This window comes from Candidatus Dormiibacterota bacterium (genome assembly GCA_036495095.1).
GTDB lineage: Bacteria > Chloroflexota > Dormibacteria > Aeolococcales > Aeolococcaceae > CF-96.
Map to the genome: position 1 here is coordinate 1 of DASXNK010000159.1, position 83088 is coordinate 83088.

An 83088-nucleotide genomic window follows, 5' to 3' on the forward strand; every position below is an offset into this window, starting at 1 on the left:
CTTGCAGCGTCGATCTCGATCATGTAGGCTGCACCATCGTCACCGAACTGTTGGAGGGACACCTGGCGATGGCGACCGATCTGCACGTCGAGAGGCAGCAGGGTGCGCAGGCCCGCGCGGTGCCGGAGCCGTACGTCCCCACCGGCGCGGACCGGACCCGGTTCCAGTACGTCAACGAGACCATCGACAAGCTGGTGGGCGAGCGGCGGACGCCGCTCTACGACTCGGTGGTGATCGTCGGCGGCCTCGGCATCACCGCCCACACCTTCGCGGCCCGGCTGGCCCGCAGTCCCGAGTTCGCCGGCAACGTCGTCCTCGCCGGCCCGCCCGCCAGGGAGGACCGCCGGCTCAAGGCGGGCGTCTCCCTCCGCGCCGCCTCCGCCGACTTCCTCGCCTACGCGCTGAACACGTCGACGGACGCGGTGGTGCGGCAGTGCGCGGGCTCTCACCGGGCCGACCAGCCGGTCGCCTTCCGGCAGACCGCGTCGATGGCCTACAAGGACGGCCAGGGCAGCTGGCGGGCCACCCGGGTCGAGCCCTGGCAGGGCGGCAGGCACGGCAAGAAGCGTCCCGGCATGTACGGCTTCCGCAACTCCCGCACCGCCCTGGCGATCAGGGAGCTCGCCTTCCAGGACGGGATCATCGAGAAGCAGGAGCCGGTGACCTCGCTGGAGCACGCCCGCTCGCTCGCCACCGGCCGGCGCCCGCTGATCGTCAACGTCACCACCAACGGCGGGCTGCTCGGCAACGAGACCTACACGCCCACCGCGGGCGTCGTCGCCGCGCAGATGCCGTTCAAGGAGAGGCCGGGCGGCGTCCGCGGTCCGCTCGAACCCAGGACCACCTACGCGCCGCTGGTGAACCGCGAGGGCGCCATCGACGTCGGCTACTACACCCCGTTCTCGGACCCGCTCTCCCCGGAGGCGACCTGGTACGGGATCATGGCCCGGCCGCTGCGGCTCAGGAAGCCGTTCGACAAGGAGCGCGAGCTCGACATCCTCGTCGAGGAGACCCTCGGCCTCGGTGAGCTGATGGGCCTCGACCCGGTCGACCCCGACGAGACCACCGGTCGCGCCTTCGTGCCCGCGCCGCCGCCGCGTGCCCCGAAGGGCTCGGCGCCCGGCACCCTCGAGCTGCGCCGCGCCTGCACCCCGTTCGTCGCCGCCTACTACGCGGATGGCATGACCGGCGGCACCATCGGCGCCACCATCGCCGCCGAGGCGGTGCTCCGCGGCCAGGACCCGTATCCCGCGGTCGCCAGGGCGCTGGCCGGCTACCGCCGCTGGAACTACGCCTGGTACGTCGAGACCGTCCACCTGCCGATGGTGGTCGACCGGCTGATGCGGATCAGCGTGCGCGGCGCGATGCTCTGGCCGCACCGCACCGCGGTCAACCACTGGTTCTCTCGCGCCTGAGGCGCAGCGCGGGACGCGCCCCGTATCATCGGCTCTGGACCGTCGCGGAATGACGGTCCGGTGGCCGGTGGTACGGGGTGGCGCTGCGTGTACAGGTCGACGAGAGTGACCGTGAAGGACGGCAGTGGGGGGACCCGCCAGCTGGCGCTGGGGCCGAGCGCCTTCCTGGTGCTCGGCTACGCGGCGCGGCTGGGGAGGGTGACCCCGTACCAGCTCAAGCAGCTCGCCAAGCAGGGCGTGTCCTGGTTCTGGGACTTCCCCCACTCCCAGCTCTACGTCGAGCCGGCGCGGCTCGCCAAGCTGGGCCTGCTCGAGGAGATCGTGGAGGGGCACGGCCGCCGGCGCAAGCTGTACTCGCTCACCGAGGCGGGTCGCGAGGTGCTGCGCCAGTGGTTCGACAGCCCGGTGCACGAGCAGCACGAGGTGCGCGACCTCGGCCTGCTCAAGCTGGTCTTCGCCGGGCTCACCGACCCGGCGCGGATCCGCCGGCTCGCCGAGGAGCAGATCGCGCTGCACCGCCAGCGGCTCGCCGAGTACGACCTGATCATCTCCGACTGGACGTCGTTCTCACGCCTGTACCCCAACCAGATCACGGTGCGCATGGGCCAGCTCCACGAGCAGGCGTACCTCACCTTCTGGCGGTCGATCCTCGACGAGCCGCCCGCGATGGACCCGCGGCTCGAGTCGATCTACGACGAGAACAGCACGGTGGTCACCGCCCGGGTCTGAGCCTCAGCCGGTGCAGCCCGCCGGACGGGGCACGGGATTGACCAGGGTGGAGCCCACCGGCGAGCCCAGGTAGGTCACCACCAGCCTCACCGCCTCGGTGCCGTCGTTGCGGGCGGTGTGCGCGGTGTTGGCGGGCACGTCGAACGCCTGGCCCGGCCCGAGGTGACGGGGCGCGCAACCCGGGTCGCTGGCGACCGTCAGGGTGAGCTGGCCGGCGGCGACCACGGTGTTCTCGAAGCCCGGGTGGGTGTGCCAGGGGGCCACGCCGCCGGGTTCGATGGTCACCGTCTGCACGGTGAGCTGGCTCGGCGGCGCCACCGTGATGTGGAGCGGGTCGGTCATCGTGCCCTGGCCCAGCTGGGTGCGGATCACCTTGCTCGCCGGGCTGGCGCTCGCGGTCGCGGTCGCCGCCGGCGTGCCGGTGGCCGCCGCGGTGCCCCCGCTCGACCCGCAGGCCGCGACGGCGCCGCCGAGGAGGGTCAGGACGAGGCCGCTGAGGACGCGTTGCACGGCACCGGACTCTACCCCTGCGGCAGCGCCGGTTTCAGCCGCTCAGACCCGCCGTCCGAGGAAGGCCATCAGCTGCTCCTGGCGGGCGGCGCCCTCGGGCGCCGGCAGCTCGGGCCCGAACACCCGGGGGGAGCGCATCCCCCCGCCGTCGATCGCCCGCCAGCGGGTGAGGGTGTCCTCGACCAGCGCCGGGTCGAGCTCGACGTCGACCCCGGCGGCGCGGGCCAGGTCCCAGGTGTGCACCAGCACCTCGCCGGTCATGAACTGCTCGAGCATGATCATCAGGGGCATGTCGCCGATCGGGCCGGGGACGACCCGGTCGAGCGCCTCCGGGGTCAGCGCCGCGGTGGTGGCCGCGCGCGCCGCCACCCAGCCGGCCACCGGCCGGTCGCCGGCGAGCTCGCGGTTGCCGGGACGCTCGGCCGGGAGCGCGGTCCCGGACGCGAGCATGCCCACCATCCGCACCCCACCGATGACGTGGCCGGCGATGTCGACCGCCACCCACTCCGCGCAGGGGGAGGCGCTCTCCCAGCGGTCCGCGGGCACGGCGCGGAGCACCCGCTCGAAGCCGTCGAGCGCGGTGGTGTAGGCGGCCAGGGTGTCGCTCATCGGCGGATCGTAGCTCGGGGCCTACGCCACCGCCACCAGGTCGCCGTCGTCGCTCGCCCGGTCGCTGCGGCCGCCGCGCAGCGGCACCTCGCGGAGGATGACGATCGCCACCAGCGCCAGCGCGGCGGCGGCGAGGGAGAGCCAGAACAGCTCGGCCACCGAGGCCGCGAAGGCGTCGTGGATGCCGGCGACGATCCGCGCCACCAGCCCCTGCTGCGACGCGGGCAGCGCGGCGGAGATCTGGCCGCCGAGGTCGCCGACCGCGGTGAGGCCGCCGCTGTTGCCGGCGAGGTGCGCGGCCGCGCTCGCGGGCACGCCCTGGGCGCCGAGCGCGCCCGGCAGCCGGCTGGCGAAGCCGGCGCTGAAGAGGGTGCCGGCCGCGGCCAGGCCCACCGAGCCGCCCACCTGCCGGAAGAAGGTCAGGGTGCTGGTGGCGACGCCGATGCGGTTCGGGGTCACGCAGTTCTGCACCACCACGGTGAAGCCGCTCAGCGACGGTCCGACGCCGAGCCCGAAGACGAGCATCCACGCCCAGAGCGCCGGGCTGCCGGTGGTCGCGTCCAGCCGGGTCATCAGCGCCGCGCCGGCGACCAGGAACACCGCCGAGCCGGTGAGCAGCCAGCGGTAGTGGCCGGTCCTGCTGATCAGGATGCCGCCCGCCATGCTGCCGCCGATGAGCCCGACCAGCAGCGGCCAGGTCTCGTACCCGGAGCCGGTGGCGCTCACCCCGCGCACCGCCTGGTAATAGCGGGGCAGGAAGATCACCGCGGTGAACATCGCGACGGAGATGAGGAACACCGCTGCCTGCGAGGCGGAGTAGGTGCGGTCGCGGAAGAGGTCGAGCGGCATGATCGGCTCGCGGGCACGACCCTCGACGATCACGAAGCCGGCGAGCACCACCGCACCGAGGAGGATCAGGCCGCCGACGCCGGGGCTGGTCCAGTCGGGCAGGACGCCGCTGGCGCCGGCCTGGCCCTTGTTGGAGAGGCCGATGAGCAGCGGCACCACGCCGGCGCTGAAGAGGGTGATGCCGAGGAAGTCGATGTCCCGCCACGAGCCCGCGCTGCGGCGCACCGTCGGCAGCACCGCGGCGATGATCGCCAGCGCGGCGACGCCGATGGGGAGGTTGACGTAGAACACCCAGTGCCAGCTGACGTGGTCGGTGAGGAAGCCGCCGATGAAGGGGCCGGCGACGAAGCTGATCCCGAACACCGCGCCGAACAGGCCCTGGTAGCGGCCCCGCTCGCGGGGGCTGAAGAGGTCGCCGATCACCGCCAGCGAGATCGGGAAGAGCGCGCCGGCGCCGATGCCCTGGAGGGCCCGGAAGGCGATCAGCTGAGTCATGTTCTGGGACAGGCCGCTCAGCGCCGAGCCGACCAGGAAGAGCGCGATGCCGGTCAGCAGCAGCGGCTTGCGACCGTAGGCGTCGGAGAGCCTGCCGTAGATCGGCCCGGTGATCGTCGAGGTGAGCAGGTAGACGGTGACCACCCAGGTGTACAGGCTGTCGCCGTGCAGGTCGGTGACGATGCGCGGCAGCGCCGTGCCCACGATGGTCTGGTCGAGCGACGCGAGGAACAGACCGAGGAGGGTGGCGCCGAGCACCGCCATCCGGGCGCGGTGCGAGATCTGCACCGGGACGGCGGCGGGCGGACGCACGGACGTGGCCATGGGAGGATCTCCTTGGGGCGTGGACATGGTCAGGCCGCCTCGGTGTGGTCGCCGGCGGTCGCGGCGGCGTCGGTCGCGGGCGTCTGGGCGCCGGCGGCGCGGCGGAAGAGCGGCGACGGCCACCAGTTCCAGCGGCCGAGCAGGGTCACCACCGCCGGCACCAGCACGGTGCGGATCAGGAAGGTGTCCATGAGCACGCCCGCGGCGATGCCATAGCCGATCTGGCGGATCTGGTCGGAGCCGGCCGCGTTGCCGGCACTGATGGCCAGAACCGCGAAGGTGCCGCCGAGGATGACGCCGGCGGTGGTCACCGTGGTCCCGGTGGCGCCGACCGCGCGTCGCACCGCCTCGGCCAGCGGAACGTGGTGCGCCTCCTCGCGGATGCGCGTCATCACCAGGATGTTGTAGTCCGATCCGAGCGCCATCAGGAAGACGAACATCAGGAAGGGCAGCACGAAGTTGATGCCCTGCGAGCCACCGATGTGGACGAAGACGATGGCGACGGCGCCGAGCGCGGCGAGGTAGGAGAGCAGCACGCTCACCACCAGGTAGAGCGGCGCCACCAGGCTGCGCATCACCAGCGCCAGCAGCATCGCGATCAGCACCGCCACGATGGGGATGACCATGGAGAGGTCGTCGTGGGCGAGGTGGCTGACGTCGTAGGCGAAGGCGGTGAGGCTGAAGACGCCGCTGTCGACAGCGCCCACCCGCCGCGCGATCGCGGTCACGGTGTCGCGCAGGCCGGGCACGGCGGCGAGCGCCGCCGGCGACGAGGTGTCGCCGTGGAGCGTGGCCGCCGAGAGCTCGACGGTGCGGCCGCCGCCGGCGACGTACTGGCCGAGACGGCGGTAGCTGTTGAGCTCGGCCGTGGTCACGCCCGCGGGCGGGGCCGCGGTCGCCGCCAGCTGCTGCGGGTCGCTGCCGGTGAGCGCATGGATGCGGACGATCTGCGCGGCACTGAGCCCCAGGTCGAGCGGACCGGTGACGGCGCCGACCCGGCCGCTGGCCTCGAGCTGCCGCTGCGCCTCGTCGACCGCGGCCAGGCTGCTCCACACCGGCTGGGGGAAGTGGAGAAGGACATCGGACGGATTGGGCGGAGCCGGGAGGTGGGCGGCGAGCACCGCGGTGCCGGCCGCCGAATCGCTGCCCGCGGGGCCGGTCGACTGATCGGCGAAGCCGGCGGTGGACGCCGACAGCGACCCCGCGGCGAGGGCGGCGAATCCGAGCACGCCGACCGCGGCGACGGCCAGCGGCCGGCGGGTCACGCCCGCGGCGATGCGGCCGTAGAGCCCGGTCTTCGGGTTCTCGACCAGGCGGGTGCGGCTCGGCCAGAAGACCGCCCGGCCGAAGATCGCGAGGATGGCAGGCAGCAGGGTGAGCCCGGCGAGGAGCATCAGTGCGATGCCGATCGCCAGGGCTGGTCCGAGGCTCTGGTAGAGGCCGAAGCGGGCCAGCACCAGGCTCATCAGGGCGGCGATGACGGTGAGCGCGCTGAAGGTGATCGACTCGCCGACGGTGCTCACCGCGCGCACCACCGCGTCCTTCGGGGCCAGCCCGCGGCGCAGCTCCTCGCGGACGCGGAACACCAGGAACAGCCCGTAGTCGGTGCCGGCGCCGAGCAGCAGCACCACCAGCACCACCTGGGTGATGCTCGAGACCTGCACCCCGAGGCGGGTGGCGGCGGCGATCACCGGGCTGGCGAGCAGCAGCACCATCACCGCGGGGGCGAGGGTGAGCAGCGGCGCCAGCAGCGCCCGGAAGGCGACCAGCAGCAGCACCACGATGAGGAGCATCGAGAGCCCCTGGGTGCTGCTCGTCGACGAGCTGGCGCCCTTCTGGGTGTCGACCACCGTCGGCAGCTCGCCGGTCAGGTTGTAGGTGAGGTGGTCGGAGGCCGAGGCGGTGGCCAGCGTCGCGCGGATGGTGCCGACCAGCCGGCTGCCGTCGCCGGACCCGTCGTAGGGGGCGAGGCGGGTCTGGATCAGCGCCTGGCGCACCGCTCCGTCCGGCGAGGCGCCGAGGTCGCGCACCGTGAGGTCGTTCGCGAGCGTGGGGACGCGCTGCTCCAGGCGGAGGATCGCGGCCTGGTCGGTGGCGCTGAGCGCGCCGCTGCGAGTGCTCGCCACCACGATCGCGGAGGCGTAGCTCGAGTTCAGGAAGGGCTTGGCCAGCTCGGCGGCTCTCATGCTCGCGGTGTCGGCGGGCAGGAAGCCGCCGTTGGTGTCCTTCGACACGCTCGCCAGCGAGGGGAAGAGGTGCACGCTCAGCACCGTGACCGCGAGCCAGAGCACCACCACCGGGTACCGGAAGCGCACCGAGAACCGGCCGATCCCGCCGAAGATCCGCTTCACCGGAGGGGGCCGTCGGTGAGCTTGGCCAGCAGGCCGGTGAAGGTGGCGAGCTCGCCGTCGCTGAGGCCGCTGGCGAGGCTGCGCACGATCTCGCGCTTGAGCTCGCTGAACCGCGTGGTGACCTCCTCGGCCTGGGAGGTGGCGACGATCCAGACCCGGCGGCGGTCCCCGGGGTCGGTGTGCCGCTGCACCAGTCCGCGGCTGATCAGCCGGTCGACCAGCTGGGTGGCGCTGCTGGGACCGACCCCGAGGAGTGCGGCGAGCTCGTGCATCGTCACCCGGCCGCGACCGGCCAGGGTGCGGAGCACCTCGAGCTGGTGGAGGGTGACGCCGCTCAGCTCGGTGGACATGGTCGCGCAGAGGCCGCGCGGGAGCACCGAGTCGACGCGCTGTCGCATCCGGGCCTGGAGCTCGAGCAGCTGCTCGACGAGCTCCTCCCGCGGGGCCGACACTGCCAGGGCGGAATCGTTCATGCCCCGAACCGTAAGGGCACCGCGGCGATCGGTCGGTTCGGTGGGCGTCCTGTCGCTCGGTCATCACCGGGCTGTCACACGGGCCGCCCGCAGCGTATCCTCAGGTGAGGGTTTGGGAATGGATCGGGGAAGGTGTGGTGTGAGCGTCATGGGCTCCCCGCAGAGGGAGGTGGACGTTCCGAGACGGCCGCTGGCCCGCTGGGTGGGCGAGGGGCTGGTCGAGATCGACTTCCGCGCCGGGGCGCCGGAGTCGCGGGTCCGCCGCCTCCGCCGTCACGGCGGCACGGTGATCTCCGCCCTGGCGCTGAGCGGCGGCCTGGGCCTCGCCGCCGTCGCCCTTCATCACATCTTCACCGGCGGCTGACGCCCTCAGCGCCGGGCCCAGTCCTCCGGCTCAGTCAGCGGAGGTCGGCTCCGGCCAGTCGCCCGGCTGGGCCTGGTGGCGGGGCGCCGCCTCCCAGTCGTCGCGGGGCGGCGAGAAGGCCTCCACCGCGGTGCAGCCCTCGGGGCCGACGACCACCGAGTGCGGGAGCCCGCTGGGGATGACCCAGAGGTCGCCGGGGCGGCGGAGCCGGCTGTCGCCATCGATGGTGAGGGTGAGCTCGCCGCGCACCACCACGCCGAGCTGCTCCTGGTGGTGCCGGTGCTCGGGCATCTGCAGCGACGGTGCGAGGTCGATCACGGCGAAGCTGAGCCGCTCTCCGTGCACGGTGCGGGCGAGGATGCCCTCGAGGAGGTTGTAGGGGGCGAGCTCCTCCGCCGTCGCCCACTGGTGCCCGCTCGAGACCGCCATCACAACTCCTCCTGCTGTTCACGCCGTCCACCGCGGCGCCCGCCAGCATATGCTGTCGGGCGGAAGGGACCGATCAAGGGGGAGCCGTGTCCGGCGAGACCACCGACGAGCGCGCCGCGTGGGGCGTCGCGTGCCATGCAGAGCCGCGCTGGCCGGCCTCGCTCGCCGCCCTGGCGGCGCTCCTCCTGTACCTGACCCTGCCCGCGAGGCTGACCGTGGGACCGGCCTGGCTGATCCCCGCCGGCGAGGGCGCCCTGCTCCTCTTCCTCACCCTGACGTCTCCGATGCGGGACCGTGAGGAGCGGGTGGGCCGGTGGCTCTCCCTCGCGGTCATCGCGGTGATCAACGCCGCCAACGTGGTGTCGCTGGTGCGGCTGATCGACCTCCTGGTCACCGGCACCAAGGCCGATGGCCGGTCGCTGATCATCTTCTCGGTCCAGATCTGGCTCACCAACGTGCTGGTCTTCGCCCTCTGGTACTGGGAGCTCGACCGCGGCGGGCCCGGAGATCGCACCCACCCGCAGCACCGCGAGCCCGACTTCCTGTTTCCGCAGATGGTCACGCCGGAGGCGGCGCCGCCGCGGTGGTCGCCCAGCTTCGTCGACTACGCATACGTGGCTTTCACCAACGCCACCGCCTTCAGCCCGACCGACACGATGCCGCTCACGGCGATGGCGAAGGGGCTGATGGCGGTGCAGTCGCTCGCCTCACTGCTCACCGTCGCGGTGGTGGCGGCCCGTGCCGTCAACATTCTGGGGGGATCATGAACCGAACCGTCCGCGTCGCCTCGCTCGCCGCGCTCGCCGCCCTGGTCAGCGTCTCCGGCTGCGGGAGTCCGGCGGCCGCCCCGCCGGCGCCGACCCGGGACGCGGCCAGCTCCTCGCCGGCGATCGTCGTTCCCAGCCTGCCGTCCGCGCCCGGCGCCGCCACCCCGGCCGCGACCACGGCCGCCCCCGCGACGGTCGCGGGACCGCCGCACATCATGGTCATCGTCATGGAGAACCGCGAGGCCAGCTCGGTGCTGGGCCAGCCCGACGCGCCGTACATCAACTCGCTGGCGAACGCCTACGGGCAGGCGACCAACTGGTACGGGATCAGCCATCCCAGCCTCCCCAACTACCTGGGGATGATCTCGGGCAGCGACCAGGGGGTGCACGACGACGGCACCGGCTACAGCTTCGCCGGCCCCACCCTCGTCGACCAGCTCGCCGGTCGAGGCGTCGGCTGGAAGGCGTACATGGAGGACATGCCCGCCCCCTGCTTCGGCGGCGCCTCGAGCGGGAAGTACGCCAAGAAGCACGACCCCTTCGTGTACTTCAGCTCGATCACCGGCAGCCCCGGCCAGTGCGCCCGGGTGGTGCCCCACAGCCAGCTGGGCGGCGACCTCCAGGCGGGCACCGCCCCGCCCTTCCTGTTCGTCACCCCCAACATGTGCAACGACGGCCACGACTGCGGCAACGCCACCGCCGACAACTGGCTGCGCGGCGAGATGCAGATGGTCACCGGCTCGAGCTGGTACCGCCAGGGCGGCTCGGTGGTGGTCACCTGGGACGAGGGCGGCAGCAACAACGGCTGCTGCGGCGGCGCCGCCGGCGGACGGATCGCGACCATCGTGGTGACCGCGGCGGGCCAGCGGCGGCTGACCACCGCGGGCGACCACTTCGGGATGTTGCGCGCCCTCGAGGAGGCCTACGGCGTCGGCTACCTCGGCCGCGCCGGCGACCCCGCGTCCGGCGACCTGCGGCCGCTGCTGGCCGCCTGAGGGCGGCGGGCGGCGGCGGCTCAGCCGACGACGACGTGCACCTGCCAGGCCGCGGTCGAGGCGATCAGGCAGAGCGGGCCGTGGCACCCGCTCTGCCCGGCCATCAGCCGGGTGTGCCCGGAGTGGGCGGCGAGGAAGGTGCCGTGGGCGCCGCCGCCGGCGTCGCGGCCGGAGTCGGCGGCGCTCACCACCCGCGGGTCGAGGGTGCGCGGCGCGCTCCACTGGCGGTGGGCGGCGCCCTGCAGGGCGACCACGATGCGGGTGCCCGGGGCCACCGTGATCGTCCGGCCGGAGTCGGCCTCGGTGAGGGTCACCGTGACCACCCCGCCGCTCGAGGGCGGGCGCGCCGGCGAGCCGGACGAGCCCCCGGCGGCGACCGCGGGCGCCGGGGTGGCGGCCGGCGGTGACGCCGGGCCGGGACGGCCCGCGGGCGGCACCGCGATCGCCCGGCCGGGCGGCGGCACCTCGGCGGCCCGGCTGTCGAGGGACCCCGACGAGGGCAGCGGCGTGGGGTGGACGGCGTGGCGGCCCTGGCCCTCGGTGCGCTCCATCGCCGGCCGGCCTCCGGCGAGGGCGACGAAGATGGCCACCGTCGCCACCGCGGCGAGCACCGGTAGCCAGCGCATCGCGAGCTGGGGCCGGCGGGGCTGGAACGGGCTCAGCCACCGGCGCCGGCGCCGCGAGTGCATCCCCCGCAGCGCCGCGGGCGGGTCGGGCCAGATCCGCCGCCCGATGTCGTCGACCTGGTTGCGGAGGTCGCTCATCTCGACTCCCCGAGCAGCTCGCGGAGCCGGCGGGTGGCGCGCTTGAGGTGGGTCTTCACCGTCTCCGGCGAGATCGAGGCGGCGGCCGCGACCTCGCCGACGGGGCGGCCCTCGACATGGCGGAGGACCACGGCCATGCGCTGCATCGGGCTCAGCCCCTCCAGGCCCCAGCGCACCCAGAGGCGGTCGATGTCGTCGAGGACCGCGGCGCGCATCTCCGCCTCGAGCGGGGTCTCGCGGCGGTGGCGCCGCCAGGCGTCGATCGCCAGCCGGGTGGCCACCCGGGCCACCCAGAGATCGGGCCGGTCGAGGCGGGAGACCCGCCCCCAGCGGGTCAGCGCCCGGGCGTAGGCGTCCTGGACGGCGTCCTCGGCGGCGGCGACGTCGCCGGTGGCGACGGCGACGATGCCCACGATCCGCTGGCAGCTCTCCTCGAAGAACGCCTCGAAGGATGCCTCCGAGGACGCCTCCGCCTGCTGCGCCGGAATGTCCATCGTCAGGGTCGCGGCGTCCACGTCATGCACACGTTTAACGGCCACCTCCCGGGGGACATGGCGCGGAGCCACCTGCTTCCCTCGATATGCTTCCGACATGGCGAAGCCGCTGACCCTCACCGACGGCAATTTCCGGGAGCGCGTGATCGAGTCGCCGATCCCCGCGCTCGTCGAGTTCTGGGCCGCATGGAACGCGACCTGCAAGGCCCTGGCCCCGAGCCTGGAGGTGCTGGCCGAGGAGTATGCGGGACGGGTGGTGGTCGCGAAGCTGGACGTCGACGCCAACCCCCAGACCGCCGCCCTCTTCGCGGTGATGACGGTGCCGACCCTCCTGCTCTTCCACCGCGGCCAGGCGCTGGAGCGGATCGACGGCTACCGCCCCATCCAGGTGTTCCGCGACGAGCTCGAGCAGGTCCTCGTCGGCGTGTGGAGCTGACCCCGGCCTGAGCGATGAGCCCCTCGCCGTCCTCGCCGCCACGCCGCCGCCGCCGGAGACGCTGCTGCTGCTGATCCGCCACGCCGAGCAGGCGACGATGCAGCGCCGCGACGCCCCGCTCAGCGACCGCGGCGAGCGGCAGGCGGAGCGGCTCGCCGAGCGGCTCGCCGCCCTGCCGCTCACCGCGGTGGTCTCCAGCCACCTTCGGCGCGCCCGGCGCACCGCCGAGGTCGTGGCCGGGCGGGCCGGGCTCGAGGCCGAGGTGGAGGAGGGGCTGGAGGAGGTCCGCCTCGGCGAGGAGGCGCGCTGGCGCCGCTACCGCGGGCTGCTGGAGCCCGATCCGGACGACTACGTCACCGCCGCGCTCAACGCGGTGCGGGTGCTGTCCCGCGCCCGCTGGACCGGCGAGGACGGCGAGGAGTCCCTGGAGTCGCTGCTGGAGCGCGGGCTCGCCGCCATCGACCGGGTGACCGAGCGCCACCAAGGCGGGGTGATCGCCTGCGTCTCCCACGGCGGGTTCATCAACGCCGTGCTCGGCTCGTGGACCGGGGCGCAGCGCCACATGTGGTTCGTGCCCTGGCACACCGGCATCTCGTCGGTGCTGATCCGGGGCGACGAGCGGGTGCTGCTCGGGCTCAACGACGCCACCCACCTGGGCCGCGACCAGGACATGCTCCACATCCTCGCCGCCGACGTGGTCAGCCGGCGCAGCGAGGGTCGAGGCCGATGAGCACCACCCCGTCGGTGTCGCCGAGGTAGAGGCCGGAGCTGTCGCCGGTGAGCTCGTGGGGGCGGGCGACGCCGGCGGTGGCGCGGACCGCCCCGCTGTGGGGGTCGGCGCAGCTCAGCGTGGCCCGCTGCGCGTCGGCGAGCCAGAGCAGTCCGTCGACCACGAAGGCGCGCAGGGTGTTGCCGCTGGGCAGGCCGCCGGAGGTCACCGCCAGTGGCGCGGCGAGGGCGCGGAGGTCGGCGGCGCGGCGGTGGCTGAGCTCCGAGGACAGGCCGGTGGGATGGGTGATCCACACCCCGTCGCTGTCGGCGGCGAGCCGGGCGCCGGCGGTGCTGTGCTCGGTGGCCGACGCCCGCCCGGCGCCGCTCGCGGGGTCGTGGACGCTGACCAGGGCGTCGCCGGAGGGCAGCCGCGTGCTCACGTACAGGTGCGCCCGGGCGGGGTCGAGGGCGACGTCGTCGATGCCGCCGCCCCCGTCCTGGGGGAGGGAGCGCAGCAGGGTGCCGGCGGTGGGGTCGACACCGAGCAGGTCGTGGCCCCAGCCCAGCCAGAGCAGCCCGTCGGTTCCCGCCAGCCGTGCCGAGAACTGCTCGAGATCGGCGGGGGGCTGCAGCGCCACCTCGTGCTCCACCTGCAGGCTCGCCGGGTCGAGTCCGTAGAGCGCCTGGCGCCCGGGGTTGGAGACTCCCGGGTGCACCCCCGCGCCCACCCAGAGCAGGCCGCCGGCGAGGGCGAGGCTGTCGGCGGCGGGAAAGGGCCCGGCCATCGTCACCCGGCCGGTGGCGCGGTCGAGGCGCGCCACCATCGCCCGGTCCGGGTCCCACACCCCCAGGGTGAGGCGCTCGACGACGGCGTAGACGGCGTCGCCGTCCACGGCCACGGCATCGACACTGCCCAGCGGCAGCACGCCGCGCACCCACGGCGACGGCGGGGTCGCGGCGGTGGCGATCTCCGCCGGGGGAAGCGAGCCGCCCCGGCGCAGCCAGCCCCGCCCGGACCACGTCCAGCTGTCGTCGTAGACGCTCCCGGAGCGGCCGCCGACGATGCAGCAGCCGCCGAAGAGGAGCGCCTGGCCGCGCCGCGCGTCGTAGGCGACCGCCGCCCCGAATCGCGCCCCCGGCCCCTCGGGGTCGGGTCCGGCGTCGTACCAGTCGCCGTCCTGCCAGGACCAGGTGTCGTAGCCGGGGACGACGACGCCGCCGGGGGAGCCGCTCAGCTGGCCGTCGACGACCCGCTTGGCAGCGAGCTCGGTGCCGGGGTGGCGCTCGGTCCAGCCGTCGCCGTCCCAGCTCCACACCGCCGCGGTGGCGGCGACGCCGCCGCAGGCCGAGGCGGTGGGCAGGGCGGTGACCAGCACCAGGCCGCGGGCGGCGGGGTCGTAGGCGAGCCGGCCGCTGAGCGCCGCTCGCGGCGCGGTGGCGGGAGCCAGCTCCGCCCAGCCGGCTCCGGTCCAGCGCCAGGTTGCGAGGGTGCAGGGCGAGCCCCGCCGGCCGCCGTCGCTCACCAGCAGCACCCGGCCGGCGGCCTCGTCGGTGGCCAGCGCCGCGGTGCCCGTTCCCAGCCGGCCGGGCGGGGAGAGGGTGGTCTGCAGCCGGCTCCAGCCGCTCCCGTCCCAGGCCCAGGTGTCCCGCAGCGACGCCTCGGGCATGCCCGGGGCGGTCGACCCCTCACCGCCGAAGAGCAGGAGGCGGCGGCTCGACGGGTCCCACGCCAGCGCCGCGGCCTTCCGCGGCGAGGGCGACCGGGCCGGGTGGCGGCGATGCCAGGCGGCGCCGTCCCAGGTCCAGGTGTCGCCGAGCAGCCGGTTCTCGCCGGCGCGCCCGCCGAAGAGCACGACCTCGCCGCGGACGGGGTCGTAGCCGGCGGCGGCGAAGGCGCGGGCCGGCGGTCCCGCCGGTGCCGCGGCCGCCACCCCGGTGACCCGGCCGCCGGGGCGGGCATGGGGTTGCTGGCCGAGCGCACCGGCGGACGCCCCCACCCCTCCGACCAGGGCGGCGGCGACCGCGGCGACCGCCAGCCGGGGTCCCGGCCCCCCGGCGAGCAGCCGCCGGGGGTGGAGGCGCTCGCGCCGGCGCCGCGCCGCCAGCGCCCGCCGCACCCGCTCGTCGAGCCCGGCGGGGGTGGCGATCTCGCCGGACGGGGGATCGCGCAGCCGGCCCAGGGCGCGGCGCCGGGCCCGGATCACCGCCGCCTCGCCGACGTCGAGGAGCTCGGCGACGGCGGCGGTGCCGAGGCCGGCGCCGAGCTCGAGGGCGAGCACCGAGCGCTCCCGCCCGCGCAGCCCGGCGAGCCGGTCGGGGATGCCGCCGCGGGCGGGACGGCGCCGGAGCAGCCGGCCGGCGAGGCGCCGCCGCCTCCGCGAGGCGATCGCGGCGCGGGTCAGCCGCAGGATCCGCACCCGCTCGGCCTCGGGATCGCCGTCGGGCTCCGGGGCCGCGGCGCCAGGGGGCACCGCCGCCAGGGCGGCCGCGGCGGCTGCGAGCGCGTCGTCGGGGTCGCCGAGCTCGAGCAGGCACAGCCGGTGGACCGCGGCGGCGTCCATACGGGAACGATACGCGGCCCGGCGCCGCGCGGATCTCGGCGGATCTAGGAGGTGCTGCCCTCGCCCCCGGGCGTGACCACCGCCCCGGCGCCGCGGGTGCCGCGGATGATCTCGTCGATCAGGCCGTAGCTCTTCGCCTCCCCCGGGTCCATGAAGTAGTCGCGCTCGGTGTCGCGGTGGATGGTGTCGAGGTCCTTCCCGGTGTGCTTGGCGAGGATCTCGTCGAGCCGGTTGCGGAGGAAGAGGGCCTCGCGGGCGTGGATCTCGATGTCCGTTGCCTGGCCGCGGAAGCCGCCCGACACCTGGTGGATGAGCATCCGCGAGTTGGGCAGGCTGTAGCGCATCCCCGGGGCGCCGCCGGCGAGGATGAGCGCGCCCATCGACGCCGCCAGGCCGATGCAGATGGTGCTGACCCGCGGACGCACGTACTGCATGGTGTCGTAGATCGCCAGCCCGGCCGTCACCGAGCCGCCCGGCGAGTTGATGTAGATCGAGATGTCCTTCTCCGCGTCCTCGGCCTCGAGGAACAGGAGCTGGGCCATGATGACGTTGGCGACGTTGTCGTCGACCGGCGTGCCGAGGAAGATCACCCGGTCGCGCAGCAGGCGCGAGTAGATGTCGAAGGCGCGCTCGCCGCGGTTGGTGGTCTCCACCACCATGGGGATGACAGCGGTCGGGTTCACCGCGCGGACCTCCGTGTGCCTGCCGGGCGCCGGGGTGCGCCCCGACGCGGTCTGGATACCCGCGCCGGGCTGCATCCTACACGGGGTCTCGTCGCCGGGGAGATCACGGATGCGTAACCACCCTCCGTACCTGCTGTCGAGTGGCGGCAAGGAGGAGTGTCAGCATGTCCCGGTTCGGATCCCTCGCCGCCGCCGCCGGCCTCGGTCTCGGCCTCGCCGCCGCCGCGACCGCGCCCGCCGGCGCCGCCCCCGCGGCCGCCGCCACCGCCCGGATCACCGACGGCTGCGGGTCGCTCGCCCACTGCTTCACCCCGGGGACGATCACGGTCGCCGCCGGCACCCGGGTGACCTGGACCAGCGCCAGCAGCGCGCCCCACACCGTCACCTGCGACGCCTCCTGCCCGGGCGCGGGTCCGGGCAGCGGCACCCTGACGATGGGGAGCGGCTACGGCTTCACCTTCACCACCCCCGGCAGCTACGGCTACCACTGCGACATCCACCCCGACATGACCGGCACGGTGGTGGTGAGCGGCGCCCCCGCCACCCCGGCGCCGACCCAGGTGCCCGCCCCGCCGCCGCCGACGGCGCCCCGACCCACCACCGCGCCGCCGCCACCGCCCTCGCCGGCGCACGTCGCCACCGCCGCGCCGGCGCCCCCGGCCCCGGCGGCGGCGGCCACCCCCCCGCCGGCCCCGGTCGCCACCGCCGCCCCCGCCGCCGAGACCACCGCGGCGCCGGTCGCCCAGGTCCCGGCCGCCGTCGGGGCCGCCGGGGACGCCCCGACCGGCCCCACCGGCGGCACCGGGCCGGCCGCCCCGGCCCCGGCCTCCGCCCCGACCGGCTCGCCGGTGCCGGCGCTGGCGGCCGGCCTGGGCCTGCTCGCGGTCGCGGCGGCGGGCGGAGGGATGTGGTGGCGGCGCCGCGCCCGGTGAGAGGGTGCCCGGCGGCCATACGATGTGCCCCATGCCCGCCCCGGCCCGGCCTCGCGTGTCGCAGCTGCTCGCCAGCGTGGCGGTGCTCGGGATGCTGCTGCCGCCGGCGACGGGCGGGGCGGCGTCGACCCATGGGGTGACCATCGGCGGCGCCGGCACCCCCCAGTCGCCGTACGTCTACCAGGGGGTGCCGGCGAGCATCACCGCCGGCGACACCATGACCTGGCTCAACCCCACCACCGTGAACCACACGGTGACGCCGACGGTGACGCCCGACCCGGGCTTCCGCAGCCACGACCTCAACGGCCAGGGCTCGTACCACGAGTACCGCTTCACCGTCCCGGGCAGCTACACCTTCCACTGCCAGAACCACCCCGACACGATGCACGCCTCGATCACGGTCAACCCCGCGCCCAGCCCCACCGCGACCGCCGCGCCGACCGCGGTGCCGGCTCCCCGCCCCGCGCCCACGGTGGCGGCCACCGCGCGGGCGGCCGCCACGGTTCCGGCCACGGGGTCGGGGACGCCCGCGCACAGCGCCAGCCCGGCCCCCACCTCGACCCCGGTCCGGACCACCAGCAGCAGCACCACCACCACCGTGCCGCCGGTGGCGGCGGCCCAGACGCCGCTCAGCGACGCCGAGACCGACACCGAGACCGCGACCACCTCGGGGACCGTCCTCCCCACCGCCCCGCAGCCGCCGCTCACCGCCGCCCCCGCCGACCACGGCGGCCCCGCACCCGCGGTCGTGCTCGGCCTGCTCGCGCTGCTGCTGGCGCTCGCCGGCGGGGCCCTGGCGCTGCGGCGCCGCGCGGAGGATCATCCGAGCCCGCCCCCTTGACGGCCCCGGGGCGCGGGCAACATGATATCGGCACTATCATAAGTCGAGCCGTGGGGATGGGAACGAGGCCACCATGAAGCGACGTCTGCTCAACTCCTTCCCCGTGCGGGTGATCAAGCGCTACCTCGACGCCCAGGGGACGAACTGGGGAACCCTGATCGCCTGGAACGCGCTCTTCGCGTTCTTCCCGATCGTCCTGGTGACGATCACCGTGCTCGGCCTGCTCCTCCAGGACCAGGGGCTGAAGGACAGCATCGAGCGCCAGATCGCCGCCGGCTTCCCCAACTGCCGCAACAGCTCGAACTGCGAGATCATCGTCGCCCTCAACTCCTTCAAGGAGAAGACCGGCGTCTTCGCCATCCTCGGCCTCGCCGGCCTCTTCTGGAGCGGCTCCGCCCTCTTCGGGGCGATGGACCAGGCGCTCTCCAGCCTCTCCGGATGCAAGGCGCGGGACTTCATCCCGCAGAAGCTGATGTCCTTCGGCATGATCCTGCTGTTCACGGTGCTGACGGTGCCGCTGATCCTCAGCGGCAGCCTGCTCGGGCTGCTCGAGAAGCTGCCCCTGGTGCCGACCGTCTTCCGGATCGGACCGGTCTCGCTGCTCCTCCAGCTCGGCCTCGGCATCCTCGACGCCACCCTGCTCTTCACGGCGATCTACTACGTCGTCCCCAACCGCCGCCAGCGGCTCCGCCAGGTGCTTCCCGGCGCGCTGGTGGCGGCGGCTCTCTTCGAAGGCTTCACCCTGGTCTTCCCCCTGTACTTCCGCCTCAGCGGGGGCTTCGCCGCCTACGGGCAGACCTTCGCGCTGTTCTTCCTGCTGCTCTTCTACTTCTTCGTCCTCGGCCAGATCGTGATGATCGGCGGCGCCGTGAACGCCGAGCGCGACCCCGACCTGCGCTCCTGCGACAACGGCGCCGGCGAGCCCGCCGGCGGCCTCACCCCGGCGACGATGGCCGGGCGTGACCGCGTCGAGGAGAGCAACGGCTCCCCGCCCGTTCCCGTGGGCAGCGGCATCGCCGAGCGCCGGGCCTAGCCTCTAGCCGGAGGGTGTCAGCGCGGGCCGGTCGACCGCCGCCGCCAGGGTGAGCAGGCCGAGCACCGCGTCGCGGGGGCTCCCATCCGGCACCGCGTATCGGACCTCGCCTCGGCCCGCCTCGGTGGGCACCACCAGCTGAGCACGCCAGAGCTGGCCGAGGTGGTAGACGACCTCGGAGACGGGCAGCCCGGTCTCGCGGGCCAGCTCGGCGCTGCTCCGCTCGCCGGCGAGCAGGTGGCGGAGCAGGCGCAGCCGGCTGACGTCGGCGACCAGGCGCAGCAGGGTGGCGGCGTGGAGCAGGTCGCCGTCCGCGGCGGGAAGGTCGCCGATGGCCGGGGTGGGCGATGCCGGCCCGCGGTGGCGGCGGGCGATGTAGGTGGTGCGCAGCAGGGCCTCGCCGGCGGTGGCGCCGGTGCCGCGGCGGGTGATCACCAGGTAGAAGATGCCGATCCCGGTGGCGACCACGAGGGCGTCCGCCCAGCCCGCGATCAAACCGGCGCCGACCAGGCGGCGGACCAGGGCCACCACCCCCGAGAGCATGCTGGCGACGAGGCCCAGGTCGACGGCGAGGGCGAGCACCAGCCGCACCCCGTCGGGCATGCGCACCAGGGCGCCGCGGTCGCCCGCCGGCACCCGCCGGATGGCGATGAAGCTGCCCAATCCGATGGCGACGAGGATCGCCCCCTGCACCGCCAGCTTCTGCACCTCGCCGAGGAAGTGCTCGACGGGGATGCCGACCACCGCTCCGAGCACGACGAAGACGCCCACCCAGGCCACCGTCGGGGGCACCACCCCGAGCAGGAAGGTGCGCCGCTCGACCCCGGCGGCGCCGGCGACCAGCGACGTGTAGATGCGCAGCCCGGGGATGAGGCGGGAGACGGCGATCGCCCTCGGCCCCGCGGAGCGGATCCGCCCCGACACCCGGGCGAGGTTCTCTGCCTGCCGAAGGCGCCGGGCGAGGGTGGTGAGGCCGTGCTCGCCGACCAGCCGGGCCCAGCTGTAGCCCACCATCGAGCCCGCCAGCGAGGCGGCGATGGCGAGGGGCACGAACACCACCGGGTCGAGGCCGCCGGCGGCGATCAGCAGCCCACCGGCCATGAGCACCAGCTCGCCGGGGGCGAAGGGGATGGGGATCCCCGCCTCCTCCGCGAACAGCAGGCTGCACAGGAGGACGATGGCGACGACACCGTGGAGCCCCTGCAGGTAGCTCACGGAGGGCTGCCCGGTGCGTTCACTGCCACCACCATACAGCGAAGCCGGCCGCCTCACAGCCGGGGGGGCGATGGCGAGATGTGTTACTGAGACGCTATCATGCTTTCTATCATCAAGCATCAGCTCCTGCGGGATGCGCACCGCGCCTCGCAGCCAGAGCGGAGGAGATCCCATGGCCGGAGAGATCGACCAGGCGACCGGAAAGGTCAAGGAGGTCGCCGGGCGCGCGACCGGCGACCCCGACCTCGAGGCCGAGGGCAAGGCCGAGAACGTCAAGGGCCATGTCAAGGATGCCGCGGAGAGCGTCAAGGACGCCGCCAGGAGCATCAAGGACAAGCTGACCGGACACTGACCTGACCCGGCGGCGGGCGGCCGGTCCGGCCGCCCCGCCGCGCGATCCCCTGGCGATGGCTAGACGACGTGCACCTCGACCTGGCCATCGCGGATCCGGACGGGAATGCGCGGCAGCGGCCGCAGCGGCTGGGGCTGCTCGTGGTACAGCACCTCGCCACCGAGCCCGAAGGCGGCGCGGTGGCAGGGGCAGTCGAGCCGGCCGGCGTTCTGGTCGAGCTGCAGGATGCAGCCCAGGTGGGTGCACACCGCCGAGAGCGCGAGAAGGTCGCCGCCGCCGCGGTGGACCACCACCCCCTCCACCCGGCCGGTGGAGAAGCGCGCCGCCCGGCCCACGGGCAGGGCGTCGAGGGCCACCACGGCGTGCCAGCGGCCGCCGTCGACCGCCAGCTCCTCCGGCTCGCCGGGGCTGCCCGGGGGGTGGTCGACGGCGAGCCGGTCGACCACCACGCCGGTGGCCGCCGCCGCCGCCGCCAGGCCCCCGGCGCGGAGCAGGCCGCGGCGGCTGAGCCGCCCTCCGGCGGGGACATCGCCGCCGGCGTGCTCGCGCAGCCGGGCCTCCAGCCGCTCGACGAAGCGGGGGTCGGGCAGCCCCGCCTGGGGGCGCGCGGCCGAGAGCTCGATCGCGGCGGCGAGCGCCTCGAGGTCGTCGGCGTCCTGCCGGCCCCGGGGTGGCCGGCGGTTGCGGAGCAGCGCGTCGACGTAGGCGGCGACGCGCCGGACCCGGCGGCTCACGGCGCCACCTCGTGTTCGAGCTCGGCGGCGCGCCGCAGCGCGCGGTACTGCACCACCTTGGCATTGCCCACGCTGATGCCCATGCGCGCCGCCGCCTCGCGCAGCGAGCAGCCGGAGAGGAAGCGCAGCTCGAGGATGGTGCGATGGTTGGCGGGAAGGGCGCTCAGCAGCCGGCGCACCCGGCGCACCCGCTCCGTGGCGGTCGCCTCACCGGCGTCGCCGCCCTCTCCGGGGGCGGCGGCGGTCTCCTCGTCGAGGGTGGTGAGCTCGACCCCCATGCGCCGGCGCCAGTGGTCGGCGAGCACGGTGCGCGCCGTCGCCAGCAGGTAGCGGTGCACCTCGCCGCCCGAGGCCCCGGGGCGGAGGTGGGGGAGAGCGCCGAGGAACACCTGCGAGGTGAGGTCCTCGGCGTCGGGCTGGTTGCCCACCCTCGAGTACATGAGGCGGTAGATGCTGACGATGTTGTCGCGGTACACCGCCTCCCAGTCGGGCGGGGCCATGCCGTCGACGATACCGAGGCGCAGCGGCCGAACGTCAGACGGGGTCACGCCCACCCATACGCGCCCGGTTACACCCGGTCCACCGGCGGCTCAGCCGTTGAGCGCGATGTCGACCGCGGGCACCTTCCCGGCCAGGGTGCCGTCGGCGGCGGAGGCGAGGTCGGCCACCGTCACCGGGCCCTCGAAGCGGTCGGAGATCACCCCGTCGGCGTTGACGAAGTAGATCCAGGGATCGGTGGCCAGGCCGAAGGCGGTGAACCCGGGGTTGTCCTTCGCGCCCTCGTCGGGGCCGGCGGGGAAGTGGTCCTCGACGTGCTCGACGAGGACGCGGTCGCCGTACCGCTGGGCGAACTGCTGGAGGATCTGCACGGTGGGGCCGCAGGTGCGCGACTTGCAGAAGCCGGGCTCACCGAAGTACAGGACCATCGGCCGGTGCTTGGCGAGGCCGTCGGCGACGGTGGCGTTGTGCCAGCTGTCGGGCGGGTTGCCGCTGTCGACCTGGGCGATGGTGACCCCGGGGTCGCCGAGGATCGGCTGGCGCACCGCCGGCGCGTGGGCGCCGATGCTCAGGCCCGGGCCCTTGTCGCTCACCCGCACCGAGATGGTGCCGCCACCGGTGCGGCCGCCGGGCAGGATGGCGGAGACCAGCAGCCGGTAGACCCCGACCTGGGGGAAGTTCGCGGTGCCGGTGTAGACGGGGATGCCGCCGTACTCGGGGCCGATGTCGCGCAGGGGGCGGTGCTCGTCGACGCCGCCAATGCCCTGGACCACCATCGAGACCTGGGCGCCGGCGACCGGCTTGCCCGCCTTGTCGAGCAGGGCGAGGCCGATGCGGTCGGTGCCGGTGAGCAGCTCGGTGATGGTGGGCTGCACCACCAGGCTCACCGGGCCGTCGGTCGCCGGGGTGGCGGGGGGACCGCCGCCCGCGTCCTCGCCGCAGCCGGCCAGGAGCGCGGCGAGCAGCGCGGTGACCGCCCAGCGCCTCACCGGGCCGCCGCCGAGGGCCGGGTCAGCCCGATCGGGTTGGGGAAGGGCAGCCCGCCGCCCTCGAGGATGCGATCGCCGAGCCCGGCGATCAGGGTCTCGAAGCGCTCGCAGCCGGCCGCGCCCAGCGCCTCGGCGGGGCCGCCGGCGAGCCGGTCGGTGCTCTCCTCCACCCGCCGGCGGGCGTCGGCACCCGCCTCGGTGAGGCGGCCGTCCGCGTCCAGCCAGCCGCGCTCTTGCAGCGCCGCCGCCGCCGCCGCCCACTCCTCCTCGGACCAGCCCCGGAAGCCGCGCAGCTGCTCGGCGTCGATGACCCCGGTGCCGGCGAGGGTGAGGTTGGCGGCGCAGCCGTCGAGACCCTCGGAGACGAGGGTGGCGACGTGGCCGTCGAAGCGGTGCTCGCGGAGCAGGGTGCACGCGTGCCAGAGGGCGAGATGGGGCTCCTCGGGCCAGGGCAGCGCGGCGTGGGCGGCGTACAGCGGCCGCCCGGCGAGAGCGCACCCCTCCACCGCCCGGCGGCCCAGACCGGCCGCCTCGACCACCGCCTCCGAGTCCGCGGCATCGCCGAGAAGGCGGCGCAGCGCGGAGCCGGCGACGGCGGTGCGGGCCTCCAGCACCCGCTCCGGGGAGGAGAGGCGCCAGGCGTCGGGGATGGCGCGGGCCGCCATCGCGGGGTGGAACACGTAGAACGTCGCGGTCACCACCTCGGCCGGCACCGGCCCCATCGGTGCCGAGCGCGAGGCGAAGTAGCCCATCCAGCCGCCGCGGAGCCCCGCCGCGCCGTACTGATCACGCCCCTCGGGCGCGAAGTAGACGACGGCGTGAATGGGCTCGAAGCGCCGCCACAGCGCACGCAGGCCGGCCGGTTGCATCCGCGAGATGATACGCGGCGGTTCGCCGCGGACCGCCTCCCCCGATCAGCCGTCCCGGCGGCGCTGCCGCCGTCCCAGCCCGACCAGCGCCGCTCCGAGGGCGCCGAGGAGCAGGGCCAGTCCCCAGGGCGGCGCCCCGCCGGTGCTGGGGGTCGCCACCTGCGGCCCCGCCGGCGCCGCCACCGCGGGCGCGGCCGGGGCGGGGACGAGAGCCGGCAGCAGCGGGCTGACGGCGCTCTGGACCGGCGCCACCGCCACCGGCCGGGGGGCGGCCGGAGCCGGGGCGGCGGCGGCGGCGACCGGCGGGGCGGCCGCCACCGCGCGGCCCGCCGGTGCACCCACCGCGGTCACGGTCACGGTGCCGCTGAGCACGGCGAGGCCGCCGGCCACGAAGGAGTAGTTGTAGGTGCCCGGTCGCAGGAAGGTCCCGCCGGACTCCGAGCCGGCGCCGAGCGAGGAGCTGGCAGGGCCGGCGTCGGGTCCGGTCCCCGGGCCCGTCCCCGGGCAGGTGGCCGGGCTGCAGCGGCTGATCACCAGGGGCACGCCGGTCAGGTTGTGCCAGAGCACGGTGGCCCCCGCGGGAACGGTGAGGGTGCTGGGGCTGATGCAGTAGGCAGCGGCGCCGCACGCGCTCCCCGACCGGATCTCCACCTGGGGGCCGCTCGCAGCCGCCCCGACGGTCGCGGGCAGCGCCGCGGCCACCATCATCCCCAGTGCTCCCAGCACACGCACGACATCTCGCCGCATGGAGTCTCTCCCTCAGACCCCCCCCTCACGGCGGACCGGTCCGCCAGTTCATACCACAGTTGGGGGCGTCTGACATCCCCCCATCCGACCGGACGGGCAGCGGGTCAGCGCCCCCGCCACACCGGCGGGCGCTTCTCGAGGAAGGCGCAGATCCCCTCCTGCCCGTCGGCGTCGGTGGCGTTCCGGGACATCACCTCGCGGGTGTGCTCGTAGGCGGCGTCCTGGGTCATCTCGATCTGCTCGTAGAACGCGTGCTTGCCCAGCCCGACCACGTGGTGGCTGGCGGCGGCGACCTGGGTCGCCAGCGCCGTCGTCTCCTCGCGCAGCCGCTCGGCGGGCACCACCCGGTTGACCAGGCCGTGGCGCAGCGCCTCCTCGGCACCGACCGGCTCGCCGGTCAGCAGCATCTCCAGCGCCTTCTTGCGGCCCACGGCACGGCTCAGCGCCACCATCGGCGTCGAGCAGAAGAGGCCGATGCGCACCCCGGGGGTGGCGAAGCGGGCGGTGTCGGCGGCGACCGCCAGGTCGCAGGTGGCCACCAGCTGGCAGCCGGCCGCGGTGGCGATGCCGTGCACCTCGGCGATGACCGGCTGGGGGATGCCCTGGATCGTCTCCATCAGGGTGGTGCAGACCGCGAAGAGGTGCCGGAACTCGTCGAGCTCGCGGTCGACCATCTCACCGAGGTCGTGCCCGGCGCAGAAGGCGGGTCCGGCCCCGCGGAGCACCACCGCGCCGATGTCGGAGCGGCTCCCGATGCCCCGGAGGGCGTCGACGAGCTCCTCCATGTGCGCCACCGAGAGAGCGTTGCGCCGCTCCGGACGGTTCATGGTGACCACGGCGACGGGGCCGCCGTCCTCGAGCAGCAGGTGCTGGTACCGCCGGCCTGCGGCGACGTCGGTCATGGCCTCGAGCCTCCCATTCAGGGTGATCTCCCCGCTCCCCCCATCGTAGGTCTCCGGGATCTATTCTTTCCATCGGGGCGGTGTGAGGCATGTGGCGGCGAGGTCCAGGCATGGGTTTCCGGCTCGGCTTGCGTCAGCGGTCACGCGCGGACCGGCCTGACCTCATGGTCACCCGCTACCGCTCCCGGGAGGAGTACGAGCGCGACGTCCGGCGCATGCTCGCCGACGGCTGGCGGATGAGCGGCTGGCAGCGGCTCGACGCCGCCGCGGGCCCCGACGTCATCATCGCCACCTGGGTCCGCCAGGAGCTCTGAGGGCTTGGGCGCGGGCTCCGAGCGCCGGTGGCGCGGGATTGGCCACCGCGCTCAAGGCCACCGTCGGGGGGGCGTCCGTACCATCGGACGGTCGATCGAGCGAGCACTCCTGGAGGGAGAGACATGGAGCGCGAGGAGGCGACCGAGATCATCGTCGACGCCCGCCTGCGCCAGGGCAAGACCTGGTCGGAGCTGGCCGACGTGGCGGGACGCAGCAAGGTGTGGACGACGTCGGCGCTGCTGGGGCAGCAGGCGATGCCACGGGACGTCGCCGAGAGGGTGGGCGCGGCCCTCGACCTCGACGACGAGGTGGTCAGCGCGCTGCAGCGCTCGCCCTCCAAGGGGGCGCTCGGCGACGTCATCCCCACCGACCCGCTGCTCTACCGCTTCTACGAGATCGTCCAGGTCTACGGGACGACCCTGAAGGAGCTGATCCACGAGGACTTCGGCGATGGGATCATGTCGGCGATCGACTTCGAGATGGAGATGGAGCGCCTGCCCGACCCCAAGGGCGACCGGGTCAAGCTGACCCTGCACGGCAAGTTCCTGCCCTACCGGATCTGGTAGCCCTCGGCGGCCGCGGGCAGCGGGGGATCGCCGTCGACCTCGACCAGCTTGGTGCGGGAGCGGGTACCGGCGCGCAGCCGGACCCGCGCCGGCGGCACCTCGAGCCAGCGCGCCACCGCCAGGACCACGGCGCGGTTGGCCTGTCCCTCGGCGGCAGCGGCGGTCAGCCAGAGGTGGAGGCGCTCGCCGTCCCATCTCACCCGCTCGCGGGAGGCGCCGGGGTGGGCGCGCACGCTCAGGACCATCCGGCGACGATAGACCGGTGCAACCGGGCAGTGCTGGCCGGCTGAGCCCGGTCGCCGGGTGACGGTGACTCGAAGCTGTGGTGAGCCGGTCACGGCTCGCGGCGGGCCGGTGGCGGCGGGTGAGACTGCCGGTCGTGCGCACCTCTCCACCCGGATGGCGCCGCGGCCGCCGCCTGCTCGCGATCGCGACGGTGCTGGCCGCGATGACCTCCCTCCGCCCCGACCCCGGGCTCGCCGCCACCGCCCCGGTGGCGCCCGTCGCCGCCGTCCACGGAGGCGCGGTGCTCGACGGCTTCGGCGGCCTGCATCCCTTCGGCGGGCTCGCCCTGAACACCAGCGGGTCCACCTACTGGAACGGCTGGGACATCGCCCGCTCGCTCGCCCTCCGCGCCGACGGCTCCGGCGGCTGGGTGCTCGACGGCTTCGGCGGCATCCATCCCTTCGGCGCCGCCGCCCCGGTGAGCGGCGCCCCCTACTGGTCGGGGTGGGACATCGCCCGGGCCGTGGTGGTCACCTCCACCGACGCCGCCGGCGTCGCCGACGGCCGCCAGGGCTACGTCCTCGACGGCTTCGGCGGCGTGCACCCCTGGGGCGGCGCCCCGGTCATCGGCGCCCCTCCGTACACCGCCGGGCAGGACCGGGCCCGTGGCCTGGAGATCCACCACGACGCCCTCGGCGTGCCCGACGGCGGCTGGGTGCTCGACGCCGCCGGCACCGTCCACGCCTTCGGGGCGGCGCCGCCGCCCGCCGCCGCACCCTCGCCCGCGGCGCCGGTGTGGCAGGCGCTCCACGCCAGCGGCGCGGCCCTGTACGCGGTGCCCCGCTGGGGGGTGGTGAGCACCCTTGGACCCGGCATCTCGCCCTTCTGGGACGGCTACGCCGACTGGGGGTCGTGGGACATCCTCCGCGACCTCGTGCTGGTCGGCGCCCCCAACCCGCTGACCGTCGCCCAGCCGGTGAGCAGCGCCGCGAGCGCCACCCTGGGCTGGGCGAGCCGGTCCCACGGCGGCGCGACCCTGGACGGCTACGGCGGCCTGCATCCCTTCGGCGGGCTCCCCCTCGACACCACCGGCGCCCCGTACTGGCGGGGCTGGGACATCGCCCGCTCGCTGGCGCTGCGCGACGACGGCTCCGGGGGCTGGGTGCTCGACGGCTACGGCGGCGTCCACGCGTTCGGGCGCGCCGGCCCGGTGAGCGCCCCCGCCTACTGGGGCGGGTGGGACATCGCCCGCGCCCTGGTGGTCACCTCGCGCGGCGCCGACGGCCTCGCCGACGGCCGCCAGGGGTACGTGCTCGACGGCTACGGCGGCCTCCACCCCTGGGGCGGCGCGCCGAACCTGACCTCGTCCGTCTACTGGAGCGGCTGGGACGTCGCCCGCGGCCTCGAGATCCACCTCGACGCCGGCGGCCGGCCCGACGGCGGCTGGGTGCTCGACGCCTTCGGCGGCATCCATCCCTTCGGCGCCGCCCCGGCGCTGGCCTCACCCGCCGACTACCTGTCCGGCCGCGACCTCGCCCTGAAGCTGCACCTCGCCGGCGGCACCGCCTACGTGGTGCGGCGCTTCGGCGGCATCAGCGCCCCCGCGTCGCTGGCCCCGAGCTGGGGGGGCTACACCGACTGGGGGGCGTGGGACATCCTCCGCGACACCGTGCTCATCAACCCCGGAGACCCGCGGCCGGTGCCGCAGCCGGTCAGCCCGGCGGCGGCGGTCGCCTACCGCACCCAGGCCGACCGGTACACGATGTGGGTCCCGGCGGTGCAGCAGGCCTACGCCCTCGACTGCGAGGCCGCCGCCCTGACCGCCGCGCTCGCCGCCCGCGGCGTCACCGTGACCCAGGAGTGGGTGCTCGCCCAGATCGGCGCCGACTCCCGCCAGCCCCAGCTCGACGCCAGCCGCCGCATCCTCCGCTGGGGCAACCCGAACCTCACCTTCGTCGGCGACGTCAACGGCTCCGAGCCCCGCGACACCGGCTACGGCGTCTACCAGGCGCCGATCGCCGCCGCCGCCCGCGCCGCGGGCCGCCCCGCCATCGGGGCCCGCGGCTGGGACCCCTGGGCGCTGCTCGACGAGGTCGCCAGGGGCCACCCGGCGGTGATCTGGGTGGACACCACCTTCACCCCGGTGACGATGCACCAGTGGACCGCCTGGGACGGCAGCACCGTCGACTACTCGATCGGCGAGCACGCCGTGACCGTCGTCGGGGTCGACGCCGTGGCCGGGACCATGACCCTGCTGGATGTTGCGCACGCCCAGCTGCGGACGTTCACCATCGCGCAGTTCGTCGGGTTCTTCGCGAGCTTCGGGAACATGGCGGTGGTGGTGAGCTGACCCCGGCGATGACGCCGCCGCTACCGGCGCAGCGCCGCCAGCACCTCGTCGGCCACGGCGACCGCCAGCTCGCGCATCTCGTCGTCGGTGCGGTCCTGGATGGGATGGGGGACGAAGACCCGGCGGATCGCCGGCTGGCCGAGGTTCCGGGCCTCGGCGTCGGCGACCTCGCGGAAGACGCTGGAGGCCACCAGCACCGCGGGCCGGCCCAGCCCCTCGAAGGAGACCACGTCGTGCAGACCGCACGACACGCACGAGCCTCAATCGGCGAGGGCTTCGACCAGCGCGTCGCAGCGCTCGGCGATCTCGCGGCGGAGGTCGGCGGGCGCGGGGCGGGTGAAGGTGGGCTTGGCGGTGCGCTCCACCAGGAAGCCGCGATCGCTCAGCAGCCGCTCGAGCTCGTCGAGGAAGACGTCGCCGCGCGGCTTGCGGATGTCGAGCAGCGCGATCCGCAGCCCGGGGGCACCGTCGATCGGCGCCGCCAGGGGACGGTCGCCGCTCTCGCGCTCGGCGGTGGGGTCGAGCAGCTCCAGGCCGCCGCCGGAGGTCAGGTCCATGGCTCCACGCTCCTCGTCACCGGGGTCGAGCCGATCTCGCCCGACGCCCACATCCCGTACACCATGCTGAAGAGGCCGGCGCTGCCGCCGGCGTGGACCAGTCCGATCCGGTCGGGGCCGGCGAACTTGGTGATGGGGCCGTCGGGGTTGCCCCCGAAGACGGCGGGGTCGAGGCCCTCGGGCGACCCGCCGGCACCGCGGAGCATGTCGCCGATCCGCGAGGTGGTGCGGCGCATCAGCTCCTCGCGGGTCCGGGCCCGGTCCCAGCCGGCCTCGCGCAGGATGCGCCCGTGCTCCGGCCCGATCACCAGCAGCGCGTCCCAGATGAACAGCTGCTTGGGGTGGGCCACCGATTGCAGCGCGAGGGCGAGGCTGGCGCACAGGCCCTCGGGGTCACGGGCGATCTGGTCGAGGATCAGCCGGGGCGCCTCGGCGGCGTAGAGGGTCACCGTGGTCTCGCCGGCGTCGAAGCCGCGGTCGGCGGACAGGGGCTCCCAGGGCGAGCCCTCCTGCAGCTCGGCGAAGCAGGCGCCGACCTTGCCCGGCTGGCCGTGGGCGGAGCGGTCCTCGAGCTGGGGGCGGCCGCCGCCGATGTTGCGCACCACCAGCTGGAGGCTCCTGCCGATGCCGAGGTTGGCCCGGTTGCCCTGACCCAGGCAGTTGCCCCGGGCGTTCATCCCCACCCGCTCGGTGAGCGGACCGCTGGCCACCACCAGCGGCCCCGCCGGATGGGTGGTGGCGAGCAGCCCGTGCATGCTGAAGCGCTCCTCGCAGGCGGCGTCGACGGCGGCGAGGACGAAGGGCAGATGCTCGGGCCGGCAGCCGGCCATCACCGCGTTGACCGCCACCTTCTCGACGGTGGCGGTGCCGCCGTAGGGGGGCACCACCCCGACCACGTCCTGGGGGTCGCGACGGGTGCCCTCGAGCATCGCGACCACCCGCTCGGGGGTGGGCGGCACCACCGGCAGCCCATCGGTGACGCCGCGCTCGAACAGGGCCTCGTGGGGGTCCTCGTGGGCGCCGATGATCAGCGACCGCGAGCGCAGCCGGCCCTCGGCCCTGGCCGCGCGCACCGCGAGGGCGGCGGCGATCCGCGGGTCGCGGGTGCGGCTGGCGCAGCCGGGGCGATGGGCGGGGAGGCCGTCGAGGTGGAGCGCGAACCCCGCCTCGGCGGCGAGCCCGGCGATGCGGTCTCGGGCCAGGCCCTCGACCCGCCCGTGCTCCTCGCCGCCGTCGAGCAGCAGCACCGTGGGCACCGCGTCGGGGTCGAAGCGGGCGCTCAGCTCCAACCCCTCGTCGAGCTCCACGGGGGAGACGAGCCGGAGCCGCTCCCACAGTGCCGCGGTGTCGCCGCCGTCCGACTGCGAGACGATGCGCAGGGGGGCGCCGTCCGCCGCCGCCGCGTCGAGGGCGGGGAGCAGCTCGACGCACACCGGGCAGTCGTGCTTGATGATGGCGACCAGCTCTCGGGCCACCCGAGGATTATGGTCCCGACGCCTAGCGGAGCAGCGTTCCCGCATCGACGGGCAGCACCGCGCCGGTGACGTGGCGGGCGGCGTCGGAGCAGAGCCAGACCACCGCGGCGCTGACGTCCTCGGGCTCGACCAGGTCGACGGGGAGGGCGGCGGTCAGGCTGTGGGCGAGGTGGGGATCGGCCTCCATCACCCCCTGCATCTGCGGATTCGTGCCCATGGGCGTGCGCACGCCGCCGGGGGCGACGCAGTTCACCCGGATGCGATGGGCCGCCAGCTCGAGGGCCAGCGACCGGGCCAGCCCGATGCAGCCGTGCTTGGCGGCCGCGTAGTGCGCCATCCCGCTCAGCCCCTTGAGCGCCGCCGTCGAGGTGGCGATCACGATGGCGCCGCCCTCGCCGCCGGCGAGCATCGCCGGCACCGCCGCCCGGCAGGTCCGCCACACCCCGGTGAGGTTGACCCCGACCACCTCGTCCCACTGCGCGTCGCTCAGCTCCCAGGCGGCGCCGTAGCTGATCACCCCGGCGTTGGCGACCACGGTGTCGAGCCGGCCGAGGCGTGCGACGGCGCGCTCGACCAGCTCCGCCAGGGCGGCGCCGTCGCGGACGTCCAGCACCGCGGAGACGCAGCGGCGCCCCTCCGCCTCCACCAGCAGCGCCGTCCCGGCGAGCTCCTCGGCGGTGCCCAGCGGGTAGGGGACGGTGGCGAGCGGCGCGGCCAGGTCGCACACCGCGACGTCGGCGCCGGCGCGGGCGAGAGCGACCGCGTGGGAGCGCCCCTGGCCCCGGGCGGCGCCGGTCACCAGAGCGACCCTGCCCTCCAGCATGCTCACTCCTGAGACGATACGTGGGCCGATGCCACCGAGAGGAGGATTCCCGCATGCCCGCGCCCTCGTATGTCCACGGAGCTCACCCGGTGCCGCTGCTGGGGGAGACGATCGGCGAGAACCTGCGCCGCACCGTGCAGCGGTTCGCCGACCGTGAGGCGCTGGTGGTGCGCGAGCAGGGCTACCGGGCCACCTACGGCGAGCTCTGGGAGCAGGTGGGCGAGGCCGCCCGTGGGCTGATGGCCCGCGGGGTGGGCCGCGGCGACCGGGTCGGCATCTGGTCGCCCAACCGCAGCGAGTGGGTGGTGGTCCAGTACGCCACCGCGCGGATCGGCGCCATCCTCGTGAACATCAACCCCGCCTACCGCACCGCCGAGCTCGAGTACGCGCTCAACCAGTCCGGGGTGAGCTTCCTGATCCTCGCCCGCGCCTTCCGCCAGGCCGACTACGCGGGCATGCTCGGCCAGGTCCGCGGCAGCTGCCCGGAGCTGCGCGAGGCGCTGGTGCTCGAGGACGGCTGGGAGGCGCTGCTCCGCGACTCGGACCGGGTCTCCGAGGCGCGGCTGGCCGAGCGCGAGGCGGGGCTGCAGTTCGACGACCCCATCAACATCCAGTACACGTCGGGCACCACCGGTTTCCCCAAGGGCGCGACCCTGTCGCACCACAGCATCCTCAACAACGGCTTCTTCATCGGCGAGGCGCTGCGCTACACCGAGGCCGACCGGGTCTGCATCCCGGTGCCCTTCTACCACTGCTTCGGCATGGTGCTCGGCAACCTGGCCTGCACCACCCACGGCAGCACCATGGTGATCCCCGGCGAGGCCTACGACCCGGTGGCGGTGATGGAGACGGTCCAGGCGGAGCGCTGCACCTCGCTCTACGGGGTGCCGACGATGTTCATCGGCGAGCTCGACCACCCCCGCTTCTCCGAGTTCGACTTCTCCTCGCTGCGCACCGGGATCATGGCCGGCTCGCCCTGCCCCGTCGAGGTGATGAAGCGGGTGCAGTCGACGATGTCCATGACCGAGGTCACGATCGCCTACGGGATGACCGAGACCTCGCCGGTCTCCACCCAGAGCGCCACCGACGACCCGCTGGAGAAGCGGGTCTCCACGGTCGGCCGGATCCACCCCCACGTCGAGATCAAGGTGGTCGACCCCGAGACCGGCGCGGTCGTGCCCCGGGGCGAGCGCGGCGAGCTCTGCACCCGCGGCTACAACGTGATGCTCGGCTACTGGAACAACGAGGAGGCCACCCGGGCGGCGATCGACGCCGGCCGCTGGATGCACACCGGCGACCTGGCGGTGATGGACGACGACGGCTACCTGAACATCGTCGGCCGGATCAAGGACATGATCATCCGGGGCGGCGAGAACATCTATCCGCGGGAGATCGAGGAGTTCCTCTACGGCCATCCCGACGTCGCCGACGTCCAGGTGATCGGCGTCCCCAGCGAGCGGTACGGCGAGGAGGTGATGGCCTGGGTGAAGCTGCGCGAGGGCGCGGCGATCACCGGCGATCAGCTCACCGAGCACTGCCGCGGGAAGATCGCCGGCTTCAAGATCCCCCGCTACTGGAAGTTCGTCGACGAGTTCCCGATGACCGTCACCGGCAAGATCCAGAAGTTCCGGATGCGCGAGGCCGCGGTCGAGGAGCTGGGGCTGGAGGCGGCGGCGGGGGTGCGCACCGCGTGACCGCCACCGGCGGGGGCCCCGTGGCGCCGCCGTCGGTCACCCCGGACCTCGGCCCGCTCCTCGAGCCGCTGCGCCTCGGTGGCCACACCGCGCCCTCGCGGGTGGCCTTCACCGCGCACACCACCAACCTCGCCGAGGGCGGGCTGCCCGGGCCGGGCCACGCCGCGTACTACGCGCGCCGGGCCCGGGGCGGCGCCGGGCTGATCGTCGCCGAGGAGGTGTGCGTCCACCCCAGCGACCACCCCCTCGATCGCTCGATGCGCGGCCACGACCCGGCGATCGTGCCCGCCTACGCGGCGCTCGCCGCGGTGGTGCGCCCCCACGGGTCGTTGCTCTGCGTGCAGCTCAACCACAGCGGCATGCAGGGCTCGGGGCATCCGCGACGGCAGGCGGTGTGGGCGCCGTCGGCGGTGCCCAACCCCTCCACGATGGAGATGCCCAAGGTGATGGAGGCGGAGGACATCGCCGCCCTCGTCGAGGGCTTCGCCGGGTGCGCCCGGCTGGCGATGGCCGGCGGGCTCCACGGGGTGGAGGTCAACGCGGGCCAGCACTCGCTGCTCCGCCAGTTCCTCTCGCCCCTCACCAACCAGCGCGGCGATGGCTACGGCGGCGGTCTGGAGGGCAGGGCGCGGCTGCTCCGCGAGGTGCTCGCGGCGGTGCGCGACGCCGTCGGGCCGGCCGGGCTGGTGGGCCTGCGCCTCTGCGCCGACGAGTTCGCCCCCTGGGCGGGGATCACCCCCGATCAGGCCCCGGAGATCGCCGCCCACCTGCTCGCCCCCGGCGGCGTCGACTGGGTGAGCGTGGTGGTCGGCTCGATCTACAGCATCCATGCCACCCGGGCGGCGATGCACACCCCGCCCGGCTACGCCCTCGACGTGGCCCGGGCGGTCCGGGCGGTGGCCGGGGGGGTGCCCGTGCTCGCCACCGGCAGCCTGGTCGACCCCGCCCCCGCGGCCGCCGCGATCGCCTCCGGGGCGGCCGACGGAGTGGAGATGACCAGGGCGCTGATCGCCGATCCCGACCTCGTCGCCCGGGTCCGCGAGGGCGGTGCCGGCCGGGTGCGTCCCTGTATCCGCTGCAACCAGGACTGCGTGGTCCGCACCGCCCAGAACGCGGTGGTGAGCTGCATCCACAACCCCGAGGCGGGCCACGAGGCCGCGTTCCCCGCGCCCGCCCCGGCGGCCCACCCCCGCCGGGTGCTGGTGGTCGGCGGCGGACCCGCCGGGATGGAGGCGGCCCGGCTGGCGGCGCTCCGCGGCCACCGGGTCACCCTGCTGGAGCGCTCCCCGCGGCTCGGCGGCACCCCCGCCCTGGTCGCCACCGCGCCGCTGCGGGCCCCGATGGCCGAGGTCGCCGCCTGGCTCGCCGCCCGGCTCGACGAGCTCGGCGTCGAGATGCGGCTCGGGGTCGAGGCCACCGTCGAGGGCGTGCTCGACGCCGGCGCCGCCGTGGTGGTGCTCGCCACCGGCGGGCGGATGCGCCCCGTCGAGGGCCCCGAGGCGGCCGCCGGCGCCGTGGTGGGGGTGCGCGACGTGCTCCGTGGCAGGCTCCCGGGCAGCGGCCGGGTGGCGGTCATCGACCGCGAGGGCGGCCAGCCCGCGATCGACGCCGCCGAGGCCGCCGCCGCCGCCGGGCGGCCCGTGGTGATCGTCAGCGAGGACGCCTTCGTCTCCAGCCGGCTCGGGCTCACCGGCGAGTTCGCCCCCTGGTACCGCCGCGCCGCCGCCCTCGGCATCGAGCTGATCCCCCAGTCGGTGGTGGTGGCCGCCGCCCCCGGAGAGCTGACCCTGCGGCACCGCTTCGGCGACGGGACCCGCCGGCTGGAGGGCGTCGGCGCGGTGGTGGTCGCCGACCACGAGCTCGCCGACGACGCCCTCCACCGCGGGCTCAGCGGCCGGGTCGCCGAGCTGCACCGCGCCGGCGACTGCATCGCCCCCCGCCGCGTCCTCCACGCGGTCCTCGAGGGCAACCGGGTCGGCCGCGCGGTCTGACAGTCGGGGCGGCCCCCTCGCTTGGAATCCCAAGCAGGATGCTGCCCACGCTGCATAGGGCAGCTGCACACTCCTTCCGAAGCTGGAGGAGGAGGTCTGCCAGTCCCCTGCCCATGGCTCGGGCAGTCGCCTGCGAAGGCTCGGCCCAGCGCATGCTGCCCAGGACTGTGGGCGCCCAGCCTGGGGATGAGTGGAAAAACCTGTGGAATCAGTGGGTTACTGCAGTCCGGAGTCGTGGATTTCCACGATCCGGGGGGCGATGATGGAAGCGGCGGCGAAGGGCGGTGAAGGGCGTGTGAGGGGGAAGGGTTCCGGTGGATGAGCAGAGTCGGTCCACGGAAAGGGTCGAGGAGCTGGAGGTCGACGCCGTCCACGACCGCCGCTGGCGGCCGGGCGCCGGCGTCGCCGATCCCGGTTATGCGGCGCTGCGGCACAGCATCGCGGAGCTGGGGCTGATCCGCCCGCTGCTGGTGCGGCCCCGCCCCGAGGGCGGCTACGAGCTGGTCCGGGGCGCGCGGCGGCTGCGGGCGATCCGCGAGCTCGGCGGCGGCACGGTGATGGCGGTGGTCCGCGAGCTCGGCGACCGCGAGGCGCTGGTCGGCGGCGCCTGGCCGGCGCTGATGCGCTCGGGGTGCAGCGAGGACGAGGCCGCCGAGCTCCGCGAGCAGCTGGTCGCCGCCGGCAGCTCCGCCTCGGAGGCGGTGGCGCTCACCGCGGTGCTGGGCTTCGACCCCGCCCCCGCGGAGGCGGCGGCGGTGGTGCTGCAGGGGCGGCCGGCGTGGGCCTGGAGCCCCGCCGCGAGCGCATAGTCCATAGTCCTCGCCGGCGGCGTCAGCATCAGGGTCAGGCGGAGGGCGAGGCATCCGGCACCCCCAGTTCCCCTACCTCTTCTCGCCGCTGCGCCTCGGCTCCACGGTGGTGCCCAACCGGATCGTCTTCAGCGCCCACCTGACCAACCTCGCCGAGGCCAACCGGGTGGGCCCGCGCCTGATCGCCTACTACGAGGAGCGAGCCGCCGGCGGGGTGGGGCTGATCATCACCGAGGAGCAGTCGGTGCACCCCACCGACCACCCCTACGAGCGGCTGATCAAGGCGTTCGACGAGCGGGTCGTCGACGGCTACCGGCGGCTGACCGCCGCCGTCCACCGCCACGGCGTCCCGGTGCTCGCCCAGATCAACCACAACGGTGGCCAGGCGGCCTCGACCTACACCCGGCTGCCCCTCTGGGCGCCGTCCCCGATCGCAGACCCGCTCTTCCGCGAGGTGCCGATGGAGATGGGCGGCGCGGAGATCGACGAGGTGGTGCGCAGCTACGCCCGGGTGGCGGTGCACTGCCGGGAGGGCGGCTTCGATGGGGTCGAGCTCCAGGCCTCGCACAGCTCGATGCTCCGCCAGTTCCTGTCGCCCGCCTCCAACCGCCGCGACGACGCCTACGGGGGCACCACCGAGCGGCGGGCCCGGCTGGTCCGCGAGATCCTCGAGGCGATCCGCGCCGCGGTGGGCCGTGACTGGACCGTGGGGGTGCGCATCCCCGCCGACGAGTTCGTCGACGGGGGCATGACCCTGACCCACGCGCTCGCGACCGCCCGGCTGCTCGACGCCGACGGGCTCGTCGACTACTTCAACACCTCGATCGGCACCGCCACCCACTCCCTCTTCATGGTCGAGGGGTCGATGCACGTGCCCCCCGGCTACCAGCTCTTCGCCTCGGCGGCGCTGCGCGAGGTCACCGACCTGCCCGTGGTCGGGGTGGGACGGATCAAGGACCCGGTCCAGGCCGAGCAGGCGCTCGCCGCCGGCGCCTGCGACCTGGTGGGGATGGTGCGCCAGCAGATCGCCGACCCCGAGACCGCGCTGAAGGCCCGCGAGGGACGGGTGGAGGAGATCCGCCTCTGCATCTCGTGCAACCAGGAGTGCATCGGTCGCGAGGGGCTCAACCTCGACCTCGGCTGCATCGAGAACCCCGCCACCGGCCACGAGCAGACCCTCTCCCCGACCCGGCTCGGCCGGACCGCGCGGCCCCGGCGGGTGCTGGTGGTCGGAGGCGGGCCGGCGGGGATGGAGTGCGCCGCGGTCGCCGCCCGGCGCGGCCACCGGGTCACCCTCTGCGAGCGCGAGGACGAGCTCGGCGGCCAGGTGCGCCTGGCGGTGCGGGTGCCCAACCGCTCCGAGTTCGGCGACCTCACCCGGAACCTGGCCACCGCCCTGCGTCACAGCGGCGCCGAGGTGCGCACCGGCACCACCGTCAGCGTCGAGGAGGTCGCCGCCGGCGGCTGGGACGCGGTGGTGTGCTGCACCGGGTCGGTGCCCGCGCCGCCGCGCTTCGCAGGCGCCGGCGATGCCTCGCTGCTCAGCGTCCGGGCGGTGATGGAGGGCGCCGAGGTGGGCGAGCGGGTGGCGGTGCTCGACATGGTCGGCTTCCACCAGGCCACCAGCACCGTCGAGCTGCTCGCCGAGCGCGGCGCCCGGGTCGAGGTGTTCACCACCTCGCTCACCGTGGGCCAGGACCTCGGGCTCACCCTCGACTGGGAGAACTGGCACCGCCGGGTGCTCGCCCGCGGGGTGACCCTGACCACCAGCGTCGCCCCGCTCGGCATCGAGGGCGGGACGCTGAGCGCGGTCCACGCCTACTCCGGCGAGATGCTCTCCTTCGGCCCGTTCGACAGCGTGGTGGTCGCCGACCACGGCCGCGCCGACGACGACCTCTACCACGCGCTGCGGGTGGCGGCGGCGGCGCCGGAGGTGCTCCGCGCCGGTGACTGCGTCGCCCCGCGCCGGGCGGGCAACGCCATCGTCGAGGGCCACCGGGTGGCGCGGGCGCTGTGACGCGCGGGGGAGACGCCGTCTGGGTCTGGGCCGAGCACCGCGACGGCGAGCTGAGCGAGGCGACCTGGGAGGTGCTCGCCGAGGGCCGCGAGCTCGCCGCCGCCCTCGGCGGGGCGCTCGTCATCGCCGGCGCCGGCCTGCCCGAGCCGCTGCCGCTGGCCGCCCTCGGCGGCGCCGGGGTGGCCCGGGTGCACCTCGCCGGGGCGCCGCCGCCCGGCGCCGAGGCCGGGGCGGGTGCCGCCGTCCTCGCCGCCCTCGCCGCCGCCGAGGGCGCACCGGCGGCGCTGCTGGTGCCGGCGACCGGCTCGGGCTCGGCGCTGGCGTCGCGGGCGGCGATCCGCCTCGGCGCCGCCTGCCTCGACGACTGCCTCGGCGTGACCGCCGCCGGCGGCGGCCTGCGGGGGCTGCGCTGGGCCTGCGACGACCGCCTCCACGAGGAGTGGCTGGTCACCGGGCGGCCGCTGGTGGCGACGCTGCGCCCGCAGACCCGGGGCCGTCCCGACCCCGCCGGCGGGCCCGAGCCGGAGCTGATTCGCCACCCCGCCGCCGAGCTGCCGCCGCGGGTGCGCCATCTCGGCGAGCTGCCCGGCGACCCCGGCACCGTCCCGCTCGCCGAGGCCGCCCGGATCGTCGCCGCCGGCCTCGGCGCCGGCGGCCGGGACGCGCTGGCGGCGGTGGAGGAGCTGGCCCGGCTGCTCGGCGCCTCGGTCGGCGCCACCCGACCGCTCGCCGACCGCGGCTGGGTGCCCTTCGAGCGGCAGATCGGCACCACCGGGCAGGTGGTGAGCCCCCGCCTCTATCTCGCCCTCGGCATCTCGGGCGCCCTCCAGCACCTCTCCGGCATCATCGGCGCCGAGACCATGGTGGCGGTGAACATCGACCGCAGCTGCCCGATGATGGCCCGGGCCACCCTCGCCGTCGCGGGCGACGTGGCCGAGGTCCTCCCCCTGCTGCTCGCCCGGCTGCGCGAGCGCGCCGGCGCCGGGGCGGCCTCGTGACCACCGGCTTCGACGCCGTCGTCGCCGGCGCCGGCCCCGCCGGCAGCGCCGCCGCCCTCGCCCTCGCCCGGGCGGGGCGCAGCGTGCTGCTGCTCGAGCGCGGCGAGTTCCCGGGCAGCAAGAACGTCTCCGGCGCCGCGGTCTACAGCCCCGACGTGCTCGAGGCGCTGGTGCCCCGCTTCTGGGAGTCCGCCCCGGTCGAGCGCGTCCTCACCCGCCGGGTGATCTGCGTCACCTCCGAGGAGTCGTCGGTGGCCCTCGACTTCAGCAGCCGGCGCTTCGCCAGCCCGCCGTACAACGCCTTCAGCGTGCTCCGGCCCCGCTTCGACCGCTGGCTCGCCGACCAGGCGGTGGCGGCGGGCGCGGTGCTGCTCTGCTCCACCGTCGCCGACGAGGTGCTCCGCGACGGCGCCGGGCGGGTGCGCGGGGTGCGGGTGCGGCGCGAGGGTGGCGAGATCGCGGCGCCGGTGGTGATCGCCGCCGACGGGGTCAACTCCTTCCTCGCCCGGGGCGCCGGGCTGCAGCGCGAGCTCACCGGACACGACCTCTCCCTGGGGGTGAAGGAGGTGATCGCCCTCGACCGCCACACCCTCGAGGAGCGCTTCCAGCTGGAGGGCGACCAGGGCGTCACCTACGAGTTCCTCGGCTCGGTGACCGGCGGCGTGGCGGGGGGGAGCTTCCTCTACACCAACCGCGAGTCGCTCTCGCTGGGGGTGATCGTGGAGATCGCCTCGCTCGCCGAGCACCGGGTGCGCCCCCACGAGCTGCTGGAGCGGTTCAGGGCCCATCCCACGGTGGCCCCGCTGGTGCGCGGCGGCCGGCTGGTGGAGTACTCGGCGCACATGGTCCCGGAGGCGGGGCAGCGGATGCTCGCCACCCTCGCCGGCGACGGCATCCTGGTCGCCGGCGACGCCGCCGGGCTCTGCTTCGCCACCGGCCTGTACCTCGAGGGGATCAACTACGCGATCGCCTCCGGCCGGGCCGCGGGCGAGGCCGCCGCCGATGCGCTCGCCGCCGGCGACACCTCCGCGGCCGGGCTGGCCGGCTACCGGCGCCGGCTGGAGGAGCGCGGCGTGCTCCCCGACTTCCGTCGCTTCCGGCTCGCCCCCCGCTTCGTGATGGGTGAGCGGATCCACGGCCTCTACCCCGGGATCGTCACCGGGATCGCCGAGCGGGTGCTGCGCTCCGAGGGCGGCCGCCCCAAGCAGAAGCTGCTCCCCGCGGTGACCGGCGAGCTGCGCCGCGCCGGGGTGCCGCTGCGCCGGGTGCTGCGCGACCTCTGGGAGGGGGGACGGGCCTTCGGATGGTGAGCACGACGCTGGCGGAGAGGATGACCACGGTGCGGTTCCGCCCCGACCACGAGCCCCACATCGTCGTCGACGGCGACATCTGCCGCGACTGCTCGCTGCACACCTGCGTCTACGTCTGCCCCGCCGACCTCTTCACCCTGCTCAGCGACGGCTCGATCCTCTTCAACCACGAGCAGTGCTTCGAGTGCGGCACCTGCTACATCGCCTGCAACCGCGAGGGGGCGATCAGCTGGCGGTACCCCGGGGGCGGGCGCGGCGTCACCTTCCGGGACTCCTAGGCGGATGCGGGTCGCGGTCGCCGTCGAGCACGGCTGGGACCCCTCCACGGTCGAGGCCGACCCCCTGACCGGCACCGTCGACGAGACCCGGACGGTCGCCGGCCTCGGCGTCTCCGCCCTGGCCGCGGTGGCGCTGGCGCTGCGGCTGCGCGGCCCCGGCGGCCGGGTCGAGGTGCTCGTCGCCGCCCCCGCCAGCGCGGAGGGGGAGCTGCGCGGGCTGCTCGCCGCCGGCGTCGACGCGGTCACCCGGGTGTGGGCCGATGGGCTGGAGGGGGCGGGCACGGAGGCAGCCGCCCGGGCGCTCGCCCCGCCCCTCGCCACCGCCGCCGCCGACCTGGTGCTCACCGGCGGCCGCAGCCTCGACGGCGGCGCCGGCACCCTCGGGCCGATGCTCGCCGAGCTGCTCGGGCTCGCCGAGGCCACCGCCGTCGAGCACCTGGAGGTGACCGATACCGAGGGTTGCGGCGAGGTCGTCGTCCGCCGCCGCCTCGAGCGCGGCGCCCGCGAGCGGGTCTCCCTCGCACTGCCCGCGGTGGTCTGCGTCGAGCCGGGCATCGCCGGCCTCGACGACGCCTCGCTGCCGGCGCTGCTCGCCGCCCGCGGGGCCCCGGTGGCGGTGCGGGAGGCGGCCCTCGACGGCGTCGCCGGGGGCTGCCGCCGGGTCCGCCGGCTGCCCCCGCGGCCGCGGCCCCGCCGGCTCGCCGCCCCCGACCCCTCGCTGCCGGTGGAGGCGCGGCTCGCCGCCGTGCTCGGCGGCGGCGGACGCCACGACCAGGAGCACGCCCTGGTCGAGGGGCCGCCCGCGCTCCTGGTCGAGCGCATCCTCGGCCTGCTCGAGGAGCGGGGCTACCTCTCGCCGTCGCCGGGCTGAGCCCCCGCCTCGCCGCCGCCGGGCATCGCCAGGGCGGCGTCGTCCGGGGCGGGCTCGGGCACCGGATTGGCCCGGGCGGTGGGCCGCCCCGGCACCTCGACCCGGCCCTCGCTGCGGCGGCTCCGGGCGGAGGTGGTGGCGGCGCGCCGGGCCTCGAACTCGGCGCTCCCGACCGCCCCGCGATCGCGCAGCTGGACGAGCTCGTCCAGCCCGCCGGGCAGCGCCGACCGGTGGGCGCGGGCGTGGTGCACCAGCGCCAGCAGCCGGTCGCGCGAGCCGGCCACGCTGTTGCCCGCGATCGGCAGCTTCTCCCAGCGACCGCTCGGCGTCCCGACGGTGATGGTCTCGTCGCCGTGGAAGACGACGTCGCAGATGTCGGCGAGGTAGACGACCAGCTGGGCGCCGGCGTCGCGGCCGCGGCTGTACACCAGCCGCTGGGTGGTGAGGGTGAGGTCGCGGTTGCGGCTGGCGCGGGTGCTCGACGCCACCAGGAACTCGTCGTCGCGGAGCCGCAGGCCGCCGGGCAGGGGCACCGCCTGGGGATGGATGGGCACCGGGCAGCTGCTCGCCGCCCGCTGGTAGGCGGCGACGCGGTGGGCCCGGCTCTCGGCCTCACGGCTGGCCTCGAGGATCCGCTGCTGCCGGGACAGCTCCTTGGCGTCGACGTCGGGCACGCCCACCTGCTGGAGGCGCTGCTTCAGGGTCGGCCCGGTGCGGCCGCGGCCGCCGAGGTGGTGGCTCGGCGGCAGCGGGGGCGGCCGGTGAGTCGTGGCCTGCCGCCGCTCCTCGCTGATCCCGACCCGCTTGAGCCGCGCCCCCAGTCCACCTGCCGGTGCGGTCCTGGGAGGGGTCGGTGGCACCTCCTCGATGGTCGCCTCGGGCCGCTCGCCCTCGACCTCCGGCGGCCAGAAGAGATCCGCCAACCGCTGCTTCACACCCATGTCCCACCCTCTGTCGAGCTGCCGCCGTACCGGGTCGCCACCGCCGACGGGACGCGCACCCGGCGGGGGGCGAGCGCGAGCGGGATCAGGGTCTCGAGCGGGCCGGTCTCCGGGCGCCGGACGCACTCGGGGTCGGGGTCGTCGAGGGCCAGCCCGGCGAAGTGCTTGACCGCCATGCATCCACCGTGACAGCGGGAGTATGCGCCGCAGCTCTGGCAGCCGCCGCCCACCTGCTCGCCGCGCAGTCGGTGGAAGAGCGGCGAGTCCCGCCAGATCTCCGCGAAGGACGAGGTGCGGACGTTGCCGGCGCGGAACTCGTCGACGAGCACGAAGGGGCACGCGAAGACGTCGCCCCGCGGGTCGACGCAGCAGACGATCCGCCCGGCGCCGCACATGTTCAGGCCGTCGAGCGGCTCGCCGAGCGCGGAGAGGTGGAAGAAGGAGTCGCCGGTGAGCACGTCGGGGTGGGCGCGCAGCCACTCGTAGAGGTGGCGGTTCTGCGCCTGGGTGAGGCGCAGCTGCTCCCACACGTGGAGACCGCGCCCCGAGGGCCGCAGCCGGGTGAGGCGCAGCTGGGCGCCGTACCCCACCGCGAGCTCGTGGAGCCGGTCCAGGGCGTCGACGCTGCGGCGGGTGACGACGTGGTTGAGCTTGAAGGCGAACCCCTCGGCGGCGAGCAGGTCCATGGCGTTGCGGGCGTTGGCGTACGAGCCGTCGCCGCGGATGGCGTCGTTGACCTCGGCGTCGACGCCGTCGAGGCTGATCTGCACGTCGAGGTAGTCGGTGCTCGCCACCCAGCGCGCGGCGGCGGCGTCGATGCGGCTGCCGTTGGTGCTGAACTTCACCCCCACGCCGCGGCCGATGGCGTGCTCCATCAGCTGGAAGAAGTCGGGGCGCACCATCGGCTCGCCGCCGCCGACGTTGATGTAGAAGACCCGCATCTCCGCCCAGTCGTCGATCAGCCGGGTGGCCTCGGCGGTGGTCAGCTCGTCGGGCGCGCGCCGCCCCGAGGAGCTGAGGCAGTGCACGCAGCGCAGGTTGCAGGCGTAGGTGATCTCCCAGGTCAGGCAGATCGGCGCGTTCAGCCCGCGGCTCAGGGCCTCATAGCGCATCGACGACCCCCCGCCGGCGCAGCCCCTCGAGGAGGGTGAGCATCCGCGGCACCGCCTCGGCGCTCAGCTCGCCCCCGGCCACCAGGGTGTCGGCGATTTCGCCGACCGCACGGCTGCCGTCGGAGCGGAGGAAGGCGTCGAGCGGCGGTTCGACGAAGAAGAGCCGGCGCTCGTCATAGGTGTAGACGAGGGCGCCGAAGGGCTCGTCACGCAGCGCTGCCCGGGGGGCGAGTCGGACGCGGTCGGTCCGGGTCAACCCTCAGTACACGCCGCACATGCCGTCGATGCTGATCTCCCCGAGCAGCATCTCCTCGAGGTCGGCGTCCTCCTCGGGAGGAGTGTCGAGGGAGGGGGTGGCGGGGTCGAGGATCGCGACCTCATCGGTCGCCGCCGGTGCCGGCTGGTCGCGCTCGTGCATGCCGTCGCCCCCTGTCGGACCCCTCTTCGTCGCTGCCGGGCCAAGCTAGCAGCGGGATCTTCATCCTGTCAATCAGGTCACCCCGACAAGATCCGTCAAGGCTGCGGCCAGCTCCGCCACGCCCTCCACCCGCCGGTACCGGCCGCCGCCGCGGCGGGCCAGCGCGGTGCCGGCGCGCACCGAGTCGTCGAGGCCGCTGGTACCGAGCACGTGCACCCGGTCGATGCCGGCGAGCGCCGCCAGCGGGTCGCCGCCGGCGGTGGGCAGGCAGTCGCTGAGCAGCACCGCGGCGCGCTCGTCGGCCGCGGCCCGGGCCAGCTGGCGGGCGGCGGTGCGGAGCGCCAGGGCGAGGTCGGTGCTGCCCCGGGCGCGCACCGAGAGCACGTCCTCGACCACCCGGCCCGGCGGCCGCGCGCTCCCCGGGGGGCGCAGCACCAGGGCGTCGCGGTGGAAGGCGACGACGCAGCAGTCGACCCCGTCGCCGGCGGCGAGCACCACCGCCGCCGCCGCGGTGGCCGCCATCGCCACCGCCTGGCCGCGCATCGAGCCGCTGTGGTCGAGGAGCAGGCAGAGCGCCCGCCGCGGCCCCGCCCAGCCGCGCAGCACCAGCTCGTCGGCGCTGCGCGGCAGCCCGCCGCCGGCGCGCTCCAGGGTGCGGTCGAGATCGAGATCGCCGTCCGGCCGGCCGGGGAGGGGCACGATCCGCCGCATCCCCCGGCGGGCGGGGCGGCCGGCCCGGCCGAGGCGGACGAAGACCCGCGCCGCCAGCCGGCGGGCCTGGCGGCGGAGCTCGACGTCGGTGGCGGCGGCGAGGTCGCAGAGCAGCGCCGCGGCGCCGTCGGGGTCGCGGTCGAGCAGCCGCTCGAGCGCCGCCTCGTCGAGCCGGCCCACCCCGGGCGAGACCTCGGCGAACCCCGCGTGGGCGGTCTCCAGCTCGCGCCGGGCGAGGGTGCGGCGGCCGCTCTCGCGGAGCGCGGCGCGGGCGTCCCGGCCCTCGAGCACCCGGCCGTGGCTCGGCGCCTGCCCGGCCCCCCTGCCGCGGGGAGGAGGGGCTCCTGAGGGCTCCTCGTCGGCCTCGGCCTCGGCCTCGGCGGCGAGCAGGCGGTCGAGGATCTCGGTCACCACCTCCTCGGGGGTGCGGTCGACCCCCTCCTCGAGGCGGATCCGTCCGCTGAAGGCGGCGAGGGCGGCGTCGAGCAGGGTGTCGCGGCCGGCCCGCTCCTCGCCGCGCAGCCCGCAGAGGCCGCGGGCGATGTGGACCATGTCGATGGGCCCGCGCACCGAGGCGCCGGTGCGCACCTCGGGGTGGTCGCGGGTGGCGCGTCCCAGCGCCACGGCGAGGCGGACGAGCCGGCCGCGGTCGCCGGTGACCCGCTCGGTGATGGTCCGCTCCCCGGCCTCGTCCTGGTAGCCGATCGCGATCCGGCACATCCGGTCGTAGATCGCCTGGCCGATCCGCGCCGTGCCCACCGCGTCGAAGGGGTTCATGGCGGCGATCAGCCGGAAGCCGGGGTCGGCGCGCACCCGGCCCAGCCGGCTGACGTGGATCTCGCCCTCGGCGAGCGCGGTGATGAGCACGTTGAGGGTCTCCTCGGGGACCCGGTTCATCTCCTCGAGGTAGAGGAGCATGCCCTGCCGCATGGCGGTCAGCAGCGGCCCCTCGACGAAGCTCTCCGGCCGGTAGCCGGACTGGAGCACCGCCGCGGGGTCGTGGTAGCCGACCACCCGGGCGGGGGTGAGCTCGGCGTTGCCCTCGACGAAGACCACGCCCCGGCCGGTCTCCTCGGCGACCACCCGGAGCAGGGTGGACTTGCCCGTCCCCGGCGGCCCCTCGAGCACAACGTGGCGCCCCGAGGTGAGCGCCACCGCGAGCACCTCGGCCTGGCGGCGCAGCCCGACGATGTCGGTCGCGATCCGCTCCAGCAGCCGGGGCGGCCCGGACCCGTCCGGCTCCGGCGCCGGCGCCGGCGCCGGATCGCTCACGAGTCGTAGACGATCACGCCGCGGATGTTCTTCCCGTCGCGCAGGTCCTGGTAGCCCTGGTTGATGTCGTCGAGCGAGTAGGTGGCGCTGCAGAGCTCGTCGAGCTTCACCTGGCCGACCCGGTAGAGCTCGAGCATCTTCCTGATGTCGTACATCGGGTTGGACGACCCGAACATCGACCCCTGCACCGTCTTCTGGAAGAGGGTGAGCATGGTGCCGGAGAGCTGGATGGTCTTCTCCGCGATCGGCCCCAGCCCGACGATGGTCACCGAGCCGCCCTTGCGGATCACGTTGAACGCCTGCTCGACCACCACCGCGTCGACGACGCCGACGGTGACGATGGAGCGGTCGGCGAGCACCCCGTTGGTGAGCCGGGTGACCAGCTCCTGCGCCTCCTCGCCGGTGGCCACGCTGTGGGTGGCGCCCAGCTCCTCGGCCTTCTCGCGCTTGTTGGGCAGCGGGTCGACGGCGACGATGTTGGCGGCGCCGGCGTGGCGCGCGCCCTGCACCGCGTTGATGCCGACACCGCCGATGCCGTAGATGACCACGGTGTCGCCGGGGCCGACCCGGGCGGCGTAGACGCTCGAGCCCCACCCGGTGGGCACCCCGCAGCCGACCAGCACGGCGCGGTCGAGGGGGAGGTCGTCGTCGACCTTCACCACCGAGTACTCGGAGACCACGCTCCGCTCGGAGAAGGTGCCGAGCATGCACATCCCGCCGAGGTCCTGGCCCCTGGCGTGGAAGCGGAACTCGCCGCCGGGCAACGAGCCCTGGAGCAGGGTGGCGCCGAGGTCACAGAGGTTGGACTGGCCGGTCGAGCACCAGCGGCAGGTGCCGCAGACGGGGAGGAAGGAGCAGACGACGTGGTCGCCGGGCCTCACCTTCGTGACCGAGGCCCCGACCTCCTCGACGATGCCCGCGCCCTCGTGACCGCCGACCATGGGCAGCCGGGCGGGCAGGTCGCCGGTGGTCAGGTGCTCGTCGGAGTGGCAGAGACCCGAGGCCACCCAGCGGATCCGCAGCTCGTGCTCGCCGGGCGGGTCGAGCTCGAGCTCCTCGAGCTCCCAGCGGGCGTCGGGCCCGGTCTCCCAGCAGACGGCGGCCTTCGTTTTCATCGCCTCTCCTTTTTCCTCGCGTTCCGCTCGCTCGACCCGGCTGTCACTCTACCGCCGCCGGTGAACCGCGGCTCACTCGTACCGGGTGCTGCCGAGGTCGATCCAGCCGCCCTCGTGCCGGCCGGTGGCATGGTGCGTGTAGTGGATCACGGGGTGGCCGGGATCGGGCTCGAACTGGCCGTGGAGCACCACCACGCTGCCGCGGGCGACCGGCACCCGGGGAGCGAGGCCGAGGTTGTGGTCGATCTCGACGGAGGTGCCGTCGACGGTCATCGCGAAGCGCTGGTGGACGCCGTCGCCGCGGTCGGGCGAGTCGGCGAGCAGGCCGGTGACGGCCCCCCGGACGGTGACCTCGGCGGGGCGCGCGTCCGCCAGGGCGCTGTCGAAGGCGTGGTTGTCGACGGCGTCGCCGCCGCAGCCGGCGAGCGCCAGCGCCAGCAGCAATGACGACCGGGTGACAGAGCGTTTGCCCAACCCGGGTCCGTGCCATGATCGGATCACCGGCGGTGCGGGAGCTCCACGCGACTGCGATCGGCCTGGCCCCGGTGCTGGGGAGCCGTCATGGCCATCCTCATGTGCCGCCCCGACCACTACGGGGTCGAGTACGAGATCAATCCGTGGATGCACGTCACCACCGAGGTCGACGGCGGCATCGCGCTCGCCCAGTGGGGAGCGCTGCACAATGCCTACCAGCTGCTCGGCGAGCGGGTCGAGCTGGTCGACCAGCAGCCCGGGCTGCCCGACATGGTCTTCACCGCCAACGCGGCGGTGGTGCGCGGCCGCGACGCCGTGCTGAGCCGCTTCCGCCACCCCGAGCGCCAGGGCGAGGAGCCGTTCTGGCGGCGCGCCCTCGAGGATCTCGGGATCACCGTCCACCGCGTGCCCGACGAGGTGTCCTTCGAGGGGGCTGGCGACGCCCTGTTCGTCGGCGAGCGGCTCTTCTGCGGCCACGGCTTCCGCACCGAGATCGCGTCCCACGCGCTGGTGTCCGGGCTGCTCGACGTCGAGGTGGTGTCGCTGCGCCTCGTCGACCCGCGCTTCTATCACCTCGACACCTGCTTCTGCCCGCTCAACGACCGAACCGTCCTGTTCGCTCCGGCCGCGTTCGACACCGCCTCGCAGCAGCTGGTGCGCCGGCTGGTGCCCCACGTCATCGAGGTGCCCGTGGAGGTGGCCACCGGCTTCGCCTGCAACGCCATCAGCATCGGCGACCGGGTGATCTCCTCGCTCGCCGCCGAGCGGCTCGAGGCGCCGCTCCACGACGCCGGGTTCGACACCCTCGCACTGCCAATGTCGGAGTTCCTGAAGTCGGGCGGCGGGGTCCGCTGCCTCTCGCTTCCCCTGGACCTCACCGGGCTCGACCGGGCGGCCTGATCGGCCGGGTTCAGCCGCCGGGGCGTCGCCGCCGGGGCCGCGCCGCCACCGGCGGCGGCTCGGCCGACTCGGCGTCCGCCGCCGAGCCCATCCGCTGGATCACCTCCGCGGTGGTCACCGTGGCCTCGCGCATCACCGCCGAGACCATGTCACCGATGGCCCGGAGCTGCCGGCCCACCGCCGCGGTGCGCTCCTGCAGCGCCAGCAGCTGGGCCATCAGCTCGGGATCGGTCTCCGGCGCATTGCGCCGGCCGGCGCCGTTCTCGGGGCGCGCCTTGGTCCGCGCCGCCTTGGGAGGCTTGCGCGTCGTCGATCCGGCCTTGGAGGCCTTCTTCTTTCCCATGTCCCGAGACAGTATCCCCTGGGCGGTATTCCCTGTCACTCCTGGCGCATCAGCGACGTGATCACGCTCCGGTAGCGGAGGGTGTCGGAGTAGAGGCCGTGACGCGCGATGCTGGCGTCGCCCTGGTAGTAGGCGGCGAGCGCGGCCTGGGCGTCCCCGCCGTGGATGCCGAGGAGGTGGCGGAGCAGCATGCAGCCGGCGATCACGTTGTCCTCGGCGACGTTGAGGTCGAGGGGCCGGGGGGAGAGGTAGCGGGAGATCCAGTCGCCGGTGTACGGCTCCACCTGCATGATCCCGATCGCGCCGGTGGGGGAGACCGCGTTCTGCTGCCAGCCGCTCTCCATCCAGGCCACCGCGCGCACCAGCTTCGGGTCGACGCCCTGCTGGCCGCCGATCCGGGTGAGGAGCGCGTTCATCCGCCCCAGCCGGCCGGGGATCTTCAGGGTGGTGCCGTAGCGCAGCGGGGCCTGGATGCCCACCCCGTTGGTGCGCGCGAGGGTGACGAGGTCGACGCCGTACCGCCGGGCGATGGCGGCGAGGTGGTCGCCCCGCTGGACGGTGTAGGGCTCGACGTCCGGCGTCCCCGCGGTGTAGCCGGGCAGCCCCGCCGCGGTGTCGGGGATGGACAGCAGCTGCCCGATCCGGATCCGGTCGGGGTCGCTGATGTGGTTGGCGGCGGCGAGCGCAGAGACCGTGGTGCCGTGCTGGGCGGCGATCGCCGACAGCGTGTCCCCGGGCCGGACGATGTAGCCGGCGGCGGCGACGGTGGGGGCCGCGGCCGCGGTGGCGCCGAGCGCGGCGGCGGCGAGACGGGAACGCGAACTCATGCGGGGCTCCTGGCGTGGGCGTGGGGTGGAACGATGGAACCGCACCGCCGAACGGGTGGACTCGCAGGGTAGGGACGCCGCCCGAGCGCGTCAAGGACCGCGGCTGCGGTTGTTGCCAGAACGCGACGGTTCCCCGGCGCCGGGCACCCGATGGTACGCTCGCCGGGTGACCACCCCGCCCCGGCGTGTCAGCGTCCCGGCCGGCCTCCTCGCGGGGCTCTGCGGGGCCGTCCTCGGGCTGCTGACCTTCGCCACCGCGGCCGCCCTCTGGCGCGCCGGGCACAGCCAGGCGGCGGCAACCCTCGCCGAGACCATGTTCGTCACCGCGCTCGCCTCGGTGGCCGCGGTCGCCCTGCTCGCCCAGCCCGCCCGCCAGCGGCGCGCCCGGGTCCCGGTGGGACGTCCCCTGCCGCGCACCTGGTGGCCGCCGGCCGACGACCCCCTGCCCGCGCTTGCCGTGTGCCTGGGAGCGCCCGTCGCCATGGGCGCGATCGCCGCGGCGCTGCTGTTCCGCTGAGGCCCGGCCGCCGGGCGCACGTTTTCTCCGCGGCGCGAGTTATCTGCCATACGGGCCAACGCGTTTCCCGCACCGCGCCGACTCCTCGGACATCGTGAACAATCGATCCCGCACCCGCTCCACCCCTCCCGTCGATGCCGTCATCTGGGACTACGACGGCACGCTCGTCGACACCCGCGGCGCCGACGAGGCGGCGGTCTCCGAGCTGGTCGCCCACGATCCCGGCGCCGCCGCCGGGGCCGAGCTCTTCTGGGCCGCCGAGGGGCGTCCGATCCTGGAGCGGCTGGAGCTGGCCTGGCCGGGACGGGCCGACGAGGTCCTGCCCCTCTTCGACCGGCGGGTCACGCCGGTCACGTTCCGAGGCATCCCCCGGGTGCTCGGCGCCCTGAGCCGGCGCCGGCTCCACCTCGCCGTGGTCTCCTCCCGCCGCCTCGAGCCGCTGGAGTGGGGGCTTGCGGCCTGCGGGCTGCGCGGTCATTTCGAGACCGTGGTCGGCCTCGACTGCGTCAGCCGCCCCAAGCCCGACCCGGAGGGGCTGCTGCTCGCCTGCAGCCGGCTCGGGGTGCGCCCCACCCGGGCGGTCTACATCGGCGACCGCGACGTCGACGTCGACGCCGGCCGCCATTGCGGGATGACCGTCTGGCGGGCCACCTGGGCGCTGCCCCCGGCCGAGGGCGCCACCTCCCCCAATCCCCGCGAGCTCGCCGCGCCGTCCGAGGTGCTGCACCGTCTCCACGGGGGGATGGCGGAGACCGGCTAGGCTCTCGGTCCACCGCGGATGAGCCGCCGCACCGCGTCCACGGCGACCTCCACCAGGGCGTCGATGGGGAGGCGGGTGGGGTCGGGCATGGCGTCGACGGTGGGGGCGGCGTTGACCACGGCGAGGGCGGCGCCGGCGCGGACGCGGCGCACCGCGGCGACGGTGAGGAGGGCGGCGCACTCCATCTCGGAGGCGAGCACGCCGGCGCGCACCCACGCCTCCCACCGGGCCCGCAGCTCGGCGGCGATCGGCATCCGGTCGGGCTCCATCTCGCCGTAGAACGAGTCCTTCGACTGCACCGTGCCGGTGTGGTGGCGCACCCCGGCGGCGGTGGCGGCGGCGCGCAGCGCGTCCACGATGTCGAGGTGGGCGACCGCCGGCCAGGCCAGCGGGATGTACTGCAGGCTGGTGCCCTCGTCGCGCACCGCCGCCTGGGCGACGATGACGTCGCCGAGGCGCAGCCCCGGCTGCATCGCGCCGCAGGAGCCGACCCGGATCAGGGTGTGGGCGCCGAGGTTGCACAGCTCCTCGACCGCGATCGCCGTCGAGGGGCCGCCGATCCCGGTCGAGGTGACGCTCACCGCCTCCCCCTCGAGGGTGCCGGTCCAGGTGGTGTACTCGCGGTTGGCGGCCACCAGCGCGGCGCCGTCGAGATGGGCGGCGATGCGCTCGCAGCGGCCCGGGTCGCCGGGGAGGAGCACGTGGCCGCCGACGTCGCCGGGGCCGCAGGCGAGGTGGTACTGGCGGCCGGCGGGGTCGCTCACCGGGGCGCCTCGCCGCCGAGCACCAGGGGCACGAGGCGGCGCATGTCGGGGGTGTCGATGATCACGTCGGCGGCCGCGGCGGTCTCCGCGTTCACCGGGCAGAAGGCGACGCCGAGGCCGGCGGCGCGGAACATGTCGATGTCGCCGGGGCTGTCGCCCACCGCCACCACCTCGGCGGGGTCGAGGTCCAGCGCCGCCACCGTCTCGGCGAAGACCGGGGCCTTGCCGCCGGGGGGCACGGTGATCTCCGCCTCGCCGGTGAAGAGCCCGTCGAGGACGTGGATGGTGTTGGCCCGGTGCAGCTCCATGCTGAGGTCGGCGGCAACCCGCTCGGCGAGGGCGGTGATGCCGGCGGAGACGATCGCCAGCCGCACCCCGGCGGCCCGGAGCGCCTCGCAGGCGGCGGCCACCCCGTCGTGGTACTCGACCTCGGCGACCACCTCGTCGAGCAGCGCCGAGGCCTCGCCGCGGAGGTCGGCGACCTGCTCGACCAGGAAGCCCTGGCGGTCGAGCGCGCCCTCGCGGTAGCGGGCCCAGCGGTCGCGCTGGCGCCGGGCGTGGCCGGGGCCGAGCTTGCGCTGCACCGCCGCCCAGGAGTTGGCCTCGCGGGTGAGGGTGCCGTCGAGGTCGAAGACCACGGCCCGATAGCCGCCCGGTCGCGGGGTGCGCCGCTCCACAGCTAGGAGCCCGCGCTGAGCCCGTGCTCGCGGAGCGCGTCGTTGAGACTCACCTTCAGGTCGGTGGCGGGGCTGCGGCGGCCGATGATCAGCGCCACCGGGGTGCCGTACTCGCCGGCCGGGAAGCGCTTCGGCCGGGTGCCGGGGATCACCACGGCGCCGGCCGGCACCCGGCCGCGGTGCTCGACCGGCTCGGGTCCGGTGACGTCGAGGATCGGCGTCGAGGCGGTGAGCACCACCCCGGCGCCGAGCACGGCGCGCTCCTCCACCACCACGCCCTCGACGACGATGCAGCGCGAGCCGATGAAGGCGCCGTCCTCGACGATCACCGGGGTGGCCTGCAGGGGCTCGAGAACGCCGCCGATGCCGACCCCGCCGGAGAGGTGGACGTCGTCGCCGACCTGGGCGCAGGAGCCCACCGTCGCCCAGGTGTCGACCATGGTGCGCGCTCCCACCCGGGCGCCGATGTTCACGTAGCTCGGCATCATCACCACCCCGGGCGAGAGGTGGCAGCCGTGGCGGGCGACCGCGGGCGGCACCACCCGCACCCCGAGCTGCGCGTAGCCGCGCTTCAGGGCGATCTTGTCCGAGTACTCGAAGACGCCGGCCTCCATCCGCTCCACCGGGCGCAGCCGGAAGTAGAGGAGGATGGCCTTCTTCACCCACTCGTGCACCGTCCACACGCCCTCCTCCTTGGAGGCGACCCGGATCGCGCCGGAGTCGAGCAGCTCGATCGCCTCCTCGACGGCGGCGACGGTGGTGGGGTCGGCGAGAGGGGTGGTTCCCTCCCAGGCGGCCTCGATGCGCTCCTGCAGCGGGTGGGTGCTGATCATCGGTCCTCGAATGCGAAGCGCCGCAGGGTGTCGAAGGCGCGCACCAGGCTGGCGACCTCGACCCGCTCGTCGGCGCGGTGGGCGTGGGCGGTCGAGCCGGGACCGTAGTTCACCGCCGCGATGCCCTGCTCGGCGAACTCCGCCACCGGCGTCCACGCCTGCTTGGGTTGCACCGCCAGATCACCGGCGTCGCGCAGCCGGGTGCAGAGCTCGTGGTCGGCGACCACCGGCGCCGGCCCGGAGTTGGAGAGCACCCGCAGCTCGCCGTCGGTCACCAGCTCGCGGATCCGCGCCTCCGCCTCTGCGGGGGTGCGGTCGGGGGCGTAGCGGAAGTTGATCCGGCAGGTGGCCAGATCCGGGATGACGTTGTCGGCGATGCCCGCGGAGATCCGCACCACCGACAGCACCTCGCGGTACTCCAGCCCCTGGATCACCACCGGCCGCGGCTCCAGCGCGGCGACGGCGGCGAGGCCCCGCACCGCGGCGTGCACCGCGTTCACCCCGAGCCAGGGCCGGGCGGAGTGGGCGCTGCGTCCCTCGAAGCGGACCTCGGCGGTGAGGTTGCCGAGGCAGCCCACCTGCAGGGTGTTGTCGGTGGGCTCCATGACCACCGCGAGCTCGGTCTCGCCGAGCACCGGCAGCCGCGCCAGCAGCGGGCGCAGCGCGCTCTGGGCGGAGGGCAGCTCCTCCCGGCCGAAGAGCAGGAACCCGAGGTCGACGGCCCGCTCCGGGCGGGTGCGGTCGGCCCAGAGGGCGAGCTCGATGATCACCGCGCAGGCGCCCTTCATGTCCGAGGTGCCGAGGCCGACGACGGCGCCGTCCTCGTGACGCCCGGGGCGGTTGCCCTGGGCCGGGACGGTGTCGAGGTGGCCGGCGAGCACCACCAGCGGGCGCCCGCTGCGCGGCGGCACCAGCAGCAGCCCGTCGCCGTCGGCGTGCACCTCGCCCTCGACCCCGCCGAGGACGGCGGCGACGTGCTCGAGGATGCGCGCCTCGTCGCCGCTCTCGGAGGCGATGTCGACCAGCTCCAGGGTGCGCTCGGCGAGCCGCCGGTCGAGACCGTCCATGCCGGGATTGTGCCAGTCAGACGGCCTGGAGCCGGGCCACCGCCCAGCTCGCCGCCTCGCGCACCACCGGGTCGGGGTCGGCGTCCGCCGCCCGCCGCAGCGGCGCCAGCGCCCCGGGATCGCCGGCGTTGCCGAGGGCGATGGCGGCGTTGCGGGCCAGCCCGGCACGCCCGGTGCGCCAGACCGCGGTGCGGCGGAAGCGCCGCCGGAACTCCTCGTCGTCGAGCTCGAGGCACTCGACGAGATCGGGGTGCGGCACCGGGCCGGTCGCGGTCGAGGGCGCGCCCGCCTCCAGCCCGGCCGGGGCCAGGCGCGCGTTCACCGGGCAGGCCTCCTGGCAGAGGTCGCAGCCGAACGCCCAGGTGCCGATCAGCGGCCGCAGCTCGACCGGGATCGACCCACGGTGCTCGATGGTCAGGTAGCTGATGCAGCGCCGGGAGTCGATCACCCCGGGGGCGGTGATCGCCCCGGTGGGGCAGGCGGGCAGGCAGGCGCCGCAGTGCCCGCATCCCCGCCGCGACCGCGGGGTGGGCGGCAGCGGCAGCGAGAGCAGCACCTCGGCGAGGAGGACGTACGACCCCGCCTCGCGGGTGATGAGGCACGCGTTCTTGCCCGCGAAGCCGATCCCGGCGCGCTCGGCGACGGCCCGGTCGATGGCCCAGCCATGGTCGACGAAACGGTGGGCGCGCAGCTCGCCGGCGCGCTCGCGCAGCCAGGCGACGAGGCCGTCGCAGGCGGTGGCGAGATGGTCGTGGTAGTCGACCGCGCCGCCCCCGGGGCCGGTCAGGCAGGCGTAGGCGGCGACCCGGCCGCGGGGACGTCCCGGCGCCGCCGGTGCGGGTGGCGGCGGGGCGGCGGGGGGGTAGGGCCAGGCGAGGGCGAGCAGCGACCGTGCCCAGGGATGGCGGCGGCCGAGGTCGGTGGAGGCCTCGACCCGCTCCGGCGAGTACCAGGTCATCCCCGCCATCCGTCCCTCGTCGATGGCCCGCAGGGCGCGGGCGCGGATCCGGCGGAAGGGGCGCACCGAGGCGATCCCGGCGCTGCTGAAGCCCCGTGCCCGCGCCTCGTCGAGGAGCTGGTCACGGAGCGCGTCGCGGTCCATGCGGGGATTGTGCTCGCTCGCCCCTTTCCACAGCCCCGGCCGCCCAATGTGGAAAACGGGGATGGAGATGTGGAAAACATGTGGTTAAAGTCGTGGATGGGTGATTGACAGACCGGTCGGAAGGCACCATCCTGGGCCCCGGCGCGCGTCAACATGTGTCAACCCCGTGCGCCGCGGAGCCGACCGCCGGTATTGGGGAGAGCAGCGTGGTGGACCGTGTTCGGCCGAGCGGGCGCGACGTCTCCTTCTCGTCGTCGCGCCCCGGGTCCGGCTCCACCCGTCCCCCGGTCATCCACGGCACCCTGGTGCTCCCCGCCGGCGCCCGAGCTGCGCCGGCACCGTGCCCGGAGCCGGGCCCGCGACCCGCGGCACGGTAGATCAGGTCGCCGGCCCTGCGAGCGGGCCGGCGGCCCCCCGGGGCGGGTGGACACGAGTGGACGGCGTACCATCCCTGGCGTGGCAGAGCAGCAGGAGGCGCCGCGCGCGCGGCGCGTCGTCATCGGCAGCGACATGCGCCACCCGGTGTCGGAGGAGCTGGCCCTCCACCTCGAGGAGCGCGGTCTGCGGGTGGTGCGCTGCGGCGCCGTCGGCGCGCCCGACACCCCCTGGCCGGAGGTCGCCGAGCAGGTCGGGCGGCTGGTCGCCCAGGGTGCGGTCGACACCGGGATCGTCTGCTGCTGGACGGGCACGGGGGTGAGCATCGCCGCCAACAAGGTCCCCGGGGTGCGGGCGGCGCTGTGCGGCGACGCGCAGACCGCGCGCGGGGCGCGGCGCTGGAACGACGCCAACGTCCTTGCGCTCTCGCTGCGCGCCACCAGCGTGGCGGTCGCGGAGGAGATCGTCGACGCCTGGTTCGAGCCGACCAACCCCGACCCCGACGAGGCTGCCAACATCCGCGCCGTTGGAGAGATCGAGAGGCGGTACCGCGAGCGCGGGGCGCCATCAGGGAGCATGCATGCCGACCGTTGAGCTGAGCACACGTCCCCTCGCCGAGGCGGACGTCGACGCCGTGATCGTCACCGCCTTCGAGGACGGGCTGTCGCCCGCCGCGGAGGCGGCCGACGCCGCCCTCGACAACCTGCTCGCCGAGATGCGCGAGGCCCGCGAGTTCCGCGGACGCTTCGCCGAGCGCCCGGTGATCCACACCCTCGGCCGGCTGCCGGCGCGGCGGCTGCTGGTGCTGGGCCTGGGGCGGCGCGACCAGCTCGACTCCTTCCGGCTGCACAACGCCTTCCAGTTCGCCGGCACCGCGCTCCGCAAGCAGGGGGTGCGCAGCGTCGCCGCCTACACCGACCCGACGGTGGTCGACGCCCTCGGCAACGGCCACGCCGCCCTGCCCGCCGACGTCGCCCGTGCGGTCGTCACCGGGCTGCTGCTCGGCAACTTCGAGGGCGACCTCAACAAGAGCGAGCGCGAGCCCAGCACCGTCATCGACACCATCCACCTCGCCGGTCTCGACGGCGACGCCGATGCCCTCGCTGCCGCGCTCGACGAGGCCCAGGTGCTCGCCGAGGCGTCGAACCGGGTGCGGACCTGGGCGGCCGCGCCGAGCAACACCCTCACCCCCCGGCTGCTCGCCGAGCAGGCGTCGGCGCTCTACGAGGGCACCGGCCTCGAGGTCGAGGTGCTGCAGCGCGCCGACCTCGAGCGCGAGGGCATGGGGGCGCTGCTCGGGGTCGCCCAGGGCAGTGACGAGCCACCGGTGATGATCGTGGTGCGCCACGACGGCGGCAGCCCCGACGGCCCCCGGCTGGCGCTGGTCGGCAAGGGCATCACCTTCGACACCGGCGGCATCTCGCTGAAGCCCGCCGCCGGGATGGAGATGATGAAGTGGGACATGGGCGGCGGCGCCGCGGTGCTGGCCGCGATGTGGGCGATCGCCCGCCTCGCCCCGCGCGCCAACGTCATCGGGGTGGTGCCCGCCACCGAGAACATGCCCGGGGGCCGCGCCTACAAGCCCGGCGACGTGCTGGTCTCGAAGAGCGGCAAGACCATCGAGGTCACCAACACCGACGCCGAGGGCAGGATCGTCCTCGCCGACGGACTCGCCAAGGCGCGCGAGCTCGGCGCCACCCACATCGTCGACGTCGCCACCCTGACCGGCGCCTGCGTGGTCGCCCTCGGCCACGTCTCCAGCGGCCTGATGACCAACCACCGCGACCTCGCGCAGATGGTGAAGGACGCCGCCGTCCGCGCCGGCGACCGCCTCGCCGAGCTTCCCCTGCACCCCGAGTACGACGTCGCCCTGCGCAGCGAGGTCGCCGACATGAAGAACGCCGCCGGGCGCGAGGCGGGGGCGATCACCGCCGCCGTCTTCCTGCGCGAGTTCGTCGGCGACATCCCGTGGGTGCACCTCGACATCGCGGGCGCGGTCTGGAACGACCAGGGGGACATGACCCCGATCCCCAAGGGCCCGAGCGGCACGCCGGTGCGCACCTTCGTCCACCTCGCGCGAGCGTTCGCCGAGCTCTAGGCGGGCCGCCGCGGGTACAGCGGGCGGACAATGGAGGCGCGTGCCGGCGGCGGGGCGGGCAGGCGGGTCGCCGGTCCCCGGCGGCCCTCCATCGTCCGAGACGGAGGCCGGGAATGAATCCCAAGCTGGTGGCGCTGTTCTATCTCCTCGCGCTGATCTGCTTCGTCGCCTCGGCCGGCGGCTACAGCCTGCAGAAGCGGTTCTCGCTCATCCCCGTCGGGCTCGCCCTGTGGCTGCTCCCGACCTTCTACGCGGCGCTGCAGGCGGCAGGCTGGATCTAGCCGGAGCAGTCCGCGACCGCCGTGGTGTCAACCCGCTCTGTGCGATGCGCAGTCAGCGGCTGCGGGTAGGGTCGCGCCCGGCAGTCGTCCGCCCCGACCGGGGCGGCGGCCATCCTTCTCTGGCTGTTCAGGGGTCCCTGCTCCACCCCCCACATTCCATGGCCGAGGCTCGTCCGTCGCTTCGTCCGGAGCAGGGACCCCGCCGCCGTGGCCCCGGCGCGGAGAAGCCCCGGCAGCACGGCGCTGCGCGGGGCTCCACCGAGGTGTCCCAGGGATGTCCTGAAGGGCGAAGGGTTGGTGTCCGTAGAACGCATGTTCGCCCCCGGACTTGCGGCTCAGCCGGCCGGCGGCGTGCCCCCGGTGAGCAGGGCGTGGTGGAGGGCCGGCTGCTCGACGTGGACGCCGAGGCGGCGGTCGCCGGCGAGCAGCAGGAAGTCGCCGCGGCCGGCCGACTCGAGATGGCGGCGCTGGGCGTCGGTGAGGCCGTATGCACCCTGCATCCGCGCGGTCTCGGCGCCGCGGTGGCCGCCGAGCAGGATGATCGAGGGGTTGGTGGCGACCACCGTGCCCTCCTCGGTGGCGAGCAGGTCGCCGGCGTTCTGGGTGGCGACCACGAGGGACACGCCGTACTTGCGGCAGCGGCGGGCGAGCTGGGTGAGCAGCCGGCGGAGCGGGGCGTGGGCGCAGAGCAGCCCGACCTCGTCGAAGAGGAGGTGGCGCTGCACCCGCTGCCGCCGTACCAGCGACCAGAGCCACTCGGCGACCACCAGGGTCGCCGCCGGCACCAGCTCCTCGCGGAGGTCGCGGAGGGAGACGCCGGCGACGGGCGCGTCGAGGCGCAGTGTGGTGGGGCGGTTGAAGAGCTCGCCGAGGCCACCGGTGCAGAAGCGGCCGAGCACGGTGGCGACCCGCGGGCAGGCGGAGCGCAGCGGAGGCAGGCAGTCGCCGAGCAGCGCCGGGCGCCGGCGGCCGCGGGCGCGGTCGAGCGCGGCGGTGGCGGCGGCGTCGACGTGGGCGCGCTCGACCTCGTCGAGGCTCTCGCCGCAGAGCACGTTGACGAGGTCGACCACCGCCGCCACCACCTCGGCGCGGCGGGCGGCCTCGCCGCCGTCGGCGTCGCCGGCCTCGAACACGTTGAGGGCGGCGCCGCATCCCGGGGCGAGGCGCAGATAGTCGCCGCCGAGGGCGCCGATCAGGGTCTCGTACTCGCCCTCGGGGTCGATCACCACGCTGCCCCGGCCGCGACCCGCCGCAGCCAGCACCAGGGCGCCCAGGGTGTAGCTCTTGCCCTGCCCCGACGCGGCGAGCACCGCGATGTTGGCGTTGGCGTGGTGGGCGGTGTCGAAGGGGTCGATGCGCACCGGCGCCGCGGTCGCCGTCGACCGTCCCAGCGGGTAGCCGTCGGGATCGTCGCAGCCCGCCTCCACCCAGGGGACGCAGCTCGCCAGCGCCGCGGAGTCGACCAGCTTGGCGCCACCGAGACGGTCGCGGCCCAGCGGCCAGGCGGTCATCGCGGCGTCGAGGTGCTCGAAGTCCGCCGGCTCGCACGACGCCAGGGTGGCGGCGAAGGCGGCACGGACCGCCTCGCCGGCGGGCTCGAGGTCGGCCGGTCCCGCCGCTCGGGCGACCCCGGTGACGCTGAGGCGCAGCGAGCGGCCCTGGTTGCGGGCCAGCCGCGCCCGCAGGTCGAGGGCGCCGTCGACCCCGGCGTCGACCCCGGCGTCGCCGAGCGCCTCGCGGTCGGCCTCGACGAGCTGGTCGGCGCGGAGATCGCGCAGCCGGCGGGAGAGCCGCGACATCGCCTCCGCCACCGGGGTGGGCTCGAGGTGGAGGGCGATGTCGCAGTCGGCGCGGGCGAGCAGGAGCGGCGCCAGCCAGCCCGGCTCCACGGCGGTGCCGGGGAGCCGGCGCAGCCGGAAGCCGCGCACCCAGACGGCGCCGCTCGACGCCTCCCGGCGGTGCGTCCGCCAGCCGGCGCCATCGCCGCCCCACGCCTCGCGCAGCCGCGCCGCCAGCGCCTCGCCCTCGAGCACCTCGGCCGCGGCGCCGGCGCCGGCGAGGGCCTCGAGCACCGCCGCGAGGGCGCGCTCGAGCTCGGCCCCGTCCCCTTCCACCGAGGGCACGAGCAGCAGCGAGCGGCGGAAGGCGGGGTGCCGCCGCAGGCTCTCCCGCCGGTGCTCCCGCTCGGCGGCGAGCAGGCGGGCGGCGTGCCCGGTCAGGGCTGCCGCCGCGGGCTCCGGGCCCTCCGGCTCGGTCCAGCGGCGCACCTGGACGAGGATCTGCAGGTGCGCGTCCAGGGTGCGGCAGAGGCGGGTGAAGGCGCCGGCGACGGCGGCGCGACGGCCCTCGTCGAGCGCGGTGACGTCGAAGTCGGAGGACCGCACCACCGCGCACTGGGTGCCGTCCTCACCGAGCACCCGGTATCCCCGGATGCGCACCGTCCCGCCGGCGCCGTCCCGCCAGCCGGCGCGCAGCGGCGTGATCACCCGCCGCCGCCGACGCGCAGCGCGAGGTAGAGCGCACCCGACCCCGCCGCGGCCGCGTACCGCCCCGTCTCCGAGGCGGGAACGGCGAGCACCACCGACCCCAGCCGGGCCACCCCGGCGCCGAGGCCGCGGGGCTCGTCGGGGTCGCCCGGCGACATCACCTGGCCCTGGTCGGTGCGCAGCTGGAGGACGAGCACGTCGCTGCCCAGCAGCGTCGCCGGTGCCGCGGGGTCGCCGGTGCCGGCGCCGGGGTGGGCCCCCGAGGGGGTGACGAAGACGTCGACCCGGTCGCCGGGGCTGAGCAGGCCTCCGACGGCGCCGGCGGGCTGCACCGGCAGCGCCACCGCCCGGTCGCCCTCGGGCACGGGGAGGCCGCCCGCCGCGCCGGCGCCGGAGCGCTCGGCGCGCAGCATCCGGGCCAGCACCGGCTCACCGGAGGCCAGCGGCCAGGCCACGTAGGCGCCGACCGCGGCCGCGCCGGCGGTCAGCGCGCCGGCGGGGACGCCGTCGCCGTGCATCCGGCGCTCCTCGACGTCGCCGGGACCCACCCGGGTGCCCGCTCGCAGGTCGTGGGTGGCCACCACCACCGCGACGGTCTGCTCGGCGCGGAGCGCGAGGGCGGCGGCGGCGAGGGCGAGCACGGCGAAGGCGGCCAGGTACAGGGTGCGTCTCATCTACATCTCCCAGCAATGCGGAGGGCCGGGGCGCCGGATCACCGGCCGGCCTCGCCGGCGCGGCGCAGATCGGCGCCGGAGACCACGGTCACGGTCACTGTCGCGGGCACCGCGGCGATGCGGAGCAGCCCGGTGCTCAGCGGCACCCGGACCCGCGCCTCGATCGAGGGCCGGAGCACCACCGCGCCGGGGGTGAACGGGTCGGCGGCCGGCACCTCCTCGATCACCGCCACCTCGGCGGCGGCGGCGACGTCGTCGGCGCCGACCCCGCCCAGCTCTCCCGCGAGCGGGCGCAGGGCGACGGCGAGCGCCTCCCGGAGCAGCGCCGAGGCGCGGCCGTGGTCGACCGCCGCGGCGGCGCCGGCGGAAGCCGCGCCCGACGCCGCGGTGATCGCCGCCTCGTCGACGGCGCTGCGCACCCGCTGGCGCTCCAGCTGCAGCGCGCCCGCCTGTACCGCGAGCAGCAGGGCGAGCAGCAGCACCGGGCCGAGCAGGACCGCGGCGAGCACCGCGGAGCCGTGCTGCCGCCTCACCGATTCACCTCGCCCCGGCCGACGGCGGTGGTGCCGACCTCGACGTCGCGCTCCAGCAGGAAGGGGACGCCGACGTGCTGCGGGCAGCGCACGGTGACCGCGACCGGCTCGTCGAGGCCGACCGTCGCGGCGGTCGCCGACACCGCGCACGAGCCGGGATCGATGCCGCCGCTGCGCAGCTCGCGCCGCACCCGGTCGAGCTGGGCCGGGCCGAAGCCGCCGGCGCTCGCCGCCGACCGCGCCCCGGCGGCGGCGGCGGCACGTGCGCCCAGGTCGGTGTGCACCATCGCCGCCAGCGAGAGGATCGACACCAGCACCGGGAGCAGCACCAGGGCGACCACGAGGATCGCCTGGAGGGTCTCCTGGCCGCGCTCCCGCGGCCTCCTCGTCAGTGCGCCAGCTGCGACACCAGGTCGCCGATCCGGTGCGCCAGGGCGGTGTTCCAGGCGAGCACGGCGGTGGCCAGCGTGCCCAGGATGATGGCCGCCCCGACCACCCACTCCAGCGTCGACTGTCCCGCCTGCGGCGATGGCATGGGTCGCATCCCAGGGTCCTCCAGGTGTCGTTGTTGTCGTCATCACTGTCTCGAACCGGCCTATCCGAAGGCGCGCAGGAAGATCCCGTAGAACAACGGGACCATGATCAGCAACATGAACTCCGGCAGGTAGACGAGCACCAGCACACCCACCAGGCGGGTGCCCACCCTCGACGCCTCGGCGGCGGCGCGGTTGCGCTGCTGCATCCGCACCACCGTCTGCTGGTCGCGGAGGATCCGCTCCAGCCCCGCCCCCTGCCGCTTGCCCTGGGCGACGGCGGCGGCGAAGAGCTCGACCTCCACCAGCCCGGTGCGCCGCGCCATCGCCTCCAGGGCGGCGTCGATCGGCATCCCCAGCCCGTACTCGCCGAGGGCGGTGCGCAGCTCGGCGGCGAGGAGGGTGGGCGCCGGTCCGGTCGCCTGCTGCGCGCTGATCAGGTGCAGCGCCTGCTCGAGGGGGATGCCGGCGCCGACGAAGGCGGTGAGCAGCCCGACGAGGTCGGGCAGCTCGCGCAGCAGCCGGCGGCCGCGGGCGGCGCGGCGGCGGGAGATCACCACGCTCGGGGCGACGAAGCCGGCGAAGATGAGCGCGGGCACGAGCAGCGACGCGGGCGGGAGCAGCAGGGCGAGCAGCACCCCGGCGGCCGCTCCGGCGGCCGCGCCGAGGAGCTTGAGCGCGACCACCTCGGCCGGCCCCAGCCGTACCGGGTCGATGCCGGCCCGGCGCAGGTCGTCGGCGCCGATCCCCGCCCACCGGGGCCGCACCCGGGCGGCGAGCGGCGCCGCCAGCGGGGCGAGCAGTCGCTGCCAGAGCGGCCGGCGCGACTGCTCGCGCAGCGCCACCTCGCGGGGGGAGAGGGTGCTGGCGCGGGCCAGCTCGACCGGCAGCGTGGCGGCCCGGTGGGGGCACAGGGCGGCGCCGAGGCAGCACACCGCGGCGGTGGCGAGGACCGCGGTGATCACGGCTCCACCCTCGACACCCGGAAGCTCAGCACCACCCCGAGCACCTCGAGGCAGACCGCGGCGGGGAGCAGCAGCAGCCGGCCGGTGAGGGTGTCGTCGAGCACCGCGAAGAAGTCGCGGTCGACCAGCCGGAGGTAGAGGAAGAGCCCGGGGACGATCGCGGCGAGCAGCCAGATCTGCAGCCGCTGCCCCGAGGTGCGGGCGTGCACCTCCTCCTGGACCTGGACGTTGAACTGCACCGTGGAGGAGACCTCGGTGAGCAGCCCCTGCGCCCGCGCCGCGGGGATGTGGTGGGCGATGCAGAGGGCGAGGTTGTCCCAGACCAGGGCGAGGTTGCGCCCCGCGGTGGCGGCGCGCACCTCGGCGATCGACCGCTCCAGCGGGACGTCGAGGTGGAACTGGGCGATGAGATGGCCGAGGTCGTCGCGGAGCCAGCGGTCGGTGACGCGCGTCCGCGCCTCGGTGAGCGCCTCCAGGTAGGTCCCCCCCGCGGCGAGCGCCGCGACCAGCACCTGGAGGAGCCGGGGCGCCTCCGCCTCGGTGCGGCGGCGCTGGGCACGCACCAGGGCGTCGAGGTAGAGGCGGGGCAGCGCCAGCCCGGCCACACTCGCACCCACCGCCACCACCGGGGAGCCCAGCAGCAGCCCGCCCAGGAGCAGCAGTGGCGGCGAGGCGAGGCAGGCGAGCGTGAAGGTGCGGGCGTCGACGGGGAGCCGGGCGGCGCGCAGCCGGCGGCGGTGCCGCTCCACGATCACCTCCAGCCACGACCGCCGCACCCCCGGTGCGGCGGCGGCCACGCCCACCGGGGCGCTCGCCAGCCCGAGCAGCAGCACCGCGGCCGCGGCGCAGAGGGCGATCACGAGATCCACCTGATCCCCTCCAGCTCGAGCTTGCGGGTCAGCCGGGGACCTGGGGCGTACCCGGCGACGGCGCGGAACACCGGCTCCCGGTCACCGCCGCGGTCCTCGGTGTCGGCGCAGAACACCGGCCGGAGGTCGTAGCCGCCATCGCCGTCGAGCCCGGCGAGCTCGCAGATCTCGAGGACGCAGCGCCGGCCGCCACGGAGCCGGGCGACCACCACCACCACGTCGAAGACCCGGGCGATGTAGCCGCGGATCTCGGCGGGGGAGAGCTGTCCGAAGCTCCGGCCCACCAGCAGCTCCAGCCGTCCCAGGGCGTCGGCGGCGGTGCCCGCGTGGATGGTGGTGGCGCTGCCCTCGTGGCCGGTGCTCAGCGCCTCGAGGGTGTGGTAGGCCTCGCGGCTGTTGCGGATCTCGCCGATGATCAGCCGGTCGGGACGCATGCGCAGCGCGTTCTGGACGAGATCGGCCACATCGAGCCGGCGGGCGCTGCTGTCCCTCCCCTCGAGCCGGTGCTCGTGGACGCACTCGAGCCGCACCCAGTGAGGGTTGGTGAGCTCGAGCTCGGCGGTGTCCTCGATGGTGATCACCCGCTCGTCGTCGGGGAAGCAGTCGACGATCGAGCGCAGCAGGGTGCTCTTGCCGGAGCCGGTGGCGCCGGCGACGAGCACGGTGGAGCGGGCCAGCGCGGCGATGCTCAGGTAGCGGGCCATGGTCTCGTCCATGCCCCGGAGGCTCACCCAGTCGAGGCCGCCACCGCTGTGCTCGGGAAGCAGGGTGAGCCGCAGGCGGTTGAACTTGCGGATGCACAGGGTCGGGCCGCCCACCGGCGCGCACACCGCGTTGGCCCGGCTGCCATCGACCATGCGCGCGTCGACCAGCGGCTTGTCGACGCTGATCTCGCGCCCCACCAGGGCGACGATCTTCGCGATCATCTGCTCGAGGTGGGCCTGGTCGCGGAAGCGGGCGCCGGTGCGCTGCAGCCGGCCCGACCGCTCGATGAACACCTCGTCCCAGCGGTTGACCAGGATGTCGGTGGTGAGCTGGTCGTCCATCAGCGGCTGCAGCGGCCCCAGCCCGGCGAGCTCGTCGAAGAGGTGGTCGACGTCGCCGTCCTCGACCGCGGCCTCCGGCCGGCTCTCCATCAGCACCCGGACGAGCGCCTCGCGGATCAGCCGCTCACGCCCGGCGACGTCGCTGAAAGGGTCGGCGAGGCCGGGCTCGAGCTGCAGGGTCAGCCGGCTGCGGACGGTCTGCAGCAGCTCGGCGTCGAGGATGGAGGACCGCGACGCCGCGGGCTGTGCGCGCCGGCGGTCCGGGGGGAGTCTCCCCGGCATCGGCGTGTCAGCCAACCCGGCGCCTCCCGAACAGGCGCAGCCTCCGGCGCGCCGCGGGCCCGGCGAGCGCCGGGTACACCTGGGCGGCGAGCCCGGCCAGCGCCTCGGCGGCGGGGCCGCCACCGCCGAGCGACGCGATCCGGTGGCCGTTCTCGGCCTCCTCGATGCGCGGGTCGAAGGGGATGGACGCGGCGATGCGGCCGCCGAGGTCGCCCATCACCTCGTCGAGGTCGACCCCGGGGCGGGCGCGGTTGACCACGTACTTCAGCTTCGCGCCGAGCCCGAGGCGGCGGAGCGCCTCGGTGGAGCGGTAGGCGTCCTGCACCCCGCTCGCGGTCGGGGTCAGCACCACGTAGATGTCGTGGGCGGCGCTGAGCACCCAGGTGGTCACCGCGCCGAGGTCGGCGCCGACGTCGAACACGATGAAGTGGGTGCCGTCGCACTCCAGCCGGTGCACGATCTCGGCGACCCGGGCGGGCTCGACCGCGGTGCCGCCGCTCAGCGGCTTGGGCGGCCCCAGCAGCGCCCTCGCCCCGGAACCGTGGGTGACCATGTGGCGGTCGAGCGCCCCCGGCCCCTGGTCGCCGCTGAGCAGGTAGTCCCAGAGCGTGGGCTGGGGGATGCCGAGGCGGACCGCCACGGTGGCGCTGCGCAGGTCGAGGTCGAGGAGGGCGATGCGCAGCGGCCGGGGGGCGGCGCCGGGAGTGGGGCGGTGACGGCCGCGGGCGGCGAGCAGGCAGGCGAGCTCGGTGGCCAGGGTGGTCCGGCCGGCGCCGCCGTTGAGCGAGAAGAAGGTGATCCGGCGGGTGGCGCCGACGAACACCGGGGCGAGCGCGTCCGCGGACGGAGCCGACGGCGGCTCCGCGCAGCCCTCGGCCACTCCGAGGTCGGAGGACGGCCGGCACAGCGGCACGATCGTGGCCGGCTCGGGCTCCTCCTCGTCCTCCTCCCCGGACGGCTCCTCGTCACCGCCGCCGGCGGCGGCCTCGGGGAGGAGCACGATCGGCGGCCGGCGCACCTCCACGGTGGCGCCGTCGTCGTCGACGCCGGACCGGGTCGCGGCCGGGGCGGGCCGCCGCCGCCGTCGCCGGGGCGGCGTGGGCGGCGGGGGCGGCGCCTCCTCCGGGGCGGTGACCGGCGCCTCCGCCACCTCGGGCTCCCCGACCCCCTCGCCGGGGGCGGCCTCGCACTGACGCCCGGGGGCGGTGTGGCGGAGCCACCTCGCCCAGGCCGGCTCCGGCTCGGCGGTCTCGGACCCGTCCGCCCCGTCGCCGGTCCCGTCGCCGCCGCTGGCCGCCAGCCACCCCGCTCCGCTCCGCGGGGTCGCGGCGAAGCGTGCGGCCAGCCAGCCCCAGCGCAGCAGCGAGCGCCCCTGGGGCCGCACCCAGCCCAGCGCCGCCGCCAGCAGGGCGACCAGCGCGGCCGCGGGCAGGCGCACCCCGGCGGGCGCCGGGCTGTGGACGATCGCCGAGGTGAGCAGCCCGCCGCCGACCACCGCGGAGAGCTCGGCCGCCTCGAGGCCGAGGGCGACGGTGTCCGGTCCGTCGAAGCCGTCGGCGAAATGGACAGCGTTCAGCGAGGCCATGGGGCGGCTCCCTCCCGAAGGCGGCGGCGTACACAAACAAAGCTGTGTTTCTTCTGCGACACTAGCATGCGGCCACCCGGGGCGCAAGCCGCGCCGCTCCGTCCGCCGCGACCGGTCGCGGCGTGGATCCCCCTCACCTCCCGCGGCGCCTGGAGAGCGGCGGGCATGCGCGTGTGACGTCCGACCCCCGTCGTTCCTTGCGCGAAACGCCGATCAGCCGCCGCGGCTCGTCTTGACGCAGTTATGACGCAGCGCGTATATTTGGTCCAGCTTCACCCGCGGCGCCACCGCGTCGGGCTGCACCCGCAGCCCCTCCACCCCCTGGTGGGACCGCAGGGCGCCCTGTATTCGAGGGTCTCTTCGACATGACCGACACCTCTCCCATCGGCACCGTGACTCGGCTCTCCGAGCGCGCCCTGGACGCCGCCGTCGGCGGGGCCAGCCTGGCCCTCGACGCGGTCGGCGACCAGGCCGCCGCCCGCCGTCGCGGCAGCCGCATCAACGCCAGGGTCGCCGACAACGTCGAGTCCACCGCGACCGACGTGGTCACCCTGCCCGAGCGAGTGCTCTTCTCAGGCCTCCGGGCGCTTCGCAGCCGCGCCGGGCGCTCGGACGTCACCGGGGTGGCGGCGCGCAACCTTCTTCTTCTCGTCCACCGTCCCGCCAGCGCCGGCGCCCGGGTCCTGGGCCGCATCGAGAAGGAGACGGCGCCGCCCACGCGCCGCGCCCGCCGTTCCACCACCACCGGTGCGACCGCCGTCCGCCGGACCGCGGCGACGGCCACCCGGCGCGCGACCACCGGCGTCCGCCGCGCCGCCGCCACCACCCGGAAGGCCGCGACCACCGGCACCACCGGCACCCGCCGGACCGGCGCCGGCCGCGCCCGCCGCACCGCCTAGGACTGACACCGCGGGGCGGCCGCCGGGCGCTCGTCGCTCGGTGCCGCCCCCCAGCGGGGCGCGGCGCACCACCGCCCGGGCTGCCGCCAGCTCGGTCAGGTTGGCGAGCGCCCGATCCAGCTCGGCGACGAGGCCGCGGCCGATCAGCCGGGTGACCACCGACCCCACCGGGGTCAGCAACCGGTCGGTGGCGAGGTCGGCGATCAGCCGGGTGCGGGTGCCCTCGCCGTGGACGGTGAAGCTCTGGCCCACCGCCATGCGCATGCCTCCGCCCTCCCACACGTAGGTGAGCGAGCGGCCGGCGCGCGCCGCCACCACGGTGCAGAGCGCGCTGATCACCAGCCCTCCGGGCAGGCGGTAGCGCACCCGGTACACGCTGTCGCGCAGCCGTGGCGCGGGCACCTCGACCTCGGCGCTGAGGTGCTCGATCCACCAGGCCGGGAGGTTGCGAAGGTCGGCCGCGACCCCGAAGAGGTCGGCGGGGCGGACGCCGGCGTCGGCGCTGGCTTCGACACGCACCCCGGTCATGCTACAGGGAGGCGGAGGCGCGCCCGCGGCCGGCTCCACTAGCATGGATCGCCGAGGGGCCACCGCCGGTGTCGGAGGACGCGCGCTGCTCGCCATCGAGGCCTACACCCGGCGCCTGCTGCGTCACGTGCAGCCGGTCATCGTCGCCAACCGCGCGCCCCTCACCCTGCAGCGCGCCGACGCCTTCCGCGGCACCGAGGAGCGCCTGGTCCGGGGTGCGGGAGGGCTGGTCACCGCGATGGGCTCGCTGGCCACCGCCACCGACGCGGTCTGGGTGGCCGCGGCCCGCACCGACGAGGACCGCATCCTCGCCGGCCGCGCCGGCAAGGACGGCACCGTGCGCCTCACCACCGAGGACGACACCTCCTACCGCGTCGCCTTCGTCGACGCCGACCCCGAGGCCTACGACCTCTACTACAGCGTCTTCAGCAACCCGCTGCTCTGGTTCATCCAGCACTACCTCTGGGACCTCAGCCGCGAGCCCATCGTCGACGCCACCACCGAGCGTGCCTGGCGCGACGGCTACCTGCACGTCAACCGCCTCTTCGCCGACCGGGTGGTGGAGGAGGGACGGCGCTCCGACGTGCCGCTGCTCGTGCTGGTGCAGGACTACCAGCTCTACTGCGTGCCCCAGATGGTCCGCGCCGGCCTCCCCAAGGTGCGGCTCCAGCAGTTCGTCCACATCCCCTGGCCGACGCCGCAGTACTGGAAGATCCTGCCCCGGCGGATCCGCGACGGCATCACCCTGGGCATCCTCGGCAACGACATCATCGGCTTCCAGACCTCGCGCGACGTGCGCAACTTCCTGCTCACCTGCGAGGAGAACCTCGGTCTCGCGGTCGACCACCGCGAGCGCACCGTGTTCCACGAGGGGCGGGCGATCTGGGTGCGCCACTACCCGATCAGCATCGACGTCGGCGAGTTCGAGGGGCTCCTCGAGCATCCCGCGGTGCTCGCCGAGGAGGACAGGATCGCCGCCTGGCGGCCCGAGCACCTCATCCTGCGGGTCGACCGCACCGACCTGTCGAAGAACGTGGTGCGCGGCTTCGTCGCCTACGAGCGGATGCTCGAGGCCCACCCCGAGCTCCACGAGCGCGTCCAGTTCTGGGCGCTGCTCCAGGAGTCGCGCCAGGACATCGACGACTACCGCGCCTACCTGGGCAGCATCGTCGGGGTCTGCGCGCGGATCAATCGGCGCTTCGGGCGCCGGGGCTGGATGCCGATCCGGCTGGAGATCGAGAACAACTTCCACAAGGCGGTGGCCGCCTACAAGTCGTTCGACGTGCTCCTCGTCAACCCGATCTACGACGGCATGAACCTGGTCGCCAAGGAGGGCATCCTCTGCAACCGTCGCAACGGGGTGCTGGTGCTGAGCGAGAACGCGGGGTCGCACGAGGAGCTCGGCGAGCTGGCCGTCACCGTCAACCCCTTCGACGTCGATGAGACCGCCGAGGCGCTCTACCTCAGCCTGCGCATGGACGAGTCGGAGCGGGCGGCCCGCGGCGAGCGGATCCGCGAGACGGTGCGGGCGAACGACATCACCCGCTGGATCACGTCCCAGCTGCAGGACCTCCGCGAGCTCATCGCCTGACCACCATGGGGCGCGCCCGCATCACCTCCCCCGATCGCCTCGCCGCGGAGCTGGTCCGCGGCGCCGTCGACGCCGGCGGGCTGCTGGTGTGCACCGACTTCGACGGCTCGCTGGCGCCGATCGTCCAGCGCCCCGAGCAGGCGCGGGCGCTGCCACGGGCGCTGGCGGCGGTGGCCTGGCTCACCCGCGCGGGGGCCCGCGACGGGGTCGGAGCGCGCTGCCCGGTGGGCCTGGCCGTGGTCACCGGCCGGGACAGCGACGACGCCGCCCACCGCCTCGAGCTCGGCCCCGAGGGGGTGGCCTCCGGGAACCTGGGGCTCGAGCGCTGGTCCGGGGGGCGGGTCGAGCTGGAGGAGGGGGTCGAGGACTGGCTGCCGGCGCTCGCCGCCGCCACCGCCGAGCTCGAGGCGGCCCTGGAGGCCGGCCGGCTGCCCGGCGCCCGGCTGGAGCGCAAGCGCTGCTCGGCCGTCATCCACACCCGTGGCCTGGGGTCGGCCGCAGAGGCCGAGGCGCTCGAGCTGGCGACGGCGGTCGCCGGCACCTGCGGGCTGACCGTGACCACCGGCAAGCGCGCCGCCGAGGTGCGGGTGCCCGTGGGCCGGGACAAGGGCAGCGCGGTGGCCGACCTCCGGGCCGCGGGGTGGGAGGCGGCGGCACTCTGCGCCGCCGGGGACGACGGCGGCGACATCCCGATGCTCCGGATCGCCTGCGCGGCGGCTCCGCTCGGCACCGCCGTGGCCGTCGCCGACGCGGAGGTTCCGGCCGAGGTGCTCGCCGCGGCCGCCCACACCGTGGACGGTCCCTGGGCATGGGCCCAGGCCCTCGAGCTGCTGGTGGAGGGCCTCCGCCGCCGCGAGCCGGCCTGAGCCGGGGGGCGGCTCAGGCGCTCAGCGGCTCAGTGCGACAGTCCCGCGAGCCCGGCGATGGCGAGCCACGACACCAGGGCACCGAAACCCAGCCAGAGCGCGACGACACCCCGATCTCCGAAACGACCGGCGCGGCGACGCTTCAGATAGCGCTCGCGGGTCGCCAGCGAGGCCCGCCCATCGGGCTGGATCATTCGCACTCCTCCTGTGAATGTCGCGAGGACGGGTCTGCGCCTGGACCCCCGGTCGCGAAGCTGCGTCCGTACCTCCGACGAGGCTTCAAACGGCAGCCGCCCGGCCTGGGTTACGGCCCGGGGGCGCCGGCCCTCGAGCTCCACCCTCCTTCCGAGGGGGTGACTCACAACAGGGGTGGGGCACTGTCTCCTGAGACCCGTATACTCACACCAACCGGTCGCCGGGCCGGATCGGATGATCGCGGTCGGCACATGCTCGGTGGACCGGCCGGAGGAGGACTCGTGAGCGTCGCTCCGGCGCCGGTCGGGCTGGACAAGCCCATCTACACGATCAGCGTGGCCTCGGAGATCCTGGAGACCCATCCCCGGACGCTGATGATGTACGAGCACCTGAACCTGATCGTGCCGTACCGGACGAGCACCAACCGCCGTCGGTACTCGCAGCGCGACATCCTCGCCCTCCAGGCCATCCAGCGACTCACCCGGCAGCATGGGCTCAACCTCAACGGGGCGCGGTACGTCATCCAGTGCCTGCGCCTGCTCGACGAGCACGACATCAAGCGGCCACCTCACCTCGACGAGCTCGACGTGAGCGAGGTGCGCCTCTAGGCCTGCGGGGGCGGGCCCTCGCCAATCGGGCGGAGGATACCGCCTACCACTCCTGTTGGGTTACCCTAGCGGATAACTATACAGTTGTGGTCCCGGGGGACGTGGAGGCTATACTGCCGCTGCCGTGCGACGGGACTGGGTCCCGCCCGCCATCCGGGGAGGTTCGTGTGGACAACGAGGTCATCGACGTCCTGCTCATCGAGGACGATCCGGCGGTGCTGGAGATGTACCGGATGAAGCTCTCCCTGGACGGCTACCGGGTCAACGTGGCCATCGACGGCGAGGACGGGCTGACCCGCGCCAAGGAGCTCCTCCCCGACATCATCTTCCTCGACATCCGGCTCCCCAAGAAGGACGGGTTCGAGGTGCTGCAGGCGCTCCGGCAGGATCCGGAGACCGCGGCGATCCCGGTGATCATGCTCAGCAACTACGGCGAGAAGGAGCTGGTCGACCGCGGCCTCAAGCTCGGCGCCCACGAGTTCCTGATCAAGGCCCACACCACCCCGAGCTCCCTCTCCGAGGGGATCGGCGAGTGGCTGAGGGAGTGAGCTCGATGAGTGCCAGAGATGGGTTGCCGGAGCGGGGCCCACGCGAGCTGAACCTCTCGCTGGACAAGCCGATCTACACGATCAGCGTGGCCTCGGAGATCCTCGAGACCCATCCTCGGACACTGATGATGTACGAGAACATGGGGCTGGTGGTGCCGCAACGGACCTCCACCAACCGGCGCAGGTTCTCCCAGCGTGACATCCAGAAGTTGCAGACCATCCAGAACCTCACCCGCAACCACGGGGTCAACCTCAACGGCGTCCGCTACGTGCTCCAGCTGCTCAAGCTGCTCCATGAGCACGGCGTCCAGCCGCCCGAGGGCCTGCGCGACATCGACGTGTCGCAGCTGAACGTCTAGGGGAACGGGGTGGCGGCACGCGTCCAGGACGACGAGGATCTCGGCGCGCTCGTCCACCGCATCACCGAGGACACCACCCGTCTGGTCCGGCTCGAGATCGAGCTGGCCAAGGAGCAGGCGAAGGAGAGCGCCCTCCGCTCCCTGAAGGCCGGCGCCTTCCTCGGCGCCGCGCTCACCCTCGCACTCCTTGGCATGATCTACGCGCTGGGGGCGGTGCCGGAGGTCATCGGCTCCCTGCTCAACCACGAATGGCTCGGCTGGCTGATCTTCGGCCTCCTCCTCATCCTCGCCGGCGTCCTCTGCGGATACGTCGGGTACCGGCGGGTGAAGGCCACGGTGCGGAGCACCAAGGAGGCGGTCAGCGCGATCAAGGAGGATCTCGAGTGGGTGAAGGAACTGCCAAAGCGAGGCGTCGAGAGGTCGAGCTGACCCGGCAGGCGCTTGCCGAGGACGTCGAACGCTTCGCCCGCCGGGTCCGCGCCGAGCTCGACTGGAAGTCCCGGCTGCGCCGCGACGGCCCTCAGATCGTCGCCATCGCCGGCGCCGTCGCCGTGGTGCTCGTGGCCGGCCTGGTGCTGCGTCACCGCCTGCGATCCGGCGGCCAGGACGGCGACGACCTCCTCGAGGGCGCCACCGTCGACGACGTCGCCCGCGAGCTGCGGGCGCTGCGGGAGGACCTGGAGAAGCGCTTCGGCACCGCCTCGGGCGGCGGCATCCTCCAGAAGGTGGCGGTGGCCGCCGCCGGCTCGGCGGCGACCGCGGGAGGCAGGGTGGCCGCCGGCCGCCTGCTCGACAGGGTCGAGGCCGAGCGCCATGACAGCCTGGTCGGGAGCGCGTCCTGAGCCGGTCGGGTCGCGGGACCGGGGGACGGGGCGGGGAGCGGCGGGTGCGACCGGCGCCGCCGCCGCCGCGCCGGCGCCGCTCGGGCATGCGCACCGCCCCTCCGCCCGCCGTCGGGGGGCGCGGACCGGGCTGGTGGCGCCGCGTCCCCCCGCGCTGGCGGTTGGGGGTCCGGATCGCGCTCGCGCTGGTGGCGCTCCAGTGCCTCCTCCTCGGCGGCCTGGTGGCCTACGCCGCGCTGACCACCCCCAACGTCAGCTCGATCGGCCGGGCCACCGGGACCATCCGCATCTACGACCGCAACCACACGCTGATCAGCGAGGTGGGCCACGACGACATCAGCCGCACCTCGGTGACCCTCGACAGGGTCGCCCCGATCCTGCAGAAGGCGACGATCGCCGCCGAGGACCGGCAGTTCTACCAGGAGGGCGCCTTCAACTTCGGCCGCATCGCCAAGGCGCTCTTCGTCGACGTCATCGCCCGGCACCCGACCCAGGGGGCGAGCACGATCACCCAGCAGCTCGCCAAGCTCGCCTTCTTCGGGTCGAACGCCGACAAGTCCCCGCTGCGCAAGCTCCGCGAGGCGCTGCTCGCCAACGAGATCGACCGCCGCTACAGCAAGGCGCAGATCCTCGAGAAGTACCTCAACATCATCTACTACGGTCACGGCGCCTACGGCATCCAGAACGCCGCCCGCACCTTCTTCAACAAGGACGCCTCCGCCCTCGACCTGGGTGAGGCGAGCCTGCTCGCGGGCCTGCCCCAGGCGCCCTCCTACTACGATCCCTTCCAGAACCCCACCGCCGCCTTCGCGCGCCAGCACTACGTGGTCTCCGCGCTGCTCGCCACCGGCGACATCACCGCGGCGCAGGCGGAGTCGGTCGATCCTCTTGCCGCCGATCCGGCGGTCGCCGCCCGCAACCAGCAGGCGCTCCGCGCCGACCTGAGCAAGAACCCGCAGAGCCCGGCGTTCGGCGGGGCGGCGCCGCACTTCGCCCAGTACGTGCGTGACAGCCTCCAGCAGCAGTTCGCCGACGACCCCGGGGTCACCGAGGGCGACCTCGAGGTCGACACCACCCTCGACCTGAACATCCAGAAGCAGGCCGACTCGGCGGTCGCGTCGGTGGCGAAACGCATCGCCCACAACGCCAACAACGCGGCGCTGCTGATGATCGACTCGACCACCGGCGACATCCTCGCCATGGCGGGCTCGGCGGACTTCGCCAACGACGCCATCGGCGGCCAGTTCAACGTGGTCACGGCCGAGCGGCGTCCCGGCTCGTCCTTCAAGCCCTACGTGTACGAGACCGGCTTCAAGAACGGCGCCCTCACCCCGTCGACGACGCTCCAGGACACCCGCGACGAGTCGGCGAGGCTCGGCGGCGTGAAGGACTTCGACGGCCAGTTCCTCGGCCCCATCAGCGCCGCGCGGGCGCTGCTGCTCTCACGCAACGTCCCCGCCGAGCAGGCGATGAACATCGCCGGGGTGCCGCAGGTGATCGACTTCGCGCACTCGCTGGGGATCACCAGCAACCTCGCCCCCAACGCGAACACCGCGATCGGGTCGTCGTCGGTGCGGATGATCGAGCACGCCGCCGGCTACGCGGCCTTCGCCAACGGCGGCCACAAGGTCTCCGCACGGGCGATCCGCAAGGTGATCTCGGGGCAGGACACCATCGTCGACGCCGGCGATCCCGGCCCCGGTCCGCAGGTGATGTCCGCGAACGAGGCGGGCATGGTGACCCGGATCCTGCGCGGCTACGCCGCCCAGTGGGGCCTGCCCTTCCGGCACCCCACCGCGGGCAAGTCGGGCACCACCGACAACTTCGTCGACGCCTGGTACATGGCCTACACCCCCGACTTCGTGGTCGCCACCTGGGCGGGCCACACCGAGGGCGACAACAGCTCGGAGATCGGCATGGACGGGGTCTTCGGAACCGCCGTGGCCAAGGCGATCACCGTGCCCTTCGTCAACGGCCTGCCGGCGAGCATGTTCAAGCACTCCTTCGACAGCGCATCGGGCACCCCCACGCCCGCGCCGACCCCGGTGGAGACGCCGACGCCGACCCCCGAGGCCACGCCGACACCGGAGCAGACGCCGACGCCGCTGCTGCCACTGCCGACCCTGGGCTCGACCGGAACACCGTCACCGCGCCCGTCGCCCACCCCCTGATCGGGACCACGGGGTTTTAGCGCTCGGTGAGCTCGCGGAGGTCGCCCTGCCAGTTCGAGAGGAAGCTGTGGAGGTCGAGGAGCTCGTCGCCGCCGATCGGCGCGGCCGCCTCGGGCCGGGGCTCGCTGAACAGCGGCGGCCCGGCGGGCTCCGCGGGAAGCTCGGCCTCGGTCTGGATGACGATCTGGAGCAGGTTCTCGTCGTTGCAGGAGGAGCAGGTCACCCGCACCAGGGCGCGGTTGCCCTGCTGCGCCAGCACCTTGATCCCACAGTCGGCCATGCTCTCGCCACACACCGGACAGCGGAACCGGCGCGCCTGCGATCGGAGCAGTTCGAGAAGGTTCATTACGGGGTCAGTATAGGTGCGCGCGCCGCTTGCGAAACCCCTCGTCGCTCCCTCGCCGGTGGGCCGTCACGCTTGGGCTAGACTCTCGGTTCGCTCCGCTGGGGAGTGGCCAAGTGGTAAGGCAGCTGACTCTGGATCAGCCAATCAGAGGTTCGAATCCTCTCTCCCCAGCCAGCGGAGCCTGATGGCGCCCGCCGTTCAGGAGAGCCATGACAGTGCCCGAGAACGACCGTCGGCCCCTCGGCGACTTCCACCTCGGCGCGGCCGTCCACTCCTCCGATGGCAAGCACATCGGCAGCCTCCACCGGCTGGTGGTCGATCGGGAGGGCTGGGACCCGCATCAGGTGATCGTGAAGGAGAGCGTTCGCTTCAACGGACACTATCTGGCGTTGTACGCCGGCCTGATGACGGACGAGCTCATCGTTCCCGTATCCGCCATCGCCCAGATGTCGCACGATCGTGTGGACCTCTCGCTCACCTCGAAGGAGGTGCGCCAGCTCCCGCCCTACCTCAGCTACAGCCTGGCTCCGCTGACGCCGAAGGAGGCGGCCCTCGATGACGTCAGCGTTGTGCTGGGAGCCGCACGCGTGGCGCCCGAGATCGAGACGGCCGACAAGGCAGAGCGCGACATCGAGCTCCGGCCCAACGAGAACGTGATGCTCGGCCACGATGGGCACAAGCTCGGTCACATCCGGGACGTCCTCTTCGACGAGGGGGAACTCGTGGGCGTTGTCGTCCATCCGGTGGGCTTCCTGGAGCAGGACGTCGTCGTTCAGGTCCGCTTCCTGGAGCGCAGCGACGACGGGGCGCTGTTCGTCCACATGACGCCGGACGACCTGAGGAATCTCCCACCGTTCCATCCCGCAGCGCAATAGATCCCTGCGCCGCCTCCTCGCGCTCGAGGCCTCACCGAGGCGGAGTTCTCGCCGGGTGAGCGGTCAGACGACGTCGACCGCGGCTCCGTTCCGGGCCCAGGAGTAGAGCTGCTGCATCGCGTCGTGGGGGACGTTGATGCAGCCGTGGGAGCCGTTGGCGTCGGTCCCGGGGCCGTAGGCGGTGCGCCAGGAGGCGTCGTGGATGCCGTAGCCGTCGGTGCGGAACCAGAGCACCCAGGTGACCCAGCTGGGGGCGTACCAGCCGATGGTGCCGTAGGGCCAGCTGGAGACCATCCGGTAGTGGTTGCTGCGGGAGAGGACCGAGTAGTGCCCGGCCGGCGTGGGCAGGGCGGGCTTGCCGGTGGTCACCGGGGTCGACAGCACCGGGACGCCGTCCTGGTAGGTGCTGAGCTCCTGGCAGGCGAGGCTGACGACGATCATCTGGCCGGTGGCCGGGACGGTGCCGTCCGGCACCCCGCACTCCGACCGGGCGGCGACGTCGATCAGCCCGGCGGGCCGCGGCGTGGCGGTCGGCACCGGGGTGGCGGTGGGCGTGGGGCTGGCGGCGGGGACGACCTGGGGAGCCGCCGAGGGGGCCGCCTTCGCCACCGTGCGCCCGGCGACGGAGGCGCCGCTCGCGGAGCCCGGTGACCCGGCGGACGCGGCTCCGGCGGAGCCCGCGCAGGCGCTCAGGGCGAGGCAGAGGAGGGCGGCCAGCGGAGTGGTGATGCGCACCCGACCATCGTTGTCAGGGGCCCGAAACGCCACCCTCTCGGCGCGGTCGCACCTCCGTCACGCAGTCCGCGCAGATGTGACGGAGGCCGGCGCGCCGGCTCAGCCGTGACCCCCGGAGGAGGAGGAGGACGGGGTCGGGGCGGAGGACCGGCGGCCGCCTCCCCGGCCCGAGGATGCGTCCCCGCCGCCCCCGGAGCCGACCCGGCCTGACCCGTCGTCGCCGCCCGACGGCGAGGCGCCGGTGGGCGCGGTGGGCTGCGGACCGCCGCCGCCTCGGCCGGATCCGCTGCCGGAGCCGCCGACCCGCGGCATGGCCTGGGCGGTGGGCGAGGCGGAGCCGCCGGGCCGGCCGCCGCCCCCCGACTCGGCACCGGCAGGGAGCGGATTCGCTCCGGAGCCCCCCCCGGAGCCCTCCCCGCCCCGTGGGCCGCCGCCGCTGTCCTCGGTGGCTCCGGTGCCGGACCGACCGGGCGACCCGGATCCCCGGGCCTGGCGCAGCCGGGTCTCGTCCCGCGACCAGCGCCCGCGCTGGGCGCCGTCGCCGCCGTCCAGGTCGTGTCCGGCGGCGGCGAGGAGGGACGAGGCCTCGGACAGGGCGGCGGCCGGGTTGGATGCTCCGGCCGCCTCGTGGAGGCGGTCCTCGGCGAAGCCGAGCTCGCGGGCGGCGCGGTCGCCGCCGGGGAGCGCCAGGGTCACCCGCTCGCGGGCCAGGCGGACGGGGTGCAGCAGCGAGCCGGCGGGGGCGGACCAGCCGGCCACCAGCAGCACCGCCGCCGACGCCGTGGCCAGGGCGGCTCCGAGGGCGGCGGCGCGCCGGCCGGGCAGGCGGCGGAGCGGCGAGCGGGCGGCCCGGCGCGAGACCGCGGCGTGCATCGCGGCGCGGGCGCGCGCCTGGAACGCGGCCGGCGGCGCGACATCGCTCTCCGCGGCGAGCTCGGCGAACGCCTGGCGCAGCTGCGGGCTCAGCTCGCTCATCGCGCCTCTCCACCGCAGATGCGCGCCAGCGAGGCGAGGGCGCGGTGCTGCATCGACTTCACCGCGCCGACCGGCCGCCCGGTGGCGGCCGCGACCTGCTCGAGCGACTGGTCGAGGACGAACCGTCGCAGCACCACCTCGCGCTGCTCCGCGGAGAGCTGCTCCATGGCGGTGCGCAGCTCCGCCGCGCTGATCCGCGACACCACCAGCTCGGCGGCGTCCGCGGTCACCTCGGGGTGCCCGAGCGCGACCCGCTCGCGGCGCAGCCGGCGGACCCGGTCGATGGCCGTGTTGCGGGCGATCCCGAGCAACCACCCCTCGACCCCGGCCTCGCTGCGGTCGCGCAGCCGCCCGATCCCGCCGACGGCGGCGACGAACACCTCCTGGGTGACGTCCTCGGCGGCGGCGAGGTCGCCGATCCGTGCCATCGCGTGGCGGAGGACCACCCGGTGGTAGCGGTCGAACAGCCAGTTCCAGCCGGCGGCGTCACCTCGGCACGCCGCCTCGACCGCCCCCTCGGCGGCGCCGGCCGGGGGCCTGGCCGCAGCTCGGAGCGCCCGGTTTCCGGACGTGGTCCCGGCGGCGCGCAGGCCGGACCATGGGGCACGGGGGCTCCTCAACGGCGGGCTGGCGAGGCGGAGGTCACAGCGGATCACGATACGAACGAGGTGGACACGGGACCGTCGTGGCGGAGGCACGGCCCGGTCGCGGCGGGCCGGGGAGGTGGGGCTCCCCGACCCTCGCGCCGCCGGTCGGAGTCAGCGGCCGCCGCCGCCCCTGCCGTCGGCGCCGCGACCGCGGTCGTCGGCGCCCTTCTCGCCGTGGTTCTCGCCGGCCCGGGGTGAGGAGGACGGGGTCGCCACGCCGTGCTGGTTCCCGTTCTGGTGCTCGCCGGTCTCGGCGGTCTCCGAGGTGGAGGTCTCGGTCGTGTCGACGTCGGTCCCGTCGGTCTCCGCGGCCTCGTTCTCCGCCGCCTCCGATTCGGAGTGGGTGGTGGTGGTGCTCGTGGTCGTCGAGGTGACCGTGGTGACGACCGCGGTCGCCGGGGAGGGCGAGGCCGTGGGGGAGGTCGCCGGGCTCGGCTCGGGAGTCGCCGCCGCCGCCCCCACCGTCGCCGCCGTGGGCGAGGTGTGCGGGCTGGTGCCGATCGCGGCCGCGGCGACGGCGCCGCCGATCACCAGGGCCCCGGCGGCCGCGACGGCGGTGGTGGTGAGGGTCCGGAAGGGGTTCATGGGTCTCCTCGCTCGTTGCCGCCGGTGGCGGGTGTCTGGTCGGGAGTCGCCGCCGCCGCCCGCCGGGATACGGGGATCGGCGAGCCGTCACATCCCGTCACACCCCCGTCACCGCCGCCCCGGTCCGCCCGGCTCCGCCCGCCGGGCTGGCGATATGCTGGCCCGGTGTGACGCCACGACTCCACGAGGGGGCGCCGGATGGGGGTCTTCGACAGGTTGCAGGCCAGGATGAAGGGCGAGGTCTCGGCCGAGCCGCTGCAGGCCTACCGGCGCGCCGGCGCCGCCGTCGACGCCCTGATGGCGGACGTCGACCAGCGTCGCGTGGACGCCACCCTCGAGGGGAGGACGGGGTGGACGGTGGACCGGTCCGTGCAGGTGGAGGCGCTCTGCGCCTGGTGTGCCTTCGTCCTCCAGCAGCTCGGCGACGCCACCCTCGACGCCCACGAGGCGCGCCACCCCGGCGGGCACGTCCCGGAGCAGACCAGCGCCCAGGTCACCGCCTACTACAGCGGGGTGCAGGACTGGGTGCGGCGCGGCCACCAGGCCGAGATCTCGCCCGGCTACCGCATCGATGTGCGGCTGCCCGCCGACCTCCCCGGGCCGGCCGGGGCCTGGCGGGAGAAGCCGATCGCGCACCTCGAGGGGATGCGCCGGGCCGCGGAGACCGCCGGCGTCCGCGCCGAGGCGGCCGCCCGGGAGCTGCTCGCGCAGACCGACCCGAACGAGCATCCCGGGGCGGCCGGCACCATCCAGGAGCTGCTCGCCCGCGCCCGGGCGTCGGCCGAGACCGCCGAGCAGATGTGGAGCACCGACCCGCCGGAGCGGCTGCGCGCCGACCTCGAGAGGGAGGTGCTCGCCGCCCTCACCGCCTACCACCGTCTCGGGCAGCTCGTCGCCCTGCCGGAGTTGATCGCCGCCCAGCAGACCGCCCGACGCGGCCGCTGACCGAGGAGCACACCCGATGAGCATCTTTCGACGCTTCAGCAGCGTGGTCCAGCAGAAGGCGAACGCCGCCGCCGACCGCCTCGAGGACCCGGGCCAGGCCCTCGACCTCTCCTACGAGAAGCTCCTCGAGGAGCAGCAGCGGATGCGCCGGGCGCTGGTCGACGCCACCACCGGGCAGAAGCGGCTGGAGAACCAGGCGGCCGACCTCGACGCCCGCGTCGCCAGGCTGAACAGCCAGGCCCAGGCCGCGGTGCAGCAGAGCCGCGACGACCTCGCCACCCAGGCGCTCACCCAGGCGAGCGTGCTCCAGGCGCAGCGCGAGGGGCTCACCCCGCAGCTGGCTGCGATCCAGTCCCAGGTGGCCAAGCTCCAGACCGCGATGCAGAAGTACCAGGCGCGGCTGACCGCGTTCCAGAGCCAGCGCGAGACCCTGAAGGCCCAGTACACCGCGAACAAGGCGGTGAGCCAGGCGGGCGAGTCGCTCGCGGGCATCGGCGAGCACATCAACGACACCTCGCTGATGATCTCCCGCGCCCAGGACAAGATCGCCGGGATGCAGGCCCACGCCGACGCCGTCGACTCGCTGCTCGACAGCGGCGTGCTCGACTCGCCCGGGCTCGGCGGCTCGGCGCTCGACTCCCAGCTGCAGGTCACGATGATGGAGAGCGACGTGCAGGCCAAGCTCGCGGCCCTCAAGTCGCAGGCGAAGCTGACGGCCCCGGCGGCGGCCTCGGCGCCGCAGCTCGGCGGCGCCGGCATCGTCGTCCGCATCCACGGTGAGGGCCAGTACCGCCTCGATCCCTCGCTGCGCGACCAGCTCGACACCTACGACCACCACCTGGTGTCGGCGGTGAAGGGCCGCGACGACGCCGCGTACCACGCCGCGCTCTCCGAGCTCTTCGGGTTCGTGCGCGAGAGGGGGATGCACGTGCCCGCGGACGACATCCTCGCCAGCGACATCGTGCTGCCCAGCGAGGACATGGCCCTCTCCGAGGTCACCGACCTGCTCGCCAGGGAGGGCTGGCTGGAGCTGAAGCCGGCCACCTGAGCCCCAGAGCGGGATGACAGTCCGGGACTGTCATCCCGTTGCGGTGGCACGGGATTGCCAGTTCCCGGTGGACCCGCATGGCGTGGACGTAGACTGCCGCGCATCACGCACGGGGCGCGCCTTCGACATCGTGGGAGACGGGATGACCGGCGTCGCGAGCGGGACCAGGATCCGGCTGTACCGGCAGCGTCTCGGCATCACCCAGGAGGTGCTCGCCGGCCGAGCCGGGGTCTCCAAGAGCTGGCTGTCGAAGGTGGAGCGCGGCGTGCTGTCGCCGGGGACGGTGCGCTCCATCATCCCGCTCGCCGAGGCGCTCGGGGTGGACGTCACCGACGTCATGGACCGGCCGGCGCGTCCCGACCCCGACACCGCCGTCGACGGCGGCAGCACCACCCCGCTGCTGCGCGTCCTCACCGACTACTCCGACCTGGTCGGCGCGGCGGCGCACCGCCCCGCAGCTCCCAACCTGGCGGCGCTGCACGCCGGCCTGCTGCGCGCGCGCCAGGTGCGCCGGCAGTGCCGTTTCGCCGAGGCGGCGGAGCAGCTCGGCCGGCTCATCGTCGACGCCGAGATCGCCGCCCAGATGCTGGCGGGCGACGACGGTGCTCCCGCCGCCTACTGGGTGCTCGCGCAGACCTACCGCTGCGCCGCGTACACGCTGCTGCGCTCGGGTGAGCGGGACGACCTCGCCTGGATCGCCGCCGACCGCTGCGCGCGCGCCTCGAAGCTCTCGCGCAACGTGCTGCTGCAGGCCCGCGGTGCGCGCTGCCTCGCCCACGTGTTCCTGCACGCCGGCCGCGTCGACGAGGCGCTGACGGTGACCGGGCGCGCTCTCGACGGGCTCGACGCCGACCACGGGGCGGCGCCGAGCCAGGCGTACCTCGCCACCTTCGGCGCGCTGCTGCTGGTGGGCTCGCTCGCCGCCGCGCGTGGCAACGATCGCGCCGCCAGCCAGCGCTTCCTGCGCAACGCCGAGCGGATCGCGGCGCGGGTGCGGCGCGACGACGGGTTCTTCGGGCCCACCAACGTCGCCATCCACGCGGTGAGCGCCGCGGTCGAGCTCGGCGACGCCACCGAGGTGATCCGGCTCGGTCACCAGGTGGACACGTCGGGGCTCCCGGTCGACGCCTCCGGGCGCCGCGCCCAGGTGCACCTCGACGTCGCTCGCGGCTACGAGGCGAAGCGTCAGGACGAGGCGGCGCTGCACCGGCTGCTCCACGCCGAGCGGCTGGCGCCGGAGCTGACGCACCACCAGCCACACGTGCGCTCGATGATCGCCGCGATGCTGGGACGCGGTCATCGCGCACCCGCCATTCCCGGGCTGCGCGAGCTGGCGGCGCGCACCGGCGTGCTCCACCGCGACGGCTGACATTCCGCGCGATGCATACGCCGCGCGTGCAGAGTGTGGACTGTTG

Annotated in this window: 91 protein-coding genes and 1 tRNA gene; 41 read left to right on the top strand and 51 right to left on the bottom strand. The window is 74.9% G+C overall.

Annotated elements, in window-relative coordinates:
- A partial coding sequence (locus VGL20_16000; protein ID HEY2705184.1) for a hypothetical protein occupies positions 1–1415 on the top strand: 1415 nt, incomplete at its 5' end.
- Between the two features lie 105 nt (positions 1416–1520).
- Positions 1521–2144: a PadR family transcriptional regulator gene (locus VGL20_16005; protein HEY2705185.1), complete on the top strand. Its 624-nt coding sequence runs from the start codon at positions 1521–1523 to the stop codon at positions 2142–2144.
- A gap of 3 nt (positions 2145–2147) precedes the next feature.
- Here the strand turns inward: VGL20_16005 and VGL20_16010 are convergent, their stop codons facing one another.
- The 5 genes from VGL20_16010 to VGL20_16030 are packed head-to-tail and all read right to left on the bottom strand — an operon-like array spanning position 2148 to position 7755.
- On the bottom strand, positions 2148–2654 hold the full coding sequence (locus VGL20_16010) for a cupin domain-containing protein (GenBank protein ID HEY2705186.1): 507 nt from the start codon (positions 2652–2654) through the stop codon (positions 2148–2150).
- Between the two features lie 42 nt (positions 2655–2696).
- The gene (locus tag VGL20_16015; GenBank protein HEY2705187.1) at positions 2697–3263 is read right to left on the bottom strand and encodes a TIGR03086 family metal-binding protein; all 567 of its coding nucleotides are present in this window, start codon (positions 3261–3263) and stop codon (positions 2697–2699) included.
- A gap of 21 nt (positions 3264–3284) precedes the next feature.
- Positions 3285–4931 (bottom strand): MDR family MFS transporter, encoded by a 1647-nt coding sequence (locus VGL20_16020; GenBank protein HEY2705188.1) that lies wholly within the window; start codon positions 4929–4931, stop codon positions 3285–3287.
- Between the two features lie 29 nt (positions 4932–4960).
- Complete coding sequence (locus VGL20_16025; protein HEY2705189.1) at positions 4961–7282, bottom strand: MMPL family transporter; 2322 nt, start codon at positions 7280–7282, stop codon at positions 4961–4963.
- Positions 7279–7755 carry a MarR family transcriptional regulator gene (locus VGL20_16030; GenBank protein HEY2705190.1) on the bottom strand — a complete coding sequence of 159 codons (477 nt, stop codon included), beginning with the start codon at positions 7753–7755 and terminating at the stop codon, positions 7279–7281. Before VGL20_16030 ends, VGL20_16025 begins: the two co-directional genes overlap by 4 nt.
- 169 nt (positions 7756–7924) lie before the next feature.
- Between VGL20_16030 and VGL20_16035 the strand changes: the two genes are divergently transcribed.
- The gene (locus VGL20_16035) at positions 7925–8119 is read left to right on the top strand and encodes a hypothetical protein (protein ID HEY2705191.1); all 195 of its coding nucleotides are present in this window, start codon (positions 7925–7927) and stop codon (positions 8117–8119) included.
- Positions 8120–8149: 30 nt separating this feature from the next.
- Here VGL20_16035 and VGL20_16040 read toward each other — a convergent pair whose 3' ends face one another.
- Positions 8150–8548, bottom strand: coding sequence for a cupin domain-containing protein (locus tag VGL20_16040; GenBank protein ID HEY2705192.1), 399 nt, complete (start codon positions 8546–8548; stop codon positions 8150–8152).
- Positions 8549–8634: 86 nt separating this feature from the next.
- Between VGL20_16040 and VGL20_16045 the strand changes: the two genes are divergently transcribed.
- Positions 8635–9315 (top strand): hypothetical protein, encoded by a 681-nt coding sequence (locus VGL20_16045; protein ID HEY2705193.1) that lies wholly within the window; start codon positions 8635–8637, stop codon positions 9313–9315.
- Positions 9312–10310 (top strand): alkaline phosphatase family protein, encoded by a 999-nt coding sequence (locus VGL20_16050; GenBank protein ID HEY2705194.1) that lies wholly within the window; start codon positions 9312–9314, stop codon positions 10308–10310. Before VGL20_16045 ends, VGL20_16050 begins: the two co-directional genes overlap by 4 nt.
- A 20-nt stretch (positions 10311–10330) precedes the next feature.
- Here the strand turns inward: VGL20_16050 and VGL20_16055 are convergent, their stop codons facing one another.
- The gene (locus VGL20_16055; protein HEY2705195.1) at positions 10331–11074 is read right to left on the bottom strand and encodes a hypothetical protein; all 744 of its coding nucleotides are present in this window, start codon (positions 11072–11074) and stop codon (positions 10331–10333) included.
- On the bottom strand, positions 11071–11589 hold the full coding sequence (locus VGL20_16060) for a sigma-70 family RNA polymerase sigma factor (GenBank protein HEY2705196.1): 519 nt from the start codon (positions 11587–11589) through the stop codon (positions 11071–11073). Before VGL20_16060 ends, VGL20_16055 begins: the two co-directional genes overlap by 4 nt.
- A 76-nt stretch (positions 11590–11665) precedes the next feature.
- Here VGL20_16060 and VGL20_16065 point away from each other — a divergent pair, with 76 nt between their 5' ends.
- Both VGL20_16065 and VGL20_16070 read left to right on the top strand, forming a co-directional pair.
- On the top strand, positions 11666–12004 hold the full coding sequence (locus VGL20_16065) for a thioredoxin domain-containing protein (protein ID HEY2705197.1): 339 nt from the start codon (positions 11666–11668) through the stop codon (positions 12002–12004).
- 73 nt (positions 12005–12077) lie between these two features.
- Positions 12078–12734 carry a histidine phosphatase family protein gene (locus VGL20_16070; protein ID HEY2705198.1) on the top strand — a complete coding sequence of 219 codons (657 nt, stop codon included), beginning with the start codon at positions 12078–12080 and terminating at the stop codon, positions 12732–12734.
- On the opposite strand, the gene VGL20_16075 is transcribed toward VGL20_16070, so the two are convergent.
- Complete coding sequence (locus tag VGL20_16075) at positions 12703–15276, bottom strand: hypothetical protein (protein ID HEY2705199.1); 2574 nt, start codon at positions 15274–15276, stop codon at positions 12703–12705. The genes VGL20_16070 and VGL20_16075 overlap by 32 nt on opposite strands.
- Before the next feature lie 44 nt (positions 15277–15320).
- A complete protein-coding gene (gene clpP / locus VGL20_16080; protein ID HEY2705200.1) occupies positions 15321–15959 on the bottom strand; it encodes an ATP-dependent Clp endopeptidase proteolytic subunit ClpP in 639 nt (212 codons plus the stop codon).
- A 164-nt stretch (positions 15960–16123) separates the two neighbouring features.
- Here clpP and VGL20_16085 point away from each other — a divergent pair, with 164 nt between their 5' ends.
- The 3 genes from VGL20_16085 (at position 16124) to VGL20_16095 (ending at position 18765) form a co-directional block, all read left to right on the top strand.
- Positions 16124–16891: a plastocyanin/azurin family copper-binding protein gene (locus VGL20_16085; protein ID HEY2705201.1), complete on the top strand. Its 768-nt coding sequence runs from the start codon at positions 16124–16126 to the stop codon at positions 16889–16891.
- 31 nt (positions 16892–16922) lie between these two features.
- Positions 16923–17732, top strand: a complete 810-nt coding sequence (locus VGL20_16090) for a plastocyanin/azurin family copper-binding protein (GenBank protein HEY2705202.1) — start codon at positions 16923–16925, stop codon at positions 17730–17732.
- Between the two features lie 73 nt (positions 17733–17805).
- Complete coding sequence (locus VGL20_16095; GenBank protein HEY2705203.1) at positions 17806–18765, top strand: YihY/virulence factor BrkB family protein; 960 nt, start codon at positions 17806–17808, stop codon at positions 18763–18765.
- A 3-nt stretch (positions 18766–18768) separates the two neighbouring features.
- On the opposite strand, the gene VGL20_16100 is transcribed toward VGL20_16095, so the two are convergent.
- Entirely contained in the window at positions 18769–19980 is a 1212-nt protein-coding gene (locus VGL20_16100; GenBank protein ID HEY2705204.1) for a VTT domain-containing protein, read from the bottom strand.
- A 172-nt stretch (positions 19981–20152) separates the two neighbouring features.
- On the opposite strand from VGL20_16100, the gene VGL20_16105 reads away from it, so the two are divergent.
- Entirely contained in the window at positions 20153–20332 is a 180-nt protein-coding gene (locus VGL20_16105; GenBank protein HEY2705205.1) for a CsbD family protein, read from the top strand.
- 59 nt (positions 20333–20391) lie between these two features.
- Here VGL20_16105 and VGL20_16110 read toward each other — a convergent pair whose 3' ends face one another.
- From VGL20_16110 to VGL20_16135, 6 genes are all read right to left on the bottom strand, one after another.
- On the bottom strand, positions 20392–21066 hold the full coding sequence (locus tag VGL20_16110; GenBank protein HEY2705206.1) for a Rieske (2Fe-2S) protein: 675 nt from the start codon (positions 21064–21066) through the stop codon (positions 20392–20394).
- On the bottom strand, positions 21063–21614 hold the full coding sequence (locus tag VGL20_16115; protein HEY2705207.1) for a sigma-70 family RNA polymerase sigma factor: 552 nt from the start codon (positions 21612–21614) through the stop codon (positions 21063–21065). The genes VGL20_16110 and VGL20_16115 overlap by 4 nt, the downstream gene beginning before the upstream one ends.
- 42 nt (positions 21615–21656) lie before the next feature.
- Complete coding sequence (locus tag VGL20_16120; GenBank protein HEY2705208.1) at positions 21657–22553, bottom strand: hypothetical protein; 897 nt, start codon at positions 22551–22553, stop codon at positions 21657–21659.
- Positions 22550–23422 carry a hypothetical protein gene (locus VGL20_16125; protein ID HEY2705209.1) on the bottom strand — a complete coding sequence of 291 codons (873 nt, stop codon included), beginning with the start codon at positions 23420–23422 and terminating at the stop codon, positions 22550–22552. Before VGL20_16125 ends, VGL20_16120 begins: the two co-directional genes overlap by 4 nt.
- Before the next feature lie 45 nt (positions 23423–23467).
- Entirely contained in the window at positions 23468–24169 is a 702-nt protein-coding gene (locus VGL20_16130; protein HEY2705210.1) for a hypothetical protein, read from the bottom strand.
- A 104-nt stretch (positions 24170–24273) separates the two neighbouring features.
- Positions 24274–25071: an enoyl-CoA hydratase gene (locus VGL20_16135; GenBank protein HEY2705211.1), complete on the bottom strand. Its 798-nt coding sequence runs from the start codon at positions 25069–25071 to the stop codon at positions 24274–24276.
- Positions 25072–25235: 164 nt separating this feature from the next.
- Here VGL20_16135 and VGL20_16140 point away from each other — a divergent pair, with 164 nt between their 5' ends.
- Positions 25236–25385 (top strand): hypothetical protein, encoded by a 150-nt coding sequence (locus VGL20_16140; GenBank protein HEY2705212.1) that lies wholly within the window; start codon positions 25236–25238, stop codon positions 25383–25385.
- A 123-nt stretch (positions 25386–25508) separates the two neighbouring features.
- Positions 25509–25952 carry a cyanase gene (gene cynS, locus VGL20_16145; protein HEY2705213.1) on the top strand — a complete coding sequence of 148 codons (444 nt, stop codon included), beginning with the start codon at positions 25509–25511 and terminating at the stop codon, positions 25950–25952.
- Here cynS and VGL20_16150 read toward each other — a convergent pair.
- On the bottom strand, positions 25937–26197 hold the full coding sequence (locus VGL20_16150; GenBank protein ID HEY2705214.1) for a DUF167 domain-containing protein: 261 nt from the start codon (positions 26195–26197) through the stop codon (positions 25937–25939). The two genes, cynS and VGL20_16150, sit on opposite strands and share 16 nt — an antisense overlap.
- A 134-nt stretch (positions 26198–26331) precedes the next feature.
- Between VGL20_16150 and VGL20_16155 the strand changes: the two genes are divergently transcribed.
- Positions 26332–28527 carry a C39 family peptidase gene (locus tag VGL20_16155; GenBank protein HEY2705215.1) on the top strand — a complete coding sequence of 732 codons (2196 nt, stop codon included), beginning with the start codon at positions 26332–26334 and terminating at the stop codon, positions 28525–28527.
- Between the two features lie 20 nt (positions 28528–28547).
- Here the strand turns inward: VGL20_16155 and VGL20_16160 are convergent, their stop codons facing one another.
- The 3 genes from VGL20_16160 to VGL20_16170 are packed head-to-tail and all read right to left on the bottom strand — an operon-like array spanning position 28548 to position 31382.
- Positions 28548–29084, bottom strand: a complete 537-nt coding sequence (locus tag VGL20_16160; protein HEY2705216.1) for a UGSC family (seleno)protein — start codon at positions 29082–29084, stop codon at positions 28548–28550.
- Positions 29075–30559, bottom strand: a complete 1485-nt coding sequence (locus tag VGL20_16165; protein ID HEY2705217.1) for a thioredoxin — start codon at positions 30557–30559, stop codon at positions 29075–29077. The genes VGL20_16160 and VGL20_16165 overlap by 10 nt, the downstream gene beginning before the upstream one ends.
- A gap of 22 nt (positions 30560–30581) precedes the next feature.
- The gene (locus VGL20_16170) at positions 30582–31382 is read right to left on the bottom strand and encodes a mycofactocin-coupled SDR family oxidoreductase (GenBank protein HEY2705218.1); all 801 of its coding nucleotides are present in this window, start codon (positions 31380–31382) and stop codon (positions 30582–30584) included.
- A 53-nt stretch (positions 31383–31435) separates the two neighbouring features.
- Between VGL20_16170 and VGL20_16175 the strand changes: the two genes are divergently transcribed.
- The 8 genes from VGL20_16175 to VGL20_16210 all read left to right on the top strand — a co-directional run bounded on the left by VGL20_16175 (position 31436) and on the right by VGL20_16210 (position 41350).
- Positions 31436–33076, top strand: coding sequence for an AMP-binding protein (locus VGL20_16175; GenBank protein ID HEY2705219.1), 1641 nt, complete (start codon positions 31436–31438; stop codon positions 33074–33076).
- Positions 33073–35067 carry an FAD-dependent oxidoreductase gene (locus VGL20_16180; GenBank protein ID HEY2705220.1) on the top strand — a complete coding sequence of 665 codons (1995 nt, stop codon included), beginning with the start codon at positions 33073–33075 and terminating at the stop codon, positions 35065–35067. Before VGL20_16175 ends, VGL20_16180 begins: the two co-directional genes overlap by 4 nt.
- A 314-nt stretch (positions 35068–35381) precedes the next feature.
- Complete coding sequence (locus VGL20_16185) at positions 35382–35876, top strand: ParB/RepB/Spo0J family partition protein (protein HEY2705221.1); 495 nt, start codon at positions 35382–35384, stop codon at positions 35874–35876.
- 88 nt (positions 35877–35964) lie between these two features.
- Complete coding sequence (locus tag VGL20_16190) at positions 35965–37893, top strand: mycofactocin system FadH/OYE family oxidoreductase 2 (GenBank protein ID HEY2705222.1); 1929 nt, start codon at positions 35965–35967, stop codon at positions 37891–37893.
- Entirely contained in the window at positions 37890–38891 is a 1002-nt protein-coding gene (locus VGL20_16195; GenBank protein HEY2705223.1) for an electron transfer flavoprotein subunit alpha/FixB family protein, read from the top strand. The genes VGL20_16190 and VGL20_16195 overlap by 4 nt, the downstream gene beginning before the upstream one ends.
- Entirely contained in the window at positions 38888–40201 is a 1314-nt protein-coding gene (locus tag VGL20_16200; GenBank protein ID HEY2705224.1) for an FAD-dependent oxidoreductase, read from the top strand. Before VGL20_16195 ends, VGL20_16200 begins: the two co-directional genes overlap by 4 nt.
- A complete protein-coding gene (locus tag VGL20_16205; GenBank protein HEY2705225.1) occupies positions 40195–40479 on the top strand; it encodes a 4Fe-4S dicluster domain-containing protein in 285 nt (94 codons plus the stop codon). The genes VGL20_16200 and VGL20_16205 overlap by 7 nt, the downstream gene beginning before the upstream one ends.
- Before the next feature lie 4 nt (positions 40480–40483).
- Positions 40484–41350: a hypothetical protein gene (locus VGL20_16210; GenBank protein ID HEY2705226.1), complete on the top strand. Its 867-nt coding sequence runs from the start codon at positions 40484–40486 to the stop codon at positions 41348–41350.
- Here the strand turns inward: VGL20_16210 and VGL20_16215 are convergent.
- The 7 genes from VGL20_16215 to VGL20_16245 all read right to left on the bottom strand — a co-directional run bounded on the left by VGL20_16215 (position 41326) and on the right by VGL20_16245 (position 47393).
- Complete coding sequence (locus VGL20_16215; protein HEY2705227.1) at positions 41326–42291, bottom strand: hypothetical protein; 966 nt, start codon at positions 42289–42291, stop codon at positions 41326–41328. The genes VGL20_16210 and VGL20_16215 overlap by 25 nt on opposite strands.
- Positions 42282–43403 carry a mycofactocin radical SAM maturase gene (mftC, locus tag VGL20_16220; protein HEY2705228.1) on the bottom strand — a complete coding sequence of 374 codons (1122 nt, stop codon included), beginning with the start codon at positions 43401–43403 and terminating at the stop codon, positions 42282–42284. The genes VGL20_16215 and mftC overlap by 10 nt, the downstream gene beginning before the upstream one ends.
- On the bottom strand, positions 43393–43659 hold the full coding sequence (gene mftB, locus VGL20_16225) for a mycofactocin biosynthesis chaperone MftB (GenBank protein ID HEY2705229.1): 267 nt from the start codon (positions 43657–43659) through the stop codon (positions 43393–43395). Before mftB ends, mftC begins: the two co-directional genes overlap by 11 nt.
- A 3-nt stretch (positions 43660–43662) precedes the next feature.
- A complete protein-coding gene (gene mftA, locus VGL20_16230; GenBank protein ID HEY2705230.1) occupies positions 43663–43821 on the bottom strand; it encodes a mycofactocin precursor MftA in 159 nt (52 codons plus the stop codon).
- A gap of 72 nt (positions 43822–43893) precedes the next feature.
- The gene (locus tag VGL20_16235; protein ID HEY2705231.1) at positions 43894–45804 is read right to left on the bottom strand and encodes an AAA family ATPase; all 1911 of its coding nucleotides are present in this window, start codon (positions 45802–45804) and stop codon (positions 43894–43896) included.
- Positions 45801–46919, bottom strand: coding sequence for an NDMA-dependent alcohol dehydrogenase (locus VGL20_16240; GenBank protein ID HEY2705232.1), 1119 nt, complete (start codon positions 46917–46919; stop codon positions 45801–45803). Before VGL20_16240 ends, VGL20_16235 begins: the two co-directional genes overlap by 4 nt.
- Positions 46920–46991: 72 nt before the next feature.
- Positions 46992–47393 carry a DUF3465 domain-containing protein gene (locus VGL20_16245; protein ID HEY2705233.1) on the bottom strand — a complete coding sequence of 134 codons (402 nt, stop codon included), beginning with the start codon at positions 47391–47393 and terminating at the stop codon, positions 46992–46994.
- Between the two features lie 87 nt (positions 47394–47480).
- On the opposite strand from VGL20_16245, the gene VGL20_16250 reads away from it, so the two are divergent.
- Positions 47481–48293: an arginine deiminase-related protein gene (locus VGL20_16250; GenBank protein ID HEY2705234.1), complete on the top strand. Its 813-nt coding sequence runs from the start codon at positions 47481–47483 to the stop codon at positions 48291–48293.
- Between the two features lie 10 nt (positions 48294–48303).
- On the opposite strand, the gene VGL20_16255 is transcribed toward VGL20_16250, so the two are convergent.
- Positions 48304–48636 (bottom strand): hypothetical protein, encoded by a 333-nt coding sequence (locus VGL20_16255; protein ID HEY2705235.1) that lies wholly within the window; start codon positions 48634–48636, stop codon positions 48304–48306.
- A 35-nt stretch (positions 48637–48671) separates the two neighbouring features.
- A complete protein-coding gene (locus tag VGL20_16260) occupies positions 48672–49463 on the bottom strand; it encodes a LysM peptidoglycan-binding domain-containing protein (protein HEY2705236.1) in 792 nt (263 codons plus the stop codon).
- 166 nt (positions 49464–49629) lie between these two features.
- Here VGL20_16260 and VGL20_16265 point away from each other — a divergent pair, with 166 nt between their 5' ends.
- Both VGL20_16265 and VGL20_16270 read left to right on the top strand, forming a co-directional pair.
- Positions 49630–49980, top strand: coding sequence for a hypothetical protein (locus VGL20_16265; protein HEY2705237.1), 351 nt, complete (start codon positions 49630–49632; stop codon positions 49978–49980).
- 94 nt (positions 49981–50074) lie between these two features.
- Positions 50075–50740: an HAD-IA family hydrolase gene (locus tag VGL20_16270; protein ID HEY2705238.1), complete on the top strand. Its 666-nt coding sequence runs from the start codon at positions 50075–50077 to the stop codon at positions 50738–50740.
- Here the strand turns inward: VGL20_16270 and udp are convergent.
- Genes udp through queG form a run of 5 tightly spaced genes read right to left on the bottom strand, consistent with a single transcriptional unit; the run spans position 50737 to position 55183 of the window.
- On the bottom strand, positions 50737–51504 hold the full coding sequence (gene udp / locus VGL20_16275) for a uridine phosphorylase (protein HEY2705239.1): 768 nt from the start codon (positions 51502–51504) through the stop codon (positions 50737–50739). The two genes, VGL20_16270 and udp, sit on opposite strands and share 4 nt — an antisense overlap.
- Entirely contained in the window at positions 51501–52181 is a 681-nt protein-coding gene (locus tag VGL20_16280) for an HAD-IB family phosphatase (GenBank protein HEY2705240.1), read from the bottom strand. The genes udp and VGL20_16280 overlap by 4 nt, the downstream gene beginning before the upstream one ends.
- A 2-nt stretch (positions 52182–52183) precedes the next feature.
- Positions 52184–53014, bottom strand: coding sequence for a 2,3,4,5-tetrahydropyridine-2,6-dicarboxylate N-succinyltransferase (locus VGL20_16285; protein HEY2705241.1), 831 nt, complete (start codon positions 53012–53014; stop codon positions 52184–52186).
- Positions 53011–54081 (bottom strand): succinyl-diaminopimelate desuccinylase, encoded by a 1071-nt coding sequence (gene dapE / locus VGL20_16290; GenBank protein HEY2705242.1) that lies wholly within the window; start codon positions 54079–54081, stop codon positions 53011–53013. Before dapE ends, VGL20_16285 begins: the two co-directional genes overlap by 4 nt.
- Positions 54082–54097: 16 nt before the next feature.
- Positions 54098–55183 (bottom strand): tRNA epoxyqueuosine(34) reductase QueG, encoded by a 1086-nt coding sequence (gene queG / locus VGL20_16295; GenBank protein ID HEY2705243.1) that lies wholly within the window; start codon positions 55181–55183, stop codon positions 54098–54100.
- A gap of 456 nt (positions 55184–55639) precedes the next feature.
- Between queG and VGL20_16300 the strand changes: the two genes are divergently transcribed.
- The 3 genes from VGL20_16300 to VGL20_16310 all read left to right on the top strand — a co-directional run bounded on the left by VGL20_16300 (position 55640) and on the right by VGL20_16310 (position 57937).
- Positions 55640–56152: an RpiB/LacA/LacB family sugar-phosphate isomerase gene (locus tag VGL20_16300; GenBank protein ID HEY2705244.1), complete on the top strand. Its 513-nt coding sequence runs from the start codon at positions 55640–55642 to the stop codon at positions 56150–56152.
- On the top strand, positions 56139–57656 hold the full coding sequence (locus tag VGL20_16305; GenBank protein HEY2705245.1) for a leucyl aminopeptidase: 1518 nt from the start codon (positions 56139–56141) through the stop codon (positions 57654–57656). The genes VGL20_16300 and VGL20_16305 overlap by 14 nt, the downstream gene beginning before the upstream one ends.
- Positions 57657–57769: 113 nt before the next feature.
- Positions 57770–57937, top strand: a complete 168-nt coding sequence (locus VGL20_16310; protein HEY2705246.1) for a hypothetical protein — start codon at positions 57770–57772, stop codon at positions 57935–57937.
- 335 nt (positions 57938–58272) lie between these two features.
- On the opposite strand, the gene VGL20_16315 is transcribed toward VGL20_16310, so the two are convergent.
- From VGL20_16315 to VGL20_16360, 10 genes are all read right to left on the bottom strand, one after another.
- Positions 58273–60423 (bottom strand): DUF87 domain-containing protein, encoded by a 2151-nt coding sequence (locus VGL20_16315; protein HEY2705247.1) that lies wholly within the window; start codon positions 60421–60423, stop codon positions 58273–58275.
- Positions 60420–61097: a Flp pilus assembly protein CpaB gene (gene cpaB, locus VGL20_16320; GenBank protein ID HEY2705248.1), complete on the bottom strand. Its 678-nt coding sequence runs from the start codon at positions 61095–61097 to the stop codon at positions 60420–60422. Before cpaB ends, VGL20_16315 begins: the two co-directional genes overlap by 4 nt.
- A gap of 38 nt (positions 61098–61135) precedes the next feature.
- Positions 61136–61630, bottom strand: a complete 495-nt coding sequence (locus VGL20_16325) for a pilus assembly protein TadG-related protein (protein HEY2705249.1) — start codon at positions 61628–61630, stop codon at positions 61136–61138.
- Positions 61627–61971: a hypothetical protein gene (locus tag VGL20_16330; GenBank protein ID HEY2705250.1), complete on the bottom strand. Its 345-nt coding sequence runs from the start codon at positions 61969–61971 to the stop codon at positions 61627–61629. Before VGL20_16330 ends, VGL20_16325 begins: the two co-directional genes overlap by 4 nt.
- A gap of 47 nt (positions 61972–62018) precedes the next feature.
- Positions 62019–62174, bottom strand: a complete 156-nt coding sequence (locus tag VGL20_16335) for a hypothetical protein (GenBank protein HEY2705251.1) — start codon at positions 62172–62174, stop codon at positions 62019–62021.
- 51 nt (positions 62175–62225) lie between these two features.
- Positions 62226–63128, bottom strand: a complete 903-nt coding sequence (locus tag VGL20_16340; GenBank protein ID HEY2705252.1) for a type II secretion system F family protein — start codon at positions 63126–63128, stop codon at positions 62226–62228.
- Entirely contained in the window at positions 63125–63997 is an 873-nt protein-coding gene (locus tag VGL20_16345) for a hypothetical protein (protein ID HEY2705253.1), read from the bottom strand. The genes VGL20_16340 and VGL20_16345 overlap by 4 nt, the downstream gene beginning before the upstream one ends.
- A complete protein-coding gene (locus VGL20_16350; GenBank protein HEY2705254.1) occupies positions 63985–65325 on the bottom strand; it encodes an ATPase, T2SS/T4P/T4SS family in 1341 nt (446 codons plus the stop codon). The genes VGL20_16345 and VGL20_16350 overlap by 13 nt, the downstream gene beginning before the upstream one ends.
- Before the next feature lie 7 nt (positions 65326–65332).
- Positions 65333–66910, bottom strand: a complete 1578-nt coding sequence (locus VGL20_16355; protein ID HEY2705255.1) for a hypothetical protein — start codon at positions 66908–66910, stop codon at positions 65333–65335.
- 572 nt (positions 66911–67482) lie between these two features.
- Entirely contained in the window at positions 67483–68328 is an 846-nt protein-coding gene (locus VGL20_16360) for an SRPBCC family protein (protein ID HEY2705256.1), read from the bottom strand.
- Positions 68329–68380: 52 nt separating this feature from the next.
- Here VGL20_16360 and VGL20_16365 point away from each other — a divergent pair, with 52 nt between their 5' ends.
- Both VGL20_16365 and VGL20_16370 read left to right on the top strand, forming a co-directional pair.
- Positions 68381–69928 carry a trehalose-6-phosphate synthase gene (locus tag VGL20_16365; protein HEY2705257.1) on the top strand — a complete coding sequence of 516 codons (1548 nt, stop codon included), beginning with the start codon at positions 68381–68383 and terminating at the stop codon, positions 69926–69928.
- 5 nt (positions 69929–69933) lie between these two features.
- Positions 69934–70794 (top strand): trehalose-phosphatase, encoded by an 861-nt coding sequence (locus VGL20_16370; GenBank protein HEY2705258.1) that lies wholly within the window; start codon positions 69934–69936, stop codon positions 70792–70794.
- A 29-nt stretch (positions 70795–70823) separates the two neighbouring features.
- On the opposite strand, the gene VGL20_16375 is transcribed toward VGL20_16370, so the two are convergent.
- Positions 70824–70988, bottom strand: coding sequence for a hypothetical protein (locus tag VGL20_16375; protein HEY2705259.1), 165 nt, complete (start codon positions 70986–70988; stop codon positions 70824–70826).
- 282 nt (positions 70989–71270) lie between these two features.
- Here VGL20_16375 and VGL20_16380 point away from each other — a divergent pair, with 282 nt between their 5' ends.
- The 6 genes from VGL20_16380 (at position 71271) to VGL20_16405 (ending at position 75517) form a co-directional block, all read left to right on the top strand.
- Entirely contained in the window at positions 71271–71597 is a 327-nt protein-coding gene (locus VGL20_16380) for a MerR family transcriptional regulator (protein HEY2705260.1), read from the top strand.
- A 167-nt stretch (positions 71598–71764) separates the two neighbouring features.
- Positions 71765–72145, top strand: a complete 381-nt coding sequence (locus tag VGL20_16385) for a response regulator (GenBank protein ID HEY2705261.1) — start codon at positions 71765–71767, stop codon at positions 72143–72145.
- A gap of 5 nt (positions 72146–72150) precedes the next feature.
- Complete coding sequence (locus VGL20_16390) at positions 72151–72504, top strand: MerR family transcriptional regulator (protein HEY2705262.1); 354 nt, start codon at positions 72151–72153, stop codon at positions 72502–72504.
- A gap of 9 nt (positions 72505–72513) precedes the next feature.
- A complete protein-coding gene (locus tag VGL20_16395) occupies positions 72514–72933 on the top strand; it encodes a phage holin family protein (GenBank protein ID HEY2705263.1) in 420 nt (139 codons plus the stop codon).
- Positions 72888–73346 (top strand): hypothetical protein, encoded by a 459-nt coding sequence (locus VGL20_16400; GenBank protein ID HEY2705264.1) that lies wholly within the window; start codon positions 72888–72890, stop codon positions 73344–73346. Before VGL20_16395 ends, VGL20_16400 begins: the two co-directional genes overlap by 46 nt.
- Positions 73347–73390: 44 nt before the next feature.
- On the top strand, positions 73391–75517 hold the full coding sequence (locus VGL20_16405; protein ID HEY2705265.1) for a transglycosylase domain-containing protein: 2127 nt from the start codon (positions 73391–73393) through the stop codon (positions 75515–75517).
- 16 nt (positions 75518–75533) lie between these two features.
- Here VGL20_16405 and VGL20_16410 read toward each other — a convergent pair whose 3' ends face one another.
- Positions 75534–75863, bottom strand: a complete 330-nt coding sequence (locus VGL20_16410) for a hypothetical protein (GenBank protein HEY2705266.1) — start codon at positions 75861–75863, stop codon at positions 75534–75536.
- Positions 75864–75962: 99 nt separating this feature from the next.
- Between VGL20_16410 and VGL20_16415 the strand changes: the two genes are divergently transcribed.
- Positions 75963–76037: transfer RNA gene (locus tag VGL20_16415), tRNA-Gln, on the top strand.
- Positions 76038–76078: 41 nt separating this feature from the next.
- Complete coding sequence (locus tag VGL20_16420) at positions 76079–76738, top strand: hypothetical protein (protein HEY2705267.1); 660 nt, start codon at positions 76079–76081, stop codon at positions 76736–76738.
- Positions 76739–76801: 63 nt separating this feature from the next.
- Here the strand turns inward: VGL20_16420 and VGL20_16425 are convergent, their stop codons facing one another.
- The 4 genes from VGL20_16425 to VGL20_16440 form a co-directional block, all read right to left on the bottom strand.
- Entirely contained in the window at positions 76802–77473 is a 672-nt protein-coding gene (locus VGL20_16425) for a L,D-transpeptidase (GenBank protein ID HEY2705268.1), read from the bottom strand.
- A gap of 99 nt (positions 77474–77572) precedes the next feature.
- On the bottom strand, positions 77573–78448 hold the full coding sequence (locus tag VGL20_16430) for a hypothetical protein (protein ID HEY2705269.1): 876 nt from the start codon (positions 78446–78448) through the stop codon (positions 77573–77575).
- Complete coding sequence (locus VGL20_16435) at positions 78445–79068, bottom strand: RNA polymerase sigma factor (protein ID HEY2705270.1); 624 nt, start codon at positions 79066–79068, stop codon at positions 78445–78447. The genes VGL20_16430 and VGL20_16435 overlap by 4 nt, the downstream gene beginning before the upstream one ends.
- Positions 79069–79206: 138 nt before the next feature.
- Positions 79207–79680 (bottom strand): hypothetical protein, encoded by a 474-nt coding sequence (locus VGL20_16440; GenBank protein ID HEY2705271.1) that lies wholly within the window; start codon positions 79678–79680, stop codon positions 79207–79209.
- Between the two features lie 198 nt (positions 79681–79878).
- Here VGL20_16440 and VGL20_16445 point away from each other — a divergent pair, with 198 nt between their 5' ends.
- From VGL20_16445 to VGL20_16455, 3 genes are all read left to right on the top strand, one after another.
- The gene (locus tag VGL20_16445) at positions 79879–80625 is read left to right on the top strand and encodes a hypothetical protein (protein HEY2705272.1); all 747 of its coding nucleotides are present in this window, start codon (positions 79879–79881) and stop codon (positions 80623–80625) included.
- Between the two features lie 16 nt (positions 80626–80641).
- Entirely contained in the window at positions 80642–81673 is a 1032-nt protein-coding gene (locus VGL20_16450) for a PspA/IM30 family protein (protein HEY2705273.1), read from the top strand.
- Between the two features lie 142 nt (positions 81674–81815).
- Positions 81816–83042, top strand: coding sequence for a helix-turn-helix transcriptional regulator (locus VGL20_16455; protein HEY2705274.1), 1227 nt, complete (start codon positions 81816–81818; stop codon positions 83040–83042).
- Positions 83043–83088 lie beyond the last annotated feature (46 nt).

Excerpts from the sequence above, each read along its gene's own strand:
- VGL20_16015 (HEY2705187.1), bottom strand. The coding sequence starts at position 3,263 with ATGAGCGACACCCTGGCCGCCTACACCACCGCGCTCGACGGCTTCGAG.
- VGL20_16020 (HEY2705188.1), bottom strand. The coding sequence starts at position 4,931 with ATGGCCACGTCCGTGCGTCCGCCCGCCGCCGTCCCGGTGCAGATCTCG.
- VGL20_16030 (HEY2705190.1), bottom strand. The coding sequence starts at position 7,755 with ATGAACGATTCCGCCCTGGCAGTGTCGGCCCCGCGGGAGGAGCTCGTC.
- VGL20_16040 (HEY2705192.1), bottom strand. The coding sequence starts at position 8,548 with ATGGCGGTCTCGAGCGGGCACCAGTGGGCGACGGCGGAGGAGCTCGCC.
- VGL20_16050 (HEY2705194.1), top strand. The coding sequence starts at position 9,312 with ATGAACCGAACCGTCCGCGTCGCCTCGCTCGCCGCGCTCGCCGCCCTG.
- VGL20_16055 (HEY2705195.1), bottom strand. The coding sequence starts at position 11,074 with ATGAGCGACCTCCGCAACCAGGTCGACGACATCGGGCGGCGGATCTGG.
- VGL20_16065 (HEY2705197.1), top strand. The coding sequence starts at position 11,666 with ATGGCGAAGCCGCTGACCCTCACCGACGGCAATTTCCGGGAGCGCGTG.
- VGL20_16075 (HEY2705199.1), bottom strand. The coding sequence starts at position 15,276 with ATGGACGCCGCCGCGGTCCACCGGCTGTGCCTGCTCGAGCTCGGCGAC.
- VGL20_16085 (HEY2705201.1), top strand. The coding sequence starts at position 16,124 with ATGTCCCGGTTCGGATCCCTCGCCGCCGCCGCCGGCCTCGGTCTCGGC.
- VGL20_16090 (HEY2705202.1), top strand. The coding sequence starts at position 16,923 with ATGCCCGCCCCGGCCCGGCCTCGCGTGTCGCAGCTGCTCGCCAGCGTG.
- VGL20_16095 (HEY2705203.1), top strand. The coding sequence starts at position 17,806 with ATGAAGCGACGTCTGCTCAACTCCTTCCCCGTGCGGGTGATCAAGCGC.
- VGL20_16105 (HEY2705205.1), top strand. The coding sequence starts at position 20,153 with ATGGCCGGAGAGATCGACCAGGCGACCGGAAAGGTCAAGGAGGTCGCC.
- VGL20_16125 (HEY2705209.1), bottom strand. The coding sequence starts at position 23,422 with ATGCAACCGGCCGGCCTGCGTGCGCTGTGGCGGCGCTTCGAGCCCATT.
- VGL20_16130 (HEY2705210.1), bottom strand. The coding sequence starts at position 24,169 with ATGCGGCGAGATGTCGTGCGTGTGCTGGGAGCACTGGGGATGATGGTG.
- VGL20_16135 (HEY2705211.1), bottom strand. The coding sequence starts at position 25,071 with ATGACCGACGTCGCCGCAGGCCGGCGGTACCAGCACCTGCTGCTCGAG.
- VGL20_16140 (HEY2705212.1), top strand. The coding sequence starts at position 25,236 with ATGGTCACCCGCTACCGCTCCCGGGAGGAGTACGAGCGCGACGTCCGG.
- cynS (HEY2705213.1), top strand. The coding sequence starts at position 25,509 with ATGGAGCGCGAGGAGGCGACCGAGATCATCGTCGACGCCCGCCTGCGC.
- VGL20_16150 (HEY2705214.1), bottom strand. The coding sequence starts at position 26,197 with ATGGTCCTGAGCGTGCGCGCCCACCCCGGCGCCTCCCGCGAGCGGGTG.
- VGL20_16170 (HEY2705218.1), bottom strand. The coding sequence starts at position 31,382 with ATGCTGGAGGGCAGGGTCGCTCTGGTGACCGGCGCCGCCCGGGGCCAG.
- VGL20_16175 (HEY2705219.1), top strand. The coding sequence starts at position 31,436 with ATGCCCGCGCCCTCGTATGTCCACGGAGCTCACCCGGTGCCGCTGCTG.
- VGL20_16205 (HEY2705225.1), top strand. The coding sequence starts at position 40,195 with ATGGTGAGCACGACGCTGGCGGAGAGGATGACCACGGTGCGGTTCCGC.
- VGL20_16210 (HEY2705226.1), top strand. The coding sequence starts at position 40,484 with ATGCGGGTCGCGGTCGCCGTCGAGCACGGCTGGGACCCCTCCACGGTC.
- VGL20_16215 (HEY2705227.1), bottom strand. The coding sequence starts at position 42,291 with ATGGGTGTGAAGCAGCGGTTGGCGGATCTCTTCTGGCCGCCGGAGGTC.
- mftC (HEY2705228.1), bottom strand. The coding sequence starts at position 43,403 with ATGCGCTATGAGGCCCTGAGCCGCGGGCTGAACGCGCCGATCTGCCTG.
- mftA (HEY2705230.1), bottom strand. The coding sequence starts at position 43,821 with ATGCACGAGCGCGACCAGCCGGCACCGGCGGCGACCGATGAGGTCGCG.
- VGL20_16240 (HEY2705232.1), bottom strand. The coding sequence starts at position 46,919 with ATGAAAACGAAGGCCGCCGTCTGCTGGGAGACCGGGCCCGACGCCCGC.
- VGL20_16250 (HEY2705234.1), top strand. The coding sequence starts at position 47,481 with ATGGCCATCCTCATGTGCCGCCCCGACCACTACGGGGTCGAGTACGAG.
- VGL20_16255 (HEY2705235.1), bottom strand. The coding sequence starts at position 48,636 with ATGGGAAAGAAGAAGGCCTCCAAGGCCGGATCGACGACGCGCAAGCCT.
- VGL20_16260 (HEY2705236.1), bottom strand. The coding sequence starts at position 49,463 with ATGAGTTCGCGTTCCCGTCTCGCCGCCGCCGCGCTCGGCGCCACCGCG.
- VGL20_16285 (HEY2705241.1), bottom strand. The coding sequence starts at position 53,014 with ATGATCAGCACCCACCCGCTGCAGGAGCGCATCGAGGCCGCCTGGGAG.
- dapE (HEY2705242.1), bottom strand. The coding sequence starts at position 54,081 with ATGGACGGTCTCGACCGGCGGCTCGCCGAGCGCACCCTGGAGCTGGTC.
- queG (HEY2705243.1), bottom strand. The coding sequence starts at position 55,183 with ATGGACCGCGACGCGCTCCGTGACCAGCTCCTCGACGAGGCGCGGGCA.
- VGL20_16305 (HEY2705245.1), top strand. The coding sequence starts at position 56,139 with ATGCCGACCGTTGAGCTGAGCACACGTCCCCTCGCCGAGGCGGACGTC.
- VGL20_16310 (HEY2705246.1), top strand. The coding sequence starts at position 57,770 with ATGAATCCCAAGCTGGTGGCGCTGTTCTATCTCCTCGCGCTGATCTGC.
- cpaB (HEY2705248.1), bottom strand. The coding sequence starts at position 61,097 with ATGAGACGCACCCTGTACCTGGCCGCCTTCGCCGTGCTCGCCCTCGCC.
- VGL20_16335 (HEY2705251.1), bottom strand. The coding sequence starts at position 62,174 with ATGCGACCCATGCCATCGCCGCAGGCGGGACAGTCGACGCTGGAGTGG.
- VGL20_16350 (HEY2705254.1), bottom strand. The coding sequence starts at position 65,325 with ATGCCGGGGAGACTCCCCCCGGACCGCCGGCGCGCACAGCCCGCGGCG.
- VGL20_16355 (HEY2705255.1), bottom strand. The coding sequence starts at position 66,910 with ATGGCCTCGCTGAACGCTGTCCATTTCGCCGACGGCTTCGACGGACCG.
- VGL20_16365 (HEY2705257.1), top strand. The coding sequence starts at position 68,381 with ATGGATCGCCGAGGGGCCACCGCCGGTGTCGGAGGACGCGCGCTGCTC.
- VGL20_16370 (HEY2705258.1), top strand. The coding sequence starts at position 69,934 with ATGGGGCGCGCCCGCATCACCTCCCCCGATCGCCTCGCCGCGGAGCTG.
- VGL20_16375 (HEY2705259.1), bottom strand. The coding sequence starts at position 70,988 with ATGATCCAGCCCGATGGGCGGGCCTCGCTGGCGACCCGCGAGCGCTAT.
- VGL20_16390 (HEY2705262.1), top strand. The coding sequence starts at position 72,151 with ATGAGTGCCAGAGATGGGTTGCCGGAGCGGGGCCCACGCGAGCTGAAC.
- VGL20_16410 (HEY2705266.1), bottom strand. The coding sequence starts at position 75,863 with ATGAACCTTCTCGAACTGCTCCGATCGCAGGCGCGCCGGTTCCGCTGT.
- VGL20_16430 (HEY2705269.1), bottom strand. The coding sequence starts at position 78,448 with ATGAGCGAGCTGAGCCCGCAGCTGCGCCAGGCGTTCGCCGAGCTCGCC.
- VGL20_16440 (HEY2705271.1), bottom strand. The coding sequence starts at position 79,680 with ATGAACCCCTTCCGGACCCTCACCACCACCGCCGTCGCGGCCGCCGGG.
- VGL20_16445 (HEY2705272.1), top strand. The coding sequence starts at position 79,879 with ATGGGGGTCTTCGACAGGTTGCAGGCCAGGATGAAGGGCGAGGTCTCG.
- VGL20_16450 (HEY2705273.1), top strand. The coding sequence starts at position 80,642 with ATGAGCATCTTTCGACGCTTCAGCAGCGTGGTCCAGCAGAAGGCGAAC.
- VGL20_16455 (HEY2705274.1), top strand. The coding sequence starts at position 81,816 with ATGACCGGCGTCGCGAGCGGGACCAGGATCCGGCTGTACCGGCAGCGT.